The 115,343-nt window shown below is 73.1% G+C and carries 79 protein-coding genes and 9 pseudogenes (2 of these 88 only partly in view); 62 read left to right on the forward strand and 26 right to left on the reverse strand.

The genetic code is table 11. The features are described 5' to 3' along the window. The 3 genes from der to MRQ36_RS24470 all read left to right on the forward strand — a co-directional run. Positions 1–754: the 3' portion of a ribosome biogenesis GTPase Der gene (gene der, locus MRQ36_RS24460; protein ID WP_242799057.1), read on the forward strand. Its footprint begins 650 nt before the window's first position; the window shows 754 of its 1,404 coding nt (coding positions 651–1,404); its start codon lies beyond the left edge, outside the window; it ends in the stop codon at positions 752–754. Between the two features lie 229 nt (positions 755–983). Continuing rightward, complete coding sequence (locus MRQ36_RS24465; protein ID WP_242799059.1) at positions 984–2,381, forward strand: non-reducing end alpha-L-arabinofuranosidase family hydrolase; 1,398 nt, start codon at positions 984–986, stop codon at positions 2,379–2,381. Positions 2,382–2,504: 123 nt separating this feature from the next. Continuing rightward, positions 2,505–4,196, forward strand: coding sequence for a cellulose binding domain-containing protein (locus tag MRQ36_RS24470; protein ID WP_242801343.1), 1,692 nt, complete (start codon positions 2,505–2,507; stop codon positions 4,194–4,196). A gap of 260 nt (positions 4,197–4,456) precedes the next feature. Here MRQ36_RS24470 and MRQ36_RS24475 read toward each other — a convergent pair whose 3' ends face one another. Continuing rightward, entirely contained in the window at positions 4,457–5,905 is a 1,449-nt protein-coding gene (locus MRQ36_RS24475) for an arabinofuranosidase catalytic domain-containing protein (protein WP_242799061.1), read from the reverse strand. A 234-nt stretch (positions 5,906–6,139) separates the two neighbouring features. Then, positions 6,140–7,621, reverse strand: coding sequence for an arabinofuranosidase catalytic domain-containing protein (locus MRQ36_RS24480; protein ID WP_242799063.1), 1,482 nt, complete (start codon positions 7,619–7,621; stop codon positions 6,140–6,142). A gap of 472 nt (positions 7,622–8,093) precedes the next feature. Between MRQ36_RS24480 and MRQ36_RS24485 the strand changes: the two genes are divergently transcribed. From MRQ36_RS24485 to MRQ36_RS24525, 9 genes are all read left to right on the forward strand, one after another. Further along, a complete protein-coding gene (locus tag MRQ36_RS24485) occupies positions 8,094–8,471 on the forward strand; it encodes an RICIN domain-containing protein (RefSeq protein WP_374250684.1) in 378 nt (125 codons plus the stop codon). A 418-nt stretch (positions 8,472–8,889) separates the two neighbouring features. After that, on the forward strand, positions 8,890–10,575 hold the full coding sequence (araB, locus tag MRQ36_RS24490; RefSeq protein WP_242799067.1) for a ribulokinase: 1,686 nt from the start codon (positions 8,890–8,892) through the stop codon (positions 10,573–10,575). Further along, the gene (locus MRQ36_RS24495) at positions 10,572–11,258 is read left to right on the forward strand and encodes an L-ribulose-5-phosphate 4-epimerase (RefSeq protein ID WP_242799069.1); all 687 of its coding nucleotides are present in this window, start codon (positions 10,572–10,574) and stop codon (positions 11,256–11,258) included. The genes araB and MRQ36_RS24495 overlap by 4 nt, the downstream gene beginning before the upstream one ends. Before the next feature lie 202 nt (positions 11,259–11,460). Continuing rightward, complete coding sequence (locus MRQ36_RS24500) at positions 11,461–12,390, forward strand: ABC transporter substrate-binding protein (RefSeq protein ID WP_242801345.1); 930 nt, start codon at positions 11,461–11,463, stop codon at positions 12,388–12,390. Positions 12,391–12,542: 152 nt separating this feature from the next. Beyond that, positions 12,543–14,084, forward strand: a complete 1,542-nt coding sequence (locus MRQ36_RS24505) for a sugar ABC transporter ATP-binding protein (protein ID WP_242799071.1) — start codon at positions 12,543–12,545, stop codon at positions 14,082–14,084. Further along, a complete protein-coding gene (locus MRQ36_RS24510) occupies positions 14,081–15,151 on the forward strand; it encodes an ABC transporter permease (protein WP_242799073.1) in 1,071 nt (356 codons plus the stop codon). Before MRQ36_RS24505 ends, MRQ36_RS24510 begins: the two co-directional genes overlap by 4 nt. Continuing rightward, positions 15,148–16,137 carry a galactofuranose ABC transporter, permease protein YjfF gene (gene yjfF / locus MRQ36_RS24515; RefSeq protein ID WP_242799075.1) on the forward strand — a complete coding sequence of 330 codons (990 nt, stop codon included), beginning with the start codon at positions 15,148–15,150 and terminating at the stop codon, positions 16,135–16,137. Before MRQ36_RS24510 ends, yjfF begins: the two co-directional genes overlap by 4 nt. Positions 16,138–16,163: 26 nt before the next feature. Then, complete coding sequence (gene araA, locus MRQ36_RS24520; RefSeq protein ID WP_242799077.1) at positions 16,164–17,666, forward strand: L-arabinose isomerase; 1,503 nt, start codon at positions 16,164–16,166, stop codon at positions 17,664–17,666. A 214-nt stretch (positions 17,667–17,880) separates the two neighbouring features. Then, the gene (locus MRQ36_RS24525) at positions 17,881–19,959 is read left to right on the forward strand and encodes a family 43 glycosylhydrolase (RefSeq protein WP_242799079.1); all 2,079 of its coding nucleotides are present in this window, start codon (positions 17,881–17,883) and stop codon (positions 19,957–19,959) included. Between the two features lie 107 nt (positions 19,960–20,066). Here the strand turns inward: MRQ36_RS24525 and MRQ36_RS24530 are convergent, their stop codons facing one another. Then, positions 20,067–21,470: an endo-1,4-beta-xylanase gene (locus tag MRQ36_RS24530; protein WP_242799081.1), complete on the reverse strand. Its 1,404-nt coding sequence runs from the start codon at positions 21,468–21,470 to the stop codon at positions 20,067–20,069. A gap of 692 nt (positions 21,471–22,162) precedes the next feature. Here MRQ36_RS24530 and MRQ36_RS24535 point away from each other — a divergent pair. The 5 genes from MRQ36_RS24535 (at position 22,163) to katG (ending at position 30,128) form a co-directional block, all read left to right on the forward strand. Next, the gene (locus MRQ36_RS24535; RefSeq protein WP_242799083.1) at positions 22,163–23,476 is read left to right on the forward strand and encodes a cellulose binding domain-containing protein; all 1,314 of its coding nucleotides are present in this window, start codon (positions 22,163–22,165) and stop codon (positions 23,474–23,476) included. A 686-nt stretch (positions 23,477–24,162) separates the two neighbouring features. Beyond that, complete coding sequence (locus MRQ36_RS24540; RefSeq protein WP_242799085.1) at positions 24,163–25,803, forward strand: ricin-type beta-trefoil lectin domain protein; 1,641 nt, start codon at positions 24,163–24,165, stop codon at positions 25,801–25,803. Positions 25,804–25,831: 28 nt separating this feature from the next. Continuing rightward, a complete protein-coding gene (locus MRQ36_RS24545) occupies positions 25,832–27,172 on the forward strand; it encodes a PHB depolymerase family esterase (RefSeq protein ID WP_242799087.1) in 1,341 nt (446 codons plus the stop codon). Between the two features lie 227 nt (positions 27,173–27,399). Beyond that, positions 27,400–27,828 (forward strand): Fur family transcriptional regulator, encoded by a 429-nt coding sequence (locus MRQ36_RS24550; RefSeq protein WP_242799089.1) that lies wholly within the window; start codon positions 27,400–27,402, stop codon positions 27,826–27,828. A 23-nt stretch (positions 27,829–27,851) separates the two neighbouring features. Next, the gene (katG, locus tag MRQ36_RS24555; RefSeq protein WP_242799091.1) at positions 27,852–30,128 is read left to right on the forward strand and encodes a catalase/peroxidase HPI; all 2,277 of its coding nucleotides are present in this window, start codon (positions 27,852–27,854) and stop codon (positions 30,126–30,128) included. Positions 30,129–30,204: 76 nt separating this feature from the next. Here the strand turns inward: katG and MRQ36_RS24560 are convergent, their stop codons facing one another. The 6 genes from MRQ36_RS24560 to MRQ36_RS24585 form a co-directional block, all read right to left on the reverse strand. Then, positions 30,205–32,391: a carbohydrate-binding module family 20 domain-containing protein gene (locus tag MRQ36_RS24560; RefSeq protein WP_242799093.1), complete on the reverse strand. Its 2,187-nt coding sequence runs from the start codon at positions 32,389–32,391 to the stop codon at positions 30,205–30,207. A gap of 357 nt (positions 32,392–32,748) precedes the next feature. Beyond that, entirely contained in the window at positions 32,749–33,084 is a 336-nt protein-coding gene (locus MRQ36_RS24565; RefSeq protein WP_242799095.1) for a hypothetical protein, read from the reverse strand. Positions 33,085–33,122: 38 nt separating this feature from the next. Then, positions 33,123–34,331 (reverse strand): extracellular solute-binding protein, encoded by a 1,209-nt coding sequence (locus tag MRQ36_RS24570; RefSeq protein WP_242799097.1) that lies wholly within the window; start codon positions 34,329–34,331, stop codon positions 33,123–33,125. 88 nt (positions 34,332–34,419) lie between these two features. Beyond that, positions 34,420–39,879 (reverse strand): carboxyl transferase domain-containing protein, encoded by a 5,460-nt coding sequence (locus tag MRQ36_RS24575; RefSeq protein ID WP_242799099.1) that lies wholly within the window; start codon positions 39,877–39,879, stop codon positions 34,420–34,422. 251 nt (positions 39,880–40,130) lie between these two features. Next, the gene (locus MRQ36_RS24580) at positions 40,131–41,762 is read right to left on the reverse strand and encodes a cellulose-binding domain-containing protein (RefSeq protein ID WP_242799101.1); all 1,632 of its coding nucleotides are present in this window, start codon (positions 41,760–41,762) and stop codon (positions 40,131–40,133) included. Between the two features lie 342 nt (positions 41,763–42,104). Continuing rightward, positions 42,105–42,932, reverse strand: coding sequence for a DUF72 domain-containing protein (locus tag MRQ36_RS24585; RefSeq protein WP_242801347.1), 828 nt, complete (start codon positions 42,930–42,932; stop codon positions 42,105–42,107). A gap of 243 nt (positions 42,933–43,175) precedes the next feature. Here MRQ36_RS24585 and MRQ36_RS24590 point away from each other — a divergent pair, with 243 nt between their 5' ends. The 20 genes from MRQ36_RS24590 to MRQ36_RS24685 all read left to right on the forward strand — a co-directional run bounded on the left by MRQ36_RS24590 (position 43,176) and on the right by MRQ36_RS24685 (position 66,112). Next, positions 43,176–44,438: a multidrug effflux MFS transporter gene (locus MRQ36_RS24590; protein WP_374250690.1), complete on the forward strand. Its 1,263-nt coding sequence runs from the start codon at positions 43,176–43,178 to the stop codon at positions 44,436–44,438. 344 nt (positions 44,439–44,782) lie between these two features. After that, positions 44,783–45,394, forward strand: a complete 612-nt coding sequence (locus MRQ36_RS24595) for a class I SAM-dependent methyltransferase (RefSeq protein ID WP_242799103.1) — start codon at positions 44,783–44,785, stop codon at positions 45,392–45,394. A gap of 215 nt (positions 45,395–45,609) precedes the next feature. Beyond that, a complete protein-coding gene (locus tag MRQ36_RS24600; protein ID WP_242799105.1) occupies positions 45,610–46,077 on the forward strand; it encodes a helix-turn-helix domain-containing protein in 468 nt (155 codons plus the stop codon). Between the two features lie 696 nt (positions 46,078–46,773). After that, complete coding sequence (locus tag MRQ36_RS24605) at positions 46,774–47,472, forward strand: LuxR C-terminal-related transcriptional regulator (RefSeq protein ID WP_242799107.1); 699 nt, start codon at positions 46,774–46,776, stop codon at positions 47,470–47,472. Between the two features lie 369 nt (positions 47,473–47,841). Further along, the gene (locus MRQ36_RS24610; RefSeq protein ID WP_242799109.1) at positions 47,842–48,165 is read left to right on the forward strand and encodes a hypothetical protein; all 324 of its coding nucleotides are present in this window, start codon (positions 47,842–47,844) and stop codon (positions 48,163–48,165) included. Further along, positions 48,096–49,409: an MAB_1171c family putative transporter gene (locus MRQ36_RS24615; protein ID WP_308194908.1), complete on the forward strand. Its 1,314-nt coding sequence runs from the start codon at positions 48,096–48,098 to the stop codon at positions 49,407–49,409. The genes MRQ36_RS24610 and MRQ36_RS24615 overlap by 70 nt, the downstream gene beginning before the upstream one ends. After that, a complete protein-coding gene (locus tag MRQ36_RS24620) occupies positions 49,406–51,214 on the forward strand; it encodes a fatty acyl-AMP ligase (protein WP_242799113.1) in 1,809 nt (602 codons plus the stop codon). Before MRQ36_RS24615 ends, MRQ36_RS24620 begins: the two co-directional genes overlap by 4 nt. Position 51,215: 1 nt before the next feature. After that, positions 51,216–53,003, forward strand: coding sequence for an acyl-CoA dehydrogenase (locus MRQ36_RS24625; protein WP_242799115.1), 1,788 nt, complete (start codon positions 51,216–51,218; stop codon positions 53,001–53,003). Then, positions 53,000–54,697: an acyl-CoA dehydrogenase gene (locus MRQ36_RS24630; protein WP_242799117.1), complete on the forward strand. Its 1,698-nt coding sequence runs from the start codon at positions 53,000–53,002 to the stop codon at positions 54,695–54,697. The genes MRQ36_RS24625 and MRQ36_RS24630 overlap by 4 nt, the downstream gene beginning before the upstream one ends. 44 nt (positions 54,698–54,741) lie before the next feature. Further along, on the forward strand, positions 54,742–55,014 hold the full coding sequence (locus tag MRQ36_RS24635; RefSeq protein WP_242799119.1) for an acyl carrier protein: 273 nt from the start codon (positions 54,742–54,744) through the stop codon (positions 55,012–55,014). After that, the gene (locus MRQ36_RS24640) at positions 55,011–56,576 is read left to right on the forward strand and encodes a polyketide synthase (RefSeq protein WP_242799121.1); all 1,566 of its coding nucleotides are present in this window, start codon (positions 55,011–55,013) and stop codon (positions 56,574–56,576) included. Before MRQ36_RS24635 ends, MRQ36_RS24640 begins: the two co-directional genes overlap by 4 nt. Beyond that, positions 56,486–58,084: an acyltransferase domain-containing protein gene (locus tag MRQ36_RS24645; protein ID WP_242799123.1), complete on the forward strand. Its 1,599-nt coding sequence runs from the start codon at positions 56,486–56,488 to the stop codon at positions 58,082–58,084. The genes MRQ36_RS24640 and MRQ36_RS24645 overlap by 91 nt, the downstream gene beginning before the upstream one ends. Then, on the forward strand, positions 58,077–59,099 hold the full coding sequence (locus MRQ36_RS24650) for a 3-oxoacyl-ACP synthase III family protein (protein ID WP_242799125.1): 1,023 nt from the start codon (positions 58,077–58,079) through the stop codon (positions 59,097–59,099). The genes MRQ36_RS24645 and MRQ36_RS24650 overlap by 8 nt, the downstream gene beginning before the upstream one ends. Further along, positions 59,096–61,006 carry an HAD family hydrolase gene (locus tag MRQ36_RS34060; protein WP_242799127.1) on the forward strand — a complete coding sequence of 637 codons (1,911 nt, stop codon included), beginning with the start codon at positions 59,096–59,098 and terminating at the stop codon, positions 61,004–61,006. Before MRQ36_RS24650 ends, MRQ36_RS34060 begins: the two co-directional genes overlap by 4 nt. Next, positions 61,003–61,233 (forward strand): acyl carrier protein, encoded by a 231-nt coding sequence (locus MRQ36_RS24660; protein WP_242799129.1) that lies wholly within the window; start codon positions 61,003–61,005, stop codon positions 61,231–61,233. Before MRQ36_RS34060 ends, MRQ36_RS24660 begins: the two co-directional genes overlap by 4 nt. Beyond that, positions 61,226–62,023 carry a 2-oxo acid dehydrogenase subunit E2 gene (locus MRQ36_RS24665; protein ID WP_308194909.1) on the forward strand — a complete coding sequence of 266 codons (798 nt, stop codon included), beginning with the start codon at positions 61,226–61,228 and terminating at the stop codon, positions 62,021–62,023. Before MRQ36_RS24660 ends, MRQ36_RS24665 begins: the two co-directional genes overlap by 8 nt. Then, on the forward strand, positions 61,998–62,753 hold the full coding sequence (locus MRQ36_RS24670; RefSeq protein ID WP_242799131.1) for a 4'-phosphopantetheinyl transferase superfamily protein: 756 nt from the start codon (positions 61,998–62,000) through the stop codon (positions 62,751–62,753). The genes MRQ36_RS24665 and MRQ36_RS24670 overlap by 26 nt, the downstream gene beginning before the upstream one ends. Further along, entirely contained in the window at positions 62,750–64,003 is a 1,254-nt protein-coding gene (locus MRQ36_RS24675) for an FAD-dependent oxidoreductase (protein ID WP_242799133.1), read from the forward strand. Before MRQ36_RS24670 ends, MRQ36_RS24675 begins: the two co-directional genes overlap by 4 nt. A 58-nt stretch (positions 64,004–64,061) precedes the next feature. Beyond that, a complete protein-coding gene (locus tag MRQ36_RS24680; protein ID WP_242799135.1) occupies positions 64,062–64,496 on the forward strand; it encodes an SRPBCC domain-containing protein in 435 nt (144 codons plus the stop codon). Positions 64,497–64,705: 209 nt separating this feature from the next. Beyond that, positions 64,706–66,112, forward strand: coding sequence for an acyl-CoA carboxylase subunit beta (locus MRQ36_RS24685; protein ID WP_242799137.1), 1,407 nt, complete (start codon positions 64,706–64,708; stop codon positions 66,110–66,112). A gap of 62 nt (positions 66,113–66,174) precedes the next feature. Here the strand turns inward: MRQ36_RS24685 and MRQ36_RS24690 are convergent, their stop codons facing one another. Together MRQ36_RS24690 and MRQ36_RS24695 are read right to left on the reverse strand one after the other, a co-directional pair. Continuing rightward, on the reverse strand, positions 66,175–66,657 hold the full coding sequence (locus tag MRQ36_RS24690; RefSeq protein ID WP_242799139.1) for a hypothetical protein: 483 nt from the start codon (positions 66,655–66,657) through the stop codon (positions 66,175–66,177). A gap of 52 nt (positions 66,658–66,709) precedes the next feature. Next, positions 66,710–67,120 carry a DUF6069 family protein gene (locus tag MRQ36_RS24695; protein ID WP_242799141.1) on the reverse strand — a complete coding sequence of 137 codons (411 nt, stop codon included), beginning with the start codon at positions 67,118–67,120 and terminating at the stop codon, positions 66,710–66,712. Positions 67,121–67,344: 224 nt separating this feature from the next. Here MRQ36_RS24695 and MRQ36_RS24700 point away from each other — a divergent pair, with 224 nt between their 5' ends. From MRQ36_RS24700 to rfbB, 6 genes are all read left to right on the forward strand, one after another. Continuing rightward, positions 67,345–68,409 carry a hypothetical protein gene (locus MRQ36_RS24700; protein ID WP_242799143.1) on the forward strand — a complete coding sequence of 355 codons (1,065 nt, stop codon included), beginning with the start codon at positions 67,345–67,347 and terminating at the stop codon, positions 68,407–68,409. A gap of 86 nt (positions 68,410–68,495) precedes the next feature. Then, entirely contained in the window at positions 68,496–69,662 is a 1,167-nt protein-coding gene (gene mqnE, locus MRQ36_RS24705; RefSeq protein WP_242799145.1) for an aminofutalosine synthase MqnE, read from the forward strand. A gap of 44 nt (positions 69,663–69,706) precedes the next feature. Beyond that, the gene (locus MRQ36_RS24710; protein ID WP_242799147.1) at positions 69,707–70,006 is read left to right on the forward strand and encodes a ferredoxin; all 300 of its coding nucleotides are present in this window, start codon (positions 69,707–69,709) and stop codon (positions 70,004–70,006) included. Between the two features lie 53 nt (positions 70,007–70,059). Continuing rightward, the gene (locus MRQ36_RS24715) at positions 70,060–70,950 is read left to right on the forward strand and encodes a menaquinone biosynthetic enzyme MqnA/MqnD family protein (RefSeq protein WP_374251180.1); all 891 of its coding nucleotides are present in this window, start codon (positions 70,060–70,062) and stop codon (positions 70,948–70,950) included. 18 nt (positions 70,951–70,968) lie between these two features. Beyond that, positions 70,969–72,183, forward strand: coding sequence for a cyclic dehypoxanthinyl futalosine synthase (mqnC, locus tag MRQ36_RS24720; RefSeq protein ID WP_242799151.1), 1,215 nt, complete (start codon positions 70,969–70,971; stop codon positions 72,181–72,183). After that, positions 72,180–73,133, forward strand: coding sequence for a dTDP-glucose 4,6-dehydratase (gene rfbB, locus MRQ36_RS24725; protein ID WP_242799153.1), 954 nt, complete (start codon positions 72,180–72,182; stop codon positions 73,131–73,133). The genes mqnC and rfbB overlap by 4 nt, the downstream gene beginning before the upstream one ends. A 112-nt stretch (positions 73,134–73,245) precedes the next feature. Here the strand turns inward: rfbB and MRQ36_RS24730 are convergent, their stop codons facing one another. From MRQ36_RS24730 to rfbA, 3 genes are all read right to left on the reverse strand, one after another. Further along, positions 73,246–74,394 (reverse strand): DegT/DnrJ/EryC1/StrS aminotransferase family protein, encoded by a 1,149-nt coding sequence (locus MRQ36_RS24730; RefSeq protein ID WP_242799155.1) that lies wholly within the window; start codon positions 74,392–74,394, stop codon positions 73,246–73,248. Beyond that, the gene (locus MRQ36_RS24735) at positions 74,391–75,620 is read right to left on the reverse strand and encodes a macrolide family glycosyltransferase (protein WP_242799157.1); all 1,230 of its coding nucleotides are present in this window, start codon (positions 75,618–75,620) and stop codon (positions 74,391–74,393) included. Before MRQ36_RS24735 ends, MRQ36_RS24730 begins: the two co-directional genes overlap by 4 nt. 88 nt (positions 75,621–75,708) lie before the next feature. Continuing rightward, positions 75,709–76,590 carry a glucose-1-phosphate thymidylyltransferase RfbA gene (rfbA, locus tag MRQ36_RS24740; protein ID WP_242799159.1) on the reverse strand — a complete coding sequence of 294 codons (882 nt, stop codon included), beginning with the start codon at positions 76,588–76,590 and terminating at the stop codon, positions 75,709–75,711. A gap of 368 nt (positions 76,591–76,958) precedes the next feature. On the opposite strand from rfbA, the gene MRQ36_RS24745 reads away from it, so the two are divergent. The 7 genes and pseudogenes from MRQ36_RS24745 to MRQ36_RS24765 all read left to right on the forward strand — a co-directional run bounded on the left by MRQ36_RS24745 (position 76,959) and on the right by MRQ36_RS24765 (position 83,456). Continuing rightward, positions 76,959–78,599 (forward strand): beta-N-acetylhexosaminidase, encoded by a 1,641-nt coding sequence (locus MRQ36_RS24745; protein ID WP_242799160.1) that lies wholly within the window; start codon positions 76,959–76,961, stop codon positions 78,597–78,599. Positions 78,600–78,679: 80 nt separating this feature from the next. Beyond that, a pseudogene (locus MRQ36_RS34535) lies at positions 78,680–79,021 on the forward strand (thiamine pyrophosphate-binding protein); the annotation flags it as partial. Positions 79,022–79,385: 364 nt separating this feature from the next. Beyond that, complete coding sequence (locus tag MRQ36_RS34540) at positions 79,386–79,601, forward strand: hypothetical protein (RefSeq protein WP_374251181.1); 216 nt, start codon at positions 79,386–79,388, stop codon at positions 79,599–79,601. Positions 79,602–79,873: 272 nt separating this feature from the next. After that, a pseudogene (locus tag MRQ36_RS34545) lies at positions 79,874–80,419 on the forward strand (thiamine pyrophosphate-dependent enzyme); the annotation flags it as partial. After that, complete coding sequence (locus MRQ36_RS24755) at positions 80,391–81,044, forward strand: SRPBCC family protein (protein ID WP_242799162.1); 654 nt, start codon at positions 80,391–80,393, stop codon at positions 81,042–81,044. The pseudogene MRQ36_RS34545 and the gene MRQ36_RS24755, both read left to right, overlap by 29 nt. Next, positions 81,041–82,036, forward strand: a complete 996-nt coding sequence (locus MRQ36_RS24760) for a 3-oxoacyl-[acyl-carrier-protein] synthase III C-terminal domain-containing protein (protein WP_242799163.1) — start codon at positions 81,041–81,043, stop codon at positions 82,034–82,036. Before MRQ36_RS24755 ends, MRQ36_RS24760 begins: the two co-directional genes overlap by 4 nt. A gap of 73 nt (positions 82,037–82,109) precedes the next feature. Beyond that, a complete protein-coding gene (locus MRQ36_RS24765) occupies positions 82,110–83,456 on the forward strand; it encodes an aspartate aminotransferase family protein (RefSeq protein WP_242799164.1) in 1,347 nt (448 codons plus the stop codon). 43 nt (positions 83,457–83,499) lie between these two features. Here the strand turns inward: MRQ36_RS24765 and MRQ36_RS24770 are convergent, their stop codons facing one another. From MRQ36_RS24770 to MRQ36_RS24790, 5 genes are all read right to left on the reverse strand, one after another. Next, positions 83,500–83,958 carry a hypothetical protein gene (locus tag MRQ36_RS24770; protein WP_242799165.1) on the reverse strand — a complete coding sequence of 153 codons (459 nt, stop codon included), beginning with the start codon at positions 83,956–83,958 and terminating at the stop codon, positions 83,500–83,502. A gap of 73 nt (positions 83,959–84,031) precedes the next feature. Then, entirely contained in the window at positions 84,032–85,351 is a 1,320-nt protein-coding gene (locus MRQ36_RS34065; RefSeq protein ID WP_242799166.1) for a cytochrome P450, read from the reverse strand. Continuing rightward, a complete protein-coding gene (locus tag MRQ36_RS24780; protein ID WP_242799167.1) occupies positions 85,348–86,565 on the reverse strand; it encodes a macrolide family glycosyltransferase in 1,218 nt (405 codons plus the stop codon). Before MRQ36_RS24780 ends, MRQ36_RS34065 begins: the two co-directional genes overlap by 4 nt. Then, complete coding sequence (locus MRQ36_RS24785; RefSeq protein WP_242799168.1) at positions 86,562–87,779, reverse strand: macrolide family glycosyltransferase; 1,218 nt, start codon at positions 87,777–87,779, stop codon at positions 86,562–86,564. The genes MRQ36_RS24780 and MRQ36_RS24785 overlap by 4 nt, the downstream gene beginning before the upstream one ends. After that, positions 87,776–89,041 (reverse strand): macrolide family glycosyltransferase, encoded by a 1,266-nt coding sequence (locus MRQ36_RS24790; protein WP_242799169.1) that lies wholly within the window; start codon positions 89,039–89,041, stop codon positions 87,776–87,778. Before MRQ36_RS24790 ends, MRQ36_RS24785 begins: the two co-directional genes overlap by 4 nt. A 135-nt stretch (positions 89,042–89,176) precedes the next feature. Between MRQ36_RS24790 and MRQ36_RS24795 the strand changes: the two genes are divergently transcribed. From MRQ36_RS24795 to MRQ36_RS34570, 8 genes and pseudogenes are all read left to right on the forward strand, one after another. Continuing rightward, a complete protein-coding gene (locus MRQ36_RS24795) occupies positions 89,177–90,262 on the forward strand; it encodes a hypothetical protein (protein WP_242799170.1) in 1,086 nt (361 codons plus the stop codon). Between the two features lie 98 nt (positions 90,263–90,360). Then, a complete protein-coding gene (locus tag MRQ36_RS24800; RefSeq protein WP_242799171.1) occupies positions 90,361–93,018 on the forward strand; it encodes an AMP-binding protein in 2,658 nt (885 codons plus the stop codon). A gap of 190 nt (positions 93,019–93,208) precedes the next feature. After that, positions 93,209–96,286, forward strand: a pseudogene (locus tag MRQ36_RS24805) (beta-ketoacyl synthase N-terminal-like domain-containing protein); the annotation flags it as partial. A 314-nt stretch (positions 96,287–96,600) separates the two neighbouring features. Further along, positions 96,601–97,071 carry a polyketide synthase dehydratase domain-containing protein gene (locus MRQ36_RS34550; RefSeq protein WP_374250702.1) on the forward strand — a complete coding sequence of 157 codons (471 nt, stop codon included), beginning with the start codon at positions 96,601–96,603 and terminating at the stop codon, positions 97,069–97,071. 48 nt (positions 97,072–97,119) lie between these two features. After that, positions 97,120–97,395 (forward strand): annotated as a pseudogene (locus tag MRQ36_RS34555) (hypothetical protein); the annotation flags it as partial. A 362-nt stretch (positions 97,396–97,757) separates the two neighbouring features. Continuing rightward, positions 97,758–97,949: pseudogene (locus tag MRQ36_RS34560) on the forward strand (ketoreductase domain-containing protein); the annotation flags it as partial. Positions 97,950–98,373: 424 nt separating this feature from the next. Then, positions 98,374–98,481 (forward strand): annotated as a pseudogene (locus MRQ36_RS34565) (acyl carrier protein); the annotation flags it as partial. Between the two features lie 338 nt (positions 98,482–98,819). Next, positions 98,820–99,443, forward strand: a pseudogene (locus MRQ36_RS34570) (alpha/beta fold hydrolase); the annotation flags it as partial. Positions 99,444–99,511: 68 nt separating this feature from the next. On the opposite strand, the gene MRQ36_RS24820 reads toward MRQ36_RS34570, so the two are convergent. Next, the gene (locus MRQ36_RS24820; RefSeq protein ID WP_242799172.1) at positions 99,512–100,459 is read right to left on the reverse strand and encodes an acyltransferase domain-containing protein; all 948 of its coding nucleotides are present in this window, start codon (positions 100,457–100,459) and stop codon (positions 99,512–99,514) included. Between the two features lie 169 nt (positions 100,460–100,628). On the opposite strand from MRQ36_RS24820, the gene MRQ36_RS24825 reads away from it, so the two are divergent. Next, entirely contained in the window at positions 100,629–101,882 is a 1,254-nt protein-coding gene (locus MRQ36_RS24825) for an alpha/beta hydrolase (protein ID WP_242799173.1), read from the forward strand. Here MRQ36_RS24825 and MRQ36_RS24830 read toward each other — a convergent pair. From MRQ36_RS24830 to MRQ36_RS24855, 6 genes are all read right to left on the reverse strand, one after another. Beyond that, positions 101,855–102,286: an FdtA/QdtA family cupin domain-containing protein gene (locus MRQ36_RS24830; RefSeq protein WP_242799174.1), complete on the reverse strand. Its 432-nt coding sequence runs from the start codon at positions 102,284–102,286 to the stop codon at positions 101,855–101,857. The genes MRQ36_RS24825 and MRQ36_RS24830 overlap by 28 nt on opposite strands. A gap of 67 nt (positions 102,287–102,353) precedes the next feature. Then, entirely contained in the window at positions 102,354–103,574 is a 1,221-nt protein-coding gene (locus MRQ36_RS24835) for an aminotransferase class I/II-fold pyridoxal phosphate-dependent enzyme (RefSeq protein WP_242799175.1), read from the reverse strand. 100 nt (positions 103,575–103,674) lie between these two features. Continuing rightward, a complete protein-coding gene (locus MRQ36_RS24840; RefSeq protein ID WP_242799176.1) occupies positions 103,675–104,478 on the reverse strand; it encodes an ABC transporter permease in 804 nt (267 codons plus the stop codon). After that, positions 104,475–105,476, reverse strand: coding sequence for an ATP-binding cassette domain-containing protein (locus tag MRQ36_RS24845; protein WP_242799177.1), 1,002 nt, complete (start codon positions 105,474–105,476; stop codon positions 104,475–104,477). The genes MRQ36_RS24840 and MRQ36_RS24845 overlap by 4 nt, the downstream gene beginning before the upstream one ends. After that, positions 105,476–106,702, reverse strand: coding sequence for a macrolide family glycosyltransferase (locus tag MRQ36_RS24850; protein WP_242799178.1), 1,227 nt, complete (start codon positions 106,700–106,702; stop codon positions 105,476–105,478). Before MRQ36_RS24850 ends, MRQ36_RS24845 begins: the two co-directional genes overlap by 1 nt. 69 nt (positions 106,703–106,771) lie before the next feature. Next, complete coding sequence (locus MRQ36_RS24855) at positions 106,772–107,527, reverse strand: thioesterase II family protein (RefSeq protein WP_242799179.1); 756 nt, start codon at positions 107,525–107,527, stop codon at positions 106,772–106,774. A 256-nt stretch (positions 107,528–107,783) separates the two neighbouring features. On the opposite strand from MRQ36_RS24855, the gene MRQ36_RS24860 reads away from it, so the two are divergent. From MRQ36_RS24860 to MRQ36_RS24870, 3 genes and pseudogenes are all read left to right on the forward strand, one after another. After that, positions 107,784–109,160, forward strand: a complete 1,377-nt coding sequence (locus MRQ36_RS24860) for an NDP-hexose 2,3-dehydratase family protein (RefSeq protein ID WP_242799180.1) — start codon at positions 107,784–107,786, stop codon at positions 109,158–109,160. Between the two features lie 35 nt (positions 109,161–109,195). Next, positions 109,196–114,859, forward strand: a pseudogene (locus MRQ36_RS24865) (type I polyketide synthase); the annotation flags it as partial. A gap of 386 nt (positions 114,860–115,245) precedes the next feature. Continuing rightward, positions 115,246–115,343: pseudogene (locus MRQ36_RS24870) on the forward strand (type I polyketide synthase) (its annotated part continues 3,889 nt past the right edge of the window); the annotation flags it as partial.

Raw genomic sequence — 115,343 nt, forward strand, 5'->3', positions numbered from 1 at the left:
GTTCTCCGGCGAGGAGCGGGCGGTCGTCGACTCGGTCGCCGGCACCACCGTCGACCCGGTGGACAGCCTGGTGCAGATCGGCGGGGAGACCTGGCAGCTGGTGGACACCGCCGGTCTGCGCAAGCGGGTCGGCAAGGCCAGCGGCACCGAGTACTACGCCAGCCTGCGGACCGCCGCGGCGATCGAGGCGGCCGAGGTGGCGGTGGTGCTGCTCGACTCCAGCGAGGTGATCAGCGAGCAGGACCAGCGGATCCTGACCATGGTCGTCGAGGCCGGCCGGGCCCTGGTCATCGCCTTCAACAAGTGGGACCTGGTCGACGCCGACCGCCGGTACTACCTGGACAAGGAGATCGACCGGGAGCTGCGCCGCATCCCGTGGGCGATCCGGCTGAACCTCTCCGCGCAGACCGGCCGGGCCGTGGACAAGCTCGCCCCGGCGTTGCGCAAGGCCCTGGCCAGCTGGGAGACCCGCATCCCGACCGCGCAGCTCAACCAGTGGCTGACCGCGCTGGTCCAGGCCACCCCGCACCCGGTGCGGGGCGGTCGGGCCCCGAAGATCCTCTTCGCCACCCAGGCGGGCGTCGCCCCGCCGCGCTTCGTGCTCTTCACCACCGCGCCGCTGGACGCCGGCTACCAGCGCTTCGTCGAGCGCAAGCTGCGCGAGGAGTTCGGCTTCGAGGGCACCCCGATCGACATTTCGGTACGCCCCCGCAAGAAGCTCGGCCCGGGCGGTCGGGGCAAGGCCCACGGCTGACCCCTGCTTCTCCTCCGGAATGCCGGGTGGCCTCGACGGCCGCCCGGCGTTCCTCGTACCCCACCCTCCTAGGACGCTTTAGGGGGTGTGGCGGGTGCGGCACCACCTAATGGATGAAGGTTGATGCGATGGGAGCGCTCCCGTAACATCCCTGACGCGGCTGTTAACGTTCACAAAACATCTGTGCCCAGCGAATGTGCCGGCCGCCATCACAGGAGGAGGGTGCTTTATGGGTAGATCCAGAGCGGCCGGTGTCGCCCTGGCGGCGACCGGTGTCGCGGTGCTGGCGTCGGCGACGCTCGCCGTAGCGTTGCCCGCCGGTGCGGCGACCGCCGGCTGTTCCGTGTCCTATGCCGTGTCGTCGCAGTGGCAGGGCGGATTCGGCGCGAACGTGTCGATCACCAACCTGGGCGATCCGTTGACCGGTTGGACGTTGACCTGGTCGTTCGCTGCCGGGCAGAAGGTGACGGAGTCGTGGAACACGTCGCTGACGCAGAGCGGCTCGGCGGTGACCGCGAAGAACGTGAGTTACAACGGTGCCGTCGCGACCAACGGAACGGTGTCGTTCGGCTTCAACGGGTCGTGGTCGGGCAGCAACCCGGCACCGACGAGCTTCGCCGTGAACGGGGTGTCGTGCACGGGTAGTCCCACCTCCCCGACCCCGCCCCCCAGCTCGTCCCCGCCCCCCACCTCGTCCCCCACGCCGACCCCCACGCCGACCGGCACGTGCGCGCTGCCGTCGAGCTACCGGTGGACCTCCACGGGCCCGCTGGCACAGCCGAAGTCGGGCTGGGTGTCGCTCAAGGACTTCACCCACGTCGTCTACAACGGCAAGCATCTGGTGTACGCGACCACCCACGACTTCGGATCGGCCTGGGGCTCGATGGCCTTCAGCCCCTTCACGAACTGGTCGGACATGGCGTCGGCCACCCAGACCGGAATGAGCTCCGGCACCGTCGCGCCCACGCTGTTCTACTTCGCCCCGAAGAACATCTGGGTGCTGACCTACCAGTGGGGTTCGGCCGCCTTCATGTACAGGACGTCCAACGATCCGACCAACCCCAACGGCTGGTCGGCGCCGCAGGCGCTGTTCACCGGGAGCCTCTCCGGCGCCGCCCCGATCGACCAGACGGTCATCGGGGACGGGACCAACATGTACCTCTTCTTCGCCGGGGACAACGGCAAGATCTACCGGGCCGGCATGCCGATCGGGAACTTCCCGGGCAACTTCGGCTCGAGCTACACCACGATCATGAGTGACACGACCGCCAACCTGTTCGAGGCGGTCCAGGTCTACAAGGTCCAGGGCCAGAACCAGTACCTGATGCTCGTCGAGGCGATGGGCGCGCAGGGCCGCTACTTCCGGTCCTTCACGGCCACCAGCCTGGGTGGTTCGTGGACACCGCAGGCCGCGACCGAGAGCAACCCGTTCGCGGGCAAGGCCAACAGCGGCGCGACGTGGACCAACGACATCAGCCACGGTGACCTGATCCGCAGCAATCCCGACCAGACCATGACGATCGACCCCTGCAACCTGCAGCTGCTCTACCAGGGCCGGGCCACCAACTCCGGCGGCGACTACGGCCTCCTGCCCTACCGGCCGGGCCTGTTGACGCTGCAGCGCTAGTGGCGTGCTGCGGGTGGGCCCGGCGTCGTGACGGCCGGGTCCTCCTGCGGCTCGCCATCTCCCGATCAGCCCTGCGAGTCGAGAAGAGGTCTCGTGAGAAAACGCAAGGTGAGCACCGCCGCCATGGTGACCGCCGGCACGATGCTGCTGGCATCGGCCGCGGTCGCCGTGGCGCTGCCCGCCGGGGCCGCAGCCGCCGGCTGTGCGGCGAACTATGCCGTGTCGTCGCAGTGGCAGGGTGGCTTCGGCGCCAACGTGACCGTCACCAATCTCGGTGACCCGATCACGAACTGGACGCTGACCTGGTCCTACGGCGCGGGACAGACCGTGACGGAAGCCTGGAACGCCACGGTGGCCCAGAGCGGCGCCGCGGTCACCGCCAGGAACGTCAGCTACAACGGCGCCATCGCCACCAACGGTTCGACGTCGTTCGGCTTCAACGGTACGTGGAACGGCAGCAACCCGGCTCCGGCCGGCTTCGCGCTGAACGGGGTCGCCTGCACCGGCGGCACGGTGCCGACGACCTCGCCGAGCACGTCACCCACCACGTCACCGACCACGTCACCGACCACGTCACCCCCGACCGGGCCGGCGGACATCTCGGTGAACAGCGCCACCAGATACCAGACGATCGACGGGTTCGGGGCGGCCGTGTCGATCTGGGGCGGCGCCTGGTCGACCGCCGAGACGCAGACGCTGGTCGGGTTGGGTCCCAACCAGCTTGGTCTGTCCATCGTGCGTACCGGCATCTCGCCGGTGTCCAGCGAGTGGTCGACCCAGGTGAACGCCCTGAAGACGGCGAAGTCGTACGGGTCGGGGGTGAAGATCCTGGCGACACCGTGGACCGCTCCGGCGGCGTGGAAGACGAACAACAGCCGGACCAGCGGCGGCAAGCTGAAGCCCGAGTACTACGACGACTACGCCAACCATCTGAACAGCTACGTCCAGTACATGCGTAACCAGGGCGTGCCGATCGACGTCACCTCGGTGCAGAACGAGCCGGACTGGCACCCGGACTACGACTCGATGGACTGGAGCGGCACGGAGCTGGAGACGTTCGTCCGGGACCAGGGCGCGAAGGTGCAGAACACCAAGCTCATGGTCGCCGAGGCGGTGAACATGAACTACAGCTACACCGACCCGACCCTCAACGACGCGAGCGCCCGGAACAACCTCGGCTACGTCGGCGGTCACCTGTACGGCACCGAGGCCGCCGGGCGGCTGAAGCCGTACTCCCTGGCCGACCAGTACCACAAGCCGGTCTGGATGACCGAGTGGAACCTGCACGCGGCCGACGGCAGCGGCTCCAACATCTGGGGCGACCCCGGTAACCAGGCGGTCTGGAACGAGACGCTCGACGACATCATGCGTACGGTGCACAAGTCGATGGAGTCGAACTGGGCGGCCTACGTCTGGTGGTACGGCAAGCGCTACTACTCCTTCATCGGGGACGGGGACGCGGCCTACGGCACGGTCGCCGGTGCTCCGCTGAAGCGCGGGTACGCCTTCTCGCAGTACGCCAAGTACGTCCGCCCCGGCTACCAGCGGGTCGCCCTGACCAAGAGCGCCAAGGCCTCGCCGCTGGAGGTGACCGCCTATCAGGGCGGCGGCAAGATCACGCTGGTGATCCTCAACCGGTCGACCAGCGCGGTCAACAACGCCGTCATCCAGGTGCCGCAGAACGTCACCAAGGCCGAGTACTACCTGACCTCGCAGACCGCCAACGCGGCCAGCCAGCCGGTCGGTGTGAACGGTGGGCAGGTGAGCGTCAACGTCGGCGCACGCAGCATCTCCACCGTCGTGTTGACCCTCTGATCGCTCTCCCGGTCCGGTCGAGACGAACCGCCCCGGTCGCCACGCAGGGCGACCGGGGCGGTTCCGTGGATCGGGCTGGTGCCTGGACTCGGCAGCCGCACCTCGGTTCGGTGCGCGACACCGACGGCGCCGCACCAGCACCGTCGGCGTGGCGAAGGGGAGCGGCTGTCGGCGTCGTACCCGCTCACCGGTGACCGCCGCGGCAAGGCCGGTCCCGGGACGGCAACCCCCGCGGGGTCGGGGGCGGCGGCTGCGTCAGCTCAGCGGTAGCCGGCGGCCACCACGTTGGCCTGGACGGCGTTCTCGGTCGCGTCCGAGGGATAGCCGGCCACCATGGCCCCCTCGTAGAAGGTGCCGACGCTCTGGTTCTTGTTGTCGATGCAGCAGTCGCCGCCGCTGCCCAGGATGATCGCTCCCTGCTTCTTCATCGGGCTGTAGCCGTTGGGCAGCGATCCGTCGTAGAGCGTGTAGAGGCTGCCGGACTGGGCGTTGCTGCCCTTGATGGCGAACCGGGAGGTGCCGTTGTTCTTCAGCGTGGCCGTCACGAACTTGCTGGTGAAGGCCCGCTGGTTCGGGTTCCACGAGGAGCTGCCGCCGGGGAAGAGACCCCACTCGAGGTCGGCCTGCACCCAAGGGCCCGTGCCGGAGCAGCCACCGAACCAGCAGCTCGTACTGAAGTTGATCGCGTCCATCGCGCCGGCCCCGTCGGCCCGGCGGGTGGTCTCGCTGTTGCCGTAGTCGAAGCAGCAACCGCTGTTGACGTGGGTGCCGCTGGTCACCATGTACATGCCCTCGGGGGCGCTGCCGGTCGGGACGCCGGTGGTGTGCCCGTCCCGCCAGTAGCTGCTGTTGCCGGGAATGTAGAGCGAGTACGCCTTGGCGCCGCCGACCGTGACCGCCTCGCGGTTCGCGACGGCCGGCGCAACCGCGCCCCCGATGCCGCCGGCTCCCTGGTAGCCGAGGTTGTTGCCCCGACCGGACTGGTCGTAGATCCAGGTGATGACGCAGGTGGTGTTGGCGCAGAAGGTGTCCTGCGCGGCGGCGTCGGCGGGACCGCCGGCCGTGCGGGTGGTGACGTCGCGGGTGGCGTTGTCGGAGGAGCGGCGGACCTGGTAGAGGCGCCCACTGTAGGTGCGGAAGAGGGCGCGGGTGGTGCTGTGCGCGGCGACGCAGGGGGTGCCGCCGGCGGCGTAGATGTCGCAGGGGCCGTTGGTGGTCGGCGGCGGGGTGCTGGGCGACGGGGGTGGCGTGGTCGGCGTCGGGGTGGTGGGTGGTGGTGGGGTGCTGGTGGCGCCGGTGCAGGTGACGCCGTTGAGGGTGAAGCTGGTGGGGACGGTGCCGGTGCCGGTGGCGTTGAAGCCGAAGCTGGTGGTGCCGCCGGTGGCGATGGCGCCGTTGTAGGAGACGTTGGTGGCGGTGGCGGTGGTGCCGGTCTGGGTGAGGGTGGTGTTCCAGTACTGGGTGACGGTTTCGCCGGCGGTGAAGTTCCAGCTGAGTCGCCAGTTGGTGATCGGGTCGCCGAGGTTGGTGATGACGACGTTGGTGCCGAAGCCGCCGGGCCAGGAGGAGGGGACGGTGTAGGTGACGGCGCAGCCGGTGGTGGCGGCGGAGGCGAACTGGGTGCCGGTGAGTCCGGCACCGGTGAGGGTGAGCGCGGTGGCGGTGGCGATCAACGCCCACCGCCGGCGGGAACGGCTGGTGAGTCGCAAGGGGACCTCCCGGTCCGTGAGTGGTGCGGGGATGGCGCCCGGCCGATGACGTCCGGGTCGGGTACGGCGGCGCTTCTGCACGGCGATTGGCGCGCGAATGAGCGGTCACCTGGACCGCTGGTCGGCGTGCCGCGTCGACATTGGACCGTGGTCGGCGGGGCGGCACCCACCCCGTCCGGAGTGGTCCGCCTCGCCGATCGGCCGTGGCGTGCCGGCCTCAGCCGGCTGCCCGGGTCAGTTGCGCAGGCTCCACTGCTGGTTGGCGCCGCCCTGGCAGGTCCACAGAACGACCTTGGTGCCGTTCGCGGTGCCCCAGTTGTACGCGTCGAGACAGAGTCCCGACTGGACACCGCTGATGGTGCCGTTGGAGTTGAGGTTCCACTGCTGGTTGGCTTGGCCGTTGCAGTCCCAGATGATGGCGCGGGTGCCGGCCGACGTGCCGGCCGCCTCCGCGTCGAGGCACTTGTTGCCGTACACCTGTAGTTGCTTGGTGGCGGTGTAGGTCCAGCGCTGCATGGCCCCGCCCCAGCAGTCCCAGAGCTGCACCTGGGTGCCGCTGGTGGTGCTGCCGTTCGGTACGTCGATGCAGCGGCCGGACTGGTTGCCGACGATCTCGATGTTCTGCTGGCCGCCGCCGGTGGTGGCGGCGTAGCCGGCGGCGGTGATGTTGGCCTGGACCGCGTTCTCGGTGGTGTCGGTGGGGTAGCCGGAGGTCATGACGCCTTCATAGAAGGTGCCGGCGGCGCCGTGGCTGTTGTCGCCGCCGATGCCGAGGATGATGGCGCCTTCTTTCTTCATCGGGTTGTAGCCGGAGGCGTTGGGGCGTTTGCCGTCGTAGAAGGTGGAGAGGCCGCCGGTCTGGGCGTTGCCGCCGCGGATCGCCCAGTGGTTGGGTTCGCCCTTGACGATGGCGGTGAGGAAGCGGTGGTTGATGGTGGGGTCGTTGGCGTTGTAGCCCGGGTTCACACCGGAGAAGAGGCCGTTTTCGAGGTCGGCCATGATCCAGGGACCGGTGCCGGTGCCGGTGCCCCAGATCTTGTTGTTGCTGAAGTAGATGGCTTCCATGGTGCCGTTGCCGTTGTCGCGGCTGTTGGTTTCGGCGTTGCCGTAGTCGAAGCAGCAGCCGCCGTTGTAGTGGGTGCCGTCGAGAATGGCGTACATGCCTTCGGGTTGGTCGCCCTTGGCGATGCCGTTGGTGGTGTTGTTGCGGTAGCCGGTGCCAGGGGCGACGAACACCCCGTACGCCTTGCGGCCGTTGACGGTGACCGGGGCGAGGGTGGCGTCGGCGAGGTTGTCGTAGCCACCCGCCGCAGGGCCGGAGAAGCCACCGGGAGGCGCCTGGGTGAGGTGGTTGCCCCGGCCGGACTGGTCGTAGATGACCGTGATCAGGCACGAGGTGCCGGCGCAGAAGGAGTCCTGCGTGCCGGCGTTGGCGACGTCGCCGGGGGTGAGCGGAGCGATGTCGCGGGTGGTGTTGTCGGACGCGCGCCGTACCTGGTACAGCGGTCCGTTGTAGGCGCCGTAGAGGGCGCGGGTGGTGCTGTGCGCGGCCACGCAGGGGGTGCCGCCGGCGGCGTAGATGTCGCACGGCCCGGTGCCGGCCGCGAGAGCCGGTGACCCGGCGGAGCCGACCACGGTCCCGGCCACGGCGACGAGCAGCGCCAGTGGGGCCAGGGCCGCCGCCAGCCGCCGCCGGCCGAGGGTTCTCTGATCCATCGATCTCCTCCTGAGAATGACGTGTGTGTGAGCGCTAACATTGACGCTTATCGTGTCCTTGACATTCGGGTCTGTCAACGGCTTCGCGGTTGATCGCCGGGAAGCGCCGGCTTTGGCATGGAATCCGTCCGGACGGCGCGTCGGCTGTTGACAGGCGAGCTCATCCGCCTGTTACATGGGCTGACCGGGCAGTTGTTAGCGATAACAGGCTGGTGTCGGGTCGGCGACCGGCCCTACCGGCGTGGGCTACCGGTGCACCGGCTGTGCGGCGGCGAGTGCACGGTGGCCGCAGGGGCGTCAGCCGGCGGGCGTCGAATCGCGGGTGTTCCACCGTCGAGCCGTCCGACGGCGCGAGAACCGATCCGCCCCGCCCTGACCGGCTGACGAACCTCGGCAGCAACAAGTGCCTCGGCGTCGTCGGTGCCTCTACCGGTCCGGGTGTCGTGCTGGAGCAGCGGACCCGTGCCGCCTGGTGCTGGACAGCGGGGGGGGGAGTGTGGCGTCGGGTCCGGTGGTGAAGCAGTGGACCGGCGTGAGCAGCACCAACCTGCAGTGGCAGCTGGTGGACGTGGGTGGTGGCTACAACCGGATCGTGAACCGGGCCAACGGCATGGTGATCGACAGTTGGGGCGACGCGAGCAACGGGGCGAGTGGGTCGCAGGCGCCGTGGAATGGTGGGAACAACCAGCAGTGGCGGTTGGTGAGCGTGGGTAGCGGGCGGTATCAGATCGTCAACCGGGGTACGGGTACCGCGTTGGACGGGATGGGCAGCACGACCGCGGGATCGATGGTGTGCCGGTGGGCGCCGAACACCAACACCAACAACCAGTGGACCGTCACGGCCCTCTGACGACCGCGCCGTACGCGGCCCCGCTCCCGCCCGGGAGCGGGGCCGTTCGTCGAGCAGCGGTGCCGGGGCCCGGGTCGGCGCGGATCAGGAAGAGCGTCTTCTCCGGGTCGGCGCGGCGACCCTCCGCCGGCTGGCCGTCCGGGTGCCGCGTGGGCCCGGCCCTGCCGTGTCGCGGGCGCTGTGGGGGCGTTCCATCGTTAGCGCTAACAGATCATCTTTGCTGGCTGCGGCGCAGTGCAAGGGCTGTGGATGCGAGTCGAGGCATCGATACATGTTAACGTTCACATGTGGCCGACGGCGCACCTTCGGGCGGGTCGGTCGCCCTTGTGGCCACCCCGCTGCGAGTCTGTTGCGGCAACATCTTGACCGACGCCGATGTGAGCGCTAACAATGTGAGCCACGGCACGCGGAGGTGGACATGATGGATGTGGACGGGCCGGGGGACCGGTACGTCGTCGGGGTCGACTACGGGACCCTGTCGGGCCGGGCGCTGGTGGTCCGGGTCGGGGACGGGGCCGAGCTGGGCACCGCGGTCCACGAGTACCGGCACGGAGTGATCGACTCCGCGCTCCCCGGCGCGGCGGTGCCGCTGCCGCCCGACTGGGCGCTGCAGGACCCGGAGGACTACCGGGACGTGCTGCGGCACGCGGTGCCGGCCGCCGTGGCCGCCGCCGGGATCGACCCGGCCCGGGTGATCGGCATCGCCACCGACTTCACCGCCTGCACCGTCCTGCCCACCCTCGCCGACGGCACCCCGCTCTGCGAGGTGCCGGAGCTGCGCGACCGGCCGCATGCCTGGGTGAAGCTGTGGAAGCACCACGCCGGGCAGCCGCAGGCCGACCGGATCAACGCGCTGGCGCACGAGCGCGGCGAGCCGTGGACCGGCCGGTACGGCGGCAAGATCTCCGCCGAGTGGCAGTTCGCCAAGGGCCTGCAACTCCTCGACGAGGACCCGGAGACCTACCGCCGCGCCGAGCGGTTCATCGAGGCGGCCGACTGGATCGTCTGGCAGCTCTGCGGCGTCGAGACCCGCAACATCTGCACCGCCGGCTACAAGGGCATCCGCCAGGACGGCCGGTACCCGTCGCGGGAGTTCCTGACCGCCCTGGACGTCGACTTCGTCGACTTCGTCGGCAAGCTCGACGGGCCGCTGCTGCCGATGGGCGCCTGTGCCGGCACGCTGACCGCGCAGGCCGCGGCGTGGACCGGGCTCCCGGCGGGGATCGCGGTCGCGGCCGGCAACGTCGACGCCCACGTCACCGCCGCCTCCGCCCGGGCGCTGCTCCCCGGCCACCTGGTGGCGATCATGGGCACCTCGACCTGTCACGTGGTCAACGGCGCCGACCTGGTGGAGGTGCCCGGCATGTGCGGCGTCGTCGACGGTGGGCTCAGTCCCGGTCACTGGGGCTACGAGGCGGGCCAGAGCGGGGTCGGCGACATCTTCGGCTGGTTCGTCGAGCACGCCGCGCCGGCCGGCGTCGACTCGCACGAGCGCCTTTCCGAGCTGGCCGGGGCGCAACCCGTCGGCGCGCACGGGCTGGTCGCTCTGGACTGGTGGAACGGCAACCGGTCCCTGCTGGTCAACCACGACCTGAGCGGTCTCGTGGTGGGGCTGACCCTGGCCACCCGGCCGGCGGACGTCTACCGCGCGCTGCTGGAGTCGACGGCGTACGGCACCCGGATGATCATCGACGCGTTCGTCGAGGCGGGGGTGCCGATCCACGAGCTGGTGGTGGCCGGCGGCCTCACCTCGAACCGGTTGCTGATGCAGATCTACGCCGACGTCACCAACCGGCCGTTGAGCCTGATCGGATCGGCGCAGGGGCCCGCGCTGGGCTCCGCGATCCACGCCGCGGTGGCCGCCGGGGCGTACCCGGACGTCTACGCGGCCTCCGAGGCGATGAGCCGGGTGGACCGTGACGTCTACCGGCCCGACCCGGACCGGGCCCGCGCCTACGACGCCCTGTACGCCGAGTACCGCGCGCTGCACGACCACTTCGGCCGGGGCGGGAGCGAGGTCATGTCCCGGCTGCGGGCCATCCGCAACGCCGCCGTCGGTCCGGCGGCGGCCGAGGTCACGGCCGCACTGGAGGTGGTCGCGTGAACACCGGTCCGCAGATCCGGCGGCTGCGGGAGAGCGTCGCCCGGTTGCACACCGAACTGACCCGCTACCGGCTGGTCGCCTGGACGGCGGGGAACGTCTCGGCGCGGGTGCCCGGCCAGGACCTGATGGTGATCAAGCCGAGCGGCGTCGACTACGACGACCTCGCGCCGGAGAACATGGTGGTCTGCGACCTGGCCGGCATCGTCGTCGAGGGTGACCTCGCGCCGTCCAGCGACACCGCCGCGCACGCCTACGTCTACCGCGCGATGCCGCAGGTGGGCGGCGTGGTCCACACCCACAGCACGTACGCGACCGCCTGGGCGGCCCGTGGCGAACCGATCCCGTGCCACCTCACCGCCCAGGCCGACGAGTTCGGCGGGGAGATCCCGGTCGGCCCGTTCGCGCTGATCGGCGGCGACGACATCGGCAAGGGCATCGTGGAGACCCTCACCGGGCACCGCTCGCCCGCCGTGCTGATGCGCAACCACGGCGTGTTCACCATCGGCCGGGACGCCCGCGCCGCGGTGAAGGCGGCGGTGATGTGCGAAGACGTCGCCCGTACCGCGCATCTCACCCGGGCGCTCGGCGAGCCGGCGCCGATGGCGGCGGCCGACGTGGACGCCCTGCACGACCGCTACCAGAACGTTTACGGACAGCGTCCCGCGTCACCGGCGAGCCCGTGACGGCCGCCTCCGATCGCGCGGACCCGCCCTGCGGGGCGGGCCGCGGAGCACCACCTCCACCCACCACACCACCTGCGACAGCACCACCACCAGAACGGCGTAACCCCTTACCCCGAGGAGACATGCGGTGAAGAGAACGAGAGCCCTCCTGCCGTCCCGCAAGGTCATCGCGGTGCTCACCGCGGCGCTGCTGGCCACCGGCATGGCGGCCTGCGGCAACAGCGACACGGGCGCCGGCGGCGGCAAGGACGACGGGAAGATCACCCTGGGCTTCTCCCAGGTCGGCGCGGAGAGCGGCTGGCGGACGGCGAACACCACGTCGATCAAGGAATCCGCCGCGGCGGCCGGCATCGACCTGAAGTTCGACGACGCGCAGCAGAAGCAGGAGAACCAGATCAAGGCCATCCGCAACTTCATCCAGCAGAAGGTCGACGTGATCGCCTTCTCGCCGGTGGTGGAGTCCGGGTGGGACACCGTGCTCAAGGAGGCCAAGGACGCCAAGATCCCGGTCATCCTCACCGACCGGTCCGTCGACTCGGCCGACAAGTCCCTCTACAAGACCTTCCTCGGGTCGGACTTCGTCAAGGAGGGGCGGCTCGCGGGCGAGTGGCTGGTGGAGCAGAAGAAGGCCGCCACCGGCCCGGTGAACATCGTCGAGCTGCAGGGGACGACGGGTTCCGCGCCGGCGAACGACCGGAAGAAGGGTTTCGCCGAGGCCATCTCCGCCAACCCGAACCTGAAGATCATCGCTTCGCAGTCCGGTGACTTCACCCGCGCGGGCGGCAAGCAGGTGATGGAGCAGTTCCTCAAGGCCAACCCGAAGATCGACGTGCTCTTCGCGCACAACGACGACATGGGCCTGGGCGCGCTGGAGGCGATCACCGCGGCCGGGAAGGTGCCCGGCAAGGACATCACCATCATCACGGTCGACGCGGTCAAGGACGGCATGCAGGCCCTCGCCGACGGCAAGTTCAACTTCATCGCCGAGTGCAGCCCGCTGCTCGGTCCGCAGCTGATGGACCTGGCGAAGAAGGTGCACAACGGCGAGGAGGTCCCGGCCCGGATCGAGACCCAGGAGACCACCTTCACCCAGGAGCAGGCCAAGGCGGCCCTGCCCGACCGCAAGTACTGACGCCGACGACCGGGGCGACGCCCCCGGCAGCAGCGGCCGGGCCCCGGGGCCCGGCCGCCGCGCAGGCCCGACCGGCCTGCGGAGTTGACGGACCGGGCGGGCCGCGTACGCCGCGCGCCTTCCTCACGAACCTCACCGAAAGGTCCGGTGGCATGGCAGGGAGCCATCCAGTCCTGACAATGACGGGGATCAGCAAGTCGTTCCCCGGGGTACGCGCGCTCGACAACGTGGACTTCCGCCTCTTCGCCGGCGAGGTGCACGCGCTGATGGGGGAGAACGGCGCGGGCAAGTCGACCCTGATCAAGGTGCTCACCGGCGTCTACGGCATCGACTCCGGCACCGTCACGCTCGACGGCGCGCCGGTGTCGTTCACCGGCCCCATGCAGGCCGCCGCCGCCGGGGTGAGCACCGTCTACCAGGAGGTCAACCTCTGCACCAACCTCTCGGTGGCGGAGAACATCTTCATCGGCCGGGAACCGCGCCGGCTCGGCGCGGTCCGGTGGGGCGAGATGCGCCGGCGGGCCCGCGCCCTGCTCGCCCGGCTCGACCTGGACATCGACGTCAACGCGCAGCTCGGCAGCTATTCGCTGGCGGTGCAACAGATGGTGGCGATCGCCCGCGCGATCGACGTCGAGGCCCGGGTGCTGGTCCTCGACGAGCCGACCTCCAGCCTCGACGCCGGGGAGGTGGCGCAGCTGTTCCGGGTGATGCGCCAGCTGCGCGACGAGGGGATCGCGATCCTCTTCGTCACCCACTTCCTCGACCAGGTGTACGGCATCGCCGACCGGATCACGGTGCTGCGCAACGGGCAGCTCGTCGGCGAGTACGCCACCCGCGACCTGCCCCAGCTCACCCTGGTGGAGAAGATGATCGGCAAGGAGCTGCGGGTCCTGGAACGCCTCGACGAGGCGCCCCGACGCGACGTCGCGGCCCTGGCGGCAGGCACGCCGTTGCTCGACGCCCGCGCACTCGGACGCCGCTCGGCGGTGGCGCCGTTCAGCCTGACCATCCACGAGGGTGAGGTGGTCGGCCTGGCCGGCCTGCTCGGCTCGGGCCGTACCGAGGTGGCGCGGCTGCTCTTCGGCGCCGACCGCGCCGACCAGGGTGACGTCCGGGTGCGGGGCACCCCCACCGCGCTGCGGACGCCGGTGGCCGCCATCGACCACGGCATCGGTTTCTGCTCGGAGAACCGGCGGGCCGAGGGCATCGTCCCGGAGCTGTCCGTACGCGAGAACATGATCCTCGCCCTGCAGGCCGCCCGGGGTTGGCTGCGCCCGATCCCGCGCCGCCGGCAGGACGAGCTGGTCGAGCGGTACGTGAAGGCGCTGAGCATCCGTCCCGCCGACCCCGACATCCCGGTGGCGAACCTGTCGGGCGGCAACCAGCAGAAGGTGCTGCTCGCCCGCTGGCTCATCACCGAGCCCCGGCTGCTGATCCTGGACGAGCCGACCCGGGGCATCGACATCGGGGCGAAGACCGAGATCCAGCGGTTGGTGGCGGAACTCTCCGACGGGGGCACCGCCGTGCTGTTCATCTCCGCCGAGCTGGAGGAGGTGCTGCGGCTCAGCCACCGGATCGCCGTGATGCGGGACCGCGAGATGGTCACGCAGCTCACCAACGACGACAGCGTCGACGCCGACCGGATCATGCAGGTCATCGCCGCCGGCGCCGGGCAGGGGAGGGTGCCGTCATGACCGGGACACGGTCCGGTTTCCGGGCGCTGACCACACATCGGCTCTTCTGGCCGGTCGCGGTGCTCGTCGTCCTGCTGGCCGCCAACACGATCCACCGGCCGGGCTTCCTGTCGGTGCAACTGCGCGACGGCCACCTGTACGGCAGTCTCGTCGACATCGTCCGGCTCAGCGCGCCGCTGATCCTCGTCGCGCTCGGCATGACGCTGGTCATCGCCACCGGCGGCATCGACCTGTCGGTCGGCTCGCTCTGCGCGATCAGCGGCGCCATCGCCTGCCTCTACATCAGCCGTCAACCCGACCAGAACAGCCTCGGTGGGGTGCTGACCGCGCTGGCCCTGGGACTGGGCGTGGCCCTGGTCCTCGGTGCCTGGAACGGTGTGCTGGTCGCGGTCATCGGCATCCAACCGATCATCGCGACGCTGATCCTGATGGTCGCCGGTCGGGGCCTCGCCCAGCTGATCACCGAGGGGCAGATCCTCACGATCAACTCCGACCCGTACAAGGCGATCGGCGTCGGCCACCTGCTCACCCTGCCGCTGGCCATCTTCATCGCCCTCGCGGCGGCCCTGCTCATCGCCGCGGTGACCCGCCGTACCGCCCTGGGCCTGATCGTCGAGTCGGTCGGCGGCAACGCCCGGGCCAGCCGCCTGGCCGGCATCCGGTCCGGGCGGGTCACCTTCCTGGTGTACGTCATCAGCGCGGCCTGCGCCGCGGTCGCCGGATTCATGATGACGGCCAACGTGTCCAGCGCCGACGGCAACGCGGCCGGCCTCTGGGTCGAGCTCGACGCGATCCTCGCGGTGGTGATCGGTGGCACCTCGCTCGCGGGTGGCCGGTTCTCCCTCGGCGGCACGATCCTCGGCGCGCTGCTCATCCAGACCCTCACCACCACGGTGTACGCCATGAACATCTCGCCCCAGACGTCCCTGCTGTTCAAGGCCGTCGTGGTCATCGCGGTCTGCCTCATCCAGGCCCCCGGCTTCCGGGCCCGGTTCGCCCGGCGGCGGCCCGCCGCGGTGCCCGTCGTCACCGCCCCGGAACAGCCGAAGGAGCAGGTGCCCGCATGACCACCCTCTCCCTGACCGCCGCCCGTACCTGGGCCCGGCTGCCCCGGCGGCACGTCCCGGTCCTGGCCACCGGGTTCCTGCTGCTGGTCCTCTACGGCGTCGGCGTCTCGCAGTACCGGGCCTTCTCCGGCGTCCAGGTCGTCTTCAACGTCTTCATCGACAACGGGTTCCTGCTCGTCGTCGCGGTCGGCATGACCTTCGTGATCCTGACCGGTGGGATCGACCTGTCGGTCGGCTCGGTCGTCGCGATGACCGCGATGGTCTCGGCGTTCCTGCTGGAGAAGGGGACACCGGCGGCGCTGGTGCTGCTGGTCGCGCTGCTCATCGGGCCGACGCTGGGCTTCCTGATGGGCTGCGTGATCCACTTCTTCGACATCCAGCCGTTCATCGTCACCCTGGCCGGGATGTTCTTCGCGCGGGGCATGTGCACCTTCATCAGCGGCTCGTCCATCCCGATCACCGACGGGTTCTGGACCCGCATGTCCCAGGCCCGGATCGGGAACCCGAGCGGCAACTTCGTGTCGGTCAGCGTGCTGATCGCCTTCGCGGTGGTGGTCGTCGCCGGCTACGTCCTCGCGTACACCCGGCTGGGCCGCAACGTGTACGCGATCGGCGGCAACGCCCAGTCGGCCCTGCTGATGGGCCTGCCGGTCGGCCGTACCCGGATCGCCGTCTACACCATCAGCGGCCTCTGCGCCGCGGTCGGCGGCATCCTGCTCTCCTTCTACACCCTCTCCGGCGCCCCGCTGATCGCCGTCGGCATGGAACTCGACGTGATCGCGGCGGTGGTCATCGGTGGGACCGTGCTCACCGGTGGCTCCGGCTACGTCTTCGGCACCGTGCTCGGGGTGCTGGTCCTCGGGGTGATCCAGACCCTGATCACCTTCGACGGCAGCCTCAACTCCTGGTGGACCAAGATCGTGATCGGCGGCCTGCTCTTCGCGTTCATCCTGCTCCAACGTCTGATCGGAATTCGCTACAAGTGACCGACCATCTCGCGGAAGGCAACCCCATGGCAACGCACCCCGCGCCGGAGATCTGGTTCCTCACCGGCAGCCAGGCCCTGTACGGCGAGGACATCCTCCGTCAGGTGGCCGAGCAGTCCCGGCGGATCGCCGCGGTGCTCGACGACTCGCCGCACATCCCCGCCCGGGTCGTCTGGAAACCGGTGCTCACCACGAGCGCCGACATCCTGCGGGTCTGCCGGGACGCCGCCGCGCAGGGGGCGATCGGGATCATCGCGTGGATGCACACCTTCTCGCCGGCGAAGATGTGGATCTCCGGGCTGGACGCGTTGCGGACGCCGCTGCTGCACCTGCACACCCAGGCGAACGTCCGGCTCCCGTGGGACGACATCGACATGGACTTCATGAACCTCAACCAGGCCGCCCACGGCGACCGGGAGTTCGGGTTCGTCCAGACCCGACTCGGGGTGGCGCGCAAGACCGTCGCCGGGCACGTCAGTGACCCCCGGGTGATCTCCCGGGTCGGGGCCTGGACCCGGGCGGCACTGGGCTGGTCGGCGATGCGGTCGCTGCGGCTGGCGCGCTTCGGCGACAACATGCGCGACGTGGCGGTGACCGAGGGCGACAAGGTGGAGGCGGAGCTGCGATTCGGCGTCTCGGTGAACACCTACGGCGTCAACGACCTCGTCCGGCAGGTCGACGAGGTCACCGACGCGCAGGTCGACGACCTGGTCAAGGAGTACGACGACAGCTACCGGGTGACGCCCGAGCTGCGTCCCGGTGGCGACCGGCACGAGTCCCTGCGCTACGCCGCCCGCCTGGAACTGGGTCTGCGCACCTTCCTCGAAGCCGGCGGCTTCCGCGCCTTCACCACGAACTTCGAGGACCTGGGCGGGCTGCGTCAACTGCCGGGCATCGCCGTGCAGCGGTTGATGGCCGACGGTTACGGCTTCGGCGGCGAGGGCGACTGGAAGACCTCCGTCCTGGTCCACACCCTCAAGGCGATGGCGGTCGGGGTGGACGGTGGCACCTCGTTCATGGAGGACTACACCTACGACCTCACGCCGGGCCGGGAACTGGTGCTCGGCGCGCACATGCTGGAGGTGTGCCCGAGCATCTCCGCCGACGTGCCGACCGCGGAGATCCATCCGCTGAGCATCGGTGGCCGGGAGGACCCGGTCCGGCTGGTCTTCGACGCCGCGCCCGGTCCCGCCGTGGTGCTCGGCCTGGCCGACATGGGGGAGCGGTTCCGGCTGGTCGCCAACGAGATCGACGTGGTGCCACCACCCCAGCCGCTGCGGCGGCTGCCGGTGGCCCGGGCGGTCTGGCGTCCCCGCCCGCACCTGGCCGGCTCCGCCGAGGCGTGGATCACCGCCGGCGCCCCGCACCACACGGTCCTGTCGCAGGCGGTGGGGGTCGAGGAGCTGCACGACCTGGCCGAGATGAGCCGTACCGAGCTGGTCGTCATCGACGCCGACACCGACCCGCGCCGGTTTGCCGACCAGATCCGCTGGAGCCAGGCCTACTACCGGCTGGCCAAGGGGTTCTGAGCGGCCGGCGACGGAACGCGGCGGACGCGCCCGCCCACCCTCGGGCGCGTCCGCCGTCGCCGTGCCCGCACCGCGCCGACCGGACCGCCGGACGTTACGCCTTGACGTCCTCCGTGTTATCGCTCACAGTCGATGGATCAGCTCATGTTAGCGCTAACACAAATTCGGTGCTGGCGGCGCCGGGCCGTCCACCGTCCGTCTCCTGAGGAGGAACATGGCAGTCATCGGTCAGGTGGGACCGGGCGTGCGCAGGCGCGGTCGGCTGTCCCGGCTCGTCGCCGCCGCGGCGGCGATGCTGCTCGGCGCCGGGACCGTCGCGGTGCTCCCGGCCACGGCGCAGGCCGCGACCGTGGACACCGGCGCGTGGTACGTGCTGGTGAACCGGAACAGCGGCAAGGCGCTGGACGTCTACAACCAGGCCACCACCGACGGGGCGCGGGTCACCCAGTGGACCCGCAGCGACGGCGCCAACCAGCAGTGGCAGTTCGTCGACTCTGGCGGCGGCTGGTACCGGCTGCGCTCCCGCAACTCCGGCAAGGTGCTGGACGTCTCCGGCGCGTCGACGGCCGACGGCGCCGGGCTGATCCAGTGGTCGGACGCCAACGCGATGAACCAGCAGTTCCAGCTGGCGGACTCGGCCGGCGGGTACGTCCGGCTGATCGCCCGGCACTCCGGCAAGGCCGTCGAGGTGCAGAACGCCTCGACCGCCGACGGCGCCAACGTGGTGCAGTACACCGACTGGGGTGGCAACAACCAGCAGTGGCAACTGGTCCGTCTCGGCGACACCGGCACCCCGAACGGCACCACGTACACCAACCCGGTGCTGTGGCAGGACTTCGCCGACGTGGACGTCATCCGGGTCGGGGACACCTACTACCTCTCCTCGTCGACCATGCACTACTCGCCGGGCGCGCCCGTGCTGCGCTCGTACGACCTGGTCAACTGGGAGTTCGCCGGGCACTCGGTGCCCCGGCTGGACTTCGGCACCAAGTACGACCTGACCGGCGGCGGGCGGGCGTACGTCAACGGCATCTGGGCGTCGGCGCTCAACTACCGCGCCAGCAACGGCACGTTCTACTGGATCGGCTGCATCGACTTCAACAGGTCGTACGTGTACACGTCGACCTCGGTCAGCGGCACCTGGCAGAAGCGCGCCGAGATCAACAACTGCTACTACGACGCGGGACTGCTGGTCGACGACAACGACACGATGTACGTCGCGTACGGCAACAGCACGCTGCACGTGGCGCAGCTGTCGCCGGACGGGCTGAGCCAGGTGCGTACCCAGCAGGTGTTCACCACGCCGTCGAGCATCGGCACGCTGGAGGGCTCGCGGTTCTACAAGCGCAACGGCTACTACTACATCTTCGTCACCAAGCCGGCCAACGGGCAGTACATCCTCCGGTCCACCAGCCCGTGGGGCCCGTACGAGTCGCGCCAGGTGCTGCTCAACATGGCCGGCCCGATCGCCGGCGGGGGCGTACCGCACCAGGGCGGCCTGGTGCAGACCCAGAACGGCCAGTGGTACTACATGGCGTTCGTCGACGCGTACCCGGGTGGCCGGGTGCCGGCGCTGGCGCCGATCACCTGGACGGCCGACGGCTGGCCGCAGGTCCAGACCGTCAACGGCGCCTGGGGCAGCAGCTACCCGTCCCCGTTGCCGCCCCGGCCGGTGGCACCGATGACCGGCGCGGACACCTTCACCGGCACGACGCTGAGCCCGCAGTGGGAGTGGAACCACAACCCGGACGACACGAAGTGGTCGACCGGCAGCGGGCTGCGGTTGCAGACCGCCACCGTCACCGGTGACCTCTACAGCGCCCGCAACACGGTGACCCGGCGCATCCAGGGGCCCACCTCCACCGCCACCGTCGAGCTGGACTACTCGACCATGCGAGACGGCGACCGCACCGGCCTGGCCGTGCTGCGCGACTCGTCGGCCTGGATCGGCGTACGCCGGGACAACGGCGCCACCCGGGTGGTGATGACCAACGGCCTGACCATGGACAGCAGTTGGCGGACCACCGGCACCGGCGCCGAGATCGCCGGCGCGCCGGTCAGCGGCGGCCGGATCTGGCTGCGGGCCAAGGCCGACATCAGGCCGGGCAGCGGACGGCAGGCGTCCTTCTCCTACAGCACCGACGGGGTGACCTTCGTGCCCCTGGGCAACGTGTTGACGTTGAACAACGCCTGGCAGTTCTTCATGGGCTACCGCTTCGCGATCTTCAACTACGCCACGCAGGCCCTCGGCGGGGCGGTCACCGCCCGCCGGTTCGACCTGACGACGCCGTGACGGCGCCGGCCCGGCGCCGTCGCCGCCGACGTGCCCGGCGGTGACATGACCCGGCCCGGCCCCGCGTCCCCGAGGAAGGGGTACGGGACCGGGCCGGTTCCGTTCGGTCAGCCGACGGTGCAGGTGGGGGTGCCGGACGGGCCGACCCCGTTGCCCTGGAAGCCGAAGTCGGTGCTGCCACCGGCCGCGATGTGGGCGTTGTAGTCGACGTTGCGGAAGTCCACCGTGCCGCTGGTGCCGCCGGCCTGCGCGCTCCAGGTGCCGGTGACCACCGTGCCGGCGGGTAGGGCGATCCGGACGGTCCAGCCGTTGACGGGTGCGGAGCCGGCGGTGACGTGCACGTTGGTGACGAAGCCACCGGTCCACGACTGCACCGACAGGGTCGCGGTGCAGCCGCTGCCCGCGGGCGGCGGGGTGCTCGGCGGCGGGCTGGACGGCGGCGGGGTGGTGGGCGGCGCGGTGGTGGTCGGCGGCGTGGTGGTGCCGCCGGCGTTCAGCGCGTTCAGCACGGCGGTGTACGCCGGCTTCTTGTTGCCGCTGTTGTCGAACAGCAGCGGGTTCTGCCCGGTACGCCAGGAGTCGCTGTCCCGGATGCCCCAGACCGTGATGCCGGTGCACCGGGACACGGCGAGGCAGGCCTTGGTGACGTTGCCGTAGAGGGTGGCCTGGTTGCTGCCCTGCTCGATGTCCAGCTCGGTGATCTGGACGTCGACGCCGAGGTCGGCGAAGCGTTGCAGGTTGGCCTGGTAGTCGCTGGGCATGCCGGTGCCCAGGTGGGACTGGAAGCCGACGCAGTCGATCGGGACGCCGCGGGCCTTGAAGTCGCGGACCATGTTGTAGACGCCGGTCGACTTCGCGTTGACGCCGTCGGTGTTGTAGTCGTTGTAGCAGAGCTTGGCGCCCGGGTCGGCGGCCCGCGCGGTGCGGAACGCCACCTCGATCCAGTCGTTGCCGGTGCGCTGGAGGTTGGAGTCGCGGCGGGCGCCGGTGCCGCCGTCGGCGAACGCCTCGTTGACCACGTCCCAGGCGTAGATCTTGCCCTTGTAGTGGGTGGCGACCTGGGTGACGTGGTTCATCATGGCCGAGCGCAGGGCGCTGCTGGAGAGGTTCTGCGCCCAGCCCGGCTCCTGCGAGTGCCAGAGCAGGGTGTGGCCGCGTACCCGCATGTTGTGGGCCTGGGCGTGGGAGACGATCTGGTCGCCGCCGGTGTAGCGGAACTGCCCCTGGGTGGGTTCGGTGGCGTCCCACTTCATCTCGTTCTCGGGAGTGATCGCGTTGAACTCCCGGTCGAGGATCCCGACGTACTGGCTGTCGGAGAGCTTGTACGCGGCGACCGCCGCGCCGAAGTAGCGGCCCTTCTCCGCGGCGGACGCGCCGAGGGTGGTGCCCGCGCTCGCCGTGGTGGCGGCCGCGACGACGGCGACGACCGCGATGGCGCTCGCGGCGGCCGGCGCCAGGAGCCGCAGCCGGGAGCGGGTCCGCGGCTCGCGGTGGTCCGGTAGGTGTTCCATGATGCTGCCTTTCGCAGGTGGTGGCCCCGGAGGGCGCGAGGGCCCGCCGGGTGAGCGGTTGGTGACGGGTGCGTCAGGGAGCCGGTCCGGTGAGCAGGCCGGGGCGCCAGGAGAGGTGGTCGTGGCCGCCGTCGGGGACCGGCCCGTCGGCGCGTGGCGTCAGCGTGGTGGTGGTCGAGGCAGCTGGTGCCCCTGACCGGCGGTGTCCTCACCCGTCACCGCACGTCGACCGGTGCCGGACCGGTGCCCTTCGAGCGGGCGGCGACTGCACAAGGGGAGGAGTTCCGCGGCTCCTGCGCGCCGAACATAGCATGTTATCGATAACAGGTACAGCCGCTGTCGACGACGCTCCGATGGGGACGATGGGGCGTACGTGCGGCTCGGCGGTTGCGATGTTAACGCTCACACGTTAGGTTGCGGTAACCCGGAGCGCAGGGCACGCTCCGACACCCGGACGGGGTGTCGACCGGTGCGGCGGCGGTCCCATCGGCGCCCGCGACGGGCCGCCGCGCCCCGCGCGTGGCCGGTCCCGGTGGGTCGTGGGCCGGGAACGGCGGCCGACTTCCGGTCCGATGGGGTCCCGGCCGGGCCGCGGTCGTCCGGGCGCCTGCCACCTGCGGGCCGGGCTGCGGTCTCCCCGACTCCCCACCACCGAGCTACGCCGCCATCCGTGCGGCAGAGGGAGTTCCATCATGCTCAGACATCGATCAGTGCTCGGGGCCCTCGCGGCCTCGGCGATGCTCGTCGCCACGGCGGCCACCGTGTGGAGCGGCAGCCTCGGCGCGAGCGCGGCGGCCGCCGAGGTCGGCGCCGCCGCGGCGACCGCCGGGTGCGGCAAGGCACCCACCCTGGCGAGCGGCACGCGCACGATCACCAGCAGCGGCAAGACCCGCACCTACATCCTCCGGGTGCCGGACAACTACGACAGCAACCACCCCTACCGGGTGGTCTTCGGCTTCCACTGGCTCGGCGGCACCGCCACCGACGTGGCCACCGGGCAGACCGTCACGCGGGACGTCTGGTCCTACTACGGCCTGCAGCGGCTGGCGAACAACAGCACCATCTTCGTGGCGCCGCAGGGCTTCAACAACGGCTGGGCCAACAGCAACGGCGAGGACATCACCTTCGTCGACGACATGGTCCGTCAGCTCGACGCCGGTCTCTGTGTCGACACGACGCAGCGCTTCGCGGTGGGCTTCAGCTACGGCGGGGCGATGAGCTACTCGATCGCCTGTTCCCGGCCCACCATGTTCCGGGCGGTCGCGGTCCAGTCGGGCGGGGTGCTGAGCGGCTGCAGCGGCGGCACCCAGCCGATCGCGTACCTGGGGGTGCACGGCATCCGGGACGGGGTGCTCAACATCTCCGGCGGGCGGGCGCTGCGCGACCGGTTCGTCCGCAACAACGGCTGCACCGCGCAGAACCCACCCGAGCCGACCCAGGGCAGTCTGACGCACCGGGTCACCACCTACTCGGGCTGCTCGGCCGGGCACCCGGTGGCGTGGGCGGCGTTCGACGAGGGCCACATCGCGGCCCCCCAGGACGGGGCCACCGGCGACAGCGGTTACCGGACGTGGGTACCGGGCGTGGTCTGGTCCTTCTTCACCCAGTTCGAGGGCAGCACGCCGACGCCCACCCCCACCACCACCCCCACGCCGACCCCGACCACGCCCACCCCGACCCCGGGCGGCGCCGCCTGCCGGGTGAGCGCGACGGTCAACGCGTGGGGCAACGGCCTGACCGAGGACATCACGGTCACCAACACCGGCACCAGCACGATCAACGGGTGGTCCCTGGTCTTCACCCTGCCCGGCGGCCAGAGCATCGTCTCCGGCTGGAACGCCACCTACTCGCCCAACTCCGGGCAGGTGACGGCGCGCAACGTCGACTACAACGGGACCATCGCCCCGAACGCCTCGGTGAACCTGGGCTTCCAGGCCAACCACACGGGCAGCACCGCGAAGCCGAGTTCGTTCACCCTCAACGGGGCGACCTGCTCGGTGGCCTGATCGCCGGAGCCCGGGGACTCGGCGCCGAGCCGTATCCGGGAAGGCCGGACGTGGTCCGGCGCGGGCATCCGCGCCGGACCACGTCCGTTCGTCCGGACGGTGGGACGACCCGTGGGCCGCGAGCCGGCCCCGGCCGGTCGTCCGGCCCCGGACGACGGAACGGGCGTTCGCCCCCGTCGGTGCGAACGCCCGTTCCCGGCTGGTCAGGCGGAGGTCAGCGAGAAGCTGGAGCACGTCGATGGTCGCCGAGGTGGTGCCGCTGGTGCGGACGAAGGAGAAGACCGCGTTGCTGCCGTTGGAGCCGGGTGGACGTTCCAGGTGTGCCCGCCCACCCTGCCGTTACGGGCGTTCGGCGCCGCCCCGTTGCTGTCGTAGGAGCCGGCGAAGTCCCGTCCGAGGGCACCGCCCGGCTGGGGCCGAAGACTGGAAGCGTGACGTACGTCGATGTTAACGTTCTCGAAATCGCTGTGGAACCCGGGTCGGACGGGCTGCCCCCGGGATTGTGATCGATAACAGGGCCGGTGCCGATCACGCCTTCACGGCGGAGGGCTGACCGGTTCCGCGTCCGCCGACGTGCCCCCGGCCGGCCCGGCACCGCCATCACCCGCCGTCCCGTCGACGGCCACCGAGGCCCGTCGGCGGACGCCCACCTGCCGCGGCGTACGCCGTCGCGGGAAGGAGAACTCATGAGACGTACCGCCTCGCGCTGGGGCAGCGCCCTCGCCGCCGCGCTGCTGCTGACCGGTGCCGCGCTCGGACTGCGCCCCACCGCCTCGCTCGCCCTGGACAACGGGGTGGCCCGTACGCCGCCGATGGGCTGGAACAGTTGGAACTCGTTCGGCTGCAACATCAACGAGTCGCTCATCCGGCAGTCGGCCGACGCCATCGTCACCAGCGGCATGCGCGACGCCGGCTACCAGTACGTGGTCGTCGACGACTGCTGGTTCAACCCCAACCGCGACTCCGCCGGCAACCTCCAGGGTGACCCGGGCCGTTTCCCCAGCGGCATGAAGGCGCTCGGCGACTACCTGCACAGCAAGGGCCTGAAGTTCGGCCTCTACCAGGTGCCGGTCGACAAGACCTGCGCGCAGTACTTCGGCGGCTATCCCGGCGCCACCGGCAGCCAGGGACACGAGGCGCAGGACGCCCGGCAGTTCGCCGCCTGGGGCGTGGACTTCCTCAAGTACGACTGGTGCTCGCCCAACGGCACCATCGACCAGCAGGTGGCCACCTTCGCCAGGATGCGCGACGCCCTCGCCGCCACCGGCCGGCCGATCGTCTACAGCATCAACCCGAACAGCATCCACGCCAAGACCGGGCCGCAGCGCAACTGGGGCGACGTGGCCAACATGTGGCGGACCACGGAGGACATCACAGGAGCCTGGGACACCGGCCAGACCAACGGCTACCCGATGGGCATCCAGAACATCATCAACGTCACCGTGCCGCTGGCCGGCTACGCGCGCCCGGGCGGTTTCAATGACCCGGACATGATGGAGGTCGGCCGGGGTGGCCTGACCGACACCGAGACGCGCAGCCACTTCGCGATGTGGGCGGTGCTCGCGTCGCCGCTGATCGCCGGCAACGACGTCCGCTCGATGTCCTCGGCCATCCAGCAGATCCTGACCAACCGCAACCTCGTCGCGATCAACCAGGACACCCTCGGGCTGCAGGCCACCCAGGTCTCCTTCGACGGTACCCGCCGCGTGCTGGCCAAGAAGCTGGCCAACGGCGACGTCGCGGTGGCCCTGTTCAACCAGGGCGGCACTACCACCACGATCTCCACCACCGCGGCCGCGATCGGCAAGAGCGGCAGCAGTTTCACCCTGCTCGACGCGTGGACCAACGCCACTGGCACCACCGGCGGCGCCATCTCCGCCAGCGTCCCCGGCCACGGCACGGTCGTCTACCGGGTCAGCGGCGGCGGCACCACGACCCCGCCGCCGACCACCGCCGGCGCCCTGGTCAGCGCCGCCTCGGGCCGCTGCCTGGACGACCCGCAGAGCAACACCACCAACGGCACCCAGCCGGTGATCTGGGACTGCAACGGCGGCGCCAACCAGCAGTGGACCGCCAGCGGTGACACCCTCCAGGTCCTCGGCAAGTGCCTCGACGCGCCCGCCAACGCCACCGCCGGCACCAAGGCGCAGCTCTGGGACTGCACGGGCGGCACCAACCAGCGCTGGACCCGCAACACCGACGGCACCATCCGGTCCCAGCAGAACGGCCTCTGCCTGGACGTCAACGGCGCCGCCACCGCCAACGGCACCACCGTCATCCTCTGGACCTGCACAGCCGCCGCGAACCAGCGCTGGACGCTGCGATGACCGTCCCCCCGACCGAGAGCGAGCCCCGATGAGAAAGACACTCCGCGCGGCACTCGCCGCCGCCCTGCTGCCGCTGGTCGCCGCCGTGGCGGTGCTGACGGCGCAGCCGGCCTCCGCCGCGACCCTCACCCAGGTGACCAACTTCGGCACCAACCCCACCAACCTCAACATGTACGTCTACGCGCCGACCACCGTCGCGCCGAGGCCGGCGCTGCTGGTCCTCGTGCACTACTGCACCGGCTCGGCGAGCGGGATCTTCAGCGGCAACGGTCACGACTACGTCACCGCGGCCGACCGCTACGGCTACGTCATCGTCCTGCCCGAGGCCACCCGCAGCGGGCACTGCTTCGACGTCTCCTCACCGGCCGCGCTGCGCCGCAACGGTGGCAGCGACTCGACCGGCATCATGTCGATGGTCAACTGGGCCCGGCAGAAGTACGACGTGGACCCGGGCCGGATCGTGGTCAGCGGGTTCTCCTCCGGCGCGATGATGACCAACGTGCTGGCCGCCGAGTACCCCGACGTCTTCGCCGCGGCGTCGGCGTTCTCCGGGGTGCCGGCCGGGTGCTTCGCCACCTCGGACGGCTCCCTGTGGAACAGCCAGTGCTCCGGCGGGAACGTCATCCGGACCGCCCAGCAGTGGGGGGACACCGCCCGCGCCATGTACCCGGGCTGGACCGGCGGCTACCCCCGGATGCAGGTCTGGCACGGCACCACGGACGCCACCCTCGCATACCCGAACCTCGGCGAGGAGATCAAGCAGTGGACCAACCTCCACGGCCTGGGCCAGACGCCGGCGTACACCGATCATCCGCAGTCGAGCTGGACCCGCACCCGCTACGGCGCCACCGGCACGCGGGCCACCGTCGAGGGCGTCAGCATCTCGGGCACCGGGCACACCCTGCCGCAGGCCGGCATGCTCGCGTACGCGATCTCCTTCCTCGGCCTGGACGCCGCACCCACCACCCCCTCGCCGACCACGAGCCCGTCGCCGACCACCTCGCCGTCGGGCAGCCCGTCGCCGAGCGGTCCGCCGCCCACCGGCGGGACGGGCACCTGCCGGGTGGCCGCCACGGTGAGCGCCTGGGACACCGGACTCACCGAGAGCATCACCGTCACCAACACCGGCGGCGCTCCGGTCAACGGCTGGTCCCTGTCGTTCGCCCTGCCCGCCGGCCAGACGATCACCAACGGCTGGAACGCGACCTACGGTCCGAGCGTCGGGCTGGTCACCGCCCGGGACGTCGGCTACAACGCCGGCATCCCGCCGGGTGGCTCGCAGACCATCGGGTTCCAGGCCACCCACACCGGCAACAGCGCTCCGGCGTCGGCGTTCACGCTCAACGGGGTCGCCTGCTCGCGGGGCTGACCACATCGCCCCGCCCGGCCGGCCGACCCGCGGCCGGTCGGGCCGGGCGCACGCCACCGGACGAAGCGGTGCCCCAGGACCCGCGAGGGTGCGCCGGGGCCTCGTCGCGCGCGTACCCCTGGGTGCGGATCGTGGCCCGCGCGGGCCTGACTCGTTGATCTCGTGGGCGGGGACACGCCGTCGGCAAAAACTTGAACCATTCCAAAAGAGTGGGCTATGTTCGTGGCATGACGGGCGACTTCGAGGCGCGACTACGGGCGGCCTCGCTGCGCGTGACGCGACCCCGGTTGGCCGTGCTCGCCGCGCTGCGCGACCGTCCGCACGCCGACACCGACACGGTGATCACCCTGGTGCGGGCGGACTGCCCCACCGTGTCCCACCAGGCGGTGTACGACGTGCTGCGGGCACTCACCCACGCCGGCCTGGTCCGCCGCATCCAGCCCGCCCGGGCGACCGCCCGGTACGAGTTGCGGGTGGGGGACAACCACCACCACGTCGTGTGCCGCTCCTGCGGCGCGATCGCCGACGTCGACTGCGCCGTCGGCCCCGCACCCTGTCTCACCGCCTCCGACGACCACGGCTTCGTGGTCGACGAGGCGGAGGTCGTCTACTGGGGCACCTGCCCCGGCTGCGCGACCGAACGCACCGCCCAGTGACCCGCCAGTCCGGAAGGAAGCAGATGAGCGACACCCAGGACAACCCCACCGCCAGCGCGCAGGGCGTGGACCAGAAGGCGGCGGCCGGATGCCCCGTCGCGCACGACTCGGTGACCGCGCAGGGCAGTGAGAGCGAGAACCCGGCGATCGACTCGCCGACCCCGAAGACCGGTGGCCGGCCGCGTACCAACCGGGACTGGTGGCCCAACCAGATCGACCTGTCGGTCCTGCACACCCACTCGGCGAAGAGCAACCCGCTGGGCGAGAACTTCAGCTATGCCAAGGCGTTCGCCGGGCTCGACGTCGAGGCCCTGAAGCGGGACATCACCCAGGTCCTCACCACCTCGCAGGACTGGTGGCCGGCCGACTTCGGCCACTACGGCGGCCTGATGATCCGGCTGAGCTGGCACGCCGCCGGCACCTACCGCATCCACGACGGTCGCGGCGGCGCCGGCGACGGCAGCCAGCGGTTCGCGCCGCTCAACAGCTGGCCGGACAACGCCAACCTGGACAAGGCCCGCCGGCTGCTCTGGCCGGTCAAGCAGAAGTACGGCCAGCAGCTCTCCTGGGCCGACCTGCTGGTGCTCGCCGGCAACGTCGCCCTGGAGTCGATGGGCTTCAAGACCTTCGGCTTCGGCTTCGGCCGCCAGGACATCTGGGAGCCCGAGGAGATCTTCTGGGGCCCGGAGGACACCTGGCTCGGTGACGAGCGTTACCTCGGCGACCAGAAGATGGCCGACGAGGTCGGCGCGACCGAGATGGGCCTCATCTACGTCAACCCGGAGGGCCCCAACGGCAACGCCGACCCGCAGGCGGCGGCGTACTTCATCCGTGAGACCTTCGCCCGGATGGCGATGGACGACGAGGAGACCGTCGCCCTCATCGCCGGCGGCCACACCTTCGGCAAGACCCACGGCGCCGGTGCCGCCGACGGCCACGTCGGCCCCGAGCCCGAGGGCGCCCCGCTGGAGGCGCAGGGCCTGGGCTGGCTGAGCACCTACGGCAGCGGCAAGGGCGGGGACACGATCACCAGCGGTCTCGAGGTGACCTGGACCGACCGGCCGACGCAGTGGAGCAACCGCTTCTTCGAGATCCTCTTCGGCCACGAGTGGGAGCTGACCACCAGCCCCGGCGGCGCGAAGCAGTGGGTCGCCAAGGACGCCGAGGCGATCATCCCGGACGCCCACGACCCGGCGAAGAAGCACAAGCCGACGATGCTCACCACCGACCTGGCGCTCCGCGTCGACCCGACGTACGAGCGGATCTCGCGCCGCTTCCTGGAGCACCCGGACGAGTTCGCCCTGGCGTTCGCCAAGGCCTGGTACAAGCTGCTGCACCGCGACATGGGTCCGGTCAGCCGCTTCCTCGGGCCGTGGGTGCCGGAGGCCCAGCTGTGGCAGGACCCGGTGCCGGCCGTCGACCACGAGCTGGTGACCGACGCCGACGTCGCCGCCCTCAAGGCCAAGGTGCTGGAGTCGGGCCTCACCGTCGCCCAGCTGGTCTCCACCGCCTGGGCGTCGGCCGCCAGCTTCCGCTCCACCGACAAGCGGGGCGGCGCCAACGGCGCGCGGATCCGCCTCGAGCCGCAGCGCAGCTGGGAGGTCAACCAGCCCGAGCAGCTCGCGACGGTCCTGAAGACCCTCGAGGGCATCCAGCAGGAGTTCAACGCCGCCGGCGGCGCGAAGATCTCCCTCGCCGACCTGATCGTGCTGGCCGGCTCGGCCGCCGTCGAGAAGGCGGCGCGGGACGCCGGCGTCGAGGTGACCGTGCCGTTCCACCCGGGCCGTACCGACGCCGGCCAGGAGCAGACCGACGTCGAGTCGTTCCGGGTCCTGGAGCCGCGGGCCGACGGGTTCCGCAACTACCTGCGGGCCGGCGAGAAGACCCAGCCGGAGGTGCTGCTCGTCGACCGGGCGTACATGCTCGGCCTGACCGCGCCCGAGATGACGGTCCTCGTCGGCGGTCTGCGGGCCCTCGGCAACAACGTCGGCGGCACCTCGCACGGCGTCCTCACCGACCGGCCGGGCGTGCTCAGCACCGACTTCTTCCGCAACCTGCTCTCCCCGGGCACCCGGTGGAAGGCGTCGGAGACCGACGAGCACGTGTACGAGATCCGTGACGCGTCCACCGACGAGCTGAAGTGGACCGCCACCGCGGTCGACCTCGTCTTCGGCGCCAACTCGCAGCTGCGGGCCCTCGCCGAGGTCTACGCCAGCGACGACGCGCGGGAGAAGTTCGTGGCCGACTTCGTCGCCGCCTGGACCAAGGTGATGGAGCTCGACCGGTTCGACCTGGCCTGACCAGGCTCGGCCGACCGGCACGGCCCGCCCGCGCAGGTCCCCTGCGCGGGCGGGCCGTGCCGCCTTCCGGCTGCGGCTATCGCCAGCTGTCGGTGTTGCTACGGGTGCCGGTGGCCGGGGTGGTGAAGGTCCGGTTCGCGCCGGACTCCCAGGTCACCGAGCCGTCCGGGTTCTTCTTGACGTACTTGTACTCGACGGCGGTGTTCGGCGGCAGGTTCACCGTCGCCCGCCACACCGGGTAGTCGGCCGGGGAGAGCGCGACGGCGTTCGCCGGATTCCACCCGCCCAGGGCCGCGACGTTGCCGACCACGAAGACGTTCTGGCCGTAGGAGGTGGTGACGGTGGCGTTGAAGGAGGTGGCGATCGTCGTGCTGACGGTGTCACCGCGGAACGTCTCGGTCACCGGGTAGCTGCCGCCGGCCGGGGTGGTGAAGGTGCGGTTCGCGCCGGACTCCCAGGTGACCGCGCCGCCGGCGGTCACCTTGATGAACTTGTACTCCACCGCCGTGGAGGTGGGCAGGTCGACCGTGGCGCGGAAGGTGTCACCACCCTGCGGGGCGAGCCTGACGGCGTTGGCCGGCGCCCACGAGCCCAGCTCGGGAATGCTGCCGACCACGTAGACGTCCTGGCCGGCGGCCGGGGTCGCGGTGACGGTGAAGGTCGTCGCGACCCGGTCGGTCGGGGTGCCGGTGGGGCTGGCCGTCGGCGACGCGGTCGGGGACGCGGTCGGCGAGGGGCTCGTGCCGGGGCGGGCGTTGACGTGGACGGCGACGGCGTTGTCGGCCGGGATGGTCACCGTGGCCCGGCCGCCGGAGACGGTCACCGTGCCGCCGGTGCAGCCGGTGCCGGTGGCGGTGCCGGAGATGACGTCGCAGTACTGCCCGTCGGCGAGGCCGGTGGTGAAGGTGGCGGTGGTGGCGGTGCCGGAGTCGTTGATGCCGATCCAGGCCCGGTCACCCCGGTGGAAGCCGATCACGTTGCTGTTGACCGTGGTGAAGTCGGCGACCGTGGTGACCGGTCGGGCCGCGTTGGCCCAGCCGACCATGCCCTTGATGCCGGTGCTGCGGGTCAGGCAGTTCCACGCGCCGCCGCAGACCGTGTCGGTGACGTGCCCGGTGCCGTCGTGCGGCGGCGACTGGTTCCGGTCCGACCAGGTGAAACTGTCGTAGACCGACGGCTTGCCGTGCGGGTAGGCCAGCGCGAAGTAGTTGGCCAGGACGTAGTCGCTGCCGTTCTTGTACGACAGCACCACGCCGTCCCGCTCCAGGTCGTGGTTGGTGACCATGGCGAAGACGTTGGCGCTGGGCGCGTCGAGGTTCCAGTTCGGCACGTTCGCCAGCGCCGAGATGGAGCCCTGGAACGCCGACCGGAGGCCCTTGGCGTACCCGAAGTCCAGCACGTCGCCGTTGCCGGTGTACGCCCGGGCCTGCAGCGCGGGGTTGCTGGCGCCGTCGAAGATCTCCTGCGCGACGTACGGGCGCCGGCCCTCGGCGAGGGTGTTGTTCAGCTTGCCGAGGATCGCTGCGAAGTCGTCCTTGCGGATGTGCTTGACCGCGTCCACCCGGAAACCGTCGACCCCGAGTCCGATCAGGTCGTTCAGGTAGCCGGCGATCCTGCTGCGGACGGCGTCCTTCTCGGTGTAGAGGTCCGACAGGGACAGCAGTTCGCAGCTGGTCACCTGGGACTCGTTGTTCCAGTCGGTGATCGCCCCGCTGGTCGGGCAGTTGTCGCCCGGGTGGTGGAAGTCCCCGTTGCCGTAGGGCACCGCGGGATAGCTGTAGCCGGAGAACTCGGTGCCGGCGTAGCCACGGGTGCCGGCGGGGTTGTTGGTCCCGGCCATGTGGTTGACCACCGCGTCGACGTAGACCCGGACGCCGGCCTGGTGGCAGGCGCCGACCATGGCGGCGAACTGCTGCCGGCTGCCGAACCGGCTCTCCAGCCGGTACGACACCGGCTGATACACCTCGTACCAGGGGTGCACGCCGTCGGGGCTGGTGGGCAGGCTCACCGACTCCTGCGGCGGCGCGACCTGCACGGCGCCGTACCCGGCGGGGCCGAGGTGGTCGGTGCAGGCGGCGGCGACCGAGTTCCAGTTCCATTCCCACAGGTTGGCGGTGACGTCGCTGGCGTTGAGGACGACGGCGGCGTTGGCGGGGGTGGGGGTGGCCGCGGCGGTGACCGCTGTCCCACCGGCCGCGACCAGCGCGGCGGCGAGGAACAGGCGACGGACGCGACCACGCGGGTGTGGCCTGGCGGATTCCATGGCAGGGGGACCTCTTCCGTGCTCGAAGGGGTGCGCGGGGCGAGAATGGACGGCCGTCCGGGTAGCGACCACCATGCGCGATTCATGAAAGTCTTTGCAAGACCTTGCGGCAAAGTTTTCGAAACCGGACGGCAACACGGATCCACTAGGTACGCTCTTCGCCCAGCTCGGAGACGTGCCGGCCGGCCGGTCCCGTGGCACGCGCGTCTCGCCCAGCGGGAAAACATGGAGTCCGCGAGCGGCTTCGTTGTGCGGCGGCAAGAAATTTCAGGTCTTGCGGTCGTCGGCGTGCACCGTCCACACTGGCCCGGGCGACGTCCGGCCCGGGACGGCGCCGTCCGGGTCGCGCCCCGCGCGTCAGGGTTCCGGGTCCCCGGCAGCCGGGTCCGCGTCCGGGTGCCGCCCGTCGGCCCCGGCCGGCCGTTGGAAGGCCCGGTGGGTCAACCACAGCGTGGCGACCGCCGCCACCGCCGAGACGACGTTCGCCAGCTTGTCCGCCTCGGAGAGGTAGTTGACGAAGAGCAGCGCGGCGGCCACCAGGACGGCCGCGCCGAAACCGAGGGCCCGGGCCAGCCGCCAGTCCACCCGCAGCGGCCACCGGCGCAACACCGCGCCCACCGCCCACTCGGCGAGGGCCACCACCGCCATGGCCAGCAGCGGCACCTGCCACAGCTCGATCCGCCCGCTCTCCACGCGCTACCTCCCTGCGTGCCACCACCCGTGCGCGGCGGTCATCTCCGGCCCGGATCGAGCGTGTTCGTGATCTCGTCGGTGAACGCGCCGGTCAGCCTGCCGTCCGGCTGGCCGAGGAAGGGCAGCACGTGTCGCCGGACCGCGCCGGCGAAGGCCCGGTACCGCCGGTGCGTGGGTCGGGGCACGGCCTGCTCCAGGGCGCGCTGGACCCGGCCCAGGTGGGGCATCGCCTGCAGCAGCAACGGGTCGTCGTAGGCGTGCGTGAGCGCGGGGGCCAGGCCGTGGGCGGCCGTGACCCGCTGCGCCGCCTCGCTGGTCGCGAACCTGATGAACTCGAGCGACGTCTCGACGTTGGCGGCGTTGGCCACCAGGGCCAGGCTCTGCCCGCCGAGGATGCCGGCCGGCAACGGCAGCAGGTCGACCTGGTGCCGCAGCCCCCGGTACCGGGCGGGCCAGTTGCGCATATGGGTCAGGCCGGCCTCGAACAGGTTCCGGGTGTCCTCCTCGTTGCGTGCCCGCACCACGTCGTTGTGCAGGACCGCGTTCCGCAGCGGGGCCAGCGCGTCCTGCCAGCGGCCCGGATCGTCCGACACCGTGCCGTCCGCGGCCAGGATGCCCGCGTCGGTGGAGAGCGCGTGTTCCAGGACGTTGACCACGAACGCCTCGGTGTCGTTCTCGGTGTCCGGCAGGAGCTGCCCGACGAACCGGGCGACGCCCCGCGCGTCCCGGCGGATCACCTGGGGCAGCAGCGGGCGCCGCAGCTCCAGCCCCGCCGTCACCCGGCTGAACAGCATGCCGACGTCGCTGTTGAACGGCACCGCCCAGTACCGCTCGGCGTCGGGGGCGACCCGGTGGACCTGCTCCACCGCCGGGAAATACGTCCGGGTCGGCAGGCGCACCTGCTGGAGGTAACCCTCTTTCGCGAACTCCCGGATGTCGACGATGTCGAGATTGACGATGTCGACCGCGCCGTTGCGTATCCGTTCGACCATGGCGTCGCGCTCGGCGCGGGAGCCGCCGGGCACCTCGTGCAGATCCACCGTGGCGTCCGGGTGGGCCTCGTTCCACATGCCGATGACGGCGGCCCGCGCCCCGGTCAGGTCCGTGCCGGTGCAGAGCCGGGGCCGACCGTCGAGGGACTTCGACCGGGTGCGCCCGCCGGGCAGGAGGAAGGTGGCCCCGGCGGAGACGAGACCGGTGGCCACCACCCCGGTGAGAAAGGAGCGACGAGAGTACGGCGTGGTCATGTCGCACCCTCTCTCGAACATGTAATCAGCGCATGTCCAAGATTAAATGCATTGTCAAGCGACTATGCAATTCCCATTCTCGGCACATTCATCCCAATCGGGCCTCGATGGCCTCGATGATGCGCGGACGCAGTTCCGCGGCGCGGATGACGGCGTCCACCGACCCCACCTCGACCGCGCGCCGGATGTCGTGCACGCGGTCGAACTCCGCGGCCACCTCGCCGAGTTTCTCCGCGCGTACCGAGGAGCGCAGCTCGTCCAGCTCCGCGGTCAGCGCGGCCCGGTCGGCGCCGGACGCGGCCGAGACGCGGGCCGCCAGGTCCCGCACCCGGGGGTCGGCCGCGGTACGGGCGTCCACCTCACCGGAGAACACCACCGCCGCGGCGGGCGCGCCGCCGAGCACCGAGGCGTACGAGCCCTCCAGGGCCAGCACCGTCATGCCGGGGTTCAGCGCCTTGGAGAAGACCACGAACGCGCCGCCGTGGTAGCGCGAGATCACGCAGAACACGATCGGCCCGCGGAAGTTCACGATGGCCCGGCCGATCTCCGCGCCGTACTCCAGTTGCAGCTTGCGCATCGACTCCGGTGAGCCGTCGAAGCCGGAGAGGTTGGCCAGCACGACCAGCGGCCGGTTGCCGCTGGCCGCGTTGATCGCCCGCGCGGCCTTCTTCGACGAGCGGGGGAAGAGCGTGCCGGCGGTGTAGGTGTCCGGCCCGTCGGTGGGCGGGAAGCCCCGCCGGGGCACCGACCGGGACTCGATGCCGAGCAGGCAGACCGGGATGCCGCCGAGGTGCACGTCCTGCACCACCGCGGTCTCCGCGTCCGCCATGCCCGCCCAGCGTTCCAGCACCGGGTGGTCCTGGTCGGCGAGCGCCCGCATCACGGTACGGATGTCGAACGGCTTCTTCCGGTCCGGGTTGGCCGTCGCGGAGAAGATCTCCCCGACGGTGCTGAAGTCGCTGCCCGCGACCGTGTGCGGGAAGGTGGAGACGTCCCGGTCGACCGGGTCGGTGGTGGTGGCCCGGCGCGGCGCGTCCTCGCCCGGCGCGACGTACGTGTGGTCGTAGTGCGCCATCAGCACGTCCCGGGCGGCCGGCAGGTCCGGCGCCCAGTACTGCGCCTGCCCGTTCGGACCCATCACCCGGTCGTAGCCGCCGATGCCGAAGTTGTCCTCGGCGGACACCCCACCGGAGAAGTCCAGCGACTGCTTGCCGGTGAGCACCATCGCCGAGTCCGGCGTCATCACCAGCACGCCCTTGGTGTGCATGAGCATCGTCGCCTCGGCGTTCCAGTACGGCTGCGCGCCGACGTTGATGCCCGCCACCACGATGTTGATCTCGCCGCCGTCCTGGGTGAACTCCACGATCCGCTTGAGCGCCGCGGCCACCCAGTCCATGTTCTCGGTGCCCGAGGTCATGGAGATCCGGGCGCCGGCGGAGAGCGCGTACCACTCCAGCGGCACCCGCAACCGCTCGGCCAGGTCCAGCGCGGCGATCACCCGCCGGCACTCCGGCTCCGACAGCGCGCCCAGCGACTTGGTGGGGTCACCGAGCAGCACGACCCGGGTGACGCCCTCCGGGTGTCGCGGGGTGGGCGTGGTGACCACCCCGGCGACGATGGCCGCGCTGTTGCGCCCCTTGGGCCGGTCCACCGGCACCAGCGCGTGGTCGTCGTCGAGGTCGTGCTCGACGAACTCGCCGAGCAGGCCGGTCAGCTCGTACGGGTAGACCGTGTTGCGGCTGCTGGCGCGGAGCACCTTCAGCCGGTAGTCGTCGAGCGGCTCGACCGGCTCGACCGGCGGCTCACCGACGGTCAGCGTCGCGCCGCCGGTGGCGTCGAAGGTGATCCGGACGGCCATCTTGGTCAGCTCACCGGTCCGGTGGTCGCGCTGCCGCGCGATGAACAGGATCTCCTCCAGCCCGGCGCCCGCGGTGGTCGGGCGGACCCGCTCGGCGATCATCTCCATCTCCCGCCGGGTGAGGTCGCTCGGCGGCCAGACGTAGATGACGATCCGGTTGGTGTGGAAGCGGACCTTCGACGACCGCTGGGACCGGGCGCTGCGGATCGAGTCGAGGCAGGCCGCGACGGCGTCCTCGATCGTCGGCAGCGCGACCAGCCGCCCGTCCCGCTCCCGCAGCGGGGTCAGGTCGCGCACCTGCGCGAACGCGACGAGACGCTGGTCCGACGGGTTCTCGCGGGCCACGCACTGGAAGAGATAGACCTCCTCGTCCAGCGACGGCAGCCGGGTGAGGTCGAACTTGTGCAGCCGCTCCAACTGCATCCGCCGCGCGATGTACGGGTGCAGGCCCCGGATCAGCCGTTCCTCGGCCATCCCGGTCTCCGACGGGCGGAAGGTGAAGTGGTGGTGCATCACCGCGGCGGCCCGGCCGGCGACGGTGGTGGTGAGCCGGCGGACCTGCGGCGGCAGCGGGTGCGCGGCGATCACCTGGAGCAGCGCGGCGGCCATCGCCTCGTGGTCCTGCGGCTGGTTCTCCCAGGACAGGTAGACGTCGGCGTCGAGGGCGTCCTCGTCCCGGGCGAGCGCGGCGAGGCCGTCCAGCGCGCCACCCAGCGCGTCGAAGGTCACCGCCGTCGAGACCACGGACGAGTCGGCGCGTTCGGCGACCACGAAGGTACAGCCGGCGACCTCGCGGGTGCGGACGGCGGTCAGGGCCTTGTTGCCGTAGTAGCGCCGGGTCAGCACCTCCAGCATGACCGCGTTGTCCAGGTGGTGGCGGACGAGTCGCTGGCCGAGGACCCGCACCAGTGGTTCGGTGCTGCGGACCATCTCGGCGACCCGCTCGGCGCGGTCCGGCGCGTCCGGCTGCTCGTCGAGGTGCCGCAGGTGCGCGCGGGTGCGGGCGTAGACGCGGGCGCGGTTGCGCCGCAGCAGCGGCTGGGCGAACCAGGCGAACACCACGCCGCGGGCCAGGTCGGCGATCACCGGGAAGCGGACCTGCGTCGCGGCGATCAGCCGCTCCATCGTCAGGCCGGCCGGCTCGCGCAGGGCCCCGTCCGGGGCCGGCTCCCGCAGCCAGGCGCGCAGCAGGGCCGCGACGACCGCGGCGTCGGCGGACGCGCGCTGCTGGGCGAGGAAGATCCGGAACACGGCGGCTTCGAGGTCGGGGCACCGGTCCAGCTCGGTCACGCCGTAGTGCCCGAGCGCCTTGGCGAGCCTGGCCTGGAACGAGGCCGGCAGCCCGGCCCGCTCCACGTCGAGGCTCTGCAGGTAGGTGTGGAAGTACTCGCGGGCACTGTGCAGCGGGCCGTCGCCGCCCTCCTCGCCGGTCGGCCGGTTGCGGCTCAACTCGGCGAGGTCGGCGAAGACGGTGACCAGGTCGATCTCCTCGGCCAGCGGCCGGTGTCCGTCCTCGATGGCCGCCTGCCGCGCGACGAGGTAGTCGTCGAGCACCCGCCGGTCGTCGTGCGGGTCGACGTCGAAGCCGAGCAGCAGACCGCGCAGGTCCTCCTGGCCACGTCGGCTGCGGGTCGCCGCCGGCACGTCCACGGGTACGGCGGGCAGGTCCAGCTCGACCGACGGGGCCGGGTCGGCCGCGCTCTCGGCGGTCCCGTCGCCGATCGGCTCCAGCCGCAGCAGCGGCGCGCCGGCCTCCACCTGGCTGCCGACGGAGACGCCGCACTCCTTGAGCCGGGCCGGGAACGGTGCCCGCAGCACCGTCTCCATCTTCATGGCCTCCAGCACCAGCACCGGTGCGCCGGCCTCGACCTCGGCGCCGACCTCCACCGGGGTGGCGACGACCAGGGCCGGCATGGGGGAGCGGAGCACGCCGCCCTCGTCGCGGCTGATCCGGTGCGTCACGCCGTCCACCTCGACCAGGTGGACCGGGCCGTGCGTGCCGGTGGACAGGCGGTGCCGGGCGCCGTTGACGACGATCTGCCCGGTGTGCCGGTCGAACCGGTCCAGCTCCACGTCGGCGGTACGCACCTCGCCGCCCACCTCGACGCCGACCCGGAACCGGTGCGCGCCGACCCGCGCCACGCGCAGCCGGTAGCCGACGCCGCGCAGCTTGAGGTCCAGCGGCCGGCCGCTGGCGTGCTGCACCTGGGGGCGCCCGCCGGCCGCCGTCGACAGCAGCCGCTGCCGCTCGGCCCGCTCCTCCTCCTCGTACGCCTCGATGGCGGCGGCGGCGAGCGCGATCGCCGAGTGCCGGTGCGAGACGAGCCGGCCCTCGCCCCGGACCCGGTCGATCCAGCCGGTGTCCGCGCTGGCGTCGATCACCTCGGGCTGGTCGAGCAGGTCGAGCACGAAGCTCTTGTTGGTCGCGCCGCCCTCGATGATCACGGTGGTGTTGGCCATGGCGCGGCGCAGCCGGCCGAGTGCCTCGTCCCGGTCCCGCCCGTACGCGATGATCTTGGCGATCATCGAGTCGAAGTCGGCGGGGATGGTGTCCCCCTCGCTGACGCCGGTGTCCACCCGGATGCCCGGCCCGGCGGGCAGGTCCAGCCGGGCGATCCGCCCCGGCGAGGGCGCGAAGTCCCGGTCGGGGTCCTCGGCGTTCAGCCGGGCCTCGACGGCGTGCCCGCGCTCGACCGGCGGCTCGCCCTCCAGCCGCCCGCCCGAGGCCACGTGAAGCTGCGCCTTGACCAGGTCGAACCCGGTGGTCGACTCGGTGATCGGGTGCTCGACCTGCAGCCGGGTGTTCACCTCGAGGAACGCGAAGAGCCGGTCGCCGGGGTGGTAGAGGAACTCGACGGTGGCCGCGCCCCGGTAGCCGACCGCGACGGCGAGCCGCTCCGCGGACGCCTTGAGTTCCGCCGTCTGCGCCGGGCCGAGCACCGGCGACGCCGACTCCTCGATCACCTTCTGGTTGCGCCGCTGCACCGAGCAGTCGCGCACGCCGAGCGCCCACGCGGTGCCCTGGCCGTCGGCGATCACCTGGACCTCGACGTGTCGGGCGCCGGTGACCAGGCGCTCCAGGAAGACCACGCCGCTGCCGAACGCCCGCGCCGCCTCCTGGCTGGTCCGCTCGTACGCGTCGGCGAGCTCGGCGGCGTCGCGGACCACCCGGATGCCGCGCCCACCGCCGCCGGCGGTCGCCTTCAGCATCAGCGGGTAGCCGATCCCGTCCGCCGCCGCCAGGGCCGCGTCCAGGGTCTCCACCGCGCCGCGGCTCCACGGCGCCACCGGGACGCCGACCTCCTCGGCGAGGAGCTTCGCGCCGATCTTGTCACCGAGCTGGCGCATGGCGTCCGCGCTCGGCCCGACGAAGGTGACGCCGATCTTCTCGCACAGCTCCGCGAACGCGGGGTCCTCGGCGACGAAGCCCCAGCCGACCCACGCGGCGTCGGCCCCGGTCGCCACCAGGGCCTGCTCCAGCCTCGTCAGGTCGAGGTACGGCCGGGCCGACGCCGGACCGAGCTCGTACGCCATGTCGGCCTCGCGCACGAAGGTGGCGGTACGGTCGACGTCGGTGTAGAGGGCGACGGTCTCGATGCGGGCCCCGGTCTCCGCGGCCAGCTCCCGGACCGCGTGGATGAGCCGCATCGCGGCCTCTCCACGGTTGACGATGGCGACACGGCTGAACACCCGATCGACCCCTCCGGTAGACCTACGATCTGCATGCCGGACGACGGTGCCCAGCAGAGATCACTTTTCCGCCTCCGGGCGGGTGGCGCCATGTCGTTATCGCCGAACCGACACGCCACCGTTTGTAGGAACCCGACAAAACTTTTTGGCCGCCCGCGCGTGCGCGCGGGTGCGGCCGCGGGCCGCGACGCCGGCGGGCCGGGCCGGTACGGATGTCGTACCGGCCCGGCCCGTGGGTGCGGGAGTGGGGGCTAGAGCGTCACCACCCGGCCGCCGATGGTCACCACGAGGCGGCCGTCGGCGGCGAAGGACCAGCCGAGGGCACCGGCGTAGGTGGCGCACCGGGAGCCGTTCGTGCCGGTCCAGAACTGGTTGGAGCCGTCCACGTTGCCGACGGTCTTGTCGTTCGTGCCGCTGCTGGTGCTGCGGCAGGAGGTGTTGTTGCGGAACACCGAGGTGCCCGCGTCGAACGAGAAGTTGCGCTGGGTGTTGTCGATGCCGAGGTTGTTCGAGATGGTCATCGAGCCCGGGTTGCTGTTGTAGGTGAACCCGTGCTTGCCGTTGCGGTACGCGATGCTGCGGCGGACCACGTGGTTGACCGGGATGCTCTCCCCGCCGAGCTTGTAGCCGTTGCGGTCACCGTTGCTGTTGACCGTGCCGTTGCTCAGCGTGCCGTTGTTGTAGGAGAGCGAGTCCTCGATGGTGACCGGCCCGATCGGCCCGGTGTCGGTCTTGGTGTAGAGGTCCCAGCCGTCGTCGATGTTGTGGTGCGAGACGGCGTAACGGAAGACGTTGCCGGTGCCGACGGTGAGTTTCGCGGCGAAGCCGTCGGCGTCCTCCCCGTCGGAGTCGGCGTTGTCGTGCGACTCGGCGCTGAGGATGAGGTTGTTGGCCGGCCACTGGTCGCGGGGGGTGTCGGAGGCGATCCGGGAGATCTGCAGGCCGCTGTCGCGGTTGAAGCGGGTGATCGTCCGTTCGATGACGTTGTTGCTGCCGCCGACGAAGATGCCGTTGTCGCCGGCGCGCTCGACCACGATGCCGTAGACCCGCCAGTACGAGCCGTTCACCGCGAGGCCCCGGTTGGCCGGGTCCTCGGTCATCGCGGAGAAGTTCAGCATCGGGATCTCACCCGGGTACGCCGACAGCGTCTTGCGGGCGCCGGAGGTGCCGTTGTTGCCCGCCGCGATGGTCACCGTCTGCGCCAGGTTGTAGGTCCCCCCGCGCAGATAGACGGTGCCACCGGCGGCGACCCGGGTGATCGCCGCGGCGAGCGTGGTCGGGTTCGACTGGGTGCCCGACGCGCTCGCGCTGCCGGTCGGCGACGCGTAGATCGCCCCGGCCTGCGGCGGGGTGGTCGTCGGGGGCGGGCTCGTGGGCGGCGGGGTGGTCGGCGGCGTGCCGGTGGGGGGCGGCGTGGTCGGCGGTGCGCTGGTCGGGGGAGTGCCGGTGGTCGGGGTGACGCCGCCGGTGCAGGTGACGCCGTTGACCGCGAAGGTCGTCGGCGCCGGGTTGCTGCTGTTGTTCCAGCTGCCGTTGAAGCCGAAGGAGGTGGTGGCGTTGGTGGCGAGGCTGCCGTTGTAGTCGACGTTCGACGCCCGTACCGTGCTGCCGCTCTGGGCGAAGGTGGCGCTCCAGCCCTGGCCGACGGTCTGCCCGGCGCCGAACGACCAGCTGACGGTCCAGCCGCTGAGCGGGTCGCCCAGGTTGGTCAGGTTGACGTTGGCGGTGAAGCCACCGGGCCACTGCGAGGTCACCGAGTAGTCCACTCGGCAGCCGGCCGCCGCCTGGGCGGCGTTCGCGGTGGCCACGACGCCGGCCCCGGCGAGTGCCGTCGCGGCGGCGGCGGAGATCCACAACGCGCTGCGGCGCTGTCGGTTGAGCATGATCATTCTCCTCTGGGTGGGTGCGTCGCAGCCCGCGCGGGGGTCGACACCGGTGCCCGGTCGGTGTCGGCGCGGGCTCTGCTGCCCGGACGCCCATCCTGGACGGACCGCTCACGCCGGCCGGCTCGGTTGCTCCGGAGCGACGTCGTGGTCCAGGGGCGATCGGGACCGCCCCGGGATGTGGCCAGTGGTGATCATGGTGAGGTAAGCGCTTTCCAGGTTACTGACACATGTCGATGCGGTCAATCGTGCCCGGCCGGACCGGGGCCGGTCGCCGCCGACAGAAGGCGTCGCGGGGCCGGTTGCCGCCGACAGAAGGCGTCGCGGAGCCGGTTGCCGCCGTCAGAACAGCGTCGCGGGGCCGACCGGGGCCGGCTCGGGCAGCGGCGCCAGCTCGGGCAGTCGGGCCCGGACCGCGTCGTGGAACCGGCGGGCGAGCTCCGGCGCGTCCGCGTTGTCCGGGGTGTGCACGAAGAAGGTGGGCGAGCGGCCCTGCCGCAGCCAGTCGGTGACCTGGTCGAGCCACGGCTGCCAGCCCGCCACCGTCCGCGCCGGATCGTCCCGACCGAGGTAACGGACGATCGGCCGGTCGGTCAGCGCGCGGGTGCGCAGCGGGGTGCGGGGCTTCCGCTCCCACGCCTCCCGCTCGGCGTCACTGGTCGGCGGCGTACGGAAGAACGCGGTGGTGTCGAACGGGACCCACTCCGCGCCGACCGCGCCGAGCGCCTGCTCCAGCGTCCGGGCCGCCCCGCCGTCGGCGAAGAACGCGGGGTGGCGGACCTCCACGGCGTACCGGTGGGCGGTGGGTAGCCCGCGCAGGAAGCGGGTGAGCGCGGGCACGTCGGTGGGGCCGAACGAGCCGGGCACCTGGACCCACAGCGCGTGGATCCGCGGGCCGAGGGGCTCGATCGCGGACAGGAAGGCGCGCAGTTCGTCCTCGGCGCCGGTGAGCCGGCGTTCGTGCGTCACCACCTTCGGCAGCTTGAGCACGAACCGGAAGTCGGGGTCCGTCTGCCGGGCCCAGGACGCCACCGTCTCCCGGGCGGGGGTCGCATAGAAGGTGGTGTTCCCCTCGACGGCCGTGCACCAGCCGGCGTAGGCGCGCAGCCGCTCGTGGGGCGGCAGCGGGTGCGGCAGGAAGCGCCCCGACCAGGACCGGTGCGTCCACATCGCGCACCCCACGTGCAGCCGCACCGGACCTCCCGCCGCTCGACGCCCCGCCGTACGGTAGCCGGCCGGCCATTCCCTCGTTCCCGCCGGCCGCTCCCGCCGGCCGCTCCCGCCGGCCGCTCCCGCCGGCTGTGAGCCGCCCCACGATCGGCGTGGGGGGGAATGCGGCGACCACCCGGGGGATTTGCTGCCAGGTGTGACCGTTGCAGTGTCTCCCGCCCCCGTCCGGCCGGACGAAGCCCGATGACCGCCGCCGAGCCGATCGGGACGCCCGGTGACCGGATGACCACGCGGCAACGGCTGCGCCTGGTCCTCGTCCTCGGCTCGCTGATCGCGATCGGGCCGCTGACCATCGACATGTACCTGCCGGCGCTGCCGGCCATCGCCGAGGAGCTGCACACCACCTCGGCAGGCGTCCAGCTCACCCTGACCGGCACCCTCGCCGGCCTGGCCCTGGGCCAGTTGCTGATCGGCCCGCTCTCCGACGCGGTGGGCCGGCGCCGGCCGCTGCTCGCCGGTATCGGCCTGCACGTCGTGGCGTCCGTGCTCTGCGTGGTGGCCCCGAACATCGCGGTGGTCGGCGCGCTGCGGGTGCTCCAGGGGCTGGGCGTCGCGGCCGCCTCGGTGGTGGCGACCGCGATCGTCCGGGACCTGTTCAGCGGCGCCTCCTTCGCTCGGCTCTTCTCCCGCCTGATGCTGGTGATGGGGGCGGCCCCGATCCTCGCCCCGACCCTCGGCAGCGGTCTGCTGCGCTGGTCGGACTGGCGGGGCGTGTTCGTCGCCCTCGCGGTGTTCGGCGTCCTGCTGGTCACGGTCGCGGCGTTCGGCATCCAGGAGACCCTGCCGCCGGCCCGCCGCCGTCACGGCGGGATCGCCGGCACCGCGCGGGACTACGCCGCGCTGCTGCGCGACCGGACGTTCGTCGGCCTGGTCCTGGTTGCCGGGCTCTCCATGGCGGCGCTCTTCGCGTACGTGGCCGGCTCGTCGTTCGTCTTCCAGGAGGGGTACGGGCTGGACGAGCAGGAGTTCGGCCTCGCCTTCGGCGCCGGCGCCGTCGGCCTGATCACCGCCACCCAGCTGAACGTACGGCTGTTGCGCCGGTACTCGCCGCAGCGGATCCTCGTCACCGCGCTCGGCGCCGGCAGCGTCGCCGGGCTCGTGCTGCTCGGCTTCGCGGTGACCGGCGTCGGCGGCCTGGCGACGATCCTCGCGTCCCTGTGGGTGGTGCTCGCCGCCGCAGGGCTCGCCCTGCCGAACGCCCCCGCGCTGGCGCTGTCCCGGCACGGTGAGGCGGCCGGCACCGCCGCGGCGCTGCTCGGCGCGGTGCAGTTCGGCGTCGGGGCGTTGGCCGCACCGCTGGTCGGCGTCCTCGGCACCGGTAGCGCGGCGATGGCCTCGGTGGTGGCCGGCGGCATGGTCACCGCGACGGCCGTGCTGCTCGTCGTCGTCCGGCCGGCGCGACTGGCCGAGATGGATCCGGTCCCGGTGCCCGTCCCCGCGCACTGACCTGCGCGCGGAGTGAGCACCGTCCACCGAAAGTCGCACCCGTCCGCCCCGGTGACTACCTTCGTCGGTCGGGCGGACGACGTTCCACCCTGCCCCGGCCACCCGCCGTCGACTTGGATGGCAGTGCGGGCGCGCTTCCTCGCGCACCCGACCGGGACGGCCCCTCGGCCCGTCCCGACCCCGGTCGCTGGGAGGTTCACCGATGTCCGCAGCAGCGCAGCCGACGACGGTCCGGTCCGCCGGCGTCCCGGTCCGGCGCACCCGGCCGCCGGCCGTGCTCGCGACGGCGGGCGGGCCGGTGCCGTCCGGGCACCGGGGGCGGGCACCCGGTCGGCGGAGGGGCGATGAGCGGCGTGGTGGACGTCGACCGGCCGGACGGCCGCGCCTACGCGGACATGTCCACCTACTTCCGGGCCAAGGACTCGCTGCTGGGCGCCCTCTCCGGCCGGGTGCTGGAGATCGGTGCGGGTGCCGGGGCCAACTTCGGGCGCTTCCCGGCCGGTATCGAGTGGGTGGGGCTGGAGCCGGACCCGCGTCGCCGACGCCGACTGGCCCGTACCGCGGCCGAGCACGGCCACCATCACCGCATCATCCCGACCGGCGCCGAGCACGTTCCCCTGCCGGACGACAGCGTCGACGCCGTCGTGGCGACGATCGTGCTCTGCTCGGTCGCCGATCCGCGACGGGTGCTGTCGGAGGTGCGCCGGGTCTTGCGCCCCGGCGGCACCTTCGTGTACTTCGAGCACGTCGCCGCGCCGGCGGACACCTGGAGCGGCCGGCTGCAGCGCGCGGTCGCGCCGCTCACCCGGCGGTGGGACGGCGGGTGCCGCCCCGATCGCCAGACCTGGCGAGACATCCGGGCGGCCGGCTTCCGCGAGGTCGACCTGCGCTGGTTCGCCTGGGGGAAGGGCTTGCGGGTGTACGACCCCTACATCGCCGGTACGGCTCGCGGCTAGCCCCTGTCGCGCCGGGCCCGGCGCCCCCGGCGCGGCTGCGGCGGCGGTGCCCACCACCGTCAGCGAGGATGTCGCCAAATCGATCTTTGTTCGGTGGCCCGGCCGGCTGTCGGGCCGGCGCGTCGACCGGTAGTGTAAACGAGAGTCAACGCAGCGATGTCAAGGGAACCTTGGTATCCGAGAGGTAACGCTGGGGCCAGCCGAAGGGAGCGCACGTGGTGAATCCGGACGGATCACCTCAACGGCGATCGCTGGCGCAAAAGCTGAACTATCTGTTCCAGACCTTCCACCCAGGACAGAGCGAGCCCTACAGCTCCCGGTACGTCGCGAGTGCGATCACCGCTGCGGCACACGAGCGCGGCGACACCAAGTACGAGATCACCCACAGCTACATCTCCCTGCTGCGCAGCGGTGAGCGGGACAACCCGACGATGAAGCACCTCGAGGCGTTGGCCGGGTTCTTCGGCGTTCCGGTCTCCTACTTCTTCACCGACGACGAGGCCGCCGGTCGGATCGAGCAGCAGCGGGAACTGCTGGCCGCGATGGCCGACGCCGGCGTCCGCGAGGTCGCCTTCCGGGCGGCGGGCCTCTCCCCGGAGAGCCTCGAGACCATCGCCGAGGTGCTGCGTCAGGTGCGTAGGCTCGAAGGACTGGACCAGGACCCACCGAGCGTCCGTTCCTGACGTCCGGAGCCGTGCCGCAGCTGCCCGACGTCCGGGCGGCCGGTCGTCGGCGTGCACCCCGTCCGACCTGGTGAGACCGTACGCGGCCGGTGTTCCTGTAGACAATAGTTGACGCGAATAATTCTGCCGCGCTCTCCTCAGATCGCGCTCTCCCCGTTTACCCCGCTTCGCAGGCGTTCATACCTGCCGAGTGTGTCGACTGGTATTGACACTAGGAGAATCGGCTGCCTACGCTGCGGAGGTGTCAACAATAGTCGACAGCCACCCGGCCCGACGCTCCCGAGGGCCTGCGGCCAGCCGGTACGCCACCCGGACCGGCCGGCCGCCCAGGTTCTCCGCAGGGCCTGCGCGGGCCGCCCGGCCGGCAGCCCCGCCGGGCTGAGCGCCGGGACGAGCAGCGGGACGGCGGCCCCGACCGAGCATCGAGCCGCACCGCCGGCGGTGGACCAGCACCACACGCCGACCACCGGCCCCGGTGACGGGCCGAGCCTCTTGCCCCCGCCGCCACCCGGCGGCCCCGGTGGGCGTCCACAGTCCACCCTTCCCGCCCACGCCCGGCGCCCCCGCCGTCCCGACCCAGGGACGGGCGAGGCCGGGCGGGGCCCCACCGGTCCGGCACCGCCCCGACCGGTCCACCCCGGTACGGCCAGCGCCCGACGCTGCCGAGCACCTTGACGACAACAAGGAGACGTACCAGTGAGTACCACCGCCGCCGTCGCTTATCCGCTCGCCGACGAGGGCGCCGACTGCCCGATGCTGTCCGGTGCCGAGTACCGCGACATCTTCCTGTCGATCACCGAGCGGAACGGGTCCGGCTTCGCCGTCCTCGACCGGCACCTGCGGGTCCGGGAGAGCAACGCGGCCTTCGCGCGGCAGTGCGGCGACCCGTTGGTCCACCTGCGCGGGCGGCCCTTCGGTGAGCTGCTGCACCCGCAGGCCAAGCTGCACGTGCTGCACCAGTTGGAGCGCCTGCTCCAGGGGCGCAGCGAGCGGTTCGTCGAACGGCTCGCCGTGCTGCGGCACAGCGCTGCCCCGAGCACCGCGACCCTCACCGCCATGGCGGTCGCGCCGGCGGACGGGCAGTCCCGGACCGTCCTGCTCATGGTCAGCCCGGACCGCGCGGCGGACGAGCGGCGGGCCTGGCCGGGCCGGAAGAAGAACCTCAGCGCGATCAACGCCCGCATCCTCGAGGGGATCGCCACCGGCGCCACCACCGTGCAGCTCGCCGCCCGCCTCTATCTGAGCCGGCAGGGCGTCGAATACCACGTCAGCAGCATGATGCGGGAATTCAAGGTGCCCAACCGGGTCGCCCTGGTCTCCAAGGCGTACTCCATGGGACTGCTGGGTGTTGACTCTTGGCCGCCGAAAGTGAACGCCAATCACATCGACCGATAGGCGCCGGAAACCTGCCGGTAGCAGACGAGCAACCTTCCGTGCACGTCAGCTTCTTACTGATGATCGACTCAAAGAGGGGAGTGTTGGACTCAGTAGGGTCGATGTAGGGTGGGCGCGAGCAGGTGACATCAGCGATGCAGGTTTCGTGAGCGTTACGTTGTCGCAGGATGTCGACGCATGACTAGCCTGGGGGGGCATGTGAGTAGGCTGCGGCAGCGCTGTGAGCGGAGACTGGACGACATCCCCGTTCCGCGACCGTTCAACCTCGAACGCTGGTCGGAGGCGGTGGCCCGGTACCGGGGGCGGAAGCTCTGCCTGCGACCCATGCCCGGCCTCAGTCGGACGGCTCCGTGTGGCATGTGGATTTCGATGGCCTCGACGGACTATGTCTTCTTTGAAGTCAACACGTCCCGTCTCCATTCCGAGCACATCATCCTGCACGAACTCGCCCACATCATCAGCGGCCACACCCTCGGCGTCGACATCGCGGATTCGGTGCTCGGTGGCCTGCTACCAGACCTGGACCCGACGTCGATTCGTCGGGTCCTCGGTCGTGTCGGCTATACCAGCGAGCAGGAGCGGGAGGCCGAAATGCTCGCCTCCCTGGTGCATGCCAGAGCCAGGTGCCCGCAAGCGGGCGGACAGGACCAGGAACTGGCCCAGATGGCCGAGGCACTGCACTTCCCCTCGTAGTCCGGAACGATACACGTGAGGGTTCAGGTCTATTGCTAGACGCTGTCGTTCTCGCCCTGTTATGGCTGACCGTCGTCCTGCGTACCCCGTCCCTGGCGCGAGGGCCGGTGCACCGCGTGGTGTGGCTGGTGTTCCTGAGCCTCGCCCTGGCCAAGACGATTGTCTTCCCGCCGGTCGCCGAACTCATCAACGACGTATCGGGGCGGCCTGACCTCATCACCCTGATCCACCATCTGCTGGGTGTCGTGTGTGCGGTCGCCGTGCTCCGGTTCGTGGCCCTGGTGACCGACATGGACGCCGTGCGACCCCGTGCGCCCCGGCGGGTGAAGGTCACCGGACTCGTCGTGTCCGGCGTCCTCACGCTGCTGTTCTGCCTCTCCGACCAGGGCATCGAGGTCGACCTCGACCGGCTGCTCGCCGCACCGCGGATGTCGCTGTCCACGGTGGCCTACTGGCTGGTGCTGGAGGTCTATCTCGGCGCGGCCCTCGCCGTGGCGACTCTGCTGTTCTGGCGGATCGCCAAGAAGTCGACGGCGAAGCTGCTCCGGATCGGCCTGCGGATCATCGCCCTGGGCACCCTGCTCAACACCGGGTACGCCGCCGTCAAGATCGTGTTCATCCTGCTGCACACGGCGGGTGAGGAGGTGCCGCTCGGGTCGGCGGCCGGGGTGCTCGACACGGTGCTGGCCGTGGTCGCCGCGCTGATCGTGGTCGGCGGCGCCCTGCCGGCGTCCGCGCTCGTGTGGCGGATCGTCCGGGCGCACCGCGCCATCTCCGCGCTGTCCCCGCTGTGGCGGCTGATGCGCTCGCTCTTCCCCGACGTCGTCCTGCCCTACCGACAGGACCGCCGGCGGGCCCTGGTCGACCACGGCGAGATCCGGCTGCTGCTCTACCGCCGGATCATCGAGATCCGGGACGGCATCCTGCAGCTGAGCGCCTTCGTCCCGGTCGGCGCCGCCGAGGACGCGCTGCGCTTCGTGCGTGCCGCCGAGGTCGACGAGGCAGAGGAGTCGGCGCTGGCCGAGGCGTGTCGGATCGAACTCGGCGTCCGACGGATGCGGGCCGGCACCCCGGCCCGCGCCGGACGCGACGAACTTGTCGCCGGTGGCGCCAGCATCGAGGAGGAGTCGGAGTGGCTGTCCCGGGTGAGCCGGGCCATCGCCCACTCGCCCCTGCCGGCCCGGTTCGCCGAGCGGTGGGAACAGGAACACCGCCGAGCCACGACCGCGGCGAGCGGCGGATGAACCCGGCGACCCTGGCCGAGGGACACGACGACCGACGCACGACCGCCGGCCTGACCGGGCACCTGCGGGCCCAGGCCCGGCGGTACGGAGTGGACCGGTCGTACACCTTCCTCACCGAGGGGGCCGACGGCCTGGTGGGGGAGCGCCGCGACTACCGCGACCTCGACGCGGCGGCGCTGCGCACCGCGTACCTCCTCGACGAGCTGGCCGGGCCCGACCGGCTGGCGCTGCTGCTCTTCCCGGCCGGCTTCGACTTCCTCCGGTCCTTCGTGGCCTGCCTGTACGCCGGCGTGACGGCCGTGCCCGCGCCGCTGCCCGGCAACGACGCGGGCGCCCGGCGGGTCGCCGCGATCGTCCGCGACTGCGGCCTCGACCTGGTGCTCACCACGGCCGAGCGGCGGGCCGACGTGACCCGGCAGCTGCGCGACGCCGGCCTGCCGGCGAGCGTACGGGTGGTCGCCTACGACGGTCCGGCCGCCGCACCGCGACCCCTGCCGCCGCCGGCGGAGGACGCGGTGGCGCTGCTGCAGTACACCTCCGGTTCCACCAGCGACCCGAAGGGCGTCATGGTCACCCATGGCAATCTCGGGCACAACCTGGCGGAGATCCAGGCCCGGCTCGGCTCCGGTGCCGACACGGTGGGCGCGCTCTGGCTGCCGCACTTCCACGACATGGGGCTGATCAGCCTGCTCGGTTGCTGGTACTGCGGCGGCGACGGCGTCTTCATGGACCCGATGACGTTCCTGCGGCGTCCGGTGCGGTGGTTGCAGGCGATCGGCCGCTGGCGGGCCACGATGACCGTCGCCCCCGACTTCGCCTACGAGCTGTGCGCCCGGGCGGTGCCCCCGGCCCAGGTCGCCGACCTGGACCTGTCCTCGCTGCGGGTCGCGCTGACCGGTGCCGAGCCGGTACGCGCCCGCACGCTCGCCGCCTTCGGCGAACGGTTCGCCCCCGCCGGGTTCCGCCCGGAGGCCTTCTCGCCCTGCTACGGGCTCGCCGAGAACACCCTGCTGGTCACCTCGGTCGGCGCCGGGACGGCACCGACGGTGCGCTGGGCCGAGCCGCGCGCGTGGGAACGCGACGAGTTCCGCCCGGCACCCGCCGGGCAGGGGATCGCCCTGGTCGGCTGCGGCACCCCGGCCACCCAGGAGGTCCGCGTCGTCGACCCGACCACCCGCGAGCCGGTGCCCGCCGGGCGGAGCGGGGAGATCTGGGTGCGGGGTGCCAGCGTGGCGGCCGGCTACCACCACCGCCCGGCGGACACCGCAACCACGTTCCGGGCCCGCACCCGCGACGGCGACGGGCCCTACCTGCGCACCGGGGACCTGGGCGCGCTGATCGACGGCGAGCTGCACGTCACCGGCCGGCTCACCGACATGCTGGTGGTCCGGGGGCGCAACCTCTGCCCGCAGGACATCGAGCACGCCGCCCGGGACCTGCACCCGGCACTGGCCGGCGGGTTCGGCGTCGCCTTCGCCGTCACCGCCGACCGGGAGTACGTCGTGCTGGTGCACGAGGTCCGCCGGACGCTGCTGGACGGCACCGAGCCGGCCGACCTCGCCGACGCCGTCCGCACCCGGCTCGCCCGCGACTTCGACATGCCGCCGCCCGGTGTCGTCCTGGTCAACCGGGGCGCGATCCGGCGTACCACCAGCGGCAAGGTCCAGCGACGGCTGATGCGTGAGCTGTTCCGGTCCGGGGCCCTGCGCCCGCTGCACGCCACCCTCCCGCCCGCGCTGCGCGAACCGGCCGCCGCCGGTCACCCCGACGGCCCGGTGGACCCGACCGGCGCGAAGGAACACTGACGTGCCGACGGGACGCAGCGTCCACGAGCGGGCAGAGCCGACGGGGCGGGGTGCCGCGCCGTGGGCCGAGCCCGCCGGCCGGGCCGTGGAGCGCCTGGAGGCCCACCTCGGTGACCCGACCGACCCGGCGGTCACCTTCTCCTTCGCCCGCTGCGCAGAACTCGACCGGACCGAGGAGTTCCCCGCCGACATCTGCCGGTCGCTCGACGAGTGGGGACTGCCACGCTGGTACGTCCCCCGCCCGCTCGGCGGCGCGCTCGACGACCACACCGAGGCGGTCGAGCTGGTCCGGGCGGTCGCCCGACGCGACCTCACGGTGGCCGTCGCGCACGGCAAGACGTACCTCGGCGGGGTGGCCGCGTGGATCACCCCGCCGACGCCCGCGACCGGACGACTCGCCCGGCAGGTCCTCGCCGGGCAGCCGGTCTCGCTGGCCCTCACCGAGCCGGACCGGGGCAGCGACCTGCTCGCCGGTGAGCTGCGCGCCGACCCGGTGCCGCAGGGACACCGGCTGACCGGGACGAAGTGGCTGGTGAACAACGCCACCCGGGGGCGGCTGCTGACCGTGCTGGCCCGGTCCCGGCCCGAGGGCGGCCCGCGCGGGTTCGACCTGTTCCTGGTGGACAAGGACGAGCTGGCCCCGGACACCTACGCGTACCTGCCGAAGGTGCGGACGTACGGCATCCGGGGCGCCGACATCAGCGGCATCCGCCTCACCGGCGCGCAGGTGCCGCCCGACGCGCGGCTCGGCCCGGCCGGCACCGGCCTGGAGACCCTGCTCAAGGCCCTGCAACTGACCCGGACGATGTGCGCGGCGCTCTCCCTCGGCGCCGGCGAGCACGCGCTGGGTCTGGCCGTCGACTTCGCCGGGCAGCGGTTCCCCCAGGGCCGGCCGCTGCTCGGGCTGCCGGCGGCCCGCGCGGTCCTCGCCGACGCGTACGCCGACCACCTGCTGGCCGAGGCGCTCACCCTGACCGCCGCCCGCGCGGTGCACGTCCTGCCCGACGAGTTGAGTGTGCTCTCCGCGGTGGTGAAGTACCTGCTGCCCACCCGGACCGACACGACGATCGGCGCGCTGGGCCGGTTCCTCGGGGCCCGCTCGCTGCTCGACGGGGTCTTCGCCGACGGACGGTTCCAGAAGCTGCAGCGCGACCACCGGATCGTCGGCATCTTCGACGGCAACACGCTGGTCAACCTCAACGGCCTGATCAACGAGTTCCCCACGCTGGTCCGGCGGGCCCGCCGGGAACCGGACGCCGCCGCGCTGGCGGTGCTCCTCGACGTGGGTCGGCCCGTGCCGGCGTTCGACCCGGCCCGGCTCACCCTGGTCTCGCGGCACGGCAGCAGCCTGCTGGCCGCCCTGCCGGCGCTGGTCGGGCGGCTGGCGGAGATCGGCGGGCGGGCGCCGGAACTCACCCCGGTGGTCGAGCTGGCGCGGCAGCTCCAGGACCGCACCGAGGAGCTGGTGGCCGCGCTGGCCGACCACCGGCCGGTCCGGGTGACCGTCCCCCGGTCGGCCTTCCGGCTCGCCGAGCGGTTCGCACTGCACGTCGCGGGCGCCGCCGCCGTCGGCGTCTGGCTGCACAGCCACCACCGGTACGACCACGGCCCGGCCGCTGCGCTGTGGCGGGACGGGCGCTGGCTGCAGGCGGTGCTGCGGCGCGTCCTGGCCGTCGACCGGTGCCCGGCGACCGACGAGGTGCTGCTCGACGTGCTGACCGCGCAACGCCGGCAGGGCTGGTCGCTGTCCCTGCTGCCGTACCGCACCGCGGAGGGCGCCCGCCGATGACCCCGCCGTACGCGCCCGAACGGGAGCTCGAGCGGTTGCTCGGTGATCCGTTCGACGAGACGAACCCGCTGGGCTTCGGTCCGCTGCTCGCCGCCGACGAGCGGGCCGAACTGCTCGCCGCCGGTGAGGCCGCCCTGGACCGGTGGGGCGGCAACGCCTGGTTCGTGCCGGCCGCCCTCGGTGGCCGGTGGACCGACACCGACGCGGTGGGCCGGGCGCTGCGGCCGGTGTTCCGGCGCGACGGCGCGCTCGGCCTCGGGTACGGCGTCACGTCGCTGATGGCCGCCGTACCGGTCTGGGTGGCCGGGGACCCCGGGCAGCGCCGTCGGGTGGCCGACGACCTGCTGGCCGGGGACCGGCTCGCGGTGGCCTTCCACGAGCTGGCGCACGGCAACGACCTGCTCCGCAACGAGCTGCGGGCCCGGCCGGCGGGGGACCGGTGGGTGCTCGACGGCCGCAAGGAGGTCATCAACAACGTCGCCCGGGCCCGGTCGCTGGTGCTCTTCGCCCGGACCCGGGACGACGCCGGGCCGCGCAGCCACTCGATCTTCACGGTCGACCCCGCCGAACTGCCCGCCGGCACCGTGCGCCAGCTGCCCCGGTACGCCTCCTCCGGGGTACGCGGCTGCCGGCTGGGCGGCGTCGAGCTGACCGGCTGCCCGGTCCCGGCGGGCAGCCTGGTCGGCGCAGAGGGCACCGGCGGCGAGACGGCGCTGCGCGCGTTCCAGCTGACCCGGGTGCTGCTTCCCTCGATGGCGCTCGGGGTGCTCGACACCGCCCTGCACACCACGGTCCGCTTCGCCGTCGACCGCCGACTGTACGGCCACCGGGTCAGCGACCTGCCGCACGCGCGCGGCACCCTGGCGGCGGCCTTCGTCGACCTGCTGGTGGCCGACTGCCTGGTCACCGCCGTCGCCCGGGGGCTGCACCTGGCGCCCCGGCACGCCGCCGCGCCGGCCGCCGCGACGAAGTACCTGGTGCCCCGGCTGCTCGGCGAGGCGATGGACGAGCTGTCGGTGATCCTCGGTGCCAGCTTCTATCTGCGCGAGGGCCCGTACGCCGCCTTCGGCAAGTTCCACCGGGACCTGCCGGCGGTGAGCATCGGCCACGCCGGACCGACCGCCTGCCTGCTTACCGTCGTGCCGCAGCTGCCGGTGCTCGCCGCCCGCGCCTGGCGGCCGGCCCCCGCGCCCCGGGAGCTGTTCGACCCGGCGGCGGCCCTGCCGGACCTGGACGTCACCGCGCTCTCCGTGGCTGGCACCGGACGCGACCTGCTGATCTCCGCGCTGCTCGCCGCCGCCGAGGACCTGCCGACCGCCGCGCCCCGGGTGACCGACCGGATCCGCGCCCTCGCCGACGAGGTGCACCGGCTCGCCCGCGACTGCACGGCGCTGCCGCCGGCCGAGCGCGGCCCGCTCGCCGGCCCGGCGACCTTCGACCTGGCCCGCCGGTACGCCCTGCTGCTGGCCGCGGCGGCCTGCGTCGGCACCTGGCGGGCGCACCGCGGTGACCCGGCCGCCGGCCTGCTCGGGGGCGACGTGTGGATCGAGGCGGCGCTGGCCCGGCTGGTTGCCCGCCACGGCGGTGACCCGGTGCTGCCCGAGGACGTCGCCGAGCCGCTCTTCGCCGAGCTGTCCCGGCGGGTCGACGGGCGGCTCTCCTGCGACCTGCGACCCATCCCGATCTTCGGCTGACCAGGCCGGCGACCCACCCGACGAGCGTCACCCACGGAGGACAGATGAGCGCCAACCCCGGGATCACCCCGGCGGAGGTCCGGCAGTGGTTGGTCGGCAGGATCTCCGACTACCTCAGCGTGCCGGCCGGTGAGCTGGACGTGCACGCGCCGCTGGCCGAACTGGGCCTCGACTCCGTCTACGCCCTGGCGCTCTCCGGTGACATCGAGGACGCCTTCGCCATCGCCGTGGAGCCGACCCTGGCCTGGGACTACCCGACGATCGACCGGCTCGCCGGTGGGATCGTCGAGGTGGTCCGGACCACGGCGGCGTCATGACCGGCGACATCGCCGTCGTGGGGCTCGACGGCCGGTTCCCCGGTGCCGCCGACCCGGCGGCGTTCTGGGACCTGCTCATGCGCGGCGGGCACGGCCTCACCGACGTACCCGCCGACCGCTGGGCCGGGGCCGACTTCCTCGACCCGGCGGGCGGGCCCGGCCGGACCAACACCACGGTCGGCGGGTTCCTCACCGACGCCGACGCGTTCGACCACGAGTTCTTCGGGATCTCGCCGCGCGAGGCGGCGGCGATGGACCCCCAGCAGCGGCTGATGCTGCAGGCCGCCTGGCGCGCGTTCGAGGACGCCGGACTCGACCCGCGTCGGCAGGCCGGCACGAACACCGGCGTCTTCGTCGGGGTGATGAGCAACGAGTGGGCGCAGCTCACCATGACCGACTACGACCGGGTCACCCCGCACCGGGGCACCGGCAACGGCTACTGCCTGGTCGCCAACCGGGTGTCCTACCACCTCGACCTGCGCGGGCCGAGCTGGGCCGTGGACAGTGCCTGCTCGTCCTCGCTGGTCGCCGCCCACCAGGCCTGCGTCGCGCTGCGGGCCGGCGAGTGCGACCAGGCCCTCGTCGGCGGCGTCAACGTGGTGCTGACCCCGGCGCTGAACATCTTCTACAGCCAGGCCGGGCTCTCCGCGCCCGACGGCGAGTGCCGCCCGTTCAGCCGGGACGCCCAGGGCATCGTGCGCGGCGAGGCCGTCGCCGCGCTGGTGCTGCGCCGGCTGGACGACGCGGTCGCCGCCGGCCTGCCGGTGTACGCGGTGATCCGCGGCAGCGCGGTCAACTCCGACGGCCGCAGCAACGGCCTCACAGCCCCCAACCGCTGGGCGCAGCAGGCGGTCATCGCCGAGGCGTACCGGCGGGCCGGGGTCGCGGCGGCGGACGTGGTCGCGGTGGAGGCGCACGGCACCGGCACGGTGCTCGGGGACCTGGTGGAGGCCAACGCGCTGGGCGGGGTGCACGGGGTGCCCCGGCCGGCGCCCTGCGCGATCGGCTCGGTCAAGGCCAACATCGGCCACGTCGAGGGGGCCGCCGGCGTCGCCGCCCTGGTGAAGATGGTGCTCGCGCTGCACCACGGCACGGTCCCGGCGAGCCGGCACGCCCGTACCGAGAACCCGGACCTGCGGCTGGCCGACAAGGGGCTGCGGTTGCTCACCACGCCGCTGCGGCTGCGCGGCCGGACCGCGACCGTCGGCGTGAGCAGCTTCGGCCTCGGTGGCACCAACGCCCACCTGGTCCTCGGCTCCGCCCCGGCCACCCCCGCCCGCCGACCCCGGCCGCCTCGACCCGGCCGCCTCCGCCCCGCCCCCGGCCGCCTCCGCCCCGCCCCCGGCCGCCTCCGGCTCGGCCCCGGGCGCCGACCGACCGCCCCGCACGCCGTCGGCCCGATGGCCCCGGGCACCTCGACGGCGCCGGGCGTGCCCGGGGTGCTGACCGTGTCGGCGGACGGGCCGGAGGGTTGCGGCGGGCCGCCGGCCTGCTCGCCCGGGACGTCGCCGGCACCCCGCCCCGGCTGCTGGGCCAGCTCTGCTGGACGAGCAACGCGGTGAAGTCCACCGGTCGGCACCGGTTGGCGTTCGTGCCCACCGACCACCACGACGCGGTGGAGCGGCTGCGCGCCGCCGCCGACGGGGACGAGACGCATGCCGGCCGCGCCCGGTCCACCCTTTCGCTCGGCTGGCTGGTCACCGGGCAGGGCGCGCAGCACCCGGGGATGACCGGCGCCCTCTACGCGGCCTGCGGCGCGTACCGCCGGGCGCTGCACGAGGCCGACGAGGTCCTCGCCCCGCTGCTCGGCGCGTCGGTGCTCGACACCGTACGGGACCGGACGGCGACCACGGTCCCGGCGGAAGTCGCCCAGCCGGCGCTCTTCGCGGTCGGCTACGCGCTCGGCCGGGTGCTGGACGACCTCGGCGCCCGGCCGGACTGGCTGCTCGGTCACAGCCTGGGCGAGTTCGCCGTCGCCGTGCACGCCGGGGCGCTGACCCTGGCCGACGCGGCCCACCTGGTCGCCCTCCGCTCCCGGCTGATGGCCCGGCTGCCGGCCGGCGGCGGGATGCTGGCCGCGCGCTGTCCGGTGGAGACCGTCGCGCCGCTGCTCGCCGACGAGCCGCTGGTCGACCTCGCCGCCGTCAACGGGCCGCGGGACGTGGTGTGCGCCGGCGACGAGGCGGGACTGGACCGCATCGCCGAGGCGCTGCGCGCGCAGCGGGTGGCCCTGCGCCGGCTCGACGTCCCGTACGCCTTCCACTCCCCGCTGATGGACCCGGTCCTGGCCGAGTTCGCCCGGGGCGCGGCGCCGGTCGAGGCCCGCCCGGCCCGCCGACCGGTCTACTCCGGACTGCGGGGCCGGCTGCTCGGGCCGGACGAGCTGATGGACGCCGACTACTGGACGGCGCACCTGCGCGAGCCGGTCCGCTTCGCCGACGCGGCGGCGGCGGCCCTGGCCGCCGGGCCCAGTCACCTGGTGGAGGTGGGGCCCCGGCGGGTCCTGTCGCCGCTGCTGCGCTCGATGCCGGCCGGTCGCACCGTGCCGACGCTCACCGCCTGCCCCGGCCCGGACGCCACCGGCGCGGAACTGTGGGAGCTGACCGCCCGGCTGCACCGCGACGGCCTCGACCCGGACTGGACGGCGCTGTACGAGCCGGAGCAGCGGGTGCTGCGGCGGCTGAGCCCGTACCCCTTCTCCACCGCGGCCCGGTTCTGGCTCGGCGCGCCCGCCGCGACCCCGGCGCACCCGGTGCCGGAGCCGGCCCACCTGCGGCCCCTGCCGGCGTCGCGGCCCGCCCCGCCCCCGGGCGACCACCTCGACGACGAGGTCCTCGACCTGGTCGCGGAGGTGTGCGGCTACCCCCGGCACCAGGTGGCGCGGGACGCCTCGCTGCACGAACAGCTCGGCTACGACTCGATCATGGTGGTCCAGCTCAAGGAGCGGATCGAGGCGCGCTGGGGCATCCGGATCGACGTGCGGGAACTGCTGTCCGAGGTGGGCACGCCCGGCCAACTGGTCGAGCACCTGCGCACCCGGGTCACGGTCGGGAAGGGACACCATGACTGAGCCGACCGTCTTCGTCACCGGGGTCGGCACGGCGTTGCCCGGCCCGCCGGTGGACAACCCGACCCTCGCCGCCCGGCTCGGCCTGGACGCCCGCTGGATCGACACCTTCATCGGCACCCGGAGCCGGCACTTCGCGGTGGACCTGCCCAGTGGCAAGCAGTTGGCCACCCTCGCCGACCTCGCCGAGGCGGCGGCCGCCGAGGCGATGCGGCGCGCCGACGTGGTCGCCACCGAGATCGACTTCGTGGTGCTGGCCACCGCCTCACCCGACGAGCTGATGCCGGCCACCGTGAACCGGGTCGCCGACCTGCTCGGGGTGGACCGGGTGCCCACCTACCAGCTCCAGTCCGGCTGCGCGGGCGCCGTGCAGGCCCTCGACGTGGGGCGGATGCTGCTCGGCCGGGCCGGACACCGCACCGGGCTGGTGATCGGCGGCGACGTGTGCGCCCGGCACATGCGGCTGGACCGCGACTTCCACCGGGCGCCCTCGGCCGAGCTGGTCAACTACGTGCTCTTCGGCGACGGCGCCGGCGCGGTGGTGCTCAGCACCGACGACCGGCCCGGCGCGCCGGTCCTGCGCGAGGTGCGGCACCAGGTCACCGGGCTGCGGCAGCCGCCGGGGCAGGTCATCCGCTGGTTCGGCGAGGCGGACCGGGACACCGACGTCCGGGGGTTCGAGGAGGACTACAAGGCCATCGAGGAGCGCGTGCCGGAGCTGGCCGAGCAGGCGCTGTGGGAGCTGCTGGACGCCACCGGCTGGCGGCCCGAGGAACTGGCCTACCTGCTGCCGCCGCAGTTGTCGGGGCGGATGACCCGGCTCATCACGCAGCGGTTGGGCGTACCGGGGGCCGAGGAGATCAGCTGCGTCACGACGACCGGCAACACCGGCAACGCCCTGCCGTTCCTGCAGCTGGACCGGCTGTCGACGCGGATCGGCAGCGGGGAGCGGGCGGTCGCGGTCTGCGTCGAGGCCAGCAAGTGGCTGACGGGTGGGTTCGCGGTGGAGGGACGGTGACCGCGCCACCCGCCGTCGCCGACCTCGCCCTGGCCGAGGACGCCTGGGCGCGGCTGCGCCGGATCCGGGACGCCGGCCGGCTGGTGGCCGACTTCCCGCAGGTCTGCGCCCTGGTCGGCGCCCTCGACGCCGACCATCGGGCCCGGGCCGGCCGGCTGCTGGCCGGCTGCGACCTGGCCGAGGTCGCCGCCACGCATGGGCAGATCCCGGCGGTGACCGTCGCGGTCACCGGCAACGGCACCTGCGCGCCGATCGTCGCGCCGCTGGTGGCCGAGTTCGCCCGGCACCGCCTCGCGGCCCGCGTCGTCGGCGCCGCCCACGGCCAGTACGTCGCCGACCTGGCCGACCCCCGGGGGGACCTGCTCGCCGCCCGGCCCGAGGTGACGCTCTGCCTGCTCGACGCCGGTGTGGTCGCCGACGAGCTGGGCGTCGGCTGGACCGCCGACGACTGCGCCCGGGTGCTGGACGCCGTCCTTGCGCGGGTCACCGGGCTGGCCCGGCGGCACGACGCGGACACCACCGCCACGCTGGTCCTGCACACCGTGCCGCTGCCGGCCTGGCTGGCCCGCCAACTCGTCGACCACCGGTCCCGGGCCCGGCTCGGCGTGGCCTGGCGGCAGTTCAACGCGGCCCTGCTCGGGCTCGCCGTCGAGTTGCGCCGCTGCGTGGTGGTGGACCTCGACACCTGCCTCACCGACGCCACCCCGCTGGACGACCCGCGGCTGCGCGCGTACGCCGGGGTCGGGTTCTCCGAGCCGCTGCTCGGCCGGCTCGCCGCCGAGGTGGGCCACGTCGCCAAGGCGTTGCGCGGGCACGGCCGCAAGTGCCTGGTGCTGGACCTCGACGGCACCCTCTGGGGCGGGGTGCTCGGCGACGACGGACCGGACGGCATCGAGGTCGGCGGCGCCGGGCGCGGTGCGGCGTTCCGCCGGCTCCAGCAGCTCGTCGCCCAGTGGGGCACGCAGGGCGTGCTGCTGGCGGTGTGCAGCAAGAACGACCCCGAGCAGGTACGCACGGTGCTGCGCGACCACCCGGACCTGGCCCTGCGCGCGACGGACCTGGTCGCGGTGACGGCCGGCTGGGGGCCGAAGAGCGAGGCGCTGGCGGAGCTGGCCCGCACCCTGAACCTCGGCACGGACAGCCTCGTCCTGGTCGACGACAGCGCGTTCGAGTGCGGGGAGGTCCGGCACGCGCTGCCCGAGGTCGCCGTGGTGCCGCTGGACGCCGAGCCGGCCCGGCACCCGGACCGGCTGCTGGCCGGCGACTGGTTCGCCACGCTGCGGCTGACCGACGACGACCACGCCCGGCGCGGCCACTACCGGGCCGAGGCCCGCCGGCAGGAGCTGCGCGACGGGCACGAAACGCTGCGGGACTACCTGCACGAGCTGGAGCTGCGCATCGAGCTCGCCCGCCCGGACGAGCGGGAGCTGAGCCGGGTCGCCCAGCTCACCCAGCGCACCAACCAGTTCCACCTGACCACCCGGCGGATGGACGACGCCGCCGTACGCGAGCACTGGCGCGACCCGGACGCCGTGCTCTGGGTGATCCGCGCGGCGGACCGGTTCGGCGACGCCGGCCTGGTCGGCGCGGTGTTCGGGCGGCACCGGCCGTCCGGCCCGCTGGTGCTGACGAACATGCTGCTCAGTTGCCGGGTCTTCGGCCGGGACATCGAGACCGCGGCGCTGCGGGCGGTGCTGGCCGACGCCCGGGAGAGCGGGCTGCCCGGCGTGCTGGGGCACTACCGGCCCAGCCCGCGCAACGGCCGCTTCGCGGACTTCTATCCGCGGCACGGCTTCGTCCCGGTGGAGCCGGACGGCGACGTCCTCCGGTTCCGGCACGACCTGACGGTGCTGCCGGAACCGGTCACCCACCTGCGGATCACTACGGACCTGGCGGGAGCATCATGATCACGCAAGCGGAGTTCCTCGTCCTGCTCGACGACGAACTCGGACTCGACTACACCCCGGCGGACCTCGACCGGGACGTCGACGAGCTGCCCGGGTGGGACTCGGTCTATCTGTGGCGGCTGCTCACCGTCCTGGAGGCGCGGACCGGCCGGCCGCTGCCCTTCGACGAGCTGCTGACCACCCGCACGCTGGACGGGGTGCGGAAGCTGGCGGTGGACGGTGCCTGAGTCCGGCCGGCTGGCCGCCCAGCGGCGGCACACCCTCTATTTCCTGCGCTGGAGCAGGGCCGTCGCCCCGGTCTTCCTCGACACCGAGGTGGACATGACCCGGGTGCTCGCCCACCGCGAGCGGTCCGCCGCCCACGGGCGGCGGATCTCCGTGCTGACGTACGTCGTCCGGTCGGCCACCGAGGTGCTGGCCCGCCACCCGGCGTGCAACGCGGTGGTCGGCGGGGGGCTGGTGCCGCGGGTCCGGCACGTCGACGAGGTACGCCCGAAGATCGCCATGGACCGGACCGTGGCCGGCCGGCGGGTGGTGCTCTCCGCCGTGCTGCCCGACCAGCGCGGCGCCGGCCTGGCCGAGATCCAGCACGCGCTGGACCGGTTCCGGGACACCCCGGTCGAGGACCTGCCCGAGCTGGGCGGCACCCTGCTGCTGCACCGGCTGCCCGCCGCGCTCGGCTGGCCGGCGTTCCGCGCGGCGGTGTCCCGGCTGTCCCGCCGGCCGGCGCTGCTCGGCACGGTCGCGGTCTCCTCGCTCGGCCACCGGGCGGTGGACGGCTTCCACGCCGTCGGCGGCACCACCTGCACCCTCAACCTCGGCCGGGTACGCCCCACCCCGGTCGTGCGGGACGGTGCGGTGGTGGTGGCCCCGGTGCTGCGGCTGAACCTGGCCTTCGACCACCGGGTCGTCGACGGCGCCGAGGCGGCGGACGTGCTGACCGAGATCAAGCAGAGCCTGGAGGAGGGCGATGACCGGTCACCGTTGCCCGGTGCTGTTGCCGCGGCATCGCGCTGACCACGGCGCTGCCCTGACGACGGCGCTGCGTCACGCCGACGCGGTCGTGGTGCACGCCCGGGTCGCGGACTGGCGACCGCGCCCCGGGGACGGGCACGACTGGGCGGCGGTGCTCGGCGACGACGCGGACCGGCGGGACCGGCTGCCCGACGCACCCGCCCGGAACCGGCTCGCCGCCGGCCGGCTGCTGCTCAAACACCTGGTCGCCACGGTGACCGGCCGGGCACCCGAGGAGATCCGGCTGGCCCGCGACCGGTTCCGTCGCCCGTACCCGGTGGGGCATCCGGTGGACGTCAACCTCAGCCACACCGGTGACGTCCTGCTCGCCGGGCTCTGCGTCCGGGGTCGGATCGGCGTCGACATCGAGCGCGCCGACCGGTGGCTCGGCGGTCGGGCGGTGGCCGGCCGGCTCTGCGCCGAACCGGAGTTGGCCGCCCTCGCCGACCTGCGCGGCGCGGCCCTCGACCGTCGCCTCGTCCGACTGTGGACGGTGAAGGAGGCGTGTGCCAAGGCGCTCGGCGGTGGCCTGGCCCACGACCTGCGGTCGCTGGCGTTCGACCTCGACGCGGCGACGGGCGTGTCGCCGTACGCCGACCTGCCCGGTGGCCCGGCCGCCTGGTCGGTCACCCCGCTGCCGGTGGGCCCGGCGCACGTCGCCGCCGTCGCCCACCGGCGCGTACCGCCGGACCGGCGGGCGGACCCATCCCGACACGGAAGGCTCACCTCATGACCGAGACCATCACGACGGACGTCTGCGTCGTGGGCGGCGGCCCGGCCGGGCTGACGTTCGCCCTCGCCCTGGCCGCCCGCGGCCACCAGGTGGTCGTGCTGGAGAAGAACCGCTCCTTCGAGCGGTCGTTCCGCGGTGAGTCGATCGCCCCCGACTCGGTGTGGCTGCTGGAGCGGCTGGGCGTCCTCGACGCGCTGCGGGCACAGCGCATCCTCGAGGTGCGGCGGATGGAGCTGCGGGACGCCGGCCGGACGGTGCTGGGGGTGGACTTCGCCACCCTGGCCCAGCCGGCCCGGCTGCCGGTCGAGGTGCCGCAGCCGATGCTGCTCGGCACGCTGACCGAGGCCGCCGAGCGGCACCCGGGCTTCACCCTGCTGCGGCAGACCGCCGCCACCGGGCTGGTGATGGAGGACGGCCGGGTGTGTGGGGTCGACGCGACGACCGAGCGGGGACCGCTGCGGGTCCGCGCCCGGCTCACCATCGGCGCGGACGGCCGCTACAGCCGGGTCCGCGACTGGGTCGGCCTGCCGTACCGGAAGATCCCGCTGGGCCGGGACTTCCTCTGGTTCGTCGCGCCCTGCCCACCGGTGTGGACCAACGACACCTACCGGATCCGGATCAGCGGCAGCCAGCACGCCATGTGCATCCCGACCTATCCCGACCTGGTCCGGGTCGGCTTCAACATCCCCAAGAACGGGCTGCGCCGGCTGCGGGCCCAGGGCATCGGCGCGTTGCACGCCCGGATCGACGAGCTGGCGCCGGAGCTGTCCGACGCGGTACGCGACGCCGTGCCGAGCTGGTCGGAGACCGCCCTGCTGGAGATCTTCACCGGCGTGGTGCCGCGCTGGGGCGCACCCGGCCTCGCGCTGCTCGGCGACGCCGCGCACACGCTGACCCCCGTGCTGGCCCAGGGCATCAACCACGCCATCATCGACGGCATCACCTTCGCCTCGATGGTCGGTCCCGCGCTCACCGGCGCCGGCGTGGAGCAGCGGCTCGACGAGGCGACCGCCGAGTTCCAGCGGATGCGGGCGCCGTCGGTCGAGCGGGCCCGGGGGCTGCAACTGCGGCAGGAAAAGCTCTTCGCCCTGTCCAGCCCGCCCGCGCAGGCGCTGCGCCGCACGCTGTACCGCCTCGTCGACCACACCCCACCGCTGAAGCGCCGGATCTGGACCGGCCTCTATCAGACGTCTATCGGGGAGACCGGCGACCGGGACGGGGCACCGGCGGGGCTGCACCCGGCCCGCTGACCGGGCCCGTGCCACCATCGCCATGGACCGGAACAACCTCGAACGGAGTGGACAGCTGGTGCGAACCATCGACACGTCGATCACGATCTCGTCGCCGCCGGAGCGGGTCTGGGAGATCCTCACCGACCTGCCCCGCTATCAGGAGTGGAACCCGTTCGTCCGGCGAGCGGCGGGCCGCCCGGCGGTGGGGGAGGCGCTGACCCTCTTCATCCAGCCGCCCGGCGAGAAGGGCATGACCCACCATCCCACCGTGACGGTCGCCGAGCCGGCCCGCCAGTTCCAGTGGCTCGGCAAGGTGGCCGTGCCGGGGCTGTTCGGCGCCCGGCACGAGTTCGTCCTCGAGGCGGCGGCCGGCGGCACGTTGGTGCGGCACCGCGAGACGTTCACCGGCCTGCTCGTCCCGTTCCTCAAGCGCACCCTGGACCGGACCGAACTCGGGTTCGACCAGCTCAACCGGGCGCTGAAGGAGCGGGCCGAGACCATCGTGGACTGATTCGGCCGGCCCGTCGGCAGGTGTGGAGAAATCCATAGAGCGCAGGGCGACGGCGGCGGACCCGCCCGGGGGCGGCGGCACAATGAGGCCGATCGCCGCGCTGGTCGCGACCGCGACGACAGCGCCCGCATGCGAAGGAGGCGGGACGTGTCCCGAGCGCCTGCTGTGTCCAGTTCCCGGGTCCGCGATCCCCGTCCGGCGGTGACCCGATGACCTCCGTGCTCGTCGACGAGGTGGTCGACGAGCGGCTGCCCGCCCGCCGGCTGGCCGCGCTCTGCGACCCCGACTCCACCGACACGGTGGGGGCCTGGACCGGTCCCGGCGTCGAGGTGGTGCGCGGCCGGATCGCCGACGCCCCGGTGGTGGCCTTCTGCACCGACGCGACCACCATGGCCGGCGCGATCGGCGCGGAGGACTCCCGGCGGATCGTCCACGCCATCGAGCTGGCGCTGGCCGAGGGGTGCCCGGTGATCGGCCTGTGGCACTCCGGCGGCGCACGCCTGGCCGACGGGGTCCGGTCGATGGACGGCGTCGGGCGGGTCTTCGCCGCGATCACCGAGGCCTCCGGGCGGATCCCGCAGATCTCGGTGGTGCTCGGTCCGGCGGCCGGGGCGGCGGCGTACGGGCCGGCGCTGACCGACGTGGTGGTGATGTCCTCGGCCGGCCGGGTCTTCGTGACCGGGCCGGACGTGGTGCAGTCGGTGACCGGCGAGCGGGTCGACATGGCCGGGCTCGGCGGCCCCGACGTGCACAGCCGATCCGGCGTGGTGCACGTGGTGACCGCCACCGAGGCCGAGGCGCTGGACCGGGCCCGGGCGATCACCACGCTGCTGGCCCGTCAGGGCACGTTCGACGTGGCGGGGGTGCGTGCCGACGCCGACCCGCGGCGCCTGCTGCCGACCCGGGCCCGCCGCGCCTACGACGTACGCCCGCTGGTGCGGGACCTGCTCGACGCCGGGACCGGGTTCGAGGAGCTGCAGGCCCGCTGGGCGCCCAATCTGGTGGTGGGCTGGGGCCGGCTGGCCGGTCGTACGGTGGGGGTCGTCGCGAACAACCCGTTGCGCAAGGCGGGCTGCCTGGATTCGCTGAGCGCGGAGAAGGCGTCCCGCTTCGTGCGGATGTGCGACTCGTTCGGGGTGCCGTTGGTCGTCGTCGTCGACGTGCCCGGTTACCTGCCGGGCACCGGCCAGGAGTGGGAGGGCGTGGTACGCCGCGGCGCCAAGCTGCTGCACGCGTTCGCCGGCTCGGTGGTACCCCGGGTCACCCTCATCACCCGCAAGGCGTACGGCGGCGCGTACATCGCGATGAACTCGCGGTCGTTGCACGCGACGGCGGTGTTCGCCTGGCCGGAGGCCGAGGTGGCGGTGATGAGCGCGACCGCGGCGGTGGGCGTGCTGCACCGCCGGGCGCTGGCCGCCGCGCCGGACGCGGAGCGGGAGGCGCTGCGGGCCAGCCTGGTCACCGAGCACGAGCGGGTGGCCGGCGGGGTGGGTGTGGCGATGGAGATCGGGGTGGTCGACGAGGTGATCGAACCGCGCGACACCCGTCGCCGGCTCGCCGAGGCGCTGGCGGCGGCACCGCAGCGCCGGGGCCGGCACACCAACATCCCGCTGTAGCCGGCGGACGGCGCCGGATCCGGGGCCCGGGAGGGCGTTGGATCCGGCGCCGCCGCGCGTGTTCAGCGAGGGCTGTGCGAGATCGCGCCGACCACCGCCAGGGTGCGCAGGTTGTGCGCGCGGCGCATGCTCATCACCCCGAAGCAGGCGGCGAGCACGACCAGCTCCGGTCGGGGCCAGGCACCGGTCACCTCGGCCCGCACGTCCGCCCCCATCCGGGCCGACTGGTGGACCTCGATCCGGTTGCCGCCCGAACCGAGCACCGCGTGGTAGCCGCGGCGGCTGCCCTGCCGTTCCCAGGTGGCCGGCGCGTTCAGGCCGGCGATCCGGGCACCGCGGCCGTCCAGCACGACCAGCGGGGCCTCCTCGGTGCCGACGGTGACCCGTTGGTAGCCGCGGTCGGTCCAGATGCCGAACCGGCCCTCCGGCGTCTCGATCTCGCCGCCGCGCATGCTCCAGTGGGCGCGGAGCGCGGCGAGCTGGTTGCCGCCGGCGTCGGTGAGCCTGTGGGCTCCACCGCTCTTGCGGACCGTGAAGACAGTCACGTGGGCGTCCTTTCCGTTGCTGCGGGAGCCGTCCGGTCGGGGGAGGGAGGGATCAGCGCCGGCGGAAGGCCGGGATGATGACGGCCGCCGCCGCCAGGTGCATGACCGCGAGCGTCGCCTTGGCGCCCGTCGACACGCCACCCAGCGGCCCGAGCAGGGACACCAGGAGTACGAGCACCGCGACGATCGTCCAGATCGTCCGGCCGGCGGCGGTAAGCCGCTCCAGCAGGGCCAGCAGCGCCCAGCCGATCAGGCCGGCGACCACGGTGGCCGCGATCACGGCCCCCAGGGTGATCTCCTGGCGGTTGCCGCCGGTGTTCACGGCGAGGGTCACGTCCAGGGCCCGGGCGATGAACCACACCGCGACGGTGACCGCCGTGGCCACGGCGATGGCGAGCAGCCGCCGCTTGGCGGTGCCGCCCTGACGCGGGGGAGCTGGGGGGGCCTGCCTGGTGTTCGACATCCGTCTACCTCCGATTGCGGGCCGGGAGGGGATCCGGCCCGGCACCCGTGAGAACTGGTGGGTTTGGATCGTATCGGCGCATGTCCACCCCCCACTCCGGTCGACGAGTCGGTGCGATCAGGTATGAGGGAAACCCTTAGCTCTGTCTGGCGCGCCATTGTTTCCGGTGGTGCTGGCGCACGATGCTCGGTGCGCGGCACCCCCAGCGGACCGAGGGATCGGCGATGACGACGACCACAGACGCAGCTCCGGGCGTCCCAGATCGATGGATACCCTTCGATCTCGACGCCTGGACGCGGTACGTCGTGCGACGCCACTTCGACCCGGAGACCGGCAGCCCGTACTGGCTGAAGCGCACCACCGAGCTTCCCTTCGACCCGCGCGACATCACCGCGTACGACGAGCTTGCCGCCCTCGGCTGCACCGACCCGCGCGGCGTCGACCCGGTGGACCTGCTCCCGCAGGACCGACCGGTGGCCGGCCGGCTGTGGGAGTCCACCGGGACGCTCGGCGGGCACTGCCGGTTCGTCCATACCCCCTCGATGACCGTGCACCGGGACCACTGGCGGGCCCGGCACCTGGCCACGGCCGGTTTCGCGCCGGGACGTACCTGGTTGCGGGTCTGCCCCGGTGGCCCGCACGCCCTGGGCCGGGGCGCCGCCCAGCTCGCCCGGCACCACCGGTCACGCGTGCACACCATCGGCATGGACCAGCGCTGGATCCGGCGACTGCTGCGCGACGGCCGGGTCGGCGAGATCAACGCCTACGTCGACCACGTGGTCGGGCAGGTCGTCGACCTGCTCCGGGAACAGCCGGTGGACTACCTGGAGACCGCCCCCGCGATCCTCGCGGTGCTGCTGGCCGCCCGGCCGGACCTGGTCGCCCGGCTCGCCGGCGTCGACCTGACCGGCACCCACCTGACTCCGCAGACCTACCGGGACGTCGTGGCGGCGCTCGACGGAGGCGTCGTGGGACACCACTTCGTCGGCGCCGCCGGGTACGCCATCGGGCTCCCCGTGCACGATGGCGGCGCGCTGATGCCGTACCTGCCCGCGTACCCGCAGGTGACCATGGCCGTGGTGGACCCCGCCGACCCCGCGCGCGTCGTCGGGTACGGCGAACTCGGCCGGATCCGGCTGACCGTGCTGCACGAGGACCTCTTCCTGCCCAACGTGCTGCAACGCGACCAGGCGCTGCGGTACCGGACGCCGGCCGGCTGGCCCTGCGACGGGGTGGCCAACGTGGCCCCGCTGCAGGCGATGTTGACGCTCCCCACCGGCCTCTACTGAGACCACACCGACCACGACGATCGCAGCGGCCACCGGGGCCGGTCCCGGCCGCTGTCCGGCGGCACCAACCTGAGGAGAAGGTACGGATGGACGTAGGACTCAAGCGGGAACTCGAGCAGAAGGTCGCCGCGGGCGACCGGCTCAGCCGCGAGGACGGGATCGCGCTCTACGAGTGCGACGACCTGGCCTGGCTGGGTGGCCTGGCGCACCAGGTGCGGACGAAGAAGAACGGTGACGCCGTCTTCTTCAACATCAACCGGCACCTGAACATGACCAACGTCTGCACCGCGTCGTGCGCGTACTGCTCGTTCCAGCGCAAGCCGGGGGAGAAGGACGCCTACACGATGCGGATCGAGGAGGCGGTCCGGCTCGCCAAGGCGATGCAGAACGAGCAGCTCACCGAGCTGCACATCGTCAACGGCCTGCACCCGACGCTGCCCTGGCGCTATTACCCGCGGTCGATCCGGGCGCTCAAGGAGGCGCTGCCGGCGAACGTGGCGATCAAGGCGTTCACCGCCACCGAGATCCACTGGTTCGAGCGGATCTCCGGGCTGAGCGCCGACGAGATCCTCGACGAGCTCATCGACGCCGGCCTGGAGTCGCTGACCGGTGGGGGCGCGGAGATCTTCGACTGGGAGATCCGCCAGCACATCGTCGACCACCAGACCCACTGGGAGGACTGGTCGCGGATCCACCGGCTGGCCCACAGCAAGGGGCTCAAGACCCCGTGCACGATGCTCTACGGCCACATCGAGGAGCCCCGGCACCGGGTCGACCACGTGCTGCGGCTGCGCGAGCTGCAGGACGAGACCGGCGGGTTCCGGGTCTTCATCCCGCTGCGCTACCAGCACGACTTCCACGACTCGGCGGACGGCAAGATCCGTAACCGGATCCAGGCGCGGACCACGATGGCGTCGCCGGCCGAGTCGCTGAAGACTTTCGCGGTCTCCCGGCTGCTGTTCGACAACGTCCCGCACGTGAAGGTGTTCTGGGTCATGCACGGCCTGCAGACGGCGGGTCTCGCCCTGAACCACGGCGCGGACGACATCGACGGCTCGGTCGTCGAATACAAGATCACCCACGACGCCGACAACTACGGCACGCCGGACAAGATGTCCCGGGACGGACTGCTCGACCTCATCCGGGACGCCGGATTCCGGCCGGTGGAGCGGAACACCCGCTACGAGATCGTCCGTGAGTTCGACGGTCCGGACACGGCCGTCCGGGAGAGCCCGCAGCCGATGCGGGTCTGAGCCGCCATCCATCCGGATCCGACCAACGATCAGCAGGTGATGACATGACCGCAACCGAAACCGAAGAGGCCCTCGAGGTCTGGATCGACCAGGGGCTGTGCACCGGGGACGGGATCTGCGCGCAGTACGCGCCGGACGTCTTCGAGCTGGACGTCGACGGCCTCGCGTACGTCAAGGGCGCCGACGGCGAACTGCGCAAGGACGACGGCTCGGCGGTGCTGGTGCCGACGATCAGCCTCAAGGACGTGACCGACTCCGCCACCGAGTGCCCGGGCGAGTGCATCCACGTGCGCCGACGCAGCGACGGTGTCGAGGTGTACGGGCCCGACGCGGACCCGGTATGACGCGCCCGGCCGAACTGCTGGGTGCCGCCCCGGGGAGCGACCACCGGAGCCCGCTGCACGCCCCACGGCCGCGACCCCGGGTGGGCCACATCCAGTTCCTCAACTGCCTCCCGCTGTTCTGGGGGCTGGCCCGCACCGGCGGGCTGCTCGACCTGGACCTGACCCGGGACACCCCGGACGGCCTGAGTGACGCGCTGGTCGCCGGTGACCTCGACATCGGGCCGATCAGCGTGATGGAGTTCCTCCGGCACGCCGACGACCTGGTGGTGCTGCCGGACATCGCGGTCGGCGGCGACGGACCGATCATGTCCTGCCTGATCGTCAGCCGGTGCCCGCTGGAGGAGCTCGACGGCGCGCCGATCGCGCTCAGCTCGACCAGCCGCACCTCGGTCCGCCTGGCGGAGCTGCTGCTCACCGACTCGGTCGGGGTGAAGCCGGAGTTCGTCGTCCGGCCACCCGACCTGGCCACCATGCTGGCCGAGGCGCCGGCCGCCGTGGTCATCGGGGACACCGCCCTGCGGGCGGCGCTGCACGAGGCCCCGGCCCTCGGCCTGCAGGTGCACGACCTCGGGCAGATGTGGCGGGACTGGACCGGCCTGCCCTTTGTCTTCGCCGTGTTCGCGGCCCGCCGCGAGTTCGTCGAGCGGGAGCCGGAGCTCGTCCGGGAGGTGCACGCGAGCTTCCTCGCGTCCCGGGACCTGTTCCTGACCGAGATGGACGACATCTGCGCGCAGGCCGCCCGCTGGGAGGCGTTCGACGCCGACACCCTGCGCCGGTACTACCTGACCGCGCTGGACTTCCGCCTCGGTGACCGGCAACTCGCCGGCATCGCCGAGTTCGCCCGCCGGGTCGGCGGACCGGACGCCGGGTTCCCGCCGGACGTCCGGCTCCACCTGCTCGACGCCCACCGAACCGTGCTGCCCGGCGCAGCCGTCACCCCCTAGCTGGAAAGGCAGCAACCCGTGCCGACATCCACCAGTATCGACATCGCCGAGGTCCTGGATCGGGCCGCCGGTGGTGGCCGGATCACCCCGGCCGAGGCCCTGGACCTCTACCGGTACGCCCCCCTGCACGCCCTCGGACAGGCGGCCGACGCGGCCCGTCGACGCCGCTACGCCGGCACCGAGCACATCGCCACGTACATCATCGAGCGCAACATCAACTACACCAACGTCTGCGTCACGGCGTGCAAGTTCTGCGCGTTCTACGCGCCGCCGAAGAGCGAGGCGGGCTGGACCCGCGACCTCGACGACATGCTGCGCCGCTGCGCGGAGACCGTCGAGCTGGGCGGCACGCAGATCATGTTCCAGGGCGGGCACCACCCCGAGTTCGGGGTGGAGTACTACGAGCGGCTCTTCTCCACCGTGAAGCAGGCGTTCCCGCAGCTGGTCATCCACTCGCTCGGCGCCTCCGAGGTGGCCCACATGGCCAAGGTCTCCGGCGTGTCGGTGGAGGAGGCGATCGTCCGGATCCGCGACGCCGGCCTGGACTCGTTCGCCGGCGCCGGCGCCGAGCTGCTGCCGGCCCGCCCGCGTACGGTGATCGCCCCGCTCAAGGAGTCGGGCGAGCGCTGGCTGGAGATCATGGAGGTCGCGCACGGCCTCGGCGTGGAGTCCACCTGCACGATGCTGATGGGCACCGGCGAGACCAACGCGGAACGGATCGAGCACTTGGCGATGGTCCGGGACGTGCAGGACCGCACCGGCGGGTTCCGGGCGTTCATCCCGTACACCTACCAGCCGAACAACAACCACCTCAAGGGCCGCACCCAGGCCACGCCGCTGGAGTACCTGCGGCTGATCGCCATCGCCCGGCTGTTCCTGCACAACGTCGCGCACATCCAGGGCTCCTGGCTGACCACCGGCAAGGAGCTGGGGCAGCTCTCCCTGCACTACGGCGCGGACGACCTGGGCTCGATCATGCTGGAGGAGAACGTGGTCTCCTCGGCCGGTGCGAAGCACCGCTCCAACCTCGGCGAGCTGATCACGCTGATCCGGGGCGCCGACCGGGTGCCGGCCCAGCGCAGCACCACGTACGAGCACCTGCGGGTGCACGACGACCCGGCGGCCGACCCGGTGGACGACCGGGTGGTGTCGCACCTGTCGTCGATCGCGGACGACGCGCCGCGGCCGCGCAAGCAGCTGCCCGTGCTCTCCGGGGCGCGAGGCGAGGCATGAAGGTCCTGGTAACCGGCGGTGCCGGGTTCATCGGCTCGCACTACGTCCGGTCCATGCTCGACGGTCGCTACCCGGGTTACGAGGACGCGGCGGTGACCGTGCTCGACAGCCTGACCTATGCGGGCAACACCGCCAGCCTGCCGATGGAGCACGAGCGGCTGCGCTTCGTGACCGGCGACATCCGCGACGCGGATCTGCTGGCCGGGCTGCTGCCGGGGCACGACGCGGTGGTGCACTTCGCCGCCGAGTCGCACGTGGACCGGTCGCTGACCGGGGCCACCGCCTTCGTCTCCACCAACGTGGTCGGCACCCAGCAGCTGCTGGACAGCTGCCTGCGGGCGGACGTCGGCACGGTGCTCTGCGTCTCCACCGACGAGGTGTACGGCTCGATCTCCTCGGGTTCCTGGGACGAGGACGAGCCGCTGCTGCCGAACTCGCCGTACGCGGCGTCCAAGGCGGGCAGCGACCTGATCGCCCGGGCCTACCACCGCACCCACGGGCTGGACGTACGGACCACCCGGTGCTGCAACAACTACGGCCCCTACCAGCACATCGAGAAGCTGATCCCGCTCTTCGTCACCAACCTGCTGCAGGGCCTGCCGGTCCCGCTGTACGGCGACGGCCGCAACGTTCGCGAGTGGCTGCACGTGGACGACCACTGCGCGGGGATCCAGCTGGTGCTCACCAGGGGGGAGCCGGGCGGGATCTACAACATCGGCAGTGGGTTCGAGGCCAGCAACGCGGAAATCACCCGCCGGCTGGTCGAGCTCTGCGCCGCCGATCCGGGCCTGGTCCGGCAGGTCGGCGACCGCAAGGGCCACGACCTGCGCTACTCGGTCGACACCGGGAAGATCGAGAAGCTGGGCTACCGGCCGGCGGTCGACTTCGACGCCGGCCTGGCCGACACGGTCCAGTGGTACCGGGACAACCCCGGCTGGTGGAAGTCCTGACACCACCGGGGACAGCGGTGACGGGGGCCGCCGGGTGTCGACCCGGCGGCCCCCGTCGGCTCCGGCACCCGGGGTACGGCCGCGGCCCCCGACGGTCGGACCCCGGGTGCGCTCAGCCGAGGGCCAGCGCGGCGGCCCGTACCTCGTGGATCACCGTCTCGACCGCCTCGTCGGACAGGTGTGGACCCATGGGCAGGCTCAGCACCTCGTCGGCCAGCCGTTCCGCGCGCGGCAGCGCGCCCGCCGGCCAGCTCTGCTGCCCCGCGTACGCCGGGCTGAGGTGGTTGGCCACCGGATAGTGGATCATGGTTTGTACGCCCGCCTCGGCCAGCCGGTTCCGCAGCACCTCGCGGGCCGTCGAGCGCAGCACGTACTGGTGCCAGACCGGTTCCGCCCAGGGGCTGACGTCGGGCGTGACGACACCGGGCAGGCCGGCCAGTTCCCGGCTGTAACGCTCGGCGATGCCGCGCCGACGGCGGTTCCACTCGTCCAGGTGGGGCAGCTTGGCGGCGAGCACCGCGGCCTGGATCTCGTCCAGGCGCGAGTTGGTGCCGCGCAGCTCGTGCACGTACTTCTCCCGGGAACCGTAGTTGCGCAGCAGCCGCAGCCGGTCGGCGAGGGCGGCGTCGTGGGTGACGACCGCGCCGCCGTTGCCGAGCGCGCCGAGGTTCTTGCCCGGATAGAAGCTGAACGCCACCGCGGGCCCGGCACCGACCCGGCGGCCCCGGTGACGTGCGCCGTGGGCCTGCGCCGCGTCCTCGACCAGTGCGATGCCGTGCCGGTCGGCGACGGCCGCGATCGCGGTCAGATCGACCGGGTGCCCGTAGAGGTGGACCGGTAGCACCGCCCGGGTGCGGGGCGTCACCGCCGCCGCCAGCCGGTCCGGGTCGAGCAGGAAGGATCCGTCACCGGGCTCCACGGGTACCGGCCGGGCGCCGATGGCGGACACCGCCAGCCAGGTGCCGATGAACGTGTGCGAGGGGACGATCACCTCGTCGCCGGCGTCCACCCCGACGGCGCGCAGCGCCAGCTCCACGGCGGCCAGGCCGGAGCCGGTGGCCACGCAGTGGGTGTTCTCGCAGTACGCGGCGAAGGCCGCTTCGAAGGTCTCCAGCTCCGGTCCGAGCAGGTAGCGCCCCGAGCGGGACACCCGCAGCACCGCCGCGTCGATCTCGTCCTGCACGCCGGACGTGCGGTGCAGCGCGCGCAGGTCGAAGAACGGGACGCGGACCGGCCGGGTGGTCGCGACCGTACCCCTCATCGCCGGTCCCCGACCAGGGCACCGGCCGGCCGCGCCTCGGCCGGGTCCGGCGCCTGCGCCAGCCAGTCCTCGATCACCAGCGCGGCGCGGGCCGGACCGCCGGCGGCCAGCATGGCCGCGCGCATCCGGGTGACGCTCCGCCGCACGTCGCGGTCGGCGGCGACCTCCTCGACGAGCCCGCGCAGCCGGGCCGGCTCCAGTCCCTCGCCGGGCAGGGTCCGGCCCAGGCCGAGCGCTTCGGTACGGGCACCGTTGACCCGGTCCTCGGGGGTCCAGGTGACAACCACCAGTGGGGTGTTGAAGTAGAGGGCTTCCAGCATGGTGCTCATCCCGGCGTGGCAGACGACCGCCGCGGCGTGCGGCAGTACGGTCCGGAAGGCGATCCACTCGTGGATCTCGACGTGCGCGACGGGAGGCGGGCCGGCCGGGAGGTTGCCCGGGCCCACCGTCATCACCACGTGCCACCCGGCGTCGGCGAACGCGCTGCCGCAGGCCCGGAAGAAGTCGGGATGGTCGTTCACCTCGGTGCCCAGGGTGATCAGCACCACCGGGCGCCCGTCGGCCGGCGGCACCCACGAGCCGGTGTCGGGCTGGCCCGAGCCCAGGCTGTGCCCGACGAAGGTGAACCGCTCGTCGAAGGTCTCGCCCCGGGGTTGGAACTCCCGGGGCAGCAGGACGAGGTTGCGGTCGGAGAAGTTGGCCATGAAGGACCAGACGGCGTCCGGCTCCTCGCCCCGGGCGGTGAGGTGCTCGGTCAGCAGGTCGATGCAGCGTTGGACGTTCTCCGTGGCACCGTCGAAGACCTCCTGGGCCAGCGAGAAGTGCTCGTTCGACGCGACGTACGGGAACAGCTGCGCGGTGGGTCGGTGCCAGGCGCGGGCAGCCGTCCGGGCGGTGAAGAAGCTCTCCAGGTCGTGCAGGACGAGATCCGGCACGTCGTCCCGGAACGCCTCCATGGTGCGCGGCAGGATCACCTCCATCGACTCGCGCAGGAAGTGCAGCCCCAGCGCGCCGATGTCCTCGCCGGTGACGGCCCCGTCGCCCAGCCGGGTGCGCCGGGAGGCGTACACCACCGCTTCGGCGCCCACCGCGGCCACGGCGGCGGCGTGCCGCTCGTCGACGACGTGGGTGACCCGGTGGCCCAGCCCGACGAGGATCCGGCTGAACTCCAGCGTCGGGTTGACGTGCCCGTAGCCCGGGAACATGAAGATCGCAACGTGCCTCATCGCGGCAGACTCCTCACCATCTCGACTGCGGTAGGTCTCGCGGGGGCCGGCCACCGGTTGCGGTCGGCAAGGCGGTCACCGCGCGGGGTCAGCGTCTGTCGAGCTCCGCCCGGGCCAGCTGCATGACGTAGCTGCCGTAGCCCGACTTGGCGCTGCCCTGGGCGCGCCGCAGGCAGGTCTCGGCGTCGACGAAGCCCCGACGCAGCGCGATCTCCTCGAGGCAGGCGATCCGGACGCCCTGGCGGTGCTCCAGCACCTGCACGAACTGGCCCGCGTCCAGCAGCGACTCGTGCGTGCCGGTGTCCAGCCAGGCGAATCCACGGCCGAGGTCCACCACCCGGGCCTTGCCCTGCTGCTGGTAGAACCGGATCACGTCGGTGATCTCCAGTTCCCCGCGCGCCGACGGGACCAGGTTCTTGGCGATGTCGACGACCTTGTTGTCGAAGAAGTAGAGCCCGGTGATGGCCCGGTTGGTCCGGGGGTTCGCCGGCTTCTCCTCGATCCGGACCAGCCGGTTGTGCTCGTCGATCTCGCCGACGCCGTACCGCTCCGGATCGGAAACCTGGTAGCCGAAGAGGACACAGCCGTCGAGCAGCCGGGAACTCTCGTCGAGGAAACCCGACATGCCGGGGCCGTGGAAGATGTTGTCGCCGAGGATCAGCGCGACGCTGTCGTCACCGATGTGCTCGGCGCCGATGAGGAACGCCTCGGGCAGCCCGTTCGGCTCGGGCTGCACGGCGTAGCTCATCCGCAGGCCCAGGTCGCTGCCGTCGCCGAAGAGCCGGCGGAACAGGGGCTGGTCCTCGGGCGTGGAGATGATCAGGATGTCCCGGATGCCGGCGAGCATGAGCACCGAGAGCGGATAGTAGATCATCGGTTTGTCGTAGACGGGAAGCAGTTGCTTCGACACGGCAACCGTCACCGGATGCAGTCGGGTGCCGGCTCCGCCGGCCAGGATGATGCCCTTCACGTGACCGTCACTCCCGTTGTCGTCGCTGACTCGCTGACTCGATGGCTCGGTGCGTCGTCGTCCGGCCGGTCGGACTGCGGTGCGGATGCCGCGATGAGGTCCGCGTCCCGGGGCGGGTCGGCCGCCGGAGCGGTCCGGACGGGACGGGCGACGGGCGGATCCGTCCGATGGCCGCCCGATCCTCTCGGCCGCCGGCCCAGTATTCGCCCGCCTGCGGCGCTTACCGCAGGGCCGCGATCCGAAGACTAGGGCCTTTGCTAATTCGGGGCCTGATTGACCGGTCAGAGGTTCACGCACCCCGCCCCGTCGTCCACCCTGATCCAGCAACCGGGGGTCACCCCAGGATCCTCTTGAGATGGCGGTTGAGTATGCGTGTACTTCCCACCACCCTGATTCGTAGCAAGAAAGGGCTGACCGGCGTCGTCGTCGCGGCGACGGTGGCAGTCGGCATGGTTGCCTCGATCGGCGCCGCCGCGCCGGCCGCCGAGGTGCGGCGGGCCGAGGTGTCGTTGAACCAGCTCGTCCCGGTCCCGGTCGAGGTGCGGGCAGCCGAGGGAGCGGCGTTCGAGCTGCGCTCCGGGGCCCAGATCCAGGTCACCGCCGGGGTGCCCGCCGCGACGGATGCCGGCACCTATCTGGCCACCCTGCTGAAGCCGGCCACCGGCTTCGCGCTGCCGGTGAAGTCGACCACGGCCGACCGTCCGGGCGACGGCATCTCGCTGCTGCTCGGCGGCGCCGACCCCCGCGTCGGCGCGCAGGGCTACGAGCTCGACGTCACCCGCCGGTCGGTGGTCATCCGGGCCAACGAGCCGGCCGGCCTGTTCAGCGGCGTGCAGACGTTGCGCCAGCTGCTGCCGGTGCGGATCGAGGCCGCGACCCGGCAGAGCGGCCCGTGGACGGTGCAGACCGGGCACATCCTGGACTACCCGCGCTACGCGTACCGGGGTGCGCTGCTCGACGTGGCACGGCACTTCTTCCCGGTGGAGACCGTCAAGACGTACATCGACAACGTCGCCCGCTACAAGGTCAACTACCTGCACCTGCACTTGACCGACGACGCGGGTTGGCGGATCGCCATCGACTCCTGGCCGAAGCTCGCCACCTTCGGCGGCAGCAGCGGCGTCGGCGGTCAGCTGCCCGGCCACTACAGCAAGACCGACTTCCGCGAGATCGTCGCGTACGCCGCCGCGCGCGGCATCACGGTGGTGCCGGAGATCGAGGGTCCGGGCCACTCGCAGGCCGCCCTCGCCTCGTACGCGAAGCTGAACTGCGACGGCAAGGCCAAGGAGCTCTACACCGGCTATGTGCCGAGCCCGGACGGCCTGCTCTGCGTCCGCAAGGCCATCACCTACAAGTTCCTCGATGACGTCATCCGGGAGATCGCCGCGCTGACCCCCGGCCCGTACCTGCACATCGGTTCGGACGAGGCGCACTCGATGGCGCCGGAGGACTTCGCCTACTACATCTCCAAGGTCACCCCGATCGTGCGCAAGTACGGCAAGAAGCTGATCGGCTGGCAGGAGATGGTCAACGGGCAGCCGGGCGAGGCCATCGGCCAGTACTGGATCAACGGCGTGAACAACGACGAGGTCGCGGCGGCCGCCGCTAAGGGCACGAAGTTCATCATGACGCCCGCCGACCACGCGTACCTGGATATGAAGTACAACGACGCGCAGCCGGCGTACCCGCTCGGCAACGTCTGGGCCGGCACCACCGAGGTCGACGACGCCTACAACTGGCAGCCGGACACCGAGCTGCCCGGCGTGGACGAGTCGGCCGTGGCCGGGGTCGAGGCGGCCCTGTGGACGGAGACGGTGTTCGCCCTGGAGCACATCGAGGCGCTCGCCTTCCCCCGGCTGCTGGCCACCGCCGAGATCGGCTGGTCGCCGAAGACCAGCCACAACTGGGACGCGTTCGCCGAGCGGCTGGCCGCTCAGGGCCCTCGACTGCGGACGGCCCGGGTGAACTACACCCGCGCCGGCGGCGTGTCGTGGGCGGGTTGCAGCTGAACCATCCGTCGCTGATGCCGCCCCGGCCGGTGGATCCTGACGGGTCCCCGGCCGGGGCGGCCCGGCAAAGGGGAGGCACCATGAGCAACGGCAGCCCGCGGGTCGCCGACCACATCATGTCCGCGCTCGCCGCGACCGGCGTCTCGCACGTCTTCGGCGTCGGCGGCGCGAACATCGAGGACCTGTACGACGCGGCCCACCGCACCGACGGGCGGATCCGCGCCGTGGTCGCCAAGCACGAGTTCGCCGCCGCCTGCATGGCCGAGGGGAGCGTCCGCGCCGCCGGTGGCCTCGGGGTCGTCATGGCCACCTCGGGTGCCGGGGCGATGAACCTGGTGCCCGGCGTCGCCGAGGCGTACGCCGCCCGGGTGCCGCTGCTCGCGCTGGTCGGCCAGCCGCCGCGCGACCTGGAGGGTCGGGGCGCGTTCCAGGACTCCAGCGGGCGGGGCGGCGCGTTCGACGCGACCGAACTCTTCGGCACCATCTCCCGCTTCTGCGCCCGGGTCGACGACCCGGCGGACACCGGCAAGCTGCTCGCCGCGGCGATCGACGCGGCCCGGTCCCCACGCGGCGGTCCGGCCGTGCTGCTGCTGCCCAAGGACGTGCAGCAGGCCACGGTGGCCAGCTTCGCGCCGGTCGACCTGCTGCCCACCTCGGCGAGCGGGCCCGCGCCCGGCCGCCGGGCCGCCGCCGACCTGCTGGCCCGACCGTCGCCGACGGGGAGAGATCCTCGTCGTCGCCGGGGACGGGGTCGGCCACGCCGACGCCCGCGCCGAGCTGGCCGCGCTGGTCGCGCGGCTGGACGCCTGGGTCGCGGTGACCCCGGAGGGCAAGGACGCCTTCCCCAACGACGACCCCCGGTTCGTCGGGGTGACCGGTGCGATCGGCCACCCCAGCGTCGGGCGCCGGCTCACCGCCGCCGCCCTCTGCGTGCTGGTGGGCACCCGGCTGCCGGTGATGGCCCGGCCGGGCTCGACGCGGCCCTGGCGACCGTCCCGCTGATCGGCTTCGACCCGGAGCCGCCCTTCGTCGCCCCCGCCGGCGGCGTGCCGCTGGTGCACGTCGACGGTGACCTGCGGGCGGAACTGCGGGCCGCCGTGGAGCTGCTGGCCGACGCTCCGCCGGCCCGGCCGGTGCGGCGGGATCCGGCCGGTCACCGTGAGTTCCTGGTCACCCCGACGCTGGACACCCCCGGCGTACGGCTGCCGGACGCGGTCCGGGCGATCGGGGACGCCGTGCCCGCCGACGCCACCGTGGTCTCGGACGCCGGCAACGCCAGCGCGGCGGCGGTGCACCACCTGCCCGTCCCGCCGCAAGGGCGATTCGTCATCGCGCTCGGCATGGGCGGGATGGGGCACAGCTTCGGCGCGGGCATCGGGGCGGCGTTCGCCACCGGCCGGCGCAGCTACGTGCTCTCCGGTGACGGCGGCTTCTATGCCCACGGCATGGAGCTGCACACCGCCGTCGAGTACGACGTGCCGGTGACCTTCGTCGTGTTCAACAACAACGCCCACGCCATGTGCGTGACCCGCGAGCAGCTGCTGCAGCACGCCGACTACTCGTACAACACGTTCAAGCCGGCGCAGCTCGCCGCCGGTGCGGCGGCCATGTTCCCGTCGCTGCCGGCGGTCCGGGCCGACACGGCCGACGAGCTGCGCGAGGCCCTGCTCGCCACCAACGACCGGCCGGGCCCGGCCCTGGTCTGTGTCGAGACCGACCCGGGGGAGACCCCGCCGTTCGTGCCCTTCCTCCGCCTGATCGGCGACCCAACCATCCGTCCAGGAGGCAACCGTGCCGAGCACGTCCCACCCGTTGGCTGACATCCCCGACCTGGTCCGCTGGGAGACCACCAGCCGCGACGCGCTGCTGGCGCAGGCCGCCGGGATGACCCACGCCGTCTACCCGCACGACGAGGTGTACGGCGACTTCTGCACCGTGCAGGACTACATCGACTGCCCGCCGGAGGAGGTGTTCGAGTACCTGTGCAACGTCCACAACCTGGACGAGTACACGTACAGCACGCGGGCGTTCGAGCCGACCGACACGCCGGGGCTCTATGTCGGCTGGGACACCCTGGCCGACGACACCCGGATCTACATGCGGCTGATCCCGAACCGGGAGGCGCTGACCCTGGACTACCACTGCGCGTGGGACCAGGGCGAGGACCTGTGGATGATCTACCTGTTCCGGGTGGTGCCGGCCCAGCAGGTGCTCGGCCGGCCGGGGTCGGTGGTGACCTGGACGAACTGCCACCACCCGAACTACGACAAGAACCCGTACCCGGAGCTGGCCCCGGACCCGGACCGGCCCTGGGTGGGTGACTTCTGGCCGCTCTTCTACGCCGGCCACAAGATCGAGCTGACCAACCTCAAGCGGATCCTGGAGCACCGGCACCGCACCGGCCAGCCGATCTCGGTCATGCCCACCCCCGAGGCCGCCCGGTGAGGCCGGTCAGCCTGGTCGACGTCGGCAGCTACCTGCCGGACCGCGCGGTCGACACCCGGTACTACTTCGGCGACGAGCAGGTCTCCGACAGCCTGATGTTCCGCGCGCCGGCCGAACGGCGGCACGTGTCGCCGGACGAGACCGCCGCGAGCATGGCGGAGAAGGCGGCCCGGCCGATGCTGGAGCGGCTGGCCGAGGCGGGCGAGACCCAGGTCGACGTGCTGCTGACCAACGTCGCGCTGCCGGACCGGGTCTTCACCGGCGCGGGCGCCGACATCGCCGGCCGGCTCGGGCTCGACCCGGCCCCGGAGTGGATCATCGACGTGCACAACAGCGGCTGCGCGTCGTTCGTCTACATGATGAAGGTGGCCCGGCAGCTCATCGGCAGCGGCGCGGCCCGCACGGCGCTGATCTGCGCGGTGCAGAACACCGCCGGCAACCTCTTCGTCCAGACCGACGTGCGCCGGCGCAAGCACGCGCCGGTGCCCGGCGACGGGTGCGGCGTCGGGTTCCTGCGCGCCGGTGACGAGTCGCCCATCCTCGACGTGGTGTCCTACCAGGGCATCGAGTACGCCAACGACATGGAGCTCAACGTCGACACCCGCCGTTACTGGGAGCCGGGCGAGGGACAGATCGACATCGGGTTCACCGACAGCAAGGTCGCGAAGATCATTGCGCGGGGCAACAAGCTGGTGCCGCAGGTGGCCACGCAGGTGTGCGACCGGATCGGCACCCCGACCCGGGACATCGACCTGCTGGTGACCAACCAGCCCAACCGGATGTTCCTGCGCAACTGGCGGGAGGCCCTGCAGGTCAAGCCCGAGCGGCACGTGGACACCTTCGACCGGTACGGCAACCTGTTCGGCGCGGGCATCCCGGTGACCCTGGACCACGCCCGTACCGAGGGGCTGGTCCGCAAGGGCGACCTGGTCGTGCTCTCCGCGTTCGCACACGCCGGGGACTTCGCCGCCGCAGCGGCCGTGCGGTGGTGACCCGGCTGCCCGGCCGGCCCCCGCGCGACCGGGTTACCACCGTCCGTCCACACCAGAGCAGGAGTTGTCGCCGATGACCGACACGTTCGCCGCACCCCGCGCCCACACCGCCGAGGAGCTGGCCGAGCTGGACCGCCGGCACCTGCTGCACCCGTTCACGCCGGTCGGCGTGAGCGAGCAGCTCGTGATCGTCTCCGGGCAGGGCTGCGAGGTCACCGACTCGCACGGCCGCCGCTACCTCGACGGCCGCAGCGGTCAGTACAACGCCACCCTCGGCTACGGCCACCCCCGGGTGCTCGCCGCGCTGCGCGAGCAGTCCGAAAAACTGATGACGTACGCCCTGCTCGGCGCCTCGAACGAGGCCGCGGTGCTGCTCGCGGCCAAGCTGGCCGAGCTGTACGGTGAACCGCTCACGCACAGCCTCTTCTGCAACTCCGGCTCGGAGGCGAACGAGGCGGCGGTCCGGATCGTGCGGATGTACCACGCGCTGCGCGGCCAGCCCGAACGCACCACCGTCCTGTCACTGGCCGAGGGCTACCACGGCACCACCCTCGCCATGTCGGCGATGACCGCGTCCCCGCTGCTGTGGGCCGGTTGCGGGCCGCAGCCCGCCGGGTTCGCGCACGTCCCGACCCCGCGCTGCGCGGCCTGTGCGGCCGGCGAGGCGCACGACGAGTGCGTGGTGCCCGGACCGGAGGCCCTGGAGGAGGCGATCCTCGCCCAGGGTGCGGAGACGGTGGCCGCCTTCATCGTGGAGCCGGTGCTCGGGGTGGGCGGCATCCGCCCGCTGCCCGACGGCTACCTGCGGGCGGTCCGGGAGATCTGCGACCGGCACGGGGTGCTGCTGATCCTCGACGAGATCACCACCGGGCTGGGCCGTACCGGCGCCTGGTTCGCCCACCAGCGGGAGGGGATCCGCCCCGACGTGATCACCACCGCCAAGGGCCTGACCGGCGGTTACGTCCCGTTCGCCGCGGTCACCATGACCTCGACGGTGGCCGAGGCGTTCGCCGGTGACCCGATGCTCGGCGGGCTGCGCCACGGCCACACCACCAGCGGGCATGCGCTCGGCGCGGCCGTCGCGCTGACCGTGCTCGACGTGCTCGACACCGACGGCGTGGTCGCCAACGCCGCCACCATGGGGGAGCGGCTCTGCGGCCGGCTCGCCGAGCGGCTCGGTGGGCTGCCGGGGGTGCGGGAGGTGCGCGGCGTCGGCCTGCTCGCCGCGGTGGAGTTCGACTCGTTCATGCGGGCCGCGCAGGTGGTCGGTGCGTGCCGGGCCGCCGGCGTGATCGTGCGCTGCGAGGGCACCGTGCTCTCCGTCGCGCCCCCGCTGGTGGTCACCGCCGAGCAGGTCGACCGGATCGTCGACGCGCTGCACGCCGGGGTGCTGGCCGCCGACTCGGCGCCGCCCGCGTAGGTCCGTGACGGGTGGCCGGCACGATCCGTGCGCCGGCCACCCGTCACCGCCGTTCGATCACGCCCTCACGCCGCAGCCGCCCGAGCCAGGCGTTCATGGTGTGCCGGGGCACCCCGTACTGCCGGGCGAGTTCGGTGACGCTCGCCGCCTCCCGGTACGCCTCGACCAGCTCGGCCACGTCCGGCATCCGCCGGTAGTTGCGGGTCGCCCGCTCGTCGCCGGCGACGGTGGGCGGTTCCGCCGGCGGTACCGGCCGAGGTCGCGGTACCGGCCTGGCGTTCGCTGCCCGCTCCGGCTCGTCCGTCCGGTGCGGACAGGCACCGCTGAAGGCCGCGGCGATCGCCGCCAGGTCGACCGGGGGCAGGGTGGTCGAGGAGATCGCGCCGTCGTTGCCGGCCCGGACGTTGACCTCGACGATCCGGGGCTGCGGCGCGGTCTCGATCCGCAGCACCGTCGTCGATTCCCCCAGCTGTGACTCGATGGTCACCGTGTACTGCGTCATGGCGCGACTCCCGGCCAGGCTCTGACCGTCCTGACCGGTCGGCCGCAGGATACGAGATAGATCAATTCGGGAATTATGGCACGTCGACGGACGGACCGGGGGCCCTCGCGGCCGGTGTCGCCTCCTCGACCGTGGAGTCCACCGGACGGTCCCAGGTCACCGGCAGCTCGTGCACGCCGTAGTGCAGCATGTCGTCCCGCATCGGCACCTCGTCCGCCGGGCGGGCCAGCCGCAGCGACGGGAACCGGTCGAACAGTGCCGGGTACGCCACCCGCAGCACGGCCCGGGCCAGGTTCTGGCCGATGCACTGGTGCACGCCGTGCCCGAACGCCACGTGTCCCCGACGGTCCGCGGTGATGTCCAACCGGTCGGGGTCGACGAAGTGCGCGGGATCCCGATTCGCGGCCGGCAGCGCCACCACCACGGTGTCACCCGCCCGGATCCGTGCCCCGCCCAGCTCGACGTCCTCCAGCGCGGCCCGGCTCGCCCCCAGGTGCGAGATGGTCAGGTGGCGCAGCAGCTCCTCGACCGTGCTGTCGACCAGCTCGGGCCGGGCACGCAGCAACGCGAGCTGGTCCGGGTGGCGCAGCAGCGCGTACGTGCCGAGCGCGATCATGTTGGCGGTGGTGTCGAAGCCGCCGCCGAGCAGCGCCCAGGCCAGGTTCACCCGCTCGTCGTCGGTCAGCGCGTCGTCGCGGACCAGGTCGCTGAGCAGGTCCGCCCCCGGGGTCGCCCGCTTCGTCGCGATCAGGTCGCGGAGCACCACGTCGATCACCGTGCACGCGGCGATCAGCTCCTCGACCGTGTACGACATCCGGGACAGCACGGCGAAGTGCGCGGCCAGCGGCTGCTGCGCCTGCTCCGGCACGCCCACCAGCTCGCACATCACCCTCATCGGCACCGGCTCGGCGAACGCGGTGACCAGGTCCACCGGGCCGGTCGCGGCGGCCATCCGGTCCAGGTGCTCGTGCGTCACGCGAGTGATCATCGGTGTCAGTTCGGCCACCCCGCGGACGGTGAACCGCCGGTTGAGCAGCCGCCGGTAGCGGGTGTGCTCCGGCCGATCCATCTTGATGAACGCGCCCGGCGCGGCCGGTGGCGGCGTGTAGTCGTCGATCGGGAACGGCGGGGGGATCGGCAGGCCGATCAGCTCGTTGCGGTGGCTGAACCGGCTGTCGCTGAGCACCCGACGGGCGTCGGCGAGGCGGGTCACCAGCCAGCCGACGCCGTTCCCCGGCCCCACGGTGAGCGTCAGCGGCGCCACCGGACGGTCCGCCCGCAACGGCGCGTACCCGGCGGGCGGGTCGAACGGGCAGCCCCGGCGTACCGGCAGGGTGACCGGGTCGTCGGTGTCGGGCGCGGTGGGGCCGGCGGCCCGTACGGTGTCGGTCACGCCACCACCTCCGCGACGGTACGCAGCCGCTGCTCGACGGCGTCGGCCGCGAGGGCCGCGCCGCCGGCCGCCCGGACGTGCTCCCGCATCCGGTGCACCCGGTCGCGCATGCCGGTGTCGGCCGCCACCCGGTCGACCGCGTCGCGCAGCGCCTCGGCGGACGCCTCCTCCCGCTGCACCACCAGGGCCAGGCCCAGGTCGGTCAGCCGGCGCGCGTTGACGTGCTGCTCCGGGTGGTGCGGCACGACCACCATCGGCACCCCGGCGTGCAGGGACTCCATGATGCTGCCCATCCCCGACTGGCAGAGGAAGACCGAGGCGTGCGCCAGCACCGACCGCAGCGGCACCCAGCGGTGCGCCTCCACGTTGGGCGGCAGCTCACCCAGCTCCGCCGGGTCGACCCGGGCGCCGAGCGCGATCACCACGTGCCAGGGCAGGCCCGCGAAGGCGCGGACACAGTCGCGGAAGAAGTCCGGCCGGTTGTTGACCGTGGTGCCGAGCGAGACCAGCAGCACCGGCGTGCCGTCGGCCGGTGGCTGCCAGCCCGGCCCGTCGTCGGTCTGCCCGGTCGGGCCGACGAAGACGTGCCGCTCGTCGAAGGTGTCCCCGGCGAACTGGAACTCGCGCGGCAGGAAGGCGAGCGTGAACTCCTCCCGCCCGTGGAAGAGCTCCACCTGTTGCTGCTCGGGCAGCCCGCTGCCGGTGACCGCCTCGGTCAGCCGGGCGGCGAACTCGACCACCGCCGGGTGCGACCGGTCGACCTGCCCGGCGTAGTCCTGGTGGTGGTCGGAGAGGTTGAAGTGGTCGTTCGAGACGAACGTGGGGGAGAGCTGGATGCTCGGGCGTCCCCAGCGGGCGGCGAGCAACCGCCCGGTGAGCCAGAGCGTGGTGTCGTAGACCACCGCGTCCGGCGGGCCGTCGAGGCGGGCCTCGATCGTGGGCAGCACCGCCAGGCTCGCCTTCAGCAGCTTCAGCGGGGCCCGCGCGCACTCGTCGGCGTCGATCACGTCCGGCGGCGGGTCCGACGGCGGCGGCGGCTCGTACGGGTGCGCCTGCGCGCCCGTGGCGCGGACCCGGTCGGTGAAGTCGTCGGTGGCGAAGCAGGTCACCCGGTGTCCCCGGGTGACGAGCTCGGCCAGCACGGGCAGCACGGGCATCATGTGCCCGTACGCCGGATAGGGCAGGAAGAGCAGGTGCCGGCCGGTGGCGGTCATGCCCCGACCAGCCGGGCCTCGATGGTGTCCGCGGCCAGCGAGGGGCCCTTGCGGGCCGCGATGGCCGCCGCCAGGTCCGCCACCTTACGCCGGGCGACCGTGTCCTCGCGCAGGCCGAGCACGGCGTCGCGCAGCCGGTCGGCGGTCAGCTCGGTGGGCGTGAGGCAGCGGCCCAGTCCCAGCTCGACCACCCGGGCGGCGACCAGGTCCTGCTCGCCGGTGCGGGGCACCACCACCGGCGGCACCCCGAAGGAGAGCGACTCCATCGTGCTGCCCATGCCGGCGTGCGAGACGAAGGCCGAGGCGTGCTCCAGCACCGACAGCTGCGGGACCCACGGCCGGGCCTCCACGTGCGCCGGCAACGGGCCCAGGTCCGCAGGCGTGACCAGGCCGCCCAGCGACATCACCACGTGCCACGGCAGGTCGACCAGGGCGGCGAGGGCGTCGCGGTAGAAGGCGAGCTGGTTCTCGTACCCGAAGCTGCCGAGCGCGACCAGCACCACCGGCCGGCCGTCGCCCGGCGGGGTCCACGCGCCCTGGTGGGCGCGGTCGCCGATGCACGGTCCGACGAAGACGAACCGGTCGTCGAAGGTCTCGATGCCTGGCTGGAACTCCGGCGGCACGAAGACCAGCGTCTTCGCCTCCGGCGCGCCCGCGAAGTCCTCGTTGGACAGGTGGCCCAGGCCGTGCTCGTCCAGGGTGCGGCGCATCAGCTCCCGCTCCCGGCGCAGCGCCGGATGGTCCGGGTCCGGCGGGGTCATGGTGGCGGCGAGCGCGGCGTACGGGGAGAAGGTCTCGCTGGAGACGAAGGTGGTGGCGGTCAGCACCGACGGCAGGTCCCAGGCGCGGGCCAGCAGCCGGCCGGTGGCGTAGCCGAACGAGTCGTAGACCATGACGTCCGGCCGGTCGGCGTCCAGGCGGCGCTTCACCTCGGGCAGCGGGGTGAGCACCTCGGTCAGGTGCACCGCCGCCGCCTCGGCCATGTCGTCACCGGTGATGGTCGACGGGATGGCGACGGTGGCCCACGACTTCGGCACCACCGAGTCGTAGCCGATCACCTCCGCGCCGGTCGCCGCGACCACGTCCGCGAAGTGCGACGCGACCACGTACGTCACCCGGTGGCCCCGCCGCACCAGCTCGGCGACCACCGGCAGCGTCGGGTTGACGTGGCCGTGGGCCGGATAGTTGAAGAAGGCGATGTGGCGGCCGGTCATGAACGCTCCCTGTCGGTGTGGTGGGCGTGGTCGGCGATCAGCGACTCGACGGCGTCGGCGGCGCGCGCCGCGCCACCTGCGGCGTGCACGTGGTCGCGCATCCGCGCCACGGCCGCCCGGACCCGCGGGTCACCGGTGATCTCCTCGACCGCCGTGCGCAGCGCCTCCGGGCTGGTCTCCTCACGGCGCATGACCCGGCCGAGATCCAGCTCGGCGGTCCGGTCGGCGATCACCCGCTGGTCGATGTGGTAGGGCACCAGCACCATCGGCACGCCGAAGAAGAGGGACTCCATCACGCTGCCCATCCCGGCGTGCGTGACGAAGCCGGCGGCGTGCCGCAGCACCTGCGGATGCCGCAGCCACTGGTGCGCCTCGACGTTGTCGGGCAGCGGGCCGAAGTCCTCCCGCCGCACCCGGTGGCCGAGGGTCAGCACCACGTGCCACGGTCCGTCGGCGAGCGTGTCCACACAGAACCGCAGGAACTCCGCCTGGTCCGGGGTGTACGAGCTGCCCAGCGAGAGCAGCAGCACGTCCCGTCCGTCGGCCGGCGGGGTCCAGTCCCCGGCGGCCGGCTCGTCGGTCAGACACGGGCCGACGAAGGTGAACCGGTCGTCGAACGTCTCCGGGGCGGGCTGGAACTCCCGGGGCAGGAAGACGATGTTGTGGCCGTGCTCCGCGCCGAACCCGTCGATCGACACCCCGGCCAGGCCCCGGTCGGCCAGCAGCTTCTCCCGCCGGGCGGTGAACTCGGCGAACCGCGGGTCGGCCGGGTCGACCGGCTCCGGCGGCGGCCCGGTGACCTCGCGGCTCTGCCGCTCCGACATGGAGAACCCGGGGCTGGAGGCGACGGTGGGGCAGAGCTGCACCACCGGGACGTCCCAGGCGCGGGCCAGGATCCGGGCGGCCTCGGAGGCGGCCAGGTCGTGGGCGATGACGTCCGGCCGGTCGTCGGCGAGCCGGGACACCGCCGCCGGCAGCGGCGCGATCGCCTCCGCGAAGAAGGCGAGGATGTTCTCCACCGCCGACCCGGTCGGCCCGTCGGCCCAGGGGAAGTCGGAGGGATACTCCACCACCTCCGCCCCGCTGGCGCCGACCAGTTCGGCGAAGCGGGCCACCACGAAACAGGTCACCCGGTGGCCGCGCCGGACCAGTTCGGCGAGCATCGGCACCGCCGGGGCGATGTGCGCATACGCCGGGAAGGTGAACACGGCGACGTGTCGCGGTGCGTGGTCGGTCGGGCTACGGTCCGGGTCTGCGTCCACGCCGGCGATCATCTACCCGGCCCGTCGGCCGGCGGCAGGGCGCGGCCGGCAACACTAGGGCGTTCGCTAGATGTGCCGGCGGGGGTGGTCGCGCTCTAGGGGATCCCTCACTGCGTCCTCGCCGATACTGCCGGCATGTCGGTGAAGGCGAGCAAGGAAGAGCTGCAGGGGCTGACCGATGACTGGCTGGCCCGGGACCTCGACGCGTGGACGCGCCACGTCCTGCGCCGCCACTTCGATCCGGAGGGCGGGTCCGGCTACTGGCTGAAGCGCCGCGCCGAACTCGACTTCGATCCCCTGGAGATCACCCGGTACGACGAGCTGTCGGCGTTCGGCAACTTCGACCTCGCCGTACTGCGCGACCTGGACCCGGGCGAGTTCGTCCCGCAGAGCGTGCCCCGGCCGCTGGCCGGCCGGGTGTGGGAGTCGGCCGGCACCACCGGCAAGCCGTGCCGGGTGCACTACACCGACGCGATGTCGGTGCACTGGGCGGCCTGGCGGCTGCGCGGGCGGCAGATGGTCGGCTTCCGGCCCGGCGCCGTCTGGATCGACGCCTGCCCCAGCGGCCCGCACCTGGTCGGTGAGGAGGCCGACCAGCTCGCCGACATCGACGGCTCGATGGTCTACTCCGTCGACCTGGACCCCCGCTGGATCAAGACGCTCATCCGGGGCGGCCAGCTCGCCGAGATGAACCGGTACGTCGACCACGTCATCGAGCAGGTCACCGACATCCTGGAGAGCCGGCCGGTGGACTACCTGCGGACCACCCCCGCGGTGGTGCAGGCCCTGATCAACCGGCGTCCGGAGCTCACCGCGAAGCTCTCCGGCGTCTATCTCGGCGGCACCCAGCTCACCCCGGACGCCTGGCAGCGGTTCTCCGCCGCCATGCCCGACGGCGTCATCGGCGCCACCTACGGCAACACCTTCGGCAACGCCAACGGCCTGCCCTCGCCCGACGGCGGCGAGACGCTGCCGTACGTGCCGAACTTCCCGCACACCACCATGACCGTGGTGGACCGGGAGAACCCCGACCGGGTGGTGGAGTACGGCGAGGTGGGCCGGGTGCGGCTGATGGTGCTGCACGAGGACCTGTTCCTGCCGAACGTGCTGGAACGTGACCAGGCCATCCGGTTCCGTACCTCCGACGAGTGGCCCTGCGACGGCGTGGCCAACGTCGCGCCCCTGCAGATCAGCACCGACAAGCCCGAGGGCCTGTACTGAGCGACCCCCGTCGGGCACCGCCGGACCAACGACCCCCTGGTCCGGCGGTGCCCGACGGCGCGTCCGCGTCACTTCGACATCCCCCGAGGAGCGGCGGCATGTTGCGCACCGACTTGATCAGGCCGCTGCACGAACTGCTCGCGGAGCACGCCGACCGGCTCGGGGAGCGGACCGCCTTCTCCGACGGCCGACGCGCCGTCACCTGGCCCGAGCTGCGGCGGCGGACCGGCCGGCTCGCCGGGCACCTCGCCGCGCTCGGCGCGGACCGGGGTGACCGGGTCGCCCTGCTGCTCGGCAACCGGGTGGAGACGGTGGAGAGCTACGTCGCCGTCGCCCGGGCCGGCGCGGTGGGCGTACCGCTCAACCCGCACGCCACCGACGCCGAACTGGACCACCTGCTCACCGACAGCGGTGCGGTGGTGCTGGTCACCGACCCGGTCCACCTCGACCAGGTGCTCCGGCTGCGGCCCCGCTACCCGCGGCTGCGGCTGGTGCTCACCGGCGACGGCCCCGCCCCGGACGGCGTACGCGCCTTCGAGGAGCTGGCGACCGGCGAGCCGCCGCTGCCCGCCCGGGACGACGCGGACCTGGACGCTCCGGCCTGGATGCTCTACACCTCCGGCACCACCGGCCGCCCCAAGGGTGTGCTCTCCACCCACCGCCGGTCGATGTGGGGGGTGGCGGCCTGCTACGCGCCGATCCTCGGGCTCGACGGCTCCGACCGGGTGCTCTGGCCGCTGCCGCTGTCCCACACCGTCTCGCACAACCTGGGCGTCCTCGGCGTCATCGCGGTGGGCGCCACCGCGCGGATCATGGACGGGCTGGCGGTGGACGAGATCGTCACCGTGCTGCGCGAGGACCGGTCCACCTTCGTCTGCGGCGTCCCGACGCTCTACCAGCACGTGCTGGAGGCCGCGCGGGACACCGGCCTGGGCAGCTCCGCGCTGCGGGTCTGCATGGTCGCCGGCTCCGGCTGCTCGGCCGCCCTGCACCAGTCCTTCGAGGACACCCTCGGGGTCCGGCTGATCGACAGCTACGGCAGCACCGAGACCGGCGGCCCGATCACCACGAACTCGCCCACCGGTCCCCGGATCCCGGGCTCCTGCGGCCTGCCGGTGCCGGGCCTGACCCTCCGGCTGGCCGACCCGCGTACCGGGGACGAGGTGCCGGCCGGCGGCGAGGGTGAGGTCTGGGTGGACAGCCCGGCGGTCATGCTCGGCTACCACGGTCGTCCCGAGGAGACCGCGCAGGTGCTCTCCGACGGCTGGTACCGCACCGGTGACCTGGCCCGCCGCGACGAGGCCGGCTTCCTGACCATCACCGGTCGGGTCAAGGAGCTGATCATCCGGGGCGGGGAGAACATCCACCCCCGCGAGGTCGAGGACGTGGTGGCCGGGGTGCCCGGGGTGGCCGAGGCGGCGGTCGCCGGGCAGCGCCACGAGCTGCTGGGCGAGGTGCCCGTGGCGTTCGTGGTGCCGGGCCCGCAGGGCGTCGACCCGGACCTCGTGGTGGCCACCTGCCGCCGCGAGCTGTCCTACTTCAAGGTCCCCGAGCAGGTGTACGAGGTCGACCGGATCCCGCGCACCGCGATCGGCAAGGTGCTGCGCCCGGCGCTGTTCGACCTGCCGGCCCGGCTCCGGGTGGGCCCGGCGAGCTTCCACGACGCGCTGCTGCGGACCGAGTGGACGCCGGTGTCCCCGGTACGGGACGCCGCCCCCGCCCGCTGGACCCGGTACGGCGACGACGACGGCGGCCCGTACGACGTCGTGCTGCTGCCCTGCCTGTCGGACGCGGCCCGGGGCCCCCACCCGGCCCTGCGGCGGGTGGCGGACCTGGTGGAACGCTGGTTCGCCGAGGAGCCGCCGGCCGGCACCCGGCTGGTGGTCGTCACCCGTGGCGCGGTGGCCACCACGGGTGACGAGGAGGTCCGCGACGGGGCGCACGCCCCCGCGTGGGGACTGCTGCGGTCCGTGCAGGCGGCGCACCCGGACCGCCTCGTCCTGGTCGACCTGGACCCGCGGGTCTGTTTCGACCCGCTCCGGGTGGTCGAGGCGGCCGGGTCCGGTGAGCCGCAGCTGGCGCTGCGCGGCGACGACCTGCTCGCCCCCCGGCTGACCCGGGTGCCGGTCACCCCCGGGCGACCGGTCGAGCTGGACCCCGACGGCGTCGTCCTGGTCACCGGGGCCGCCACCGGGCCGGGACCGGACCTGGTCCGGCACCTCGCCACCCGGTACGCCGCCCGGCGGCTGCTGCTGCCCGTACCCGAGGGCGCCGCGCGGGTCCACCGCCGCGGCCCTCGTCGCCGAGCTGACCGGAAGTGGCGTCGAGGTGACCGTCGCGGACTGCGACCCGGCCGACCGGGACGCCCTCGCCGCGCTGCTCGCCGCCCTGGACCGGCCGCTGACCGCGGTGGTCGCCGTCGACGACCCGACGCGCCGCTGGCGGCGCGCCTGGACACCGCCGCGCACCTGCACGACCTGGTGGCCGACCACCCGCTGCGGCTGCTGGTGAGCTGCTCCCGGGCGACCGACGTGCCCGGCGTCGACGGCACGGGCGAGGACGCGGCCGTGACCGCCCACCTGGACGCGTTGGCCCGCAACCGCCGCGCGGGCGGCCGGCCCGCCACCTCGGTGGCGTGGGCGCCGTGGACCGACCGGGCCGCGCGGGGGACGCTCTCGCGCCAGCAGGGGACGGCCCTGTTCGACGTGGCGGTCGCCGGTGACCTGGACGCCCTGGTGGCGGCCGCCCCGAGCTGACCGCGCCGCTGCCCGGCCCGGTGCCGGGGCTGCTGCGCGCCCTCGTCGGCCCCGGGCCGCCGCCGGACCGGACGCGGTGCTGCTGGCCCGCCGGCTGGCCGCCGCCGACCCTGCGGGCCGGACCCGGATCCTGGTGGACCTGGTCCGCGCCGAGATCACCGCCGTGCTCGGCCTCGACGGGACCGACCGGGTGGGCACCGACGCCGCGTTCAAGGACCTGGGCTTCGACTCGATGACCGCCGTCCGGCTGCGCGACCGCCTCTCCGCCGCCGTCGGGGTACGGCTGCCGGCCACCCTCGCCTTCGATTACCCGACCCCCGACGCGGTGGTCGGTCACCTGCTCACCGAACTGTTCGGGGCGGGCACCGACGAGCCGGCCGCCGCGCCGGCCGCGACCACCGACGAACCGGTCGCCGTGGTGGCGGTCGGCTGCCGCTACCCGGGTGGGGTGACCTCCGCCGAGGACCTGTGGCGGCTGGTGGCCGACGAGAGCGACGTGCTGGGGCCGTTCCCCACCGACCGGGGCTGGGACCTGGGCAACCTCTTCGACGCCGACCCGGACAGCGCCGGCCGCAGCTATGCCGCCGAGGGCGGCTTCCTGTACGACGCCGACCTCTTCGACGCCGCCCACTTCGGCATCAGCCCTCGCGAGGCGGTGGCCACCGACCCGCAGCAGCGGCTGCTGCTGGAGTGCGCCTGGGAGGCGTTCGAACGGGCCGGCATCGACCCCACCTCGGTCAAGGGCAGCCGGACCGGCGTGTTCGCCGGGGTGATGTTCTCCGACTACGGCACCCGGGTGGGCGACCGGGTGCCCGACGGGGTCGAGGGCTACCTCGGCAACGGCAGCGCCGGCAGCGTCGCCTCCGGCCGGATCGCCTACAGCTTCGGCCTGGAGGGACCGGCGATCACCGTCGACACCGCCTGCTCGTCGTCGCTGGTGGCGCTGCACCTGGCCGCCGCGTCGCTGCGCGCGGGGGAGTGCACCCTCGCCCTGGCCGGCGGGGTCACCGTGATGTCCACCCCGGCGCCGTTCGTGGAGTTCAGCCGGCAGCGGGCGCTCTCCCCGGGCGGCCGGTGCCGGGCCTTCTCCGCCACCGCCGACGGCACCGCCTTCGCCGAGGGCGCCGGACTGGTCCTGCTGGAACGGCTGAGCGACGCCCGCCGCAACGGCCACCCGGTGCTGGCGGTGATCCGGGGCAGCGCGGTCAACTCCGACGGGGCCAGCAACGGGCTGACCGCGCCGAGCGGCCCCGCGCAGCAGCGGGTGATCCGCCAGGCGCTGGCCGCGGCGGGGCTCACCGCCGCCGACGTGGACGCGGTGGAGGCGCACGGCACCGGCACCACCCTCGGCGACCCGATCGAGGCCCAGGCCCTGCTGGCCACGTACGGCCGGGACCGGGACGCCACCCTGCCGCTCTGGCTCGGCTCGCTGAAGTCCAACATCGGCCACACCCAGGCCGCCGCCGGTGTCGGCGGAGTGATCAAGATGGTGATGGCGCTGCGGCACGGCCTGCTGCCACGCACGTTGCACGTCACCGAGCCCACCGGGCACGTCGACTGGTCCGCGGGCGCGGTCCGGCTGCTGACCGGGGCGCGTCCCTGGCCGGAGACCGGCCGGCCGCGCCGGGCCGGGGTGTCCTCGTTCGGGGTCAGCGGCACCAACGCCCACCTCGTCCTCGAACAGGCGCCGCCGGAGACCGACCCGCCGCCCGCGCCGCCCGCCGCCGACCCGACCGCCGTGCCGTGGCTGCTGTCGGCGAAGAGCGAGCCCGCGTTGCACGCCCAACTCGACCGGCTGGCCGGCGCGGCCACCGGACTCGACCCGGTGGACGTGGCGTACTCGCTGGCCACCGGGCGGGCCCGGCTGCCGCACCGGGCCGCCGTGGTGGGCGGCGACTTCGCCCGCGTCCGCACCGGCCGGGTCCGCGACGGGCGGCTCGCGGTGCTCTTCACCGGGCAGGGCGCGCAGCGTCCCGGCATGGGCGACGCGCTGGCCGCCGCCCACCCGGCCTTCGCCGAGGCGTACGACGAGGTCTGCGCCGCCCTCGACCGGCACCTGGACCGGCCGCTGCGCGAGGTGGTCCGGGACGAGCCGGACCTGCTGGACCGGACCGGCTGGACCCAGGCGGCGCTCTTCGCGTTCGAGGTGGCGCTGTTCCGGCTGCTCGCCTCCTGGGGGCTGCACCCGGACGCGGTCGGCGGGCACTCGGTCGGCGAACTCACCGCCGCCCACGTGGCGGGGGTGCTCAGCCTGGAGCACGCGGCGGAACTGGTGGCCGCCCGGGGGCGGCTCATGCAGGCCCTGCCCGACGACGGGGCGATGGTGTCGGTCCGGGCCGGTGAGGACGAGATCCGCGCGCTGCTCACCGACGACGTCGACATCGCCGCGGTGAACGGCCCGGAGGCGGTGGTGATCGCCGGTGACCGGGACGCCGTGCTGCGTCTCGCCGACCAGGTCGGACGGTCCGGCCGGCGGACCCGCCCGCTGCGCGTCTCGCACGCCTTCCACTCGGGCCTGATGGACCCGATGCTGGAGGACTTCCGCAAGGTCGCCGAGCGGGTCACCTTCGCCCCGCCGCGCATCCCGCTGGTGTCCAACCTGACCGGTGGCTTCGTCCGGCCCGAGGAGGTGTGCGGCGCCGACCACTGGGTGCGGCACGTCCGGCGGACGGTCCGGTTCGCCGACGGGGTGCGGGCCCTGTACGACGACGGTGTCCGGGTGTTCCTGGAGCTCGGCCCCGACGGCGTGCTGACCGCGCTGGCCCGGGACTGCCTGGCCGACGCCGACCCCGACGAGGTGGCGTTCGTCGCCGCCCAGCGGCGTGACCTGACCGAGCCGCGCGCCCTGGCCACCGCGCTGGGCGAGCTGTTCACCAGCGGCGTCGAGCTGGACTGGGCCGCCGTCTGCGCCGGCCCGGGTGCCCGCCGGGTCGACCTGCCGACGTACGCCTTCCAGCGCAAGCCGTACTGGCTGCGGGCCCGCGCCGGGGCCGACGACCCGGCGGCGCTCGGCCAGCGTCCGGTGGGGCACGCCCTGCTCGGCGCGGCCGTGCGTCCCGCCGACACCGACGGGCTGCTGCTCACCGGCCGGCTCTGCCGGCAGGCCCAGCCGTGGCTCGCCGACCACGCCATGAGCGGCACCGTGCTCTTCCCCGGCACCGGCTTCGTGGAACTGGCCGTCCGGGCCGGCGACGAGGTGGGCGCCACCGTCCTCGACGAACTGCTGGTCGAGGCGCCGCTGCTGCTGCCCGAGGGGGCGGCCGTCCGGATCCAGGTGCGGGTGGACGGGCCGGACGCCGCCGGCCGCCGTCCGGTCACCGTGCACTCCTGCCCCGAGGACGCCGGGGCGGAGGCGGACAGCGCGTGGACCCGGCACGCCAGCGGCCTGCTCGCCGCCGCGCCGACCGACCCGTCCGCCCCGGCCCCGGCTCCCGACCCGCTGACCGCCTGGCCACCGCCCGGCGTCGAGGCGGTGCCGCTCGACGGCGTCTACGACCGGCTGGCCGCCGGCGGGCACGGCTACGGCCCGGCGTTCCAGGGCTGCGCGCGCTGTGGCGGGGCGACGGGGAACTCTTCGCCGAGGTGGTCCTGCCCGGGACGGCGGAGGGCTTCGGCCTGCACCCGGCCCTGCTCGACGCCGCCCTGCACGCCGACATCGTGGCCGGGGAGCCCGACGCCGGTCCCCGGCTGCCGTTCGCCTGGCACGACGTACGGCTGCACGCCACCGGTGCGACCACGCTGCGGGTGCGGCTGCGGCCGCTCGGCGACGGCGCGGTGACCCTGCACGCCACCGACGCGGGTGGCGCGCCGGTGGTCACCGTGGGCGTGCTGCGTACCCGACCGGCCGCGTCGACGCCGGGCGGCGGCGTGCCGGCGGCGCTCCGCGACGCGCTGTTCCACCTCGACTGGCCGGCCGTGCCGGTGCCGCCGGCGACCACGACCGGCGCTGGGCGGTCGACGGGACCGCCGTCGCCGACCTGCCCGGCTGGCCCGGTCCGCGCGGCGACGACCCGCCGCCCGGGTTCGTCCTGCTGCCCTGCGGACCCGGGGTGACCGGGTCGGTCCCGTCGGCCGGCGCGGTGCACGCCGCGACGAGCCGCCGTGCTGGACCGGGTGCAGCGCTGGCTGGCCGACGGGCGCACCGGCGACGCAAGGCTGGTGGTCGCCACCCGCGGCGCGGTCCGGGTCCGACCCGACGCCGACGTACCCGACCTGACCCACGCCGCGGTGTGGGGGCTGGTCCGGTCCGCCCAGACCGAGAACCCGGGCCGGATCGTCCTGGTCGACCTCGACCCGGCCGCCGGTCCGGTCGCGGACCGGGCGGTGCGGCGCACCGTGGCCGCCGCCGTCGCCGCCGGCCACGAGCAGCTCGCCCTGCGCGCCGACACGGTACGGGTGCGCCGGTCGGCTGGCCCGCGCGGCCGGCGTGGTGTCCGGCCGGCCCGCCCCGCCGTTGGACCCGGACGGGGTGGTGCTGGTCACCGGCGGCCTCGGCCAGCTGGGCCGGATCTTCGCCCGGCACCTGGTGGACCGGGGTGCCCGCCGGCTGCTGCTGCTCGGCCGGCGGGGACCGGACGCCCCGGCGCGGCGGCTGGTGGCCGAGCTCGCCGAGGCGGGCGCCGGGTCGACGTCGCCGCCTGCGACACGGCCGACCGGGACGCCCTCGCCGCGCTCCTCGCCGGCCTGGACCGCCGCCGCTGACCGCGGTGGTGCACGCCGCCGGGCTGCTCGACGACGGGGTGATCGGGTCGCTGACCCCGGACCGGGTCGACCGGGTGCTGCGCCCGAAGGTCGACGCGGCGCTGCACCTGCACGAGCTGACCCGCGACACCGAACTGGCCGACTTCGTGGTGTTCTCCTCCGTCGCCGGCGTGCTGGGCGGCCCCGGCCAGGGCAACTACGCCGCCGGGAACGCGTTCCTCGACGCGCTGATGTGGCACCGGCACGCGCGGGGCCTGCCCGGTCGCGCGCTGGCCTGGGGCCTGTGGTCCGGGCCGGACGACGACGGCATGGCCGCCGCACTCTCCGCCGCCGACCGGGCCCGGATGGCCCGCGACGGCATGCGCGCGCTCAGCCCCGAGCAGGGACGGCGCTCTTCGACGCGGCGCGGGAACTGGACGAGGCGGTGCTGGTCGCGGCGGCGTTCGACCCGACCGCCCTGCCGGCCGAACCGGAGGCGGTGCCCGCTGCTGCGCGGCCTGCTGCGCCGGCCGACCCGTCGCACCGCCGCCACCGGTGCCACCGGTGCCACCGGTGCCGCCAGCGTGCCGGACCTGCGGCAGCGGTTGGCCGGGCGGCCCGGAGCGGAGCAGGAGGAGATCCTGGTTCGACCTGGTGTGCCGGGAGGTCGGCACGGTGCTGGGCGCGGAACCGGGCAGCGTCACCGCCGACCAGTTGCTCAGCGACGCCGGCTTCGACTCGCTGACCGCGGTGGAGCTGCGCAACCGCCTCGGTGCCGCGACCGCGCTGCGGCTGTCGCCCACGCTGGTCTTCGACCAGCCCACCCCGCGCCGGATCGTCGGCACCTGCGCGCGGCGCTCGCCGCCGACGGGCCGGCGCTCGGCGAGACCGCGACCACCGTGGGCGAGGTGGACCCGACCGAGACGGTCGGCGCGCTGTTCCGGGACGCCTGCCTCGCCGGCCGTACCGGGGCCGGTTTCGCGTTCCTGCGGGGCGCTGCCCGGCTGCGGCCGACGTCCGGCGCGGTCGCCGACCTCGCCCGTGGTCTCACCCCGGTACGACTCAGCTCCGGCGAGGACACCCCGCTGGTCTGTCTCAGCTCGTACGTGGCCCGGGGCGGGGTGCACGAGTACGTGCGTCTCGCCGCCGAGTTCCGGGGCGAACGGACGGTGTGGGCGCTGCCCAATCCCGGGTTCGCCCCGACCGACCCACTGCCGGCGGACCGGTCGACCGTCGTCGACGTGCAGTCCGCGCTGGTCGCCGCGTGCGTCGGCGACGGACCGTACGTCCTGGTCGGCGCCTCGTCCGGCGGGGTGCTCGCATACGACGTGGCGGCCCGGCAGGCGGCGGCGGGCCATCCCCCGGCGGCGCTGGTGCTGATCGACACCTACCCACCGACCGCGGTGGAGTCGCCGCTCAACCCGTTCCGCGACGCCCTGGTCGGCGGCATGTACGCCCGCGAGGACGCGCTGGCCCGGATGGACTTCCCCCGGCTGACCGCGATGACCTGGTACTTCGAGCTGTTCGAGGGGTGGGAGGCCGGCCCGCCGCCGGTGCCCACGCTGCTGGTGCGGGCCGCGTCGCCGCTGCCCTCGGTCGCGGCCGGCACGGACTGGCGCACCTCCTGGCCGGACGCCGCCGCCATGGTCGACGTGCCGGGGGACCACTTCACCATGCTGGAGACGCACGCCGACACCACCGCTCAGGCGGTACGGGGGTGGGTCGGGGCGCGCCCCGCCCGGTGACACCGGCGGGGCGGGCGGTCGGGGGAAACGGACCGCCCGCCCCGCCGGGCCGGTGACTCAGCCGACGGTCAGAGCGCGACCCCGTGCTCGAAGACGGCGGCGACAGCCTGCGGCAGCGCCGCCGGGGAATCCACGAACACGGCCGGGAACGGGTACCGCAGCGCGTTCATGACCGGGGACGGGCCCACCACCAGGGCGAGCTGCGCGCCGTGCCGCTTCATCTCCCGGCTCACGTGCACCACGCTGATGGGCTTTACCACGTTGTCCACGAACATCTCGCGGATCTCGCCGGCGGTGCGCAGGGTCCGCTGCTCCAGGCAGGAGCAGACCGGCAGGACCGGGTCGCTGAAGGTGAGCGCGTCGATGTGCGCGCGGCTCTGCTCCCGGGCCGCCTCCCGCAACGGACTGTGCACCGCGAGGTCGGCCCCCTCGGTGACGGTGACCATGCCGTCCGGCTGCTCGGCGGCGTACTTCTCCAGCGCGTCCCGGTAGCCGCTGAGCATCACGATCCGGATCCGGCCGCCCGCGTCGGTGCCGAAATCGGCGCTGACGTTGATCCCGTCGCAGCCGGCGACCTCGGCCTCCGGGTCGGCGTCCGGCGGCAGGTACGCCGAGGCGATGCCCTCGGCCCGGTCGGCGTCGTCCCGCTCCGGGCGGTGCTCGCCCCGGGCCAGCAGCTCCATCAGCTCCCGCCGGCCGATCGCACCGGCGACGCAGGCGGCCACCAGGCCGCCCAGGCTCAGCCCGCCGACGAGTGCCGGTCGCAGCCCCTTCTCGACGAGGACGTCCTGGATGCCGAGCTGCGCCGCGGCCAACCCGATCGACGCCACCCGGATCTGCTCCGACTGGTCGACGTGCTCGCCGTCCTGCCGCAGCAGGAGGTCCACGTCGATCCCGGTCCAGCCGGCGGCCTGGGCGAAGGACTCCCGCACCAGGGGGTACGCGGCATGGAAGTCGAGCACCCCGCCCGGCTCGTACCGGAACAGGTTCGTGCCGAACACGGACGCGAGGGCCACGACGCCACCTCAACTGGGAACGGATTTCGCTGTCCCGACCAGGCTAGGTACGACAGTCGAGGGACTCTCCCAGACTTCACGTCCCCCGGCCGCCGGATCCGCCGGCCGGCCCGGTGGGCCGGTTCGCTGCTGCCGGCGACGTGGCGCAGGCGTTGGTAGTGTCCCGCTCATGCCGATCGGTTACCTCGTGACGGTGGCGTTCGTCGCCTGGCTCACGTTCTTCGCGGTCGCCGGGCCGCGCCGCCCGTGGCCGGTCGGCCGGATGAGCTTCTACTTCGGACTGGCCGTCAACGAGCTGCCGTTCCTGGCGATCTACTGGTTGCTCGCGGCGACCGTGTTCACGTTCGTCGAGGGCGACGTCGACCCGCCGGGCGGCTACGCGGTGGTCGCGCTGGCCGGGCTGGTGACGACCGGGCTGGTGGTCGTCGCCGTTCGGGGCGCGCGCGCCGCGCGGACCGTCCGCGACGCGTTGGTCGACGGCCTCGGCGCAGGCTGGCGGGACACCGTGGGCGCCCCCGCCCTGCGCGGGCTGCGCCGGCACCGCCCGATCGTCCGGATCCTCCTGGCGCCGTTCGCGGTACGTCGACACGACGTGCAGCGGATCGCCGACCTGCGCTACGGCGACGCCGGCACCCGCAACCTGCTCGACGTCTACCGCCACCGGTCCCGGCCGGCCGACGGTCCGATCCTGATCCACCTGCACCGGGGCGGGTTCGTCAGCGGCCGGAAGAACCGGGAGGCACGCGCCCTGATCTACCGGCTGGCCAGCCGGGGATGGCTCTGCGTCAGCGCCAACTACCGCCTCCGTCCCGAGGTCGGGTTCCCGGACCACCTGGTGGACGCCAAGAAGGTGATCGCCTGGGCCCGCGCGCACGCCCACGAGTACGGCGGTGACCCGGATACCATCGTCGTCGCGGGCAGCTCCGCCGGCGCCCACCTCGCCGCGACGGCCGCGCTCACCCCGAACGACCCTGCCTTCCAGCCCGGCTTCGCCGACGCCGACACGTCGGTCGCCGCCGCGGTCTGCCTCTACGGCTACTACGGTCCGCTGGCCGCCGACCAGCGACTGCCCTCGGCGCCCGGGGCGTACGTCGGACCGGCCGCCCCACCGTTCTTCGTCGCCCACGGCGACCGGGACACCGTCGTGCTCGTCGAGGGGGTGCGCGAGTTCGTCGCCCGGCTGCGCGACCGCTCCGCGAACCCGGTGGTCTACGCCGAGCTGCCTGGCGCGCAGCACGCGTTCGACCTGTTCCACTCCCTGCGCTTCGACGCCGTCGTGGACGGGGTCGAAGCCTTCACCGCCTGGGTGCTGGCGTCCCGGGCCGGGCACCGCGAGAGCACCCACGAAGGGCAGGGCGACCGGACCGGGAAGGTCGGTCCGGTCGCCCGCACCGGTCACACGTCGCGCAGGAAGTCGTCGTAGTTCCGGTAGTAGTCGGCCTCGTCGTAGTGCTGGGACGCCAGCACCAGGCAGACGCCGTCGGCGGAGAAGCCGACCAGATCCCGCCAGACCATCGGCCCGACGTACAGCCCCGTCCCCGGGTCGTCCAGACGGTATTCGGCTTGCCGGAAGCCGTCGTCGAGGCGGACGGTGAAGCTGCCGTGGGCGGCGATCATCAGCTGCTCCAGCGCTCGGTGCGCGTGCCCGCCCCGCTCGGTGCCGCTACGCATGCCGTGCAGGTAGTACACCCGCCGGATCGGGAACCCGACGGTCGTCTCGCCCTCGACGACCGAGAGTTTTCCCCGGTCGTCGGCGTGCTGCTCGATGTCGATGAGTCGACAGGGTTTCGTCCTGCCGACCGCCGTCCCGGTGATGCTCGCCGCCATCGCCACCTCTCTCGTCAATGGTCCGTCCCACCCGTCCCGTGCAGGGCCGGGGACGTCTCGCCCGCCGTCACTCGCGGGCCACTCCTGTGGCGTCCGCGTGCCGCGCCACCACGGCGGGCGCGTGCCGCACCGCGGTACGGACGATTTCGCTGATCACCGCGACGTCGTCGGCGTCCACCTGCGGCCCGGTGGGCAGGGCGAGCAGCCGCCCGCAGAGCGACTCGGCGTGCGGCAGGGGCCGGGTGTCCGGGCCGAGGTACGGCTGCATCAGGTGCAGCGGCTGCGCGAAGTACGGCCGCGCCCCGACGTTCTCGGCCCGCAGGACGTCGAGCAGGACGTCCCGGTGCAGGCCGCTCTCCTGCGCCGTGACGGTGACCATCAGGTAGTGGTGGTTGTTGCGGTTCGCGCCGTCGAACTCCAGCACGCGCACGCCGGGGATCCCGGCGAGGGCCCGGCGGTACTCCTGGTAGGTGGCCCGGTTGCGGGCGACCAGCTCGTCGAGCGTCTCCAGCGAGGTCAGGCCCATCGCAGCCGACGCCTCGCTCAGCTTGCCGTTGGTGCCGACGAGGTGCACCGCGCCGTCCGCGCCGAAGCCGAAGTTGCGGGCGGCCTGCAGTCGGGCGGCCAGGGCGTCGTCGTCGGTGACCACCGCGCCGCCCTCGAAGCTGTGCACGATCTTCGTGGCGTGGAAGCTGAACACCTCGGCGTCACCGAGCCCACCGACCGGCGTGTCACCGGATGAGCAGCCCACCGCGGGCGCGGCGTCGAAGTACAGCCGTATCCCGTTACTCTCGGCGATCTTGCCGAGCCGGGTCGCGTCGCAGACCTGACCCCACAGGTGCACCCCGATGATCGCCCGGGTACGCGGCGTGATCAGCCGTTCCACGTGGTCCGGGTCGATCAGGCCGGTGACCGGGTCGACCTCGCAGAACACCGGGGTGAGACCGCGCCAGGACACCGCGTGGGCGGTGGCGGCGAAGGTCAACGCGGGAACGATGACCTCGTCGCCGGGACGGCCGCCGGTGGCGGAGTCGCCGATCAGCAGTTGCAGGCCGACGGTGGCGTTGCACACCGAGACGCAGTGCCGGACCCCGGCCAGTTCGGCCACCCGCGCCTCGAATTCGTACATCAGCGGGCCCATGTTGGACAGCCACTCGCGGTCCAGGGCCTGGTTCATCCGGCTCAGGAACCGCTCTCGGTCGACCGGATTGGGCCGCCCGACGACCCGACCCGCCGCGAAGGCGGGCGCAGCGCCGAACAGGGCAAGGTGCTCTATGCCATTCTTCATGCGAACGCTCTTTCTGCACGAGCGGGTATCTCACGTGAGCTCGTCAGCGAAGTCGGCGCGGCGCGCGGTGTTGCGGGCCCTGCGACGCACCGCCGCGTGGTCAGATCCGGCGTCGGTAGGCCCGGATCGCCAGCGGCGCGAACACCAGGGTGAGGCCGAGCGCCCACCCGAGTGTCCAGTACACGGAGTTGCCGACCCGACCCCCGGACATCAGCGCCCGCATCGCGCTGGCCTCGTGGGAGATGGGGTTGACGTCGGCCCATGCCGCGAGCCAGCCGGGCATGGTGTCGGTCTTGACGAAGACGTTGCTGCCGAACGTGAGCGGGAAGAGCAGCACGCTGCTGAACAGGTGCACCGTGGTGGCGGACTTGGCGAGCAGACCGATCAGCATCGACATCCAGGCCAGCCCCATCCCGAAGGCGCCGGCGAGGGCGAGCGCGGCGAGCGTCCGCAGCGGTCCGGTACGGATCTCGAAGCCCTGGAGCACTCCGCAGGTCAGCAGCATGACCAGGCCGCCGAAGAAGCGCACCAGGTCACCGACCAGGTGACCCACCAGCGGGGCGGAACGCGCGATCGGCAGGCTGCGCAACCGGTCGAACACCCCGTTCGTGATGTCCTGGTTGAGGCCGGCGCCGCTGCTGAGCACCGTCAGGACGGCGGACTGCGCGATCAGTCCCGGCAGCGCGTACTGCAGGTAGGTGTGCGAGTCGCCGGAGATCGCGCCCCCGAAGACGTACACCAGCAGCACGATCACCATCACCGGCTGCACCACGGCGAAACCGATGATCTCCACCGGGTTGGACCGCAGGTGCGTCAGGTTGCGCCAGGCCAGGGTCAGGCAGTTGCGGACCACCATTACCGGCCCGAGCGGGTGCCGTACCGGCGCCTCCGCGATCGCGCTCATGCCGCCGCACCTTCCGTCGAGTCGTGGACCGGCCGGGAGTCGTCCGGGTCCGGGGAGTCATCTGCCGGGCGGCGGTGACCGCCCGTCAGGGAGAGGAACACCTCGTCGAGGCTCGGCTGGCGCAGGGCCAACGAGGCCAGGCCGATGCCCGCCTCGTCCAGCCGGCGCAGCACGGCCGCCGGTAGTCCGGTGTCGTTGACCTGGAGGACCAGCCGGTCGCCCTCGCGGACCGGTCGGGCACCGGCGAGTTCCTCGACGATCGCCGAGGAACGATCCAGTGCCGTCGCGTCGGCGGGCACGATCTCCAGGGTCTGCTGGTCGATCTTCGACTTGAGCTCGGCGGAGGTGCCGGAGGCGATGGCCATCCCCTTGTCGATGACCACGATGTCGTCCGCGAGCCGGTCCACCTCGTCGAGGTACTGCGTGGTGAGCAGCACCGTCGACCCGGTGGCGACGAGGTCGCGCACGATGTCCCAGAGCTGGAAGCGGCTCTGCGGGTCCAGCCCGGTGGTCGGCTCGTCGAGAAAGAGGACCGCGGGGTCGCCGACCAGACTGACCGCCAGGTCCAGCCGGCGGCGCATGCCACCGGAGTACGTGCTCGCCTTACGCCCACCGGCGTCGGCCAGGTCGAACCGGTCGAGCAGGTCCGCCGCCTTGCGCCGGGCCTTGGCCCGGGACATCCCCAGCAGGCAGCCCACCATGACCAGGTTCTGGCTGCCGGTGAGTTCGGCGTCCACCGAGGCGTACTGGCCGGTGAGGCCGATGATGCGGCGCACCTCGTGCGGGTACCGCACCACGTCGTAGCCGCCGACCTGTGCGGTGCCCGAGTCCGGCCTGATCAGCGAGGCGAGGATGCGTACCGCCGTGGTCTTCCCGGCGCCGTTCGGGCCGAGCACCCCGAGCACGGTGCCGGGGCTCGCCCGCAGGTCCAGCCCGTCCAGCGCGGTGACCTTGCCGTAGCGCTTGACCAGGCCCTCGGTCTCGAACGCGTACTTCATCAGTGAACCCCTTCGACGCCATGGCCGGACCGCGCCCAGGCGGCGTCCGGTCGTTCCCGCAACCAGCCCTCGACCACCTCGGCGGCCCGGGCCGGGCCACCGGCGGCCAGCATGGCCTCGCGCATCCGGGCCACCCGGTCGCGGATCCGCGGATCGGTGGCGACCTCCTCCACGGTCGCCCGCAGTCGTTCCGCGCCGAACTCCGCGCGCGACAGCACCCGGCCGAGCCCGAGTTCGACGACGCGCGCGCCGTTCAACGTCTGCTCCGGCGTGTGCGGGACGATCACCAGCGGCCGGCCGAAGAAGAGCGCCTCCAGCACGCTGCCCATGCCGCCGTGGCACACGACGACCGCCGCGTGCGGCAGCACGGCGCGGAACGGCAGCCACTCGTGCACCTCGAGGTGCGCCAGGTCGGAGCCGGTGGCCGGTAGGTTCCCCGGCCCGACCGTCAGCACCACGTGCCAGCGCCCGTCCGCGAACGCGGTGCCGCAGGTACGGAAGAACTCCGGCCGGTCGTTCACCTCGGTGCCCAGCGTGATCAGTGCCACCGGTCCGGTGCCGGCCGGGCGGACCCACGAGCCGGTGCCCGGCTGGTCGGTGGCGAAGCTGTGACCGACGAACGTGTACCGGCTGTCGAACGTCTCGCCACGCGGCTGGAACTCGCGGGGCAGCAGTGCCAGGTTCCGTCGGTCGAAGTTGGCCAGCAGCGGCCAGACCTCGTCCGGCTCCCGGCCCTCGGCGGCGAGCTGCGCGGCCACCAGGTCGATGCACTGCTGTACGTGCTCACCGGCACCGTCGAAGACCGCCAGCGCCAGCGAGAAGTGTTCGTTGGTGGCCACGTACGGAAAGAGCTGTCCGGTCGGGCGGCCCCAGCGGCGGGCGGCCGTCCGGGCGGTGAAGAAGCTCTCCAGGTCGTAGAGGACCAGGTCCGGCACGTCGGTCTCGAACGCGGCCAGGGCACGTGGCAGGATCACCGCGATCGACTCGCGCAGAAAGGCCAGGCCCAGCGCGCCGATGTCCTCACCGGACACCGCGCCGTGCCCGCCGCCGTCCCGCCGCCAGGGGTAGTCGACCACCCGCGCGCCCACCGCCGTCACCGACGCGGTGTGCTGCTCCTCCACCACGTACGTCACCCGATGGCCCGCCGCGACCAGGTGCCGGCTCAGCTCCAGGGTCGGGTTCACGTGCCCGAAGCCGGGGAACATGAAGATCGCGACGTGGCTCATCGTGGCGACTCCCCTATCTGCTGGGCGGGTGGCCGGGCCACCGCGCGGGATGCGGACTGCGAACGCCGGTCAGCGCCGGGCGGCGACCGGGCCGCCCAGGCGGCCGTCGATCACCCGGATCACGTCCGCCGCGTGCTCCACCAGGTAGAAGTGCCCCCCGGGGTACGTCTTCAGCTCGAAGTCGCCGTCGGTGTGCGTCCGCCAGGCGGCCACCTCGTCGTGGGTGGCCTTCGGGTCGCGGTCGCCGGTCAGCGCGAGCACCGGGCAGCCCAGCCGTGGCCCGCCGGTGTGCCGGTACGTCTCCGCCGCCCGGTAGTCGTTGCGGATCGCCGGCAGCACCATGCGCAGCAGTTCGTCGTCGCCGAACACCCGCTGGTCGGTGCCGGCGAGGGTACGCAGCTCGGCGATCAGCCCGGCGTCGTCGCTCAGGTGCACCCGCTCGTCGCGGTGCGCCGACGGGGCCCGCCGGCCCGACACGAACAGCCGCTCGGGGCGGTGCCCGGTCGCCTCCAGCCGCACCCCCACCTCGTACGCCAGGGTCGCGCCCATGCTGTGCCCGAAGATCGCGAACGGCCGGTCGACGGCCGGGCGGACCGCCTCGGCGACCCGGTCGGCCAACTCGCCGATGCTGTCGATCATCGGCTCGTGGCGGCGGTCCTGCCGGCCCGGGTACTGCACGGCGAGCGCTTCCACGCGGGGGCTGAGCGCCTGCGCCACCGGGCGGTAGAACGGCGCCGAGCCTCCCGCGTGGGGCAGGCAGATCAGCTGGAACTCCGCCCGGGGGCTCGGGAAGAACCGCCGGATCCAGGAATCGGTGTCAATCATGCTGCCCTCTCTCGTCCGCGAGCACGGCCAGCATGTCGGCGCTGCGGCCCCGGCCGCCGCTACCGGCTCGGCAGTCTAGGGAAATTCGTCGTGTGTCCATCCCCGACGGCCTCACCTGCGGGTCTGAGTGAACCCCTAGAGTGCGCCCGCCCTGTCTAGGCCGGCCGCGCCGGTCGTGGTCACCTGGGACACCGCCCCGGGTCGCCAGCCGGTCGCCTCGACCGTGGAGACGACTCACGAACCGGAGAGGGACCTGATGTCGCGTACCACCGGAGCCGGCGTTCTCCGCCGCGACGCTTCTCACCTCCACCAGCGGTTGGCCTGGTCGGCGCAGGCGGTCGACGGGGTGGCCACCAGCAACGAGCAGTTCGAGAAGTGGTTCGCCGACCGGCAGGCCGCGCAGGTGCAGCAGGTCACCCGGATCCCCTTCGCCGAGCTGCGCGGCTGGTCGTTCGCCGATGGCACCGGCAACCTGGTGCACGACAGCGGTCGCTTCTTCTCCGTGGTGGGGCTGCACGTCCGGGTCGACGACGGCCCGGTACGGGAGTGGTGGCAGCCGATCATCCGGCAGGCCGAGATCGGTCTGCTCGGCATCGTGGTGCGCGAGATCGACGGCGTCCTGCACCTGCTGATGCAGGCCAAGGTCGAGCCGGGCAACCCGAGCGGGATCCAGCTCTCGCCGACGGTGCAGGCCACCAAGAGCAACTACACCGGTGTGCACCGGGGCCGGGGCGTGCCGTACGTCGAACTGTTCCGCGAGGTGGCCCCGGACCGGGTGCTCGCCGACGTGCTCCAGTCCGAGCAGGGCGCCTGGTTCTACCGCAAGCGCAACCGCAACATGATCATCGAGGTGGGCGCCGAGGTGGCGGCCGGCGAGGACTTCTGCTGGCTGACCCTCGGCCAGGTGCAGCGCCAGCTGCGGATCGACCACCGGGTCAACATGGACGCCCGGACCGTGCTGTCCTGCCTGCCGGGTCCCGCCCCGGACGCCGGCGTGCACACCGGCACCGAACTGCTGCACTGGATCACCACCCACCAGGCCCTGCACGACGTCGACACCCGGGTCGTGGGCCTCGCCGGCCTGCCCGCCTGGCACCGGTCGGACTGGGCCATCTCGCACGAGCGCGGCTGCTTCTTCCAGGTCATCGCCGTCGACGTCCGGGCCGACAGCCGCGAGGTGTCCGGCTGGACCCAGCCGCTGATCGAGCCGCACGGCGTGGGGGTGTCCGCCCTGCTGGTGAAGCGGATCGGCGGGGTGCTGCACGCGCTGCTGCGGGCTCGGATCGAACCCGGCTACGTCGACGCCATCGAACTCTCCCCGACCGTGCAGGGCACCCCGGAGAACCACGCCCACCTGCCCGGACTGATCCGGGACCAGCTGCGCGACCTGGACCGGGTCCGCGCCGCCGGCCGGGTGCTGTACGACGCGGAGCTGTCCGAGGAGGGCGGCCGGTTCCACCACTCCCGCAGCCGCTACCTGATCATCGAGGTCGGCGACGACTACCCGGAGCGGGAGCCGGACGGTTTCCGCTGGGCGACCCTGCCCCAGCTCAGCTGGCTGCTGCGGCACCGCCACTACCTCAACGTCCAGGCGCGCAGCCTGATCGCCTGCCTGCGCGCCTGTGTGGACTGACCGGCGCAGACGTGGGTGAGGGGAAAGGCAACACGATGACCGTGGACGTGCCAGCGGGCTCCCGGCCGGAGCCGATCGCGATCGTCGGGCTCTCCTGCCGGCTGCCCGGCGCACCCGACCCGGCGGCGTTCTGGCGACTGCTGGCCGACGGGACCGACGCCGTCACCGAGGTGCCCGCCGGCCGCGAGCCGGTCGGTGGCCGCTGGGGCGGCTTCCTCGACGACGTCGACCGGTTCGACGCCGGGTTCTTCGGCATCACCCCCCGGGCGGCGGCCGTCCTCGACCCGCAGCAGCGCCTCGCCCTCGAGCTGGCCTGGGAGGCGCTGGAGGACGCCCGGATCGTCCCCGACGACCTGCGGCACACCGCCACCGGCGTCTTCGTCGGCGCGATGCGCGACGACTACGCCACCCTGCTCAACCGGGGCGGCGCCACCGCCGCCAACCAGCACGCGATGCCCGGCGTGAGCCGGGGCGTCATCGCGAACCGGGTGTCGCACGTCCTCGGCCTGCACGGGCCGAGCCTGGTCATCGACGCGGGACAGGCGTCGTCCCTGGTCGCGGTGCACCACGCCGTGCACAGCCTGCGCCGCGGCGAGAGCAGCCTGGCCCTGGCCGGCGGCGTCAACCTCAACCTGGCCCGGGAGACCGGCGCCATCGCCGAGGAGTTCGGCGGGCTCTCCCCGGACGGTCGCTGCCACACCTTCGACGCCCGCGCCAACGGCTTCGTCCGGGGCGAGGGCGGCGCGGTGGTGGTGCTGAAGCTGCTCTCCGACGCGGTGGCGGCCGGCGACCGGGTGCACGCGGTGCTGCTCGGTGGGGCGGTCAACCACGACGGCACCACCGCAGGCATCGCGGTGCCCAGCCGGCAGGCGCAGACGGACCTGCTCCGGCAGGCGTACGCGTCGGCCGGCCTGCCACCGGACGCCGCCCAGTACGTCGAACTGCACGGCACCGGCACCCCGGTCGGCGACCCGATCGAGGCCGCCGCGCTCGGCGCCGCGCTCGGTGTCGTCCGCGACCCGTCCCGTCCGCTGCTGGTCGGCTCGGTCAAGACGAACCTCGGCCACCTGGAGGGCGCCGCCGGCATCACCGGCCTGGTCAAGGCGGTGCTGGCGCTGGCCCACCGGCGGATCCCGGCGACCCTGCACCACGAGCGGCCCCACCCCGACATTCCCCTGTCGGAGCTGAACCTGCGGGTGGTCCGCGAGCTGACCGAGTGGCCCGCCACCGACGGCCCCCGGGTCGCCGGGGTCAGCGCCTTCGGCATGGGCGGCACCAACTGCCACCTGGTCCTCGCCGAGCCACCCACCCGCACCGAGCCGACCCCGGCCGGGCCCGCCCCGGCGGTGCTGCCGTGGCTGCTCTCCGCCCGCTCCGCGCCCGCCCTGCGCGGTCAGGCGTCCGCGCTGCGTCCCCTGGTCGGCATCGCCGATCCGGCGGACGTGGCGTGGTCCCTGGCGTCGGCGCGGGCCCGGTTCGAGCAGCGTGCGGTGGTGGTCGGTGACCACGCGGCAGGTCTGGCGGCCCTTGCCCAGGGTGAGCCGGCGGCGAATGTGGTGTCGGGGGTGGCCGGTCCGGTGGGTCGGACGGTGTTCGTGTTCCCCGGTCAGGGCGCCCAGTGGCTCGGCATGGGCGGTGCGCTGCTCGACTCGTCGCCGGTCTTCGCGGAGTCGGTGGCCGAGTGCGCGGCGGTCCTGTCGGACCTGGTGGACTGGTCGGTCGTCGATGTGCTGCGCGGCAGTCCGGGCGCGGTGTCGTTGGACCGGGTGGACGTGGTGCAGCCGGCGTCGTTCGTGGTGATGGTGAGCCTGGCGGCGGTGTGGCGCTCCTACGGGGTGCGCCCGGCGGCGGTGGTCGGCCACTCGCAGGGTGAGGTCGCCGCTGCCTGCGTGGCCGGTGTCCTGTCGCTGTCGGACGGGCTGCGGATCGTGGTGGCCCGGTCCCGGGCCGTCGCCGAGCTGAGCGCCGGTAGCGGTGCGATGGCATCGCTGCGGATGCCCGTGGACCAGGTACGGACGCTGCTCACGACGCACGTTGAGCGGTCGGCGACGGAGGACCCCGCGAACCGGGCGGACCCGGTGGGCCGGATCGGGATCGCGGCGGTGAACAGCCCGTCCCAGGTGGTGATCTCCGGTGAGATCGCCGCCGTCGAGGAGGTCCTCGCCGAGTGCGAGCGGACCGGGGTGCGGGCCCGGCGGATCGCGGTGGACTACGCGTCGCACTCGGCGGCGATGGACACCCTCGCCGACCGGCTCGCCACCGAACTCGCCGACGTCACCCCGCGGGCACCCGAGGTGCCGCTGCTCTCCACCGTCACCGGCGAGTACGACACCACAATGGACGCCGGGTACTGGTTCCGGAACCTGCGTGAGCCCGTCCGCTTCGCCGACGCCGTCGCCCGGCTCGCCGACGAGGGTCACGGCGTCTTCGTCGAGGTCTCCGCCCATCCGGTGCTCACCAGCGCCATCGCCGAGACCGTCGAACCGGTCCGCGACGAGCCGGTCGTGGTCACCGGCACGCTGCGCCGCGACGACGGTGACCTCGACCGCCTGCTGGCCAACCTCGCCGAGGTGTGGGTCCACGGCGTCGACGTGGACTGGACCGCCGCCGTCGGCGGACCCCGCCCGGGTGTCGACCTGCCCACCTACGCCTTCCACCGGCAGCGGCACTGGTTCGACACGGTCGCCCCGGAACCCACCGCCGTCGAGGCGGACCCGGGCAGCGCCCGCGCCCGGCTCGCCGCCGCCGCACCGGCCGAACGCCGCCGGATCCTGCTCGACCTGGTCCGGGCCCACGCCGCGGCGATCCTCGGCCACGGCGACGCCACCGCCGTCCCGGCCCGCACCGCGCTGCGGGAACTCGGCGTCGACTCGCAGTCCGCGCTGCGGCTGCGCCACCGGCTCGGTACGGCCCTCGGCGTCACCCTGCCGGCCACCGTCCTCTTCGACCACCCCACCGCGGCCCGGCTCGCCGACCACCTGGACACCCTGGTCGACACCACACCGGTGACCCCCGTGCCGGCCCCGGTAGCGCCGGCCCAGCGGCCGGTGGCCGCCGACGAGCCGATCGCGATCGTCGGCATGGGCTGCCGGCTCCCCGGCGGGGTGCACTCACCCGACCAGCTCTGGGACCTGCTCGACGCCGGCACCGACGCCGTCTCGCCGTTCCCCACCGACCGGGGCTGGGACCTGTCGCGGCTGCTCGCCGACCCGGACCGCCCCGGCGGCTCCACCGTCGCCCAGGGCGGCTTCCTGCACGACGCCGGCGACTTCGACCCGGAGTTCTTCGGGATCAGCCCCCGCGAGGCGCTGGCCATGGACCCCCAGCAGCGGCTGCTGCTGGAGACCACCTGGGAGGCCCTGGAACGGGCCGGCATCGACCCGTCCCGGCTCGCCGGCAGCCGTACCGGGGTCTTCGTCGGCGCGATGGCGCAGGAGTACGGCCCGCGCATGCACGAGGCGTCCGACGGGCTGGAGGGCTACCTGCTCACCGGAACCACCGGCAGCACCATGTCCGGCCGGATCGCGTACGTGCTGGGGCTGGAGGGGCCGGCGCTGACCGTCGACACGGCCTGCTCCGCCGCGCTGGTCGCCGTCCACCTGGCGGTCCGCTCGCTGCGCTCGGGGGAGTGCGGGCTCGCCCTGGCCGGCGCGGCGACCGTGATGGCCCGCCCCGGCATCTTCGTCGAGTTCAGCCGGCAGCGCGGCCTCGCCCCCGACGGACGGGTCAAGGCGTTCTCCGACCAGGCCGACGGCACCGGCTGGGGCGAGGGCGTCGGCACCCTCGTGCTGGAACGGCTGAGCGACGCCCGCCGCAACGGGCACCCGGTACTCGCCGTCCTGGCCGGCACGGCGGTCAACTCCGACGGGGCCAGCAACGGGTTGACCGCCCCGAACGGGTTGTCCCAGCAGCGGGTGATCCGGCAGGCGCTGGCCGACGCCGCGCTGCGCCCCGCCGACGTGGACGCGGTCGAGGCGCACGGCACCGGCACCGTCCTCGGCGACCCGATCGAGGCCGGCGCGCTGATCGAGGTGTACGGCCGCGACCGCACCCCCGACCAGCCGCTCTGGCTCGGCTCCCTCAAGACCAACATCGGCCACACCCAGGCCGCCGCCGGCCTGGCCGGCGTCATCAAGATGGTCGAGTCGCTGCGCCGTGGCCTGCTGCCGCGCAGCCTGCACGCCGACCCGCCGTCGTCCCACGTGGACTGGTCGGCCGGGACCGTCCGGCTGCTCACCGAGGCCCGCCCCTGGCCGGCCGGGGCGCGACCCCGCCGGGCCGGGGTCTCCGCGTTCGGGGTGAGCGGCACCAACGCGCACGTCATCCTCGCCGAGGCCACCGGAGCCACCGGGGCCGACGCGGCCACCGCCGACCCGGGGACCGCCGGGGACGACCGGCCGCTGCCGTACCTGCTCTCCGCGCGTACCCCGGAGGCGCTGGCCGCGCAGGCCGGGCCGCTGCGCGCCCGGCTGCGCGACGACGACGTCCGGCCGGTCGACCTGGCGTACACCCTCGCGGTCGGCCGGGCCCGGTTCGACCGGCGGGCCGCGTTCCTCGCCGCCGGGCGGGACGACCTCGACCGCACCCTGGCCGTGCTCGCCGACGGCGGCGAGACGCCCGCACTGGCGTACGGGCGGGCCGCCGGCGACGACCGCGTCGTCTTCGTCTTCCCCGGCCAGGGCGGGCAGTGGCCGGGCATGGCCGGCGAGCTGCTCGACACCGAACCGGTCTTCGCCGACCGGATCGCCGACTGCGAACGTGCCCTGGCCGAGTTCGTCGACTGGTCGCTGACCGACGTGCTGCGCGGGGTGGCCGGCGCGCCCACCCTGGACCGGGTCGACGTGGTGCAGCCCGCGCTCTTCGCCACCATGGTCGCCCTCGCCGCGCTCTGGCAGTCGCACGGCGTCCGTCCCGCCGCCGTGCTCGGTCACTCCCAGGGCGAGATCGCCGCCGCCTGCGTGGCCGGCGCGCTCAGCCTGCGCGACGCCGCCCGGGTGGTGGCGCTGCGCAGCCGGGCGCTGCGGACCACGCTGGCCGGGCAGGGCACGATGGCCTCCGTCCTCGCCCCGGTCGGGACGGTCCGCGACCTCATCGCCCGCTGGGACGGTCGGATCTCGGTGGCGGCCACCAACGGGCCGCGCTCGGTGGTCGTCTCCGGCGACACCGACGCGGTGAACGGCCTGCTCGCCGAGTGCGCCGCCGCGGACCTGCACGCCCGCGCCGTACCGGTCGACTACGCCTCGCACTCCGCGCAGGTCGAGTCGCTCCGCGCGGACCTGGCCGAGCTGCTCGCCCCGGTCCGGCCGCGCCGGGCCGAGGTGCCCTTCTGGTCCACCGTCACCGCGGGCCCGCTCGACGGCACCGAGCTCGACGCCGACTACTGGTACCGCAACCTGCGCGGCACGGTCCGCTTCGACGAGACCACCGCGCTGCTCGCCGAGGCCGGACACCGGATCTTCGTCGAGGTCAGCCCGCACCCCACGCTCACCAGCGCAGTAGGGGAGACGCTGGAGCACGCCGACGCCCGCGACGGCGTCGCCGTCGGGTCGCTGCGCCGTGACGACGGCGGTCCCGGCCGCTTCCGGGCGTCCCTGGCCCAGGTGTACGCGCACGGCGTCGAACCGGACGACGCGTTCACCGGCCGCCACCCCCGCCTGGTGGCGCTGCCCACCTACCCGTTCCAGCGCCAGCGCTACTGGTGGACCCCGTCGCCCACCACCACCGCCGCCCCGACCGCCGTCACCCCTGACTGGCGGTACGACGTGGCCTGGCAGCCCGTCGCCACCGGCACCGGCCCGCTGCTGAACGGCGAGTGGCTGGTGCTGGCCGGCACCCGGACCGCCGCCTCGACCCGGTACGCCGACGTGCTCGCCGCGCTGCGCGAGCACGGCGCCGACGTGGTGCCGGTGCCCTGCCCGACGACGCGTCCGCGCCGCCGCGCTCGCCCCGCGCTGGCCGGACGTACCCCGCCGGGGTGCTCTCCCTGCTCGCCCTCGACGGGCCGGACGACCCGGTGGCGGCGGTCGCCGACCTGGCCGCGCTGCTGCGGGAACTCGACGCCGCGCGGATCACCGCCCCCGCTCTGGTGCGCCACCCGGCACGCCGTCCGGGTCGCCGCCGCCGAACCGGCCCCCGAGCTGGCACCGGCCGCGCTCTGGGCCGCCGGCCGAGCGGCGGCGGTGG

The sequence above is a fragment of the Micromonospora sp. R77 genome (assembly GCF_022747945.1).
GTDB lineage: Bacteria > Actinomycetota > Actinomycetes > Mycobacteriales > Micromonosporaceae > Micromonospora.

Coding starts and splice junctions, on each gene's coding strand:
- MRQ36_RS24465 (WP_242799059.1), top strand. CDS start 984: ATGGGTAGATCCAGAGCGGCCGGTGTCGCCCTGGCGGCGACCGGTGTC.
- MRQ36_RS24470 (WP_242801343.1), top strand. CDS start 2,505: ATGGTGACCGCCGGCACGATGCTGCTGGCATCGGCCGCGGTCGCCGTG.
- MRQ36_RS24480 (WP_242799063.1), bottom strand. CDS start 7,621: ATGGATCAGAGAACCCTCGGCCGGCGGCGGCTGGCGGCGGCCCTGGCC.
- araB (WP_242799067.1), top strand. CDS start 8,890: ATGATGGATGTGGACGGGCCGGGGGACCGGTACGTCGTCGGGGTCGAC.
- MRQ36_RS24500 (WP_242801345.1), top strand. CDS start 11,461: ATGGCGGCCTGCGGCAACAGCGACACGGGCGCCGGCGGCGGCAAGGAC.
- MRQ36_RS24505 (WP_242799071.1), top strand. CDS start 12,543: ATGGCAGGGAGCCATCCAGTCCTGACAATGACGGGGATCAGCAAGTCG.
- MRQ36_RS24510 (WP_242799073.1), top strand. CDS start 14,081: ATGACCGGGACACGGTCCGGTTTCCGGGCGCTGACCACACATCGGCTC.
- yjfF (WP_242799075.1), top strand. CDS start 15,148: ATGACCACCCTCTCCCTGACCGCCGCCCGTACCTGGGCCCGGCTGCCC.
- araA (WP_242799077.1), top strand. CDS start 16,164: ATGGCAACGCACCCCGCGCCGGAGATCTGGTTCCTCACCGGCAGCCAG.
- MRQ36_RS24525 (WP_242799079.1), top strand. CDS start 17,881: ATGGCAGTCATCGGTCAGGTGGGACCGGGCGTGCGCAGGCGCGGTCGG.
- MRQ36_RS24530 (WP_242799081.1), bottom strand. CDS start 21,470: ATGGAACACCTACCGGACCACCGCGAGCCGCGGACCCGCTCCCGGCTG.
- MRQ36_RS24535 (WP_242799083.1), top strand. CDS start 22,163: ATGCTCAGACATCGATCAGTGCTCGGGGCCCTCGCGGCCTCGGCGATG.
- MRQ36_RS24540 (WP_242799085.1), top strand. CDS start 24,163: ATGAGACGTACCGCCTCGCGCTGGGGCAGCGCCCTCGCCGCCGCGCTG.
- MRQ36_RS24545 (WP_242799087.1), top strand. CDS start 25,832: ATGAGAAAGACACTCCGCGCGGCACTCGCCGCCGCCCTGCTGCCGCTG.
- MRQ36_RS24550 (WP_242799089.1), top strand. CDS start 27,400: ATGACGGGCGACTTCGAGGCGCGACTACGGGCGGCCTCGCTGCGCGTG.
- katG (WP_242799091.1), top strand. CDS start 27,852: ATGAGCGACACCCAGGACAACCCCACCGCCAGCGCGCAGGGCGTGGAC.
- MRQ36_RS24560 (WP_242799093.1), bottom strand. CDS start 32,391: ATGGAATCCGCCAGGCCACACCCGCGTGGTCGCGTCCGTCGCCTGTTC.
- MRQ36_RS24570 (WP_242799097.1), bottom strand. CDS start 34,331: ATGACCACGCCGTACTCTCGTCGCTCCTTTCTCACCGGGGTGGTGGCC.
- MRQ36_RS24580 (WP_242799101.1), bottom strand. CDS start 41,762: ATGCTCAACCGACAGCGCCGCAGCGCGTTGTGGATCTCCGCCGCCGCC.
- MRQ36_RS24585 (WP_242801347.1), bottom strand. CDS start 42,932: ATGTGGACGCACCGGTCCTGGTCGGGGCGCTTCCTGCCGCACCCGCTG.
- MRQ36_RS24590 (WP_374250690.1), top strand. CDS start 43,176: ATGACCGCCGCCGAGCCGATCGGGACGCCCGGTGACCGGATGACCACG.
- MRQ36_RS24595 (WP_242799103.1), top strand. CDS start 44,783: ATGAGCGGCGTGGTGGACGTCGACCGGCCGGACGGCCGCGCCTACGCG.
- MRQ36_RS24610 (WP_242799109.1), top strand. CDS start 47,842: ATGGCCTCGACGGACTATGTCTTCTTTGAAGTCAACACGTCCCGTCTC.
- MRQ36_RS24620 (WP_242799113.1), top strand. CDS start 49,406: ATGAACCCGGCGACCCTGGCCGAGGGACACGACGACCGACGCACGACC.
- MRQ36_RS24630 (WP_242799117.1), top strand. CDS start 53,000: ATGACCCCGCCGTACGCGCCCGAACGGGAGCTCGAGCGGTTGCTCGGT.
- MRQ36_RS24635 (WP_242799119.1), top strand. CDS start 54,742: ATGAGCGCCAACCCCGGGATCACCCCGGCGGAGGTCCGGCAGTGGTTG.
- MRQ36_RS24640 (WP_242799121.1), top strand. CDS start 55,011: ATGACCGGCGACATCGCCGTCGTGGGGCTCGACGGCCGGTTCCCCGGT.
- MRQ36_RS24650 (WP_242799125.1), top strand. CDS start 58,077: ATGACTGAGCCGACCGTCTTCGTCACCGGGGTCGGCACGGCGTTGCCC.
- MRQ36_RS24660 (WP_242799129.1), top strand. CDS start 61,003: ATGATCACGCAAGCGGAGTTCCTCGTCCTGCTCGACGACGAACTCGGA.
- MRQ36_RS24675 (WP_242799133.1), top strand. CDS start 62,750: ATGACCGAGACCATCACGACGGACGTCTGCGTCGTGGGCGGCGGCCCG.
- MRQ36_RS24685 (WP_242799137.1), top strand. CDS start 64,706: ATGACCTCCGTGCTCGTCGACGAGGTGGTCGACGAGCGGCTGCCCGCC.
- MRQ36_RS24695 (WP_242799141.1), bottom strand. CDS start 67,120: ATGTCGAACACCAGGCAGGCCCCCCCAGCTCCCCCGCGTCAGGGCGGC.
- MRQ36_RS24700 (WP_242799143.1), top strand. CDS start 67,345: ATGACGACGACCACAGACGCAGCTCCGGGCGTCCCAGATCGATGGATA.
- mqnE (WP_242799145.1), top strand. CDS start 68,496: ATGGACGTAGGACTCAAGCGGGAACTCGAGCAGAAGGTCGCCGCGGGC.
- MRQ36_RS24710 (WP_242799147.1), top strand. CDS start 69,707: ATGACCGCAACCGAAACCGAAGAGGCCCTCGAGGTCTGGATCGACCAG.
- rfbB (WP_242799153.1), top strand. CDS start 72,180: ATGAAGGTCCTGGTAACCGGCGGTGCCGGGTTCATCGGCTCGCACTAC.
- MRQ36_RS24730 (WP_242799155.1), bottom strand. CDS start 74,394: ATGAGGGGTACGGTCGCGACCACCCGGCCGGTCCGCGTCCCGTTCTTC.
- MRQ36_RS24735 (WP_242799157.1), bottom strand. CDS start 75,620: ATGAGGCACGTTGCGATCTTCATGTTCCCGGGCTACGGGCACGTCAAC.
- MRQ36_RS24745 (WP_242799160.1), top strand. CDS start 76,959: ATGCGTGTACTTCCCACCACCCTGATTCGTAGCAAGAAAGGGCTGACC.
- MRQ36_RS24765 (WP_242799164.1), top strand. CDS start 82,110: ATGACCGACACGTTCGCCGCACCCCGCGCCCACACCGCCGAGGAGCTG.
- MRQ36_RS24770 (WP_242799165.1), bottom strand. CDS start 83,958: ATGACGCAGTACACGGTGACCATCGAGTCACAGCTGGGGGAATCGACG.
- MRQ36_RS24780 (WP_242799167.1), bottom strand. CDS start 86,565: ATGACCGCCACCGGCCGGCACCTGCTCTTCCTGCCCTATCCGGCGTAC.
- MRQ36_RS24785 (WP_242799168.1), bottom strand. CDS start 87,779: ATGACCGGCCGCCACATCGCCTTCTTCAACTATCCGGCCCACGGCCAC.
- MRQ36_RS24795 (WP_242799170.1), top strand. CDS start 89,177: ATGTCGGTGAAGGCGAGCAAGGAAGAGCTGCAGGGGCTGACCGATGAC.
- MRQ36_RS24800 (WP_242799171.1), top strand. CDS start 90,361: ATGTTGCGCACCGACTTGATCAGGCCGCTGCACGAACTGCTCGCGGAG.
- MRQ36_RS24825 (WP_242799173.1), top strand. CDS start 100,629: ATGCCGATCGGTTACCTCGTGACGGTGGCGTTCGTCGCCTGGCTCACG.
- MRQ36_RS24830 (WP_242799174.1), bottom strand. CDS start 102,286: ATGGCGGCGAGCATCACCGGGACGGCGGTCGGCAGGACGAAACCCTGT.
- MRQ36_RS24835 (WP_242799175.1), bottom strand. CDS start 103,574: ATGAAGAATGGCATAGAGCACCTTGCCCTGTTCGGCGCTGCGCCCGCC.
- MRQ36_RS24840 (WP_242799176.1), bottom strand. CDS start 104,478: ATGAGCGCGATCGCGGAGGCGCCGGTACGGCACCCGCTCGGGCCGGTA.
- MRQ36_RS24845 (WP_242799177.1), bottom strand. CDS start 105,476: ATGAAGTACGCGTTCGAGACCGAGGGCCTGGTCAAGCGCTACGGCAAG.
- MRQ36_RS24850 (WP_242799178.1), bottom strand. CDS start 106,702: ATGAGCCACGTCGCGATCTTCATGTTCCCCGGCTTCGGGCACGTGAAC.
- MRQ36_RS24855 (WP_242799179.1), bottom strand. CDS start 107,527: ATGATTGACACCGATTCCTGGATCCGGCGGTTCTTCCCGAGCCCCCGG.
- MRQ36_RS24860 (WP_242799180.1), top strand. CDS start 107,784: ATGTCGCGTACCACCGGAGCCGGCGTTCTCCGCCGCGACGCTTCTCAC.